This window comes from Kribbella sp. DT2, assembly GCF_049844575.1.
Lineage (GTDB): Bacteria > Actinomycetota > Actinomycetes > Propionibacteriales > Kribbellaceae > Kribbella.
This window is the reverse complement of sequence record NZ_JBNCLH010000012.1, coordinates 1-109265: the sequence shown is the minus strand read 5'-3', so window position 1 is coordinate 109265 and position 109265 is coordinate 1. Positions and strand designations below refer to the sequence as shown.

The 109265-nt window shown below is 69.8% G+C and carries 96 protein-coding genes and 1 riboswitch; of the genes, 39 read left to right on the top strand and 57 right to left on the bottom strand.

The window, feature by feature from the left end:
* Positions 1-116 precede the first annotated feature (116 nt).
* On the top strand, positions 117-1283 hold the full coding sequence (locus ACLQ2O_RS37685) for a PLP-dependent aminotransferase family protein (protein WP_425842089.1): 1167 nt from the start codon (positions 117-119) through the stop codon (positions 1281-1283).
* On the opposite strand, the gene ACLQ2O_RS37680 is transcribed toward ACLQ2O_RS37685, so the two are convergent.
* Positions 1201-3369 carry an MMPL family transporter gene (locus tag ACLQ2O_RS37680; protein ID WP_425842086.1) on the bottom strand — a complete coding sequence of 723 codons (2169 nt, stop codon included), beginning with the start codon at positions 3367-3369 and terminating at the stop codon, positions 1201-1203. The genes ACLQ2O_RS37685 and ACLQ2O_RS37680 overlap by 83 nt on opposite strands.
* Positions 3370-3489: 120 nt before the next feature.
* Between ACLQ2O_RS37680 and ACLQ2O_RS37675 the strand changes: the two genes are divergently transcribed.
* Positions 3490-4092 (top strand): TetR/AcrR family transcriptional regulator, encoded by a 603-nt coding sequence (locus tag ACLQ2O_RS37675; protein WP_425842083.1) that lies wholly within the window; start codon positions 3490-3492, stop codon positions 4090-4092.
* 1 nt (position 4093) lies between these two features.
* Here the strand turns inward: ACLQ2O_RS37675 and ACLQ2O_RS37670 are convergent, their stop codons facing one another.
* From ACLQ2O_RS37670 to ACLQ2O_RS37650, 5 genes are all read right to left on the bottom strand, one after another.
* Entirely contained in the window at positions 4094-4888 is a 795-nt protein-coding gene (locus ACLQ2O_RS37670; RefSeq protein WP_425842080.1) for an ABC transporter ATP-binding protein, read from the bottom strand.
* 2 nt (positions 4889-4890) lie between these two features.
* Positions 4891-5922 (bottom strand): FecCD family ABC transporter permease, encoded by a 1032-nt coding sequence (locus ACLQ2O_RS37665; RefSeq protein ID WP_425842077.1) that lies wholly within the window; start codon positions 5920-5922, stop codon positions 4891-4893.
* Positions 5919-6887, bottom strand: a complete 969-nt coding sequence (locus ACLQ2O_RS37660) for a FecCD family ABC transporter permease (protein WP_425842074.1) — start codon at positions 6885-6887, stop codon at positions 5919-5921. The genes ACLQ2O_RS37665 and ACLQ2O_RS37660 overlap by 4 nt, the downstream gene beginning before the upstream one ends.
* Positions 6888-7039: 152 nt before the next feature.
* Positions 7040-8068, bottom strand: a complete 1029-nt coding sequence (locus ACLQ2O_RS37655; RefSeq protein ID WP_425842071.1) for an ABC transporter substrate-binding protein — start codon at positions 8066-8068, stop codon at positions 7040-7042.
* A 24-nt stretch (positions 8069-8092) separates the two neighbouring features.
* Positions 8093-8281: riboswitch (cobalamin riboswitch) on the bottom strand.
* A gap of 127 nt (positions 8282-8408) precedes the next feature.
* Positions 8409-8894 (bottom strand): CGNR zinc finger domain-containing protein, encoded by a 486-nt coding sequence (locus ACLQ2O_RS37650; protein ID WP_425842068.1) that lies wholly within the window; start codon positions 8892-8894, stop codon positions 8409-8411.
* 63 nt (positions 8895-8957) lie between these two features.
* On the opposite strand from ACLQ2O_RS37650, the gene ACLQ2O_RS37645 reads away from it, so the two are divergent.
* Positions 8958-9641, top strand: a complete 684-nt coding sequence (locus tag ACLQ2O_RS37645; protein ID WP_425842065.1) for a hypothetical protein — start codon at positions 8958-8960, stop codon at positions 9639-9641.
* A gap of 128 nt (positions 9642-9769) precedes the next feature.
* Here ACLQ2O_RS37645 and ACLQ2O_RS37640 read toward each other — a convergent pair whose 3' ends face one another.
* The 3 genes from ACLQ2O_RS37640 to ACLQ2O_RS37630 all read right to left on the bottom strand — a co-directional run bounded on the left by ACLQ2O_RS37640 (position 9770) and on the right by ACLQ2O_RS37630 (position 12531).
* Positions 9770-10750, bottom strand: coding sequence for a hypothetical protein (locus ACLQ2O_RS37640; RefSeq protein WP_425842062.1), 981 nt, complete (start codon positions 10748-10750; stop codon positions 9770-9772).
* Positions 10751-10784: 34 nt separating this feature from the next.
* Positions 10785-12086, bottom strand: coding sequence for an MFS transporter (locus tag ACLQ2O_RS37635; RefSeq protein ID WP_425842059.1), 1302 nt, complete (start codon positions 12084-12086; stop codon positions 10785-10787).
* Positions 12087-12195: 109 nt separating this feature from the next.
* Positions 12196-12531, bottom strand: coding sequence for a sterol carrier family protein (locus ACLQ2O_RS37630; RefSeq protein WP_425842057.1), 336 nt, complete (start codon positions 12529-12531; stop codon positions 12196-12198).
* 96 nt (positions 12532-12627) lie between these two features.
* Between ACLQ2O_RS37630 and ACLQ2O_RS37625 the strand changes: the two genes are divergently transcribed.
* Positions 12628-13248: a hypothetical protein gene (locus tag ACLQ2O_RS37625; protein WP_425842054.1), complete on the top strand. Its 621-nt coding sequence runs from the start codon at positions 12628-12630 to the stop codon at positions 13246-13248.
* Between the two features lie 62 nt (positions 13249-13310).
* Here the strand turns inward: ACLQ2O_RS37625 and ACLQ2O_RS37620 are convergent, their stop codons facing one another.
* The 6 genes from ACLQ2O_RS37620 to tmk form a co-directional block, all read right to left on the bottom strand.
* Positions 13311-14825, bottom strand: a complete 1515-nt coding sequence (locus tag ACLQ2O_RS37620; RefSeq protein ID WP_425842052.1) for an alpha/beta hydrolase — start codon at positions 14823-14825, stop codon at positions 13311-13313.
* Between the two features lie 14 nt (positions 14826-14839).
* Positions 14840-15991 (bottom strand): PSP1 domain-containing protein, encoded by a 1152-nt coding sequence (locus ACLQ2O_RS37615; protein ID WP_425842255.1) that lies wholly within the window; start codon positions 15989-15991, stop codon positions 14840-14842.
* A 72-nt stretch (positions 15992-16063) separates the two neighbouring features.
* Complete coding sequence (locus ACLQ2O_RS37610; RefSeq protein WP_425842049.1) at positions 16064-16987, bottom strand: DUF4190 domain-containing protein; 924 nt, start codon at positions 16985-16987, stop codon at positions 16064-16066.
* A 17-nt stretch (positions 16988-17004) separates the two neighbouring features.
* Complete coding sequence (locus ACLQ2O_RS37605) at positions 17005-17643, bottom strand: DUF4190 domain-containing protein (protein WP_425842046.1); 639 nt, start codon at positions 17641-17643, stop codon at positions 17005-17007.
* Positions 17644-18200: 557 nt separating this feature from the next.
* Positions 18201-19370: a DNA polymerase III subunit delta' gene (locus ACLQ2O_RS37600; RefSeq protein ID WP_425842043.1), complete on the bottom strand. Its 1170-nt coding sequence runs from the start codon at positions 19368-19370 to the stop codon at positions 18201-18203.
* 1 nt (position 19371) lies between these two features.
* A complete protein-coding gene (gene tmk, locus ACLQ2O_RS37595; RefSeq protein WP_425842040.1) occupies positions 19372-21357 on the bottom strand; it encodes a dTMP kinase in 1986 nt (661 codons plus the stop codon).
* 141 nt (positions 21358-21498) lie between these two features.
* Between tmk and ACLQ2O_RS37590 the strand changes: the two genes are divergently transcribed.
* The 3 genes from ACLQ2O_RS37590 to ACLQ2O_RS37580 all read left to right on the top strand — a co-directional run bounded on the left by ACLQ2O_RS37590 (position 21499) and on the right by ACLQ2O_RS37580 (position 22900).
* Positions 21499-21774, top strand: coding sequence for a type II toxin-antitoxin system Phd/YefM family antitoxin (locus tag ACLQ2O_RS37590; RefSeq protein WP_425842037.1), 276 nt, complete (start codon positions 21499-21501; stop codon positions 21772-21774).
* Positions 21771-22178: a type II toxin-antitoxin system VapC family toxin gene (locus ACLQ2O_RS37585; protein ID WP_425842034.1), complete on the top strand. Its 408-nt coding sequence runs from the start codon at positions 21771-21773 to the stop codon at positions 22176-22178. Before ACLQ2O_RS37590 ends, ACLQ2O_RS37585 begins: the two co-directional genes overlap by 4 nt.
* A gap of 128 nt (positions 22179-22306) precedes the next feature.
* Positions 22307-22900 (top strand): biotin transporter BioY, encoded by a 594-nt coding sequence (locus ACLQ2O_RS37580; protein ID WP_425842031.1) that lies wholly within the window; start codon positions 22307-22309, stop codon positions 22898-22900.
* A 92-nt stretch (positions 22901-22992) separates the two neighbouring features.
* Here the strand turns inward: ACLQ2O_RS37580 and ACLQ2O_RS37575 are convergent, their stop codons facing one another.
* The 5 genes from ACLQ2O_RS37575 to ACLQ2O_RS37555 form a co-directional block, all read right to left on the bottom strand.
* The gene (locus ACLQ2O_RS37575) at positions 22993-25785 is read right to left on the bottom strand and encodes a glycoside hydrolase family 2 TIM barrel-domain containing protein (protein ID WP_425842028.1); all 2793 of its coding nucleotides are present in this window, start codon (positions 25783-25785) and stop codon (positions 22993-22995) included.
* A gap of 66 nt (positions 25786-25851) precedes the next feature.
* The gene (locus ACLQ2O_RS37570) at positions 25852-26298 is read right to left on the bottom strand and encodes a Fur family transcriptional regulator (protein ID WP_425842025.1); all 447 of its coding nucleotides are present in this window, start codon (positions 26296-26298) and stop codon (positions 25852-25854) included.
* A gap of 16 nt (positions 26299-26314) precedes the next feature.
* Positions 26315-29059: a type I DNA topoisomerase gene (topA, locus tag ACLQ2O_RS37565; protein ID WP_425842023.1), complete on the bottom strand. Its 2745-nt coding sequence runs from the start codon at positions 29057-29059 to the stop codon at positions 26315-26317.
* 285 nt (positions 29060-29344) lie between these two features.
* The gene (locus tag ACLQ2O_RS37560; protein ID WP_425842021.1) at positions 29345-30610 is read right to left on the bottom strand and encodes an alpha/beta hydrolase family protein; all 1266 of its coding nucleotides are present in this window, start codon (positions 30608-30610) and stop codon (positions 29345-29347) included.
* A 74-nt stretch (positions 30611-30684) separates the two neighbouring features.
* Positions 30685-31992 carry an alpha/beta hydrolase family protein gene (locus ACLQ2O_RS37555; protein WP_425842018.1) on the bottom strand — a complete coding sequence of 436 codons (1308 nt, stop codon included), beginning with the start codon at positions 31990-31992 and terminating at the stop codon, positions 30685-30687.
* Positions 31993-32113: 121 nt separating this feature from the next.
* Between ACLQ2O_RS37555 and ACLQ2O_RS37550 the strand changes: the two genes are divergently transcribed.
* The 5 genes from ACLQ2O_RS37550 (at position 32114) to ACLQ2O_RS37530 (ending at position 41323) form a co-directional block, all read left to right on the top strand.
* The gene (locus ACLQ2O_RS37550) at positions 32114-35389 is read left to right on the top strand and encodes a TIM-barrel domain-containing protein (protein WP_425842016.1); all 3276 of its coding nucleotides are present in this window, start codon (positions 32114-32116) and stop codon (positions 35387-35389) included.
* 400 nt (positions 35390-35789) lie between these two features.
* A complete protein-coding gene (locus ACLQ2O_RS37545; RefSeq protein WP_425842013.1) occupies positions 35790-37094 on the top strand; it encodes a cytochrome P450 in 1305 nt (434 codons plus the stop codon).
* A 159-nt stretch (positions 37095-37253) separates the two neighbouring features.
* Positions 37254-38813 (top strand): diguanylate cyclase domain-containing protein, encoded by a 1560-nt coding sequence (locus ACLQ2O_RS37540; protein ID WP_425842009.1) that lies wholly within the window; start codon positions 37254-37256, stop codon positions 38811-38813.
* Positions 38814-38833: 20 nt separating this feature from the next.
* Complete coding sequence (locus ACLQ2O_RS37535; RefSeq protein ID WP_425842006.1) at positions 38834-40393, top strand: diguanylate cyclase; 1560 nt, start codon at positions 38834-38836, stop codon at positions 40391-40393.
* Between the two features lie 54 nt (positions 40394-40447).
* Positions 40448-41323 (top strand): hypothetical protein, encoded by an 876-nt coding sequence (locus ACLQ2O_RS37530; RefSeq protein WP_425842004.1) that lies wholly within the window; start codon positions 40448-40450, stop codon positions 41321-41323.
* Here the strand turns inward: ACLQ2O_RS37530 and ACLQ2O_RS37525 are convergent.
* The 7 genes from ACLQ2O_RS37525 to ACLQ2O_RS37495 form a co-directional block, all read right to left on the bottom strand.
* On the bottom strand, positions 41317-42753 hold the full coding sequence (locus tag ACLQ2O_RS37525; RefSeq protein ID WP_425842001.1) for a DUF7059 domain-containing protein: 1437 nt from the start codon (positions 42751-42753) through the stop codon (positions 41317-41319). The genes ACLQ2O_RS37530 and ACLQ2O_RS37525 overlap by 7 nt on opposite strands.
* Positions 42754-42767: 14 nt before the next feature.
* Positions 42768-43004 carry a hypothetical protein gene (locus tag ACLQ2O_RS37520; RefSeq protein ID WP_425841998.1) on the bottom strand — a complete coding sequence of 79 codons (237 nt, stop codon included), beginning with the start codon at positions 43002-43004 and terminating at the stop codon, positions 42768-42770.
* A gap of 171 nt (positions 43005-43175) precedes the next feature.
* Entirely contained in the window at positions 43176-43964 is a 789-nt protein-coding gene (locus tag ACLQ2O_RS37515; RefSeq protein WP_425841996.1) for a DUF2785 domain-containing protein, read from the bottom strand.
* A gap of 208 nt (positions 43965-44172) precedes the next feature.
* On the bottom strand, positions 44173-44937 hold the full coding sequence (locus ACLQ2O_RS37510; protein ID WP_425841993.1) for an ABC transporter permease: 765 nt from the start codon (positions 44935-44937) through the stop codon (positions 44173-44175).
* 1 nt (position 44938) lies between these two features.
* Positions 44939-45949, bottom strand: a complete 1011-nt coding sequence (locus ACLQ2O_RS37505) for an ABC transporter ATP-binding protein (RefSeq protein WP_425841990.1) — start codon at positions 45947-45949, stop codon at positions 44939-44941.
* A gap of 378 nt (positions 45950-46327) precedes the next feature.
* On the bottom strand, positions 46328-48634 hold the full coding sequence (locus ACLQ2O_RS37500; protein WP_425841988.1) for a sodium-translocating pyrophosphatase: 2307 nt from the start codon (positions 48632-48634) through the stop codon (positions 46328-46330).
* A gap of 165 nt (positions 48635-48799) precedes the next feature.
* Positions 48800-49129: an STAS domain-containing protein gene (locus tag ACLQ2O_RS37495; RefSeq protein WP_425841986.1), complete on the bottom strand. Its 330-nt coding sequence runs from the start codon at positions 49127-49129 to the stop codon at positions 48800-48802.
* Positions 49130-49301: 172 nt separating this feature from the next.
* Here ACLQ2O_RS37495 and ACLQ2O_RS37490 point away from each other — a divergent pair, with 172 nt between their 5' ends.
* The 9 genes from ACLQ2O_RS37490 to ACLQ2O_RS37450 all read left to right on the top strand — a co-directional run bounded on the left by ACLQ2O_RS37490 (position 49302) and on the right by ACLQ2O_RS37450 (position 60543).
* Positions 49302-51608, top strand: coding sequence for a DEAD/DEAH box helicase (locus tag ACLQ2O_RS37490; protein ID WP_425841983.1), 2307 nt, complete (start codon positions 49302-49304; stop codon positions 51606-51608).
* Positions 51609-51647: 39 nt separating this feature from the next.
* Positions 51648-52052, top strand: a complete 405-nt coding sequence (locus ACLQ2O_RS37485) for a hypothetical protein (RefSeq protein ID WP_425841980.1) — start codon at positions 51648-51650, stop codon at positions 52050-52052.
* 386 nt (positions 52053-52438) lie between these two features.
* Positions 52439-53206 (top strand): ricin-type beta-trefoil lectin domain protein, encoded by a 768-nt coding sequence (locus ACLQ2O_RS37480; protein ID WP_425841978.1) that lies wholly within the window; start codon positions 52439-52441, stop codon positions 53204-53206.
* 522 nt (positions 53207-53728) lie between these two features.
* Complete coding sequence (locus ACLQ2O_RS37475) at positions 53729-55156, top strand: extracellular solute-binding protein (RefSeq protein ID WP_425841975.1); 1428 nt, start codon at positions 53729-53731, stop codon at positions 55154-55156.
* Positions 55156-56079 carry a carbohydrate ABC transporter permease gene (locus tag ACLQ2O_RS37470; RefSeq protein WP_425841972.1) on the top strand — a complete coding sequence of 308 codons (924 nt, stop codon included), beginning with the start codon at positions 55156-55158 and terminating at the stop codon, positions 56077-56079. Before ACLQ2O_RS37475 ends, ACLQ2O_RS37470 begins: the two co-directional genes overlap by 1 nt.
* A 28-nt stretch (positions 56080-56107) precedes the next feature.
* Positions 56108-56929, top strand: coding sequence for a carbohydrate ABC transporter permease (locus ACLQ2O_RS37465; RefSeq protein WP_425841970.1), 822 nt, complete (start codon positions 56108-56110; stop codon positions 56927-56929).
* Entirely contained in the window at positions 56929-58101 is a 1173-nt protein-coding gene (locus tag ACLQ2O_RS37460) for an ABC transporter ATP-binding protein (RefSeq protein WP_425841968.1), read from the top strand. Before ACLQ2O_RS37465 ends, ACLQ2O_RS37460 begins: the two co-directional genes overlap by 1 nt.
* A 31-nt stretch (positions 58102-58132) precedes the next feature.
* A complete protein-coding gene (locus tag ACLQ2O_RS37455; protein WP_425841965.1) occupies positions 58133-59383 on the top strand; it encodes a CehA/McbA family metallohydrolase in 1251 nt (416 codons plus the stop codon).
* A gap of 464 nt (positions 59384-59847) precedes the next feature.
* The gene (locus ACLQ2O_RS37450; protein ID WP_425841962.1) at positions 59848-60543 is read left to right on the top strand and encodes a response regulator; all 696 of its coding nucleotides are present in this window, start codon (positions 59848-59850) and stop codon (positions 60541-60543) included.
* 118 nt (positions 60544-60661) lie between these two features.
* Here the strand turns inward: ACLQ2O_RS37450 and ACLQ2O_RS37445 are convergent, their stop codons facing one another.
* The 6 genes from ACLQ2O_RS37445 to ACLQ2O_RS37420 form a co-directional block, all read right to left on the bottom strand.
* The gene (locus ACLQ2O_RS37445; protein WP_425841959.1) at positions 60662-61528 is read right to left on the bottom strand and encodes a barstar family protein; all 867 of its coding nucleotides are present in this window, start codon (positions 61526-61528) and stop codon (positions 60662-60664) included.
* A gap of 36 nt (positions 61529-61564) precedes the next feature.
* On the bottom strand, positions 61565-62149 hold the full coding sequence (locus tag ACLQ2O_RS37440; RefSeq protein WP_425841957.1) for a hypothetical protein: 585 nt from the start codon (positions 62147-62149) through the stop codon (positions 61565-61567).
* Positions 62150-62153: 4 nt separating this feature from the next.
* Positions 62154-62528 (bottom strand): Rv3654c family TadE-like protein, encoded by a 375-nt coding sequence (locus tag ACLQ2O_RS37435; protein ID WP_425841955.1) that lies wholly within the window; start codon positions 62526-62528, stop codon positions 62154-62156.
* Positions 62525-62953 (bottom strand): TadE family type IV pilus minor pilin, encoded by a 429-nt coding sequence (locus ACLQ2O_RS37430; protein WP_425841952.1) that lies wholly within the window; start codon positions 62951-62953, stop codon positions 62525-62527. The genes ACLQ2O_RS37435 and ACLQ2O_RS37430 overlap by 4 nt, the downstream gene beginning before the upstream one ends.
* A gap of 51 nt (positions 62954-63004) precedes the next feature.
* Entirely contained in the window at positions 63005-63274 is a 270-nt protein-coding gene (locus ACLQ2O_RS37425) for a DUF4244 domain-containing protein (RefSeq protein ID WP_425841949.1), read from the bottom strand.
* Between the two features lie 84 nt (positions 63275-63358).
* Positions 63359-63718 carry a hypothetical protein gene (locus ACLQ2O_RS37420; protein WP_425842254.1) on the bottom strand — a complete coding sequence of 120 codons (360 nt, stop codon included), beginning with the start codon at positions 63716-63718 and terminating at the stop codon, positions 63359-63361.
* Between ACLQ2O_RS37420 and ACLQ2O_RS37415 the strand changes: the two genes are divergently transcribed.
* Positions 63674-63832, top strand: a complete 159-nt coding sequence (locus ACLQ2O_RS37415) for a hypothetical protein (RefSeq protein ID WP_425842257.1) — start codon at positions 63674-63676, stop codon at positions 63830-63832. The genes ACLQ2O_RS37420 and ACLQ2O_RS37415 overlap by 45 nt on opposite strands.
* Before the next feature lie 476 nt (positions 63833-64308).
* Here ACLQ2O_RS37415 and ACLQ2O_RS37410 read toward each other — a convergent pair whose 3' ends face one another.
* The 4 genes from ACLQ2O_RS37410 to ssd are packed head-to-tail and all read right to left on the bottom strand — an operon-like array spanning position 64309 to position 68410.
* Positions 64309-65094: a type II secretion system F family protein gene (locus ACLQ2O_RS37410; RefSeq protein ID WP_425841946.1), complete on the bottom strand. Its 786-nt coding sequence runs from the start codon at positions 65092-65094 to the stop codon at positions 64309-64311.
* A 14-nt stretch (positions 65095-65108) separates the two neighbouring features.
* Positions 65109-65921 carry a type II secretion system F family protein gene (locus tag ACLQ2O_RS37405; protein ID WP_425841943.1) on the bottom strand — a complete coding sequence of 271 codons (813 nt, stop codon included), beginning with the start codon at positions 65919-65921 and terminating at the stop codon, positions 65109-65111.
* Between the two features lie 60 nt (positions 65922-65981).
* A complete protein-coding gene (locus ACLQ2O_RS37400; RefSeq protein ID WP_425841940.1) occupies positions 65982-67142 on the bottom strand; it encodes a TadA family conjugal transfer-associated ATPase in 1161 nt (386 codons plus the stop codon).
* Positions 67139-68410: a septum site-determining protein Ssd gene (gene ssd, locus ACLQ2O_RS37395; RefSeq protein ID WP_425841937.1), complete on the bottom strand. Its 1272-nt coding sequence runs from the start codon at positions 68408-68410 to the stop codon at positions 67139-67141. Before ssd ends, ACLQ2O_RS37400 begins: the two co-directional genes overlap by 4 nt.
* 213 nt (positions 68411-68623) lie before the next feature.
* Between ssd and ACLQ2O_RS37390 the strand changes: the two genes are divergently transcribed.
* The gene (locus ACLQ2O_RS37390) at positions 68624-70351 is read left to right on the top strand and encodes a glycosyl hydrolase family 18 protein (protein WP_425841934.1); all 1728 of its coding nucleotides are present in this window, start codon (positions 68624-68626) and stop codon (positions 70349-70351) included.
* Between the two features lie 11 nt (positions 70352-70362).
* Positions 70363-71913 (top strand): cellulose binding domain-containing protein, encoded by a 1551-nt coding sequence (locus ACLQ2O_RS37385; protein ID WP_425841932.1) that lies wholly within the window; start codon positions 70363-70365, stop codon positions 71911-71913.
* Positions 71914-72017: 104 nt separating this feature from the next.
* On the opposite strand, the gene ACLQ2O_RS37380 is transcribed toward ACLQ2O_RS37385, so the two are convergent.
* Positions 72018-72674, bottom strand: coding sequence for a hypothetical protein (locus tag ACLQ2O_RS37380; RefSeq protein ID WP_425841929.1), 657 nt, complete (start codon positions 72672-72674; stop codon positions 72018-72020).
* 146 nt (positions 72675-72820) lie between these two features.
* Between ACLQ2O_RS37380 and ACLQ2O_RS37375 the strand changes: the two genes are divergently transcribed.
* The 3 genes from ACLQ2O_RS37375 (at position 72821) to ACLQ2O_RS37365 (ending at position 75318) form a co-directional block, all read left to right on the top strand.
* Positions 72821-73600 carry an alpha/beta fold hydrolase gene (locus ACLQ2O_RS37375; RefSeq protein ID WP_425841926.1) on the top strand — a complete coding sequence of 260 codons (780 nt, stop codon included), beginning with the start codon at positions 72821-72823 and terminating at the stop codon, positions 73598-73600.
* Between the two features lie 61 nt (positions 73601-73661).
* Positions 73662-74864 (top strand): MFS transporter, encoded by a 1203-nt coding sequence (locus tag ACLQ2O_RS37370; protein ID WP_425841923.1) that lies wholly within the window; start codon positions 73662-73664, stop codon positions 74862-74864.
* Between the two features lie 4 nt (positions 74865-74868).
* Entirely contained in the window at positions 74869-75318 is a 450-nt protein-coding gene (locus ACLQ2O_RS37365; RefSeq protein WP_425841920.1) for an aminoacyl-tRNA deacylase, read from the top strand.
* On the opposite strand, the gene ACLQ2O_RS37360 is transcribed toward ACLQ2O_RS37365, so the two are convergent.
* Both ACLQ2O_RS37360 and ACLQ2O_RS37355 read right to left on the bottom strand, forming a co-directional pair.
* The gene (locus ACLQ2O_RS37360; RefSeq protein WP_425841917.1) at positions 75308-76222 is read right to left on the bottom strand and encodes a helix-turn-helix transcriptional regulator; all 915 of its coding nucleotides are present in this window, start codon (positions 76220-76222) and stop codon (positions 75308-75310) included. The two genes, ACLQ2O_RS37365 and ACLQ2O_RS37360, sit on opposite strands and share 11 nt — an antisense overlap.
* Positions 76222-77919, bottom strand: a complete 1698-nt coding sequence (locus ACLQ2O_RS37355) for a chitinase (RefSeq protein WP_425841915.1) — start codon at positions 77917-77919, stop codon at positions 76222-76224. Before ACLQ2O_RS37355 ends, ACLQ2O_RS37360 begins: the two co-directional genes overlap by 1 nt.
* A 469-nt stretch (positions 77920-78388) precedes the next feature.
* Here ACLQ2O_RS37355 and ACLQ2O_RS37350 point away from each other — a divergent pair, with 469 nt between their 5' ends.
* Positions 78389-79195 carry an HAD family hydrolase gene (locus ACLQ2O_RS37350; RefSeq protein WP_425841912.1) on the top strand — a complete coding sequence of 269 codons (807 nt, stop codon included), beginning with the start codon at positions 78389-78391 and terminating at the stop codon, positions 79193-79195.
* Positions 79196-79475: 280 nt separating this feature from the next.
* Here ACLQ2O_RS37350 and ACLQ2O_RS37345 read toward each other — a convergent pair whose 3' ends face one another.
* Entirely contained in the window at positions 79476-80258 is a 783-nt protein-coding gene (locus ACLQ2O_RS37345) for a cell filamentation protein Fic (protein ID WP_425841909.1), read from the bottom strand.
* A gap of 25 nt (positions 80259-80283) precedes the next feature.
* Here ACLQ2O_RS37345 and ACLQ2O_RS37340 point away from each other — a divergent pair, with 25 nt between their 5' ends.
* Positions 80284-82506 (top strand): bifunctional glycosyltransferase/CDP-glycerol:glycerophosphate glycerophosphotransferase, encoded by a 2223-nt coding sequence (locus ACLQ2O_RS37340; RefSeq protein ID WP_425841906.1) that lies wholly within the window; start codon positions 80284-80286, stop codon positions 82504-82506.
* A 123-nt stretch (positions 82507-82629) separates the two neighbouring features.
* Positions 82630-84312 (top strand): arginine--tRNA ligase, encoded by a 1683-nt coding sequence (gene argS, locus ACLQ2O_RS37335; protein ID WP_425841903.1) that lies wholly within the window; start codon positions 82630-82632, stop codon positions 84310-84312.
* Between the two features lie 4 nt (positions 84313-84316).
* On the opposite strand, the gene ACLQ2O_RS37330 is transcribed toward argS, so the two are convergent.
* Complete coding sequence (locus ACLQ2O_RS37330) at positions 84317-84904, bottom strand: TetR/AcrR family transcriptional regulator (RefSeq protein ID WP_425841900.1); 588 nt, start codon at positions 84902-84904, stop codon at positions 84317-84319.
* Positions 84905-85007: 103 nt separating this feature from the next.
* Here ACLQ2O_RS37330 and ACLQ2O_RS37325 point away from each other — a divergent pair, with 103 nt between their 5' ends.
* The gene (locus tag ACLQ2O_RS37325; RefSeq protein WP_425841898.1) at positions 85008-85991 is read left to right on the top strand and encodes a GNAT family N-acetyltransferase; all 984 of its coding nucleotides are present in this window, start codon (positions 85008-85010) and stop codon (positions 85989-85991) included.
* A gap of 212 nt (positions 85992-86203) precedes the next feature.
* Here ACLQ2O_RS37325 and ACLQ2O_RS37320 read toward each other — a convergent pair whose 3' ends face one another.
* Positions 86204-87718: an MFS transporter gene (locus ACLQ2O_RS37320; protein WP_425841896.1), complete on the bottom strand. Its 1515-nt coding sequence runs from the start codon at positions 87716-87718 to the stop codon at positions 86204-86206.
* A 133-nt stretch (positions 87719-87851) separates the two neighbouring features.
* Between ACLQ2O_RS37320 and ACLQ2O_RS37315 the strand changes: the two genes are divergently transcribed.
* Entirely contained in the window at positions 87852-88442 is a 591-nt protein-coding gene (locus tag ACLQ2O_RS37315; RefSeq protein ID WP_425841893.1) for a TetR/AcrR family transcriptional regulator, read from the top strand.
* A 16-nt stretch (positions 88443-88458) separates the two neighbouring features.
* On the opposite strand, the gene rfbD is transcribed toward ACLQ2O_RS37315, so the two are convergent.
* The 3 genes from rfbD to ACLQ2O_RS37300 form a co-directional block, all read right to left on the bottom strand.
* The gene (gene rfbD / locus ACLQ2O_RS37310) at positions 88459-89286 is read right to left on the bottom strand and encodes a dTDP-4-dehydrorhamnose reductase (RefSeq protein WP_425841891.1); all 828 of its coding nucleotides are present in this window, start codon (positions 89284-89286) and stop codon (positions 88459-88461) included.
* A gap of 154 nt (positions 89287-89440) precedes the next feature.
* Positions 89441-90004 carry a dTDP-4-dehydrorhamnose 3,5-epimerase family protein gene (locus ACLQ2O_RS37305; protein ID WP_425841889.1) on the bottom strand — a complete coding sequence of 188 codons (564 nt, stop codon included), beginning with the start codon at positions 90002-90004 and terminating at the stop codon, positions 89441-89443.
* The gene (locus ACLQ2O_RS37300) at positions 90004-92277 is read right to left on the bottom strand and encodes a hypothetical protein (protein WP_425841886.1); all 2274 of its coding nucleotides are present in this window, start codon (positions 92275-92277) and stop codon (positions 90004-90006) included. Before ACLQ2O_RS37300 ends, ACLQ2O_RS37305 begins: the two co-directional genes overlap by 1 nt.
* A gap of 181 nt (positions 92278-92458) precedes the next feature.
* Between ACLQ2O_RS37300 and ACLQ2O_RS37295 the strand changes: the two genes are divergently transcribed.
* Both ACLQ2O_RS37295 and ACLQ2O_RS37290 read left to right on the top strand, forming a co-directional pair.
* Positions 92459-93142: a class I SAM-dependent methyltransferase gene (locus tag ACLQ2O_RS37295; RefSeq protein ID WP_425841884.1), complete on the top strand. Its 684-nt coding sequence runs from the start codon at positions 92459-92461 to the stop codon at positions 93140-93142.
* 32 nt (positions 93143-93174) lie between these two features.
* Complete coding sequence (locus tag ACLQ2O_RS37290) at positions 93175-93927, top strand: glycosyltransferase family 2 protein (RefSeq protein WP_425841881.1); 753 nt, start codon at positions 93175-93177, stop codon at positions 93925-93927.
* 135 nt (positions 93928-94062) lie between these two features.
* Here ACLQ2O_RS37290 and ACLQ2O_RS37285 read toward each other — a convergent pair whose 3' ends face one another.
* The gene (locus ACLQ2O_RS37285; RefSeq protein WP_425841879.1) at positions 94063-95019 is read right to left on the bottom strand and encodes a helix-turn-helix transcriptional regulator; all 957 of its coding nucleotides are present in this window, start codon (positions 95017-95019) and stop codon (positions 94063-94065) included.
* A gap of 31 nt (positions 95020-95050) precedes the next feature.
* Complete coding sequence (locus tag ACLQ2O_RS37280; RefSeq protein WP_425841876.1) at positions 95051-95971, bottom strand: zinc-binding dehydrogenase; 921 nt, start codon at positions 95969-95971, stop codon at positions 95051-95053.
* 63 nt (positions 95972-96034) lie between these two features.
* Here ACLQ2O_RS37280 and ACLQ2O_RS37275 point away from each other — a divergent pair, with 63 nt between their 5' ends.
* On the top strand, positions 96035-96397 hold the full coding sequence (locus ACLQ2O_RS37275; RefSeq protein ID WP_425841873.1) for a winged helix-turn-helix transcriptional regulator: 363 nt from the start codon (positions 96035-96037) through the stop codon (positions 96395-96397).
* Here the strand turns inward: ACLQ2O_RS37275 and ACLQ2O_RS37270 are convergent.
* From ACLQ2O_RS37270 to ACLQ2O_RS37240, 7 genes are all read right to left on the bottom strand, one after another.
* Positions 96394-97602 (bottom strand): DUF2786 domain-containing protein, encoded by a 1209-nt coding sequence (locus tag ACLQ2O_RS37270; RefSeq protein ID WP_425841871.1) that lies wholly within the window; start codon positions 97600-97602, stop codon positions 96394-96396. The two genes, ACLQ2O_RS37275 and ACLQ2O_RS37270, sit on opposite strands and share 4 nt — an antisense overlap.
* 48 nt (positions 97603-97650) lie before the next feature.
* Complete coding sequence (locus ACLQ2O_RS37265) at positions 97651-98448, bottom strand: LLM class flavin-dependent oxidoreductase (RefSeq protein ID WP_425841868.1); 798 nt, start codon at positions 98446-98448, stop codon at positions 97651-97653.
* Positions 98449-98472: 24 nt separating this feature from the next.
* Positions 98473-98898 carry a hypothetical protein gene (locus ACLQ2O_RS37260; RefSeq protein WP_425841866.1) on the bottom strand — a complete coding sequence of 142 codons (426 nt, stop codon included), beginning with the start codon at positions 98896-98898 and terminating at the stop codon, positions 98473-98475.
* An 85-nt stretch (positions 98899-98983) separates the two neighbouring features.
* The gene (locus ACLQ2O_RS37255) at positions 98984-99730 is read right to left on the bottom strand and encodes an SDR family NAD(P)-dependent oxidoreductase (RefSeq protein WP_425841863.1); all 747 of its coding nucleotides are present in this window, start codon (positions 99728-99730) and stop codon (positions 98984-98986) included.
* Positions 99723-100979 carry an AMP-binding protein gene (locus ACLQ2O_RS37250; protein ID WP_425841860.1) on the bottom strand — a complete coding sequence of 419 codons (1257 nt, stop codon included), beginning with the start codon at positions 100977-100979 and terminating at the stop codon, positions 99723-99725. The genes ACLQ2O_RS37255 and ACLQ2O_RS37250 overlap by 8 nt, the downstream gene beginning before the upstream one ends.
* On the bottom strand, positions 100976-101227 hold the full coding sequence (locus ACLQ2O_RS37245) for an acyl carrier protein (RefSeq protein ID WP_012918196.1): 252 nt from the start codon (positions 101225-101227) through the stop codon (positions 100976-100978). The genes ACLQ2O_RS37250 and ACLQ2O_RS37245 overlap by 4 nt, the downstream gene beginning before the upstream one ends.
* A gap of 134 nt (positions 101228-101361) precedes the next feature.
* Complete coding sequence (locus ACLQ2O_RS37240) at positions 101362-101556, bottom strand: hypothetical protein (protein ID WP_425841857.1); 195 nt, start codon at positions 101554-101556, stop codon at positions 101362-101364.
* A 158-nt stretch (positions 101557-101714) separates the two neighbouring features.
* On the opposite strand from ACLQ2O_RS37240, the gene ACLQ2O_RS37235 reads away from it, so the two are divergent.
* Entirely contained in the window at positions 101715-103964 is a 2250-nt protein-coding gene (locus tag ACLQ2O_RS37235) for a hypothetical protein (RefSeq protein WP_425841855.1), read from the top strand.
* 50 nt (positions 103965-104014) lie between these two features.
* Here ACLQ2O_RS37235 and ACLQ2O_RS37230 read toward each other — a convergent pair whose 3' ends face one another.
* Positions 104015-105580, bottom strand: a complete 1566-nt coding sequence (locus ACLQ2O_RS37230) for a glycoside hydrolase family 10 protein (RefSeq protein ID WP_425841853.1) — start codon at positions 105578-105580, stop codon at positions 104015-104017.
* 137 nt (positions 105581-105717) lie between these two features.
* Positions 105718-105909, bottom strand: a complete 192-nt coding sequence (locus ACLQ2O_RS37225) for a hypothetical protein (protein ID WP_425841850.1) — start codon at positions 105907-105909, stop codon at positions 105718-105720.
* 21 nt (positions 105910-105930) lie between these two features.
* On the opposite strand from ACLQ2O_RS37225, the gene ACLQ2O_RS37220 reads away from it, so the two are divergent.
* The 3 genes from ACLQ2O_RS37220 (at position 105931) to pseI (ending at position 109159) form a co-directional block, all read left to right on the top strand.
* A complete protein-coding gene (locus ACLQ2O_RS37220) occupies positions 105931-107445 on the top strand; it encodes a helix-turn-helix domain-containing protein (protein WP_425841847.1) in 1515 nt (504 codons plus the stop codon).
* 170 nt (positions 107446-107615) lie between these two features.
* The gene (locus ACLQ2O_RS37215) at positions 107616-108107 is read left to right on the top strand and encodes a GNAT family N-acetyltransferase (RefSeq protein ID WP_425841845.1); all 492 of its coding nucleotides are present in this window, start codon (positions 107616-107618) and stop codon (positions 108105-108107) included.
* Positions 108104-109159, top strand: coding sequence for a pseudaminic acid synthase (gene pseI / locus ACLQ2O_RS37210; protein WP_425841842.1), 1056 nt, complete (start codon positions 108104-108106; stop codon positions 109157-109159). The genes ACLQ2O_RS37215 and pseI overlap by 4 nt, the downstream gene beginning before the upstream one ends.
* Positions 109160-109265: the final 106 nt, after the last annotated feature.

Here is a 109265-nt window from a genome sequence, read left to right as displayed (position 1 = left end):
CCACCCAACCTTACCCGTCACCCCCCCCTGTCGTCCCCACCCCCACCCCCCCCCCCCCCCCCCCCCCCCCCCCCCCCCCCCCCCCGGGGGCGGGCGCCCCCCCCCCCGGGGCGGGGATGCCTGAGCCGGACATCGACGTCTTCGACGCACTCCGGGCAGCTCCCGCGCAGATCGACCTCACCCCAGGCGTCCCCGATCTCACCGCCTTCCCCCGAGCCGCCTGGCTGAAAGCCGAGCGCGCCGTGCTCGACCACCTCTCCCCGACCTCCTTCGGCTACGGCGACCCTTCCGGTACGCCGGAGCTCCGGCTCGCCGTCGCCCGCTGGCTGGCGCGCTACCGCGGCGTCCAGGTCGACCCCACCGAGGTGATCGTCGTCGCCGGTGTAGCGCAGGCACTCAGCCTGATCGCGCAGCTCCTCATGGCCGACGGCATCCACGAGCTGGCCGTCGAGGACCCTGGTTCGCTCGGCTCCCGCCAGCACCTGGAGGGTCTCGGCCTGCGCACCCCACCCATCCCGGTCGACGCCGACGGCGTCCGCGTCGACGAGCTGCGCCGCAGCGGAGCGCGCGCCGTACTGCTGACTCCCGCTCACCAGTTCCCCACCGGCGTCGTCCTGGACGGCGAACGCCGCCGCGCGCTGATCCAGTGGGCGACCGAGACCGGCGGCCTGATCGTCGAGGACGACTACGACGCCGAGCACCGCTACGACCGCCCGCCGGTCCCGGCCCTGCGCGCGATGCTCGCCGACCACGTGATCTACGCCGGCAGCGTCTCCAAGCTCCTGGCCCCCGCGCTCCGCATCGGCTGGATGGTCCCACCCCCGGCGTACCGCGACCGCCTGATCGCCGCCAAACGCCTGGCCGACCTCGGCAACGCCGCCCTCCCGCAGCTCGTGCTCGCCCACCTGATGGAGTCCGGCGACCTCGAACGCCAGCTCCGCTACGCCCGCCGCCGGCACCGCCGCCGCCGCGACGCGATGATCGATGCCATCGGCAACCACCTTCCCACCGCCACCATCCACGGCGCCGCCGCCGGCCTGCACCTCACGATCACCTTCCCCACCGGCACCGTGGACGACGTAACCCTGGCCACCCAGGCCCTGGTCGAGGGCATCAAGACCCACCCCCTCTGCTGGCACACCCAAATCCCACACCCGCCAGGCCTCGTGCTCGGCTACGCCGCCCGCACCCCCACGGCGATCACCGAGGCTGTCGCGACCATCGCAGCCGTGCTGCGCCGAACGCCGGCACCCACCAGTTCGCCCGCCCGGCCAGACGCATGAACGCCGGCAGCAGGATCCCGCGGATCACCGTCGCGTCGACCAGGACGGCGACCGCCATCCCGACCCCGATCATCTTCAGGTAGACCACCCCACCGGTCGCGTAGACCGCGAACGACAGCGCGAGCACCACGGCCGACGTACTGACCAACGGAGCGGTCCGTTGCAGACCGGTCGCGACCGCGAGCGCGTTGTCGCCGGTCCGCAGGTACTCCTCCCGGATCCGCGACACGATGAACACCTCGTAGTCCATCGACAGCCCGTAGACGATGCAGAACATCAGCAACGGCATGCTCGCCTCCAGCACCCCGGTCGGCGTGAACCCGAGCAGCCCGGACAGGTTGCCCTGCTGGAACACCCACACGATCACGCCGAACATCACGCCGAGGCTCAGCAGGTTGAGCAGCGTCGCCTTCAGCGGCAGCAGCACGCTCCCGGTCGCCAGGTGCAGCACGGCGAAGCTGAGCAGCAGGATCACACCGAGCACCAACGGGATCCGCTCGGTCAGCGCCGACCGCCAGTCGAGCATCTCGGCCGGGCTGCCGCCGATGATCACGTCGTACGGCGCCGGCACGGCGCGGACCTGGTCGACGAGCGCGCCGACGTCCCCTTCCAGCACGGCCTGCGTCGGCGTGACGGTCAGGTACGTCCCGCCCTCGGCGGTGAAGCGGTCCGGTCCCGGCAGGATCACCTGCCGGCCGTCGACGTACACGCCCGCGGCGGAGTCGACCTGCGCGACTCCGTCCACCTGTGACAGCCGTACGGCGTACTGCGGGAGACGGTCCTCAGCTCCCCCGGACTGCCGGGCGACCAGGTAGAGGGCGTCGGACTCCTCCTGGCCGAAGCTGTTCCGGATCTCGTCGGCGGTGATCCGGCTGGAGGCCTCGGCGGGGAGGATGCGCGCGTCGGGCAGTCCGAAGCGCAGGCCGAGCGCGGGTGAGGCGAGCAGCAGGACGAGCGCCAGAACGGCGCCGCCGATCAGCAGCGGACGGCGCATGACCGCCTGGGCGATCCGGAACCACCCGCCCTGCTCGACCGGCCTGCTTCGGATCGGTCCGGCGGCGCGATGGCCGAGCAGGGCCAAGGCCGCGGGAAGGACGATCAGGGAGCCGACCAGTGCAGAGCCGACGACCAGGATGCCCGCGTAGCCGAACGACCGGAGGAAGGACAGCGGGAACAGCAGCAGAGCGAGCAGGGAGGTCGCGACGGTCAGGCCGCTGAAGAAGACCGTCCGGCCGGCAGTCCGTACGGCGGTGACCACCGCGCCGCCAACATCGTTGCCTGCAGCAAGCTCTTCGCGGTACCGGGCGATCACGAACAGGCAGTAGTCGACCCCGAGCGCGAGCCCCATCACCAGCGCGAGGTTGGCCGCGAACGTGGAGACCTCCGTGACCGCGGCGATCGCCCGCAGCCCGGCCAGCGCCCCCGCGGTGGCGAACACGCCCACGCCGAGCGTGATCAGGGCGAGCGCGACGCGGCGGTAGATCAGCATCAGCAGGACCAGCACCATCGGCAGCACGATCACCTCGGCGCGCACGAAGTCGGTCCGCGCCTGCGCGCCGATCTCGCGGAACACCTCGTCCTGACCGCCCGTGCGAACGGTCAGCGGACCGGTCGCACCGGCGTACTGGGCAGCCAACTCGCCGACCCGAGCCCGGGATTCGTTCACCTCACCTGGGACGCGGAGGAGGATCAGCGCCTTGCTTCCGTCCTTGCTGCGCAGGGCGGGGCTGTCACCGCGCGACCAGTACGAGCCGGTCTCGGCGACGCCCGGCTCGGCCGCGAGCCGGCGATCGAGGTCGGCGGCTGCTCGTCGTACGGCGGGATCGTCGACACCTGCACCGCCGGCATCGACGAGCAGGACGAGGTTCGGCGGCCCGGTCCGGAACTGGTCGGCGAGGACCTGGCGCGCATGGTCGGACTCGGACCCGGGAGCTGCGATCCGGGACAGCGAAAGTACGCCGAGCGCGCCGGCGGCGGCGACCAGCAGGGCGACGGTCAGCGCACCGGCGAGGGCGACGACGAGGATCCGGCGGCGGACCACCCATCCGGCGAATCCGGTTCCGGCGGCGATGTCCAACTGCGGCATGGCGGAGCCCCCACGGGTAGGATGACGAAATACGAGCGATTGCTCGCATGGAGAGTGTAGGAGAAAAATACGAGCGAATGCTCGTGTTTGTCAATGGACCTGTCCGGACGGAGGACCCGAGTGACCGAGGAACCGCGCCGGCAGGCGCGTGGGCAGCGCCGCATGGAGCAGCTGACCGACGCCGCCGCACTGGTGTTCGCCGAGGTCGGGTACGCGAAGGCGACGACCAACGCGATCGCCAAGCGAGCGGACGTCTCGCCGGGCACCCTGTACCAGTTCTTCGCGAACAAGGAGGCGCTGGCCGCAGCCCTGGCCGACCGCTACCGGACAGCGCTGCAGGAGGCGCACGCCAAGGCGTTCGACCCGACGGCCGCCAAGCTGCCGCTTCCGGAGCTGGTCGACCGGATGATCCGGCCGATGGTCGAGGTCAACCTCGCCAACCCCGGCTTCAAGAGCCTCTTCGCCGGACCGGACCTGCCCGAGCATCTGACCGCGCCCGCCCGTGCCCTGCAGGCCGCTGTCACCGGCAAGGTCGCGGAGATCGTCGCCGCCCGCGCGCCCGGGCTCCCCGCTGACCGTCTGCAGCAGACCGCGACGGTCGCCACGCAGATCTTCGCCGCCCTGCTCGGCACGGTGCTCGCGGCCCCGGCCGCCGAGCGGGAATCCTGGATCCAGGAACTCAACCAGGCCCTGGTCGGCTACCTCACGCCTGTGCTGACCTGATTCACCTGTCCTGTACGACGGCCTGCCGCGGCCTCGGCAGGACCAGCGGCGTACCGGTCAAGGGATCCGGGATGACCTCGCAGGACAAGCCGAAGACCTGCTCGACGATCTCGGGAGTGATGACGTCGGCCGGGCTGCCGGTGACGACGACCTTGCCGGACTTGAGGGCGATCAGGTGGTCGGCGTACCGGCTGGCGAGGTTGAGGTCGTGGAGGACCAGGACGATCGTCTTGTGGTGCTGGTGGTTGAGGTCCTGGACGAGGTCGAGGATCTCCAACTGGTGGGCCAGGTCGAGGAACGTGGTGGGCTCGTCGAGCAGCATCGTGTCGGCGTCCTGGGCCAGCGCCAGGGCGATCCAGACGCGTTGGCGCTGACCGCCGGAGAGCTGGTCGAGGGAACGGTCGGCCAGGTCGGCGGTGCCGGTGGCGGCGAGGGCCTCGGTGACGACCTTCTCGTCCTCCGGCGTCCACTGGCGGAACCAGCGCTGGTGCGGATGGCGGCCGCGGCCGACGAGGTCGGCGACGGTGATGCCTTCGGGGGCGACCGGTTGCTGCGGGAGGAGCCCGAGCTTCGTGGCCAGTTGCCCGCCAGGGATTCGGCGTACGTCGACGTCGTCGAGGTAGACGGTGCCACCGCGCGGGACCAGCAGGCGGGCGAGACCGCGCAGCAGCGTGGACTTGCCGCAGGCGTTGGCGCCGACGACGACGGTGATCCTGCCCTGCGGGATGTCGACCGAGAGGTCGTGCACGACCGGCGTTCCGTCGTACGCGAGACTGAGGTTCTCGGAGCGCAGCATGGTCATCCTCCTCGGCCGACGCGGTTGGCTCGGGCCATCAGCAGCAGTAGGTAGGGCGCGCCCAGGAACGCCGTGACAACGCCAACGGGCAAAGGGATCGGCGCGAACAGCTGGCGCGCGACGAGGTCGGCGGCGACGACCAGGAGAGCGCCGATCGCACCGGACGCGAGCAGGCCGGCGGCACGTTCGGCCAGCAGCCGGCGGGCGATCTGCGGCGCGACCAGGGCCACGAAGCCGATCGGTCCAGCAGCGGCGGTCGCCAGGGCGGCGAGGCCGACGCCGATCGCGATCAGCAGGCCGCGGGACAGCTCGACGCGTCCGGCCAGGGTCCGGGCGAGGTCGTCGCCGAGCTCGAGCAGGCGAAGCTGCCGCGAGGCCACGACGGCGGCCGGAAGGAGGACCAGCAGCGTGAGGCCGATCATCCACACCTCTGCCCACGACCGCCCGGCGAGACTGCCGGACAACCACATCAGCGCGCTCTTGGCCGTGTAGATGTCGGCCAGGGTCAGCAGGTACGCCGTGAGCGAGCCGATGATCGCGGTGACACCGATCCCGACGAGCACCAACCGGTACCCGGCGACACCGCGCTTGAAGGCGAACAAGTAGATGGTGATTGCCGTCAGCAACGATCCGCCGAGGGCGCCGACCGGGAGCCAGAAGGGGCTCGCGCCGAGGACGGTGATCACGATGACGGCCGCCAGGGCGGCGCCGGCGTTGATGCCGATCAGGTCCGGGCTGACCAGCGGGTTGCGCGCGAGCCGCTGGAAGATCGCGCCGGAGACGGCGAAGGCCGCACCGACGCCCAGGCCGACGAGGACGCGTGGCAGCCGGTTGTTGACCACGACGTCGGTCATGATCAGCGAGCCGTTGCCTGCCAGGGTGTTCAGGACCTGGGCGAGAGGGATCTCGTAGTCGCCGATCGTCAGGGAATAGGCGCCTACAGCAACGGCTATCACCAGACCGGCGACCGTGACGACGACTCCGCTGGGATCGATCCGGCCGGAGAAGGGGCCGATGCGTACGGGGGTGCTCATAGTTCGGCCAGCCTTTGGCGGCGTACCAGCGCGATGAACAGCGGCGCTCCCACCAGCGCGGTGATGATGCCGACCTGGAGCTCGTCCGGTCTGACCACCAGGCGGCCGACCACGTCCGCGAGCAGCAGCAACGTCGGCGCGAGGACGAGTGAGTACGGCAGGATCCAGCGGTAGTCGGCGCCGACGATCGCCCGTGCGACATGCGGTACGGCGAGGCCGACGAAGCCGATCGGGCCGGCCATCGCGGTCGCCGTACCGGCCAGGAGCATGATCGCGAGGCCTGCGAGGACCCGGACCAGGCCGACCCGGGTGCCGAGGGTTGTCGCGAGCTCCTCACCCAATGCGAGCTGGTTGAGCGAGCGCCCGAGCACCAACGACAGAACGATGCCTAGGGCAATGAAGGACAATGCCTGGCCGACGATCGGGCCGGTCGCCATCGTGAGCGATCCGACCACCCAGAAGCGGAACTCGTTCAGCGTCGACAGATCGAGCAGCGTCGCCGCGGACGTGACCGACCCGAGCATGGCCGACAACGCCGCACCGGCCAGCGCGAGTTTGACCGGCGTCGCGCCGCCGCGCCCGAGGGCGCCGACGAGGTAGACCACGACGGTCGCCACCAGCGCGCCGCCCATCGCGAACCACACGTAGCCGGCCAGGCTCGTCACGCCGAAGACGCCGATCGCCGCGACGACGGCCACCGCGGCTCCGGCGTTGACGCCGAGGATCCCGGGGTCCGCCAACGCGTTGCGGGTGACGCCCTGCATCAGCGCGCCGGCCAAGCCGAGGGCCGCGCCGGCCATGAGGCCGGTGGCGGTCCGCGGCAGGCGTAAGTACCGGATCACGCGGTCGGTGTCGGAGCCGGTGAAGTCGGCCGCTGCCAGGTACACGTCCCGCGGCGCGAACCACTCGGTCCCGGCGAGCAAGGAGAGCAGCACGGCCGCCAGCAGTACGGCGAACGCGATCACGAGACCACCGGTCTTCGTCAGCCCACCCCGCAATAACCCCGGCCGGCCGGGAGCGCCTCGTCCGTCGCCTCCCCGCCGACCGTCGGCGCGCGGCGGACCATCGATTCCCCGCCGGCCACGAGGTCCCGGACGACCGTCAGCGACCTGGGCGGTCACTTGACCAGGTCGGGGTGGATGATCTTCGCGATCAGCTCGGTCGAGTTCGCGCCGCGAACGCCGGCCGAGTGGTGCGCGAACAACCACGGCACCACGTGCTTGTTCTTCACCGCCGTGAGGTTCGCGAACGCCGGGTTCTTCAGCAGCTTGTCGACGTCCGGCTGCCCCTGCGCCTCGGTCAGCGTCGCGTCGCAGCAACCGCTGATCAGCACGTAGTCCGGGTCGGCTTTGATGAACTCCTCGACACTGATCTTCACGTTCCGCTTCGAGGTCAGCCCCGCGAACGCGTTCACCCCACCGGCCTGCCTGATCAGCACCGTGCCGAAGTCCGGACCACCGGACACCGTCATCCCGCCGCCCTCGAGCCCAGGCCGCACGATCGCCACCGTCGGCTTGCCGGCGCCCTTCACCTTGGTCTCGACCGCCGCGATCCGCGCCTTCTGGTCCGCGATCACCTGCTCGGCTTTGTCGCTCGCGCCGAACAGCTTGCCGAGGTCGCGCAGGTCGGCGTACACGTTGTCCATCGAGACCGTCGACGGGTCGATCGCCTCGTCGCCCTTGCCGTCCGCGGTCGGGCAGAGCGGGCTGAAGATCCAGGTCTGCACGCCGAGGTCGGACAGCGACTTGCGGCTGCCGAAGCTGCCGTCACTGCCGGCCGCGTTGAAGATGTCGTTGAAGCCGGACAGCACGAAGTCCGGGTTCAGGCTGAGCAGTTCCTCGCGGCTCGGCATGTTCTTGTAGTACTTGCGGTCCCGCTGCGCACCGGCGTACTCGGGCAGCGGCTCGGAGTCGAGGAACGCGGTCCCGACCAGGCGGTCGGAGATACCCAGCGCGTGTGCCATCTCGATGGCCGGCTGGTACGCCGCGAACACCCGCCGCGGCGGGCCGTCGACAGCGACGTCGAGGCCGCAGTTCTTCACGGTCGTCGCGCTCGCGCTCGGACCTTCGTCGGCGCCGGCGCTTCCGCAGCCGGCGACCAGGGACAGGAAAACGGCAGCAAGCACTGCCTTGGGTACGACGGCCATGGCGACCGTTCCTCCAACACCTCGTGGACGGGACGCGTCGTGGCCGGTCTCCTGGCTGACGGGACGACCGCATCCGCCGAGCTGACCTTCCCAGCCCCTCCGGGCCAGTGGTCTCACACCTGGTGAACGCTCAGCGGACAATCCCGATCACAGTGGCGAGGGCCGCGCCGGTACTCCACCGGCTTCCCGAACACCACGACGGGCACACGGTAACCCACGCTGCGACCCGGTCGCAGCACACGGTCCAGGCGCGCGACCTCGCCCGGCTCCGCCGAGCCGGCGCGCCGGGCCGGACAGCCCAGAGGTCCGCCGGGAGTTCTTCGCGGCGAAGCGACGGCCGCTAGGCGTTCTTCGCCGTACGGGCCCGGTACGCCGCGACGGTCGTCCGGCTCGCGCACGCGTTGGAGCAGAAGCGGCGGGTCCGGTTCCGCGACTGGTCGACGAAGTAGTTGCCGCAGTTGGACGCGTCACACCGGCCCAGCGTCACCGAGGGGTCGCCCGCCGCGACCAGCGCGAGCTTGGCGGCGACCAACTGGCCGACCCAGCGCTTGGCCGGGGTGCCGTTGCGGCTGAAGTGGACGTGCCAGCCGCCGTCGTGGTCGGTCAGGTGCATGTCCGGCGGGTAGTCGCGCAGCAGGCGGTGCACGGCGTCGGGGGCAGCGCCGTCGACCGACTCGGCCAGCGCCGTACGGACGAGGTCCGGCAGGTCGCCGTACCGGCCGTCGGGCGGTGGAGCGATCTCGTGCTCCGCGAAGAACGCGGCGACGAGCTCGCCGTCGGGGTCGAGCGTGCCGGTGTTGGCCAGCTCGACCGCCAGCCGGGTCACGTTCCCAATGTAGTCACCGTATTGCACTTGACCCCCTACATCGCGCTGCTTACCGTAGGTATCATGCTAACTGATGCCACCTACATCGCTCGGCGCCTGCAACTGCTCGGGGAGTGGGACGCCGCGCTCGCCGTCCTGGGCCCGGACGCCGATCCCGAGCTGCGCGCGGAGATCGCTGTCGACCGCTGGTTCTTCCAGGTCGAGGGTCACGACGAGGCCGAGCAGGCGGTCGCGGCGCTCGATCCGACCTCGTCGACCGCGCACCTGCTGACGGCGCGACTGGCGTACAGCCGGCTGCTGTTCCAGCGCCCGCGCGCGGACGACCGGACTGTTGCTGAGGACAACTACCGTGCGGCGACCCGGACCGGGACCGAGCTGCAGCGCGGGTGGGCCGAGTACCACTGGGGCGTCCTGCTGGACAACATCGACGACGACGGAGCCGCCGCGATCCCGCGCTACGAGACCGCGCTCGAGATCGCGACGCGGACCGGCGACGGCCTCTTCGAGTCGTACATCATTCGGCACCTCGCACACCTGCAGGAGCCCGCCGAACGGATCGCGATGCTGCGCCGCTCGCTCCACCTGCGCGGCGCGCTCGGCGCCCGGCCGCAGACCATCGCCGCGCAGGCCGTGCTCGCCGAGGACCTTCCCGAGGACGATCCTGAGCGCGCGGAACTGCTGCGGACCTACCGTCCCGGCGCGGAGGAACTGCGGATCGGCTGGCTGCTGTCCGACGTGGTGAAGTAGGCGCGCGCCGCTTCGGTCAACGCGGCGGGCGGCGGCGCGGTCAGCGCGGCGGCGCATCAACGCGCGTGGAGCGGCGCGCGGCGGCGCGATCAGCACAGCGACGCATCAGCGCGTGAGCGGCGGCGCGGTCAGCGCGTGTAGAGCGGGGAGACGGCGAGGGCGAAGGCGACCATGTCGTCGGTCTTCACCTTGGCGCCGGGCAGCGGGACCAGGTCGGCGATCTTGTCCGTCCCGACGCGGATCGTCCCGCGCCCGGTGGCCGTGTCGACGTACCCCTCGTCACCCAACGGAACGGACTGCGACGTCGGCGCCTTGCGGACCGACGCCATCGCGGCCGCCGCGTCGGCCATCCGGCGAGCCGTCGAGTAGACCACGGCGGTCGAGGTGATCCAGCCGCAGACGAGATCGCCCGCCGCCGTCTCGCTGTCCCGCCGCGCCGTCGCCGTGGTACCCATGACCTTCGCGGCCGCGTTCGACCCGCGCTCGCACTCCTCACGAGTGATCAACGGCGCCGCCTCCGGCAACCCGGCCGCCTGCCTGGCCGCCTCCTGCGCCAGTACGACGTACTTGGTCTGCGTCGCCACCGGACCCTCGACCTTGTAGAGACGGGTCCCCAGCAGGAACACCGCGAACTTGCTCGTCCCGTAACCGCCCTGCCCGACCGCGATCGCACGCGCCGGCTCGGCCTTCGTCGCGGCGTACGCCTGCTGAGCCGCCGTCAGCTCTTCCCTGGTCGCCGGCAGCACCGACACCCCGAGCCGAAGCACCGGCCCACTCGGACTCGCGCTCAACGCCAACTGGCAGATGTCGAAGCTCGGCACCCCGATCTCCGCCGGCACCGCCTTCGGCTGGATCCTCACCACCGGTACGGCGAGCGTCGCCTGCACCAGCGCCTGGTTCATCCGCACGCACAACGTGTCCGCGACCTTCGACTCCGGCGGCACACTCGGCGTCCCCGACGGCGACACGCTCGGCGACTCGGTCGGCGCCGTACTGACCGACACCAACGGCGGCACATTCGGCGCGGTCTCGCCAACGCCACCGCCGCATCCGCTCAGTGCGAGCAGACCGGCAAGAGCCACGAGGGAAGTCACTGGACGGGTACGCATGGTGACCCGACTCTAGCCGGAGGCTGGTGGATCGTCAGGCGGAGCTCGTGCCCGAGGTCGCGCGCAACTCCCGTTCGCGGATCGCGTGCTCGTCGGTGCGGGCGTCGTAGCGCCAGAAGTCCTTCAGCCAGACCGCGGTGCCGACGACGCCGGCCACGCAGAGGATGCCGCCGCTGACGATCGACGTACGGACGCTGGTGAGGTCGGCGACCAGGCCGGAGCGGGACTGGCCGCCCAACGGTCCGAGGGAGTACGACAGCATCTCGATGCCGGCCAGGCGGCCGCGCATCTCGTCGGGGATGGTCTGGTTCCAGATCACGGCGCGGAACAGGCCGGAGATCATGTCGGCGCCGCCGGCGACGGCGAAGAACGCGATGGCGAACCAGATGTTGGGCGCCAGGCCCGCGATGCCGACCGACGCACCCCAGGCGATGGTGGCGAGGGTCACCGCGCGGCCGTGGTGGTGGACGCGTCGGGCCCAGCCGCTGGTCAGGGTCGCGAGCATCGCGCCGACCGCTTCGGCGCTGTAGAGCAGGCCGAGCAGCTTGGGTTCCTTCAGGACCTCGGTGGCGAAGGCCGGGAAGAGCACGATCGGCATCGCGAGGAACATGCCGACCATGTCGACGGCGTACGTGCCCAGCAGATCCCGGCGGCGGACGGCGTACTTGATGCCGTCGCCGATCGCTCGCAGGCTCGGTGGGGTGCTGTGCTCGCTCGGCTTGTACGACCCCAGGAGCAGGAACAGCAGCGTCGCGACCACCAGCCCGGCCAGCTCCACGGCGTACGCCCACATCACACCGGCCGTGCCGACCAGTACGCCGCCGAGCGCCGGCCCGGCGAGCTGCCCGACCTGGAGGATCAGCGAGTTGAGCGTGACGGCGGCCGGCATGTCCTCGTGCCGTACGACGCGCGGGAACAACGCCTCCCGCGACGGGCGCTGCAGCGACGACGCGATCGCGTTGAGCGCACCGCAGACGTAGATCACCCAGGTCTGCGGGCTCGCCAGCAGCGTGTTCGCCAGCAGGGCCGCACAGATCACCACCTGCGCGATACCGGTCAGGATCAGCATCTTGCGCCGGTCGACGTGATCGGCCAGCGCCCCGCCGTACAAGCCGAAGATCACCAGCGGGACGATCGTCACCAGGCCCATCGCGCCGACCGCGAAGTTCGAGCCGGTCAGCTGGTAGAGCTGGAACGGCAGCGCGACGTACCCGACCATGCCGCCGAGGTAGAACACCGAGCCGGAGATCACCAGGATGCGGAAGTCGCGAGACGCCCGCCAGGGGGTCAGATCGACCTTCAGACGGTCCAGCCGCTCACGAAAACTTGTTGCCACCGGCTCATGGTGGCACCTGACGGCGAACCACGACGACCCTTTTACAGCCCGTGGACGCGGTCTGAACCGAAACCAATCACCCAGCGGCGAGCGCCTTCTCTCTGTTCTTCTAGTCGTCCACCAGTGGTAGGAGGGCGCTGAGGTCGGTGCGTTCGCCGCTGGCGCGCAGCTTGCCGCTGTCGCGGGCTTCGGGCCAGGTGGTGCGGCCGAGGCCGAGGTCGATCCAGAGTTCCGGGGGCATCTCCACGACTGCGCCTGGGGTGCCTCGGGTGTGTCTTGGGCCTTCGATGCACTGGACTGCGCCGTACGGCGGGACGCGGACCTCGACGGCGTGGCCGGGGGCCTTGGTGACCAGCAGTTTCAGGAGTTGTTTCACCAGGAGTTTCAGATCGGCCCGCTCGGCTTCACCTGCTTGGTACCGGCGTCGCGCCGTGTCGAAGTCCACGACGGGCCAGCGTAGTCGCGGTTTCGCTCGCGCCCCCTTCGTGGTCGATAATCAAGGGCCGTGACAAGGCACTGACAAGGCGATGCGGAGGTCCGGATGCTTACGCCCAGGCACCAGGCGCTGGTGGCGACACTGGCCGGGATGACCGTCGGGGTCGCCGTCTTCGGCACCGTGCTGGCCATCAACAGTGCAACGGGAAACGACTCCGCGCAGACCGTCGTCACCAGTCCGGCACCGTCGCCCACGTCGACCGCGACGGACGGGCTGCAGCCGGACTCCTTGCAGTTCGTCGCCGAGACGTTCGGCAGCGACAAGGCGCCGATCACCGCCGAGGTCCCGGCGGGCTGGAAGAGCAGCCAGGCCGGCACCCGGCCCCGGTACGTCGACCCGACCGGCGTCTGGCAGGTCCGGTTCGACGCGCGCGGCAGCAAGCAGACGCCGACCGCGCTGCTCGAAGCTCGGCAGGGCAGCATCGACGAGCAGGACTACAAGGTGCTCAGCGCCGACAACACCACGCTGATCTACACCTACACCGACAAGGCGCGCGGCCCGCGGATGGGCCTGTCGCGCTGGATCCCGGCCGGCGAGAGCGGCCGGTCGGCGGTCGAGATCACCGTCGGCGGGCGCCCGCAGGACGAGGCAGGGCTGCGCGCCGTGCTGGAGAAGGCGACCGAGACCCTGCAACTGCCGGGCACGGGCGACGACCGGCCCAGCTGAGGTCTGGTACGACGTACCGCCGCCAGCAGCCGGTACGTCGTCGTACCGGCCTCAGCGGCCCGTCAGCACTTCAGGTCGGCCGACGGCGGCGAGCCCTGCAGCAGGTAGCTCTCGACCGCGGTGTCGACGCACGCGTTGCCGGCCTTGTAGCCCGTGTGGCCGTCGCCGTCGCGGGTGATCAGCACACCGCTCTCCAGCTCCCCGGCCAGCCCGACCGCCCACCCGTACGGCGTCGCCGGGTCGCGGGTGGTGCCGATCACGACGATCGGCTTCGCGCCGGGCGCCTTGATCGAGTGCGGCTTACCGGTCGGCTTCACCGGCCAGTTCGCGCAGCTCAGCGAACCCCACAGCAGGTACGCGCCGAACCGCGGCGACTCCTTCTGGTACTTCGACGCCAGCGACTTCGCGTCCGCGACCGACGTGACGTCCTGCCGGTCCAGGCAGTTCACCGCGTAGATCGCCTCGTTCCCGTTGGTCGTGTAGCCGCGCGGGGTCCGGTCGGTGTTCTCGTCGACGATGGCCAGCAGCCGCGCGCCCTTGCCGGCCAGGCCGTCGGCCACCGCCTCCTCGAGCCGGGGCCAGGCCTCCCGCGAGTACAGCGGGTAGATCACGCCGAGCACCGCCAGCGCCTGCGTGACCTCGCGGTCGCCGCCGGTCGGGATCGGCTTGGCGTCGGTCTCGGTGAGCAGCTTGTCGACCGCGGCCAGCACCTCGGCCTTGCTGGTACCGAGCTGGCAGTTGCGGCTCGCGCAGTCCTCGGAGAACGCGTCGAGCGCGGTGTCGAAGCCCTTGGCCTGGGCGATGTTGTTCTCCTCGGCGGTCTTCGCCGGGTCCACCGCCCCGTCCAGCACCAGCCGGCCGACGTTCTTCGGGAACAGCTCGGCGTACGTCGCCCCGAGGAAGGTGCCGTACGAGTAGCCGATGTAGTTCAGCTCGACGTCGCCGGCCAGCGCCCGCAGTACGTCGATGTCACGGGCCGCGTCCTCGGTCGAGACGTGCGGCAGCAGCTTGCCCGACCGCTCCTCGCAGGCGTCCGCGAAGCTCTTCGACACCGTGTTCAGCTCGGTGATCTCGGCCTCGGTGTCCGGGCTGCCGTCGGTGGCGAGGAACTTGTCCTGCTCCTCGGTGTCCAGGCACCGCACCGGCGTCGAGTCGCCGACACCACGCGGGTCCCAGCCGACCACGTCGAACTTGCGCAGCAGCGCCGGGCCGAGCACGAACGACGCCGCCGACGCGAACTCGAGTCCGGACGCGCCCGGACCACCCGGGTTGAGGAAGAGCGTGCCGATCTTGCCGGTCCGGTCACGGGCCGGGACCTTGCGGGCGCGCAGTTCGATGGTATCGCCGGTGGGCTTGGTGTAGTCGAGCGGGACGGTGATCGTCGCGCACTGGCTGCCCGAACCGCAGCGCTCCCAGGAGGGCGTCTGCTGGTAGAACCTCTCCAGCCCGGCAGGGATGGGTCCGGCCGGCGCGCTGGTCGGCTTGCTGCCCTCCGTACCGCCGCCGTCGGCGTCCTGGGCCCGCGTAGCGACTCCGCACCCACCGACCAGCGCCACGACCAGTAGCCCTGCAACCACCCTGCACGTCTTCACTACGAGCCGTCTCCCGTGTTGTCGTCCGGTCCAGCGGTGGTGGACCCAGTGTCCGTCGACGAATCGCTCAAACGCCGCCGACGCCGCGGCTTGCGCCGGCGGGGAGTGGAGTCCTCCGCGGCCGGCTGCAGATCGGTCTGGTCTGCTGCAGCCTGCGGCTGGTCGGTCTGGTTGGCGGCAGTCGGCTCCTGCTGGGCGTGCGCCGCTGCAGCCGGCTCCTGCTGCGCCTGCTCGGCTGCAGGCTGCTGCTGGTCGGCCTGCTCCGGCGGGGCTTGCTCCTGCCGAGCGACCGGCGTCGGGAGGTCAGCAGGCGCGTCCGGTGTGGTGGTACTGCTCGCCTCGTACTGCTGACGAGGTGAGCACACGTCCGCGCGGCTGCACGCACACCGCCGGCCGGAAGCAGCAAGCCGTACGACGACGGTGTCGCTCGGGACGTTGTGCCCGACGACCACGCCGTCTCCCGCGGGCGTCTCCACCGGCGTACCGACCGAAGGCGCCTTCGCGTTGAACTCCTGGTACAGCGGGTGCTCGTACTTCAGGCAGCACATCAGCCGCCCGCACGCGCCCGAGATCTTCAGCGGGTTGAGCGGCAGGTCCTGGTCCTTCGCCATCCGGACGCTGACCGGCTCGAAGTCCTTCAGGAACGTCGCGCAGCACAGGTCCCGGCCGCACGGCCCGATCCCACCCTGCAGGCGGGCCTCGTCGCGCGCGCCGACCTGACGCAGCTCGATCCGCGCGCGCAGCCCACGGGCCAGGTCGCGGACCAGCTCACGGAAGTCGACGCGGTGCGGCGCGGAGAAGTACACGATCACCAGCTGGTCGACGTCGGCGCGCCGGTCGACGAAGTCGATGCCGACCACCTTCATCGGCAGCCCGTGCTCGCGGATCAGCCGCTTCGCGATCAGCCGCGCGTCGGCCCGGCGGTCGCGGTTCTGCTCGTCGCGCTGCAGGTCGGCGTCGGTCGCGACCCCCGCGCACAGCGGCAGCCCACCGATCTCCTCGGTCACGTACTGCGGCGCCCACACGCACTCGGCGACCTCGGGCCCGTCGTCGGTCGGGACCAGCACCTTCTGCCCGACCCGCGGCCGGTGCGAGCCGGGGTCCAGGTAGTACAGCCGTCCGTACCGCTCGAACGACACCGCCATCACCATACCCACGCGGCCAGACTAGGGCATGTGCGGTGAAGGCTTGGGAGGCTTCACCGCGGGGGGCATCGGGTGGAGTCAGCGTTTGCTGTTCTTCACCGTCTTGTCGAGCGGGTCGCCGTACGGGCCGTAGACCGTGCAGTAGACGTCGCGGTCGCCGCTGTTCCAGCCGGCGCGTTCGGGGTACCAGGCGACCGGGTCGAGCTCGGAGTCGTCGACGGCGATGCCGACGTACGACGCGAACTTCTCGTCGCAGGCCGCCTCGCCGAGGTCGCCGACCTTCTCGTCGCCCGGCCAGGTCTGGGCCGGCAGCGTCACCACGGCGTACAGCTCGCCGTCGTGGTCGACGCCGCAGGTCGACCGCGCGACCTCGTCCTCGTCGGAGGTGTCGTCGAAGCACTCGCCGACCACGAGGGCGTCGATGTAGACGCCGGCCGGGTCCGAGGAGCTGACCGGCGTCCCGCCGTCGGAGGACGCCTGGTCGGGGATCTGCGAACCGATCGCGAACAGGGCGATCAGTCCCGCGGCGATCACCGTGACCGCGCTGCCGACGACCAGGCCGACGACCGCCTGCGCGGTGCCGTCCTCGTTGCGCCGCTTGATCTGGACCAGCGCGGCGATGCCGAGGCCGATGGCGACCGGTGCGGCGATGGTGAACAGGATGCTCGCCAGCCCGGTGACGAGCGCGGCCGTGGCCAGGCCGTTGGTGCGGCGGACGGCGCCGGGGTAGCCGTAGCCGTACGGCACCGGTGGCTGGCCGTAGGCGGGCGGGTATTGCTGGGTCGGGTAGGGCTGGTGCTGGTACGGCGGCGCCGCGTACTGCTGCTGTGGCGCCGTGTGGGGCTGCTGCGGCTGCTGCGGCTGCGAGTACGGCGGGACGACGGGCGGCGGGACGAAGGGCGGCGGGGTGTCCCGCGGCCGCTGCTGCTCGGCGTACGAGGGGAAGCTCCGCGGCCGGTCCTGCGGCCGGTTCGGGTCGTGCTGGTACGGCGGTTGTGTCATCGTCTCTCCCCCAGGACCTAGCGCTGTGCGCCGCGCATGGATCCCACCAGGCGCTCCCCGCCCACCATGCACAGTACGTTGCCATCAGCAACAGGTTGATCTTCCAGCACGACGTAGTACATGTCCAGGTCGGACCGCTCGTACGGCGTACCGACGAAGTCCCCGAACGCCGTCGCGCAGTGCTGGGTCGCCGAGGTGCCCTTCTGCTCGGTCGACAGGCCGGTCATCGCCGCCGTCACCTTCGCGTAGGCCTCACCGGAGTGCGACGCGCCGCAGTCGGCGATCGTCACCATCCGTAGCGTCTCGGCCGCGAGGTCGGCGTCGAAGCACTGCAGCACCCGGACCTCGGCGATCGGCACCGACCGGCCGATGCCGGCCTGCCGTTCGCCGTACAGGCCGAGCGCGGCGGCGACGCCGATCACGATCACCCAGCAGACCGAGATCGCCAGCGCGGCCTGTGCCAGTCGACGACCCCTGCTGCCCGCCCGGCGGGTCCGTCGCAGGGCGACCGCCGCCAGCGGGATGCCCACCGGGATCAGCCCGGGCAGGCTGAAGGCCAGCGCCGCGACCGCGAAGCGATCCATCCGGCGCCGGGCCGGCGCCGGCACCCCGTCGAGCCACGACTCGGCCGACGGCAGCGACCGCAGAGGCTCCACGGGCCGAGGCGGTTGGGTCATCCAGTTCCTTTACCGAGGGCCGACGGCTGAATTCCCCAGCCAGCCAGCACATCGCCCGGACCCCTACCTTCGTTACAGCAGGTCCGCAACTCAGACCCGTGTCTCACGCCTCGAACACCCTGGTCGACGCGGCGTCTGTGGACGATCCCTCACGTACGAAATACCTTCCGGCGGCTGGTCGCCGCTGTCTGGCCGGAGCGCGCAGCTGGAACGTCCCGCCGCTGCCGGCGACGAAAGGGTTGAGGGGGCTTGGTTGTCGCCCACCTGTGGGGCGGGGTCCTGGGCCGAGGATCTGTGGGGCCGGGGAGCCTGCGGACGCCGGGGCCTCTGGCTGGTCGCCGCTGTCTCGCCGGGGCACGCAGCTAGAACTTCCCGCCGCTGCCGGCGACGAAAAGCGTGGAGGGGGCCTGGTCTCCGCCGACCAGTGCTTCCGCTGGGGGCCGGGGCTGTAGGGCGGGGGCCCGGGGCTTTGCACCCGAGGGCTGTGGGACCGGGGCTGTGGGACAGGGGCCCGGGAGCCTGTGGACGCCGGGGGGTCAGCCTTCGAAGAGGTTGATGGTCATGGCTTCCAGGGCCAGGAGGGGGGCGACGTTGGTCTCGATGGCTTCGCGGCAGGCGGCGATGGCACCGATGCGGCGGATGGTCTGCTCGGGGGTCGTCCGGTCGGCGAACTGGGTGATCGACTTGTGGAGCTCGGCGTTGATCAGGTCGCTGCCGGCGCGGGTCTGGACGACCAGGACGTCGCGGTAGAGCGCCATCAGGTCGACCAGTGAGCGGTCGAGCACGTCGCGTTCCCAGCGCTTGGCGCGGGCTTTCTGCTGCTCCTCGAGGTCCTTGACGGCCGCGGCGGCCTCGCGGGGCTTGGCGCCCTTGGTGCCGACGCCCAACGCCTGCTCGAGCGCCGTTCGTTCCTTCTCGTCGACGGCCGCGGCGCTCGCCTTGGCTTCTTCCTTCGCCGCCTCGCTCAGCTGCTGGGCCGCCTTCAGGCACGCCCCGATGTCGCGCAACGTGAACGGCACCTCGAGCACCTTCGTACGCCGTTCGCGCACCGCCTCGTCACGCGCCAGCGCCCGCGCCCGCCCGATGTGCCCCTGCGCGGCCCGCGCCGCGAACCCGGCCAGCTCCGCGTCCACCCCGAGCGTCCGGCTCAGCATCTCCGCGACAGCGGCGACCGGCGGCGTCCGCAGCACCAGCAGCCGGCACCGCGAGCGGATCGTCGGTACGACGTCCTCGACCGTCGGCGCGCACAGCACCCACACGGTCCGCGGCGACGGCTCCTCGATGCTCTTCAGCAGCGCGTCGGCCGCCTGCTCGGTCAGCCGGTCGGCGTCCTCGACGACCATCACCTGCCAGCGCCCCTGCGTCGGGCTCATCGCAGCACGCCGGATCAGCTCGCGGATCTCACTGACCCGGATCGAGAGCAGCTCGGTGCGGATCAGGGAGACGTCGGGGTGCGCGCCGCTCAGCGTCGTACGGCAGTCGTTGCACTCGCCGCAGCCCTGGTTCGCACACTGCAGCGCCGCGGCGAACGCGCGGCCGGCGTTGGAGCGGCCGGAGCCGGGCGGGCCGGTGATCAGCCAGGCGTGCGTCATCCCTGCCGTCGCCGCGCCGCTCTCGCCGCGCAACCGGGCGGCCGCACCGGAGACAGCCCGAGTCAGTACGTCGACCGCCGGCTCCTGCCCGACCAAGTCGTCCCAAACCGTCATTTCAGCCCACCTTCGGCAACAGGGGAAGCAAACGGGCCTGGATCTGCAGGGCGATCTGTTCGCGGTCCTGGGTCGCGTCGATCACCAGGTAGTGCTGCGGTTCGGCGGCGGCAAGCTCCAGGAACGCCGCGCGGACCCGCTCGTGGAAGTCCGCGGACTGGGCCTCGATCCGGTCCCGCTCCTCGAAACGCCCGAGGCCGCTCTTCGGGGCCAGGTCGAGCAGCACCGTCAGATTCGGGCGGAGGTCGTCGGTCGCCCAGCGGTTCACGCGCTCGACGTCCGACACGTCCAGGTCGCGCCCGGACCCCTGGTAGGCCAGCGCGGAATCGACGTACCGGTCGGTGATCACGACCGAGCCGGCCTTCAGCGCCGGCTTGATCACCGAGTCGACGTGTTCGGCCTTGTCGGCGGCGTAGATCAGCGCCTCGGCCCGGTGCGAGATGTCGCCCGTGGCCGGGTCGAGCACGATCTGCCGCAGCGTCTTGCCGAGATCCGTCGCGCCGGGCTCCCGCGTGAGCAGGACGTGCTGCCCGCGCTCCTCCAGCCACTTCACCAGCAGCGCGGACTGCGTCGACTTGCCCGCGCCCTCCCCGCCTTCCAGAGCGACGAACAGCCCGGTCGTCGGGTACACGCCCGGGGTCTTGCCGAAGCTACGCCGTACGTCGCGCCAGAACGGTACGCCCGGGCGGTCGTCCATCTGCCGCCACGCGACCACCCCGATCGCTCCGGCCAGCACGGCCGCGATCAGCATGGTCAGGGCGGCGCCGTTGTAGCTCAGCGAGCGGCCACCGACGTGCCAGGTCTGCCGGCCGATCGCGCCGGCCAGGAACGGCGCGACCGCGAGCGTCAGCGCGAGCACGGTCCGGACCGCCGACTGTACGAAGGCGAACGTCCGGCCGCGCAGGTTGTCCGGGACCTCGAGCCCGAGCAGCGTCTGGCCGGAGACCCAGGAGGCGCCGGCGCAGAAGCCGAGCAGGATCGCGATCATCGTGGCGATCTCGATCTGCTGGATCAGCGACAGCCCGGCCAGCCCGATCCCCGCCCCGACCAGCCCGGCCGCGAACAGCCGGCGCCGCGACAGGCCGGAGAAGATCCGGGGCGCGAAGCCCATGCCGAGCGCGAGACCGCCGAAGACCGCGCCGAACAGCACGCCGTACCCGGGATCGCCCGCGTCCAGGTCCTCGACGTACGTGCGCCCCAGGCCGATCACCACCGCGCCGGCCGCGAAGGCGCCGGAGATCCCGACGACCAGGCCGCGGACCACCGGCGTACCGGTGACGTAGGACCAGCCCTCGACCATCGTCCGCCACAGCGTCGGGTGGTCCTCGTGGTCGTGCGCGCCGGCCCGGCCGATCTCGGCGACGGAGATGATCGCGAGCCCGGAGACCGCGAAGGTCGCCGCGTTCACGTACACCGCGAGGTCGATCGCGACGTCCCCGAGGCCACGGCCGGCCAGCGTGATCGCGGTGAAGATCACGGCCGCTGGGAGGGCCGACCCGTACGTCGTGACGAGGCTGATCTGGTTGGCGGCCTCGAGCCGGTGCCTTGGCACCAGGTTCGGGACGCTGGCGTCCTTCGACGGGCCCCAGATCAGGCTGACGATCTCGATCAGCACGGTCGCGACCAGGACCCAGGTCAGCGTGCCGACGATCGGGATGCTGACGAAGAACGCCGCCCGGATCATGTCGCCGAGGATCATCGTCCAGCGCCGGTCGAGCCGGTCGGCGACCCAGCCGGCCACCGGGCCCATCACCAGCGCGGGCAGCACCCGCAGGAACAGCACGCCGCCGATCGCGAAGTTGGCCGCCTGGTAGTCGTCACCGGCGAAGTTCTTGGCCATCGCGGTCAGCGCGAGCAGCCCGATCCAGTCACCCAGGCTGGACAGCCCGAACGCGATCCACAGCCGCCGGAACGCCCGGATCCGCAGCACCGCCCGCAGGTCGTGGGCCGGTGCAGGATCGGTCAACGCGTCGTACGGCTCCGGCACGACACAGAGCCTAGTCGGCGCTACGGACACGCCGTGGCCGGTGTGCCGACGCAGCCTGGTGAAGGGCGCCGTCCGGCACGACGGCCGACCTCGGGCGGACAGCACTGGCAGCCGTAGAACAAGAGGTTCTACACTAGCGTCATGGACAGCATCCCCGTGCGTGAACTCAACCAGCACACCAGCGCTGTACTGGCCCGGGTCGCCAACGGCGAGTCTGTGGAGATCACGGTCAGCGGCCGCCCGGCGGCGCGCTTGGTCCCGATCGACCACGACACCAGTACCCGCGTCGAGCTGATCCGCCGCGGCCGGCTGATCCCAGCCACCTCCCCGGCCCCGGTGGTCGTTCCTCCAGGTGAACCGGATCTCTCGATCGATTCCACCGACATCATCTCGGATCTCCGCGAGGAGCGCCTGTGATCTTCCTCGACTCCGCCGCGATCGTGAAGCTGGTCCGGCCGGAGGCGGAGAGTGCCGCCCTCGTCGCCTGGCTGACCGCCCAGGCGGACACCCAACTGGTGGCGTCGGCCCTGGTTCTCACCGAGGTTCCCCGCGCACTTCGGCGTTCCGATCCCGGTCGGCTCGCGGCCGTTCCCACGGTGCTGGCCAGGCTCGACCGGGTGCCGGTGGACGAGACCGTGCTCGCAACAGCGGCCGCTTACCCGGACCCGATGCTCCGGACCCTCGACGCCATCCATCTCGCGAGTGCTCAAACCCTCGTCCTGGAGGGTCTGCCCCTCACCGCCCTGGTCACTTACGACAAGCGTCTGCTGGCCGCGGCCGCGGAGGCCGGTCTGGAGACGGCCGCTCCGGGTGCCTCCTGACCTCAGGCTCCCACGTGACGTGGTCATCGACACACTGCGTCCTCCGGGTATCCGACCTGATGCAGACTGAGGCGGTCTGATCCAGAAGGGCCCCCGTACGCCGGGTGGCCGACCGATGTGGAGGCTTCGTGACCACCGCCGTTCCCCTGCCCGCTCAGCGGCCGCTCGTTCTCGCCGACGTCCTGGGCAGGTCCCGGGCCCGCGACGTCGCGCTGGTCGTCACCGCCGCGCTGTTCACCGCGGCGCTGGCGCAGATCGCGATCCCCGTCCCGGGCTCGCCGGTGCCGATCACCGGGCAGACGCTGGCCGTCGTACTGACCGCTGCCGCGCTCGGGCCGCACCGCGGTCTGGCCGGTCAGGCGCTGTACCTGGTCCTCGGCGCGATCGGCCTGCCGTTCTACAGCGAGGCCTCCGGGGGCTTCGAGGTGATCAGCGGCGCGACCGGCGGCTACATCGTCGGCTTCCTGCCTGCGGCGTACCTGATCGGCCTGGCCGCCAAGCACCAGCTCGACCGGGCCCTGTGGAAGGCGCTCCCGCTCTTCCTCGCGGGCCAGGTCATCATCTTCGCTGTCGGCGTCCCGTGGCTCGCGGTGGTCGCCCACCTCGACGCCGGCCAGGCGATCGCCGCCGGCTTCACCTCGTTCGTCGTCGGCGGCCTGATCAAGGCAGCCGTCGCGGGTGCGATCCTTCCGGGCCTCTGGAAGCTCACCAAGAACGACTAAGCCGGTACGGCGATCGCCCGGTTCCCGGGGCAGAACCTCTTCAGCCTCCGTCGAATAGCCGGACTTCGACGGAGGCTGAAGGGGTGTCGCGGCTAGCTGAACTTCACCGACAGCGAGGCCGGGGCCGTGGGCAACTTGTACTTGTCGGCCAGGGCCGGTCCGCAGGAGTTGGAGCCGATCCCGGCCTGCGCGAGGTCCAGCGTCACGTACGTCGTATCGCCGGGCTTCACGTCGACCGTGTGCTTGGCGTCCTCCAGGTCCTTGCTGGTCCAGTCGCGGACGGTCAGGCCGAACAGGTCCGGCGCCGCCTCGATCCGCAGCGTGCCGTTCGCGCCGGTCAGCGCGGCCCACCGGGTGTCGATGCGGTGGCCGTTCTCCTGCGGACGCACGTACGGCGTCTGCAGCTGCGCGACCGCGCCGGAGTACTTGCCGACCGCGGCCGCCGACCGGGTGTCGATGTACGCCTCGTTCGGCCCGGCGCCGAACCACTCGACGTTCTCGACCTTCGGCAGCTCGAACGTGATGCCCAGCCGCGGCAGGGTCGCCGGGAACTGGCCCTCGGGCTTGACGGTGAGGTCGAGGTGCAGCCCGTCCTCGAGCTGGCTCCACACCCAGGTGGAGACCAGTCCCCACTGCAGCGCCGGCGGCGCCGTACGGGTGACGACCTTCCAGCCCGTCTGGTGCGTCGTCGCCGACACGACCCGGTGCTGGACGCGGTGCAGTCCCTGCTCGCGCCACGCCTCGGCCACGCCGGGGATCGCGTCGTTGTCGGTCGGTGCCCGCCAGACGTCGAGCCGCGCGTCGCGGATCGCGCCGACAGTGATTCCGTGAACCCCGGCGACGCCGTCAGGCGCGGTGCACGGGCCGGTCTGCGCGGTGGTCTTCGCGCCGGACGACGCCGGCTCGTCCAGCCGGACCTGGCCCCAGGCGACCCGGTGCCCGGCCTCGGCCCACGCCGTACCGTCGGTCAGCTCGGCAGTCACCGTCACCCAGGCCTCGGTCTGATCGGCCGACTGCACCGGCAGCTCCACCGTCACCGTCTCGCCCGGAGGGACAGAGGGCACCGAGAGATCTCCACCGGCGACCCGCTCACCCTCGACCTCGACGACGTACCGGAACGTCAGGTGGCTCGTGTCCAGCACCTCGTACCGGTTGCCGATCGCCACACCATTGCCATCGGCAACGATCCGCAGCGGCTCGATCACCTTGACGTACTCGAGCATGCCCGGCGACGGCGTCCGGTCCGGCAGCAGCAGCCCGTCGCAGACGAAGTTGCCGTCGTGGATCGACTCGCCGAAGTCCCCGCCGTAGGCGTAGAACTCCTGCCCGTCCTCGGTCTTGCGCAGCCCGTGGTCGATGAACTCCCAGATGAAACCGCCCTGGCAACGCGGGTACTTCTCGAACAGCTCCCGGTAGTCCAGCAGGCCGCCCGGCCCGTTGCCCATCGCGTGCCCGTACTCGCAGAGGATGAACGGCAGACCCCGGTACGACGTGGGGTCCTCGCCGATCTTCGCGACGTCCTCGGGCGAGGTGTACATCTGCGAGTAGATGTCGACGAACTCCGCGTGCGTGTCCCGCTCGTAGTGCACCGGGCGCGACGGGTCGAGCTCCTTGGCCAGGTCGTACATGGCCTTGAGGTTGTCGCCCATGCCGCACTCGTTGCCGAGCGACCAGAGCACGATGCTCGGGTGGTTCTTGTCCCGGGCAACCATCCGGCGCAGCCGCTCGACCAGGTCCGGCTTGAAGCGCTCGTCCATCACCGGGTTCGGCAGGTTCGGCGGCTGCGGCTCGTAGCCGAAGCCGTGCGTCTCCAGGTCGCACTCGTCCACGACGTACAGGCCGTGCAGGTCGCACAGGTCGAGGAAGTGCGGGTGCGGCGGGTAGTGGCTGGTGCGGACGGCGTTGATACCGGCCCGCTTCATGATCAGTACGTCGTCCAGCATGTCCTGCTCGGTCAGCGCGCGGCCGCGGTCGGGGTGGACCTCGTGCCGGTTGACGCCGTTGAACAGGACACGGTTGCCGTTCACGGTGAAGACGCCGTCGACGATCGCGATCGTGCGGAAACCGATCCGGATCCGGACCTCGCCGCCGTCGGTGCGCACGACGCCGTCGTACAGCTTCGGGCTCTCGGCGCTCCACGGCTCGACCTGCGCGACCGTGGTCTCCTCACCGGTCGGCAGCTCCAGCCCGAGCTCCGGTACGACGACCGTCCCGGCGACGTCGGAGTCGACCTTCAGCGTTCCGGCGCCACCCTCGTACGACGTGTGCACGAACACGTCGGTCGGGGCGGTCGGCTTCAGCGCGAGCAGGTTGACCTCACGGAAGATCCCGGACAGCCACCACATGTCCTGGTCCTCGACGTAGCTGCCGGCCGACCACTGGTGCACGCGGACCGCGATCCGGGCCTCCTGGCCCGGCGTCACCAGCTCGGTCAGGTCGAACTCGCTGGGCAGCCGCGAACCGGACGACCAGCCGACCAGTTCGCCGTTCACGTGCAGCGCGAACCGCGAGTCCACGCCCTCGAACCGCAGCACGATCCGCGTACCGGCGAAGTCCTCCGGCACCGTCACGGTCCGGACGTAGTCACCGGTCGGGTTGTCGGTCGGCACGTACGGCGGCTCGAGCGGGAACGGGTAGACCACGTTCGTGTACGCCGGGGAGCCGTACCCCTGCAGCTGCCAGTGCCCCGGCACGCTGATCGTGTCCCAGCCGCTGGTGTCAGGGTCCTTCAGGTCGTCGGGAGCCTCCGCGACGCTCGGCGAGAGCCGGAAGCTCCAGTCGCCGGTCAGCGAGACCCGGGCGGAGTCGTCGTCCAGCCAGGCGCGCGGCGGCAGGACCCCGGCGGCGGGGGCGAAGTCTTCGACATAGCTGTGGTCGTAGGTCACAGCTACCGACCCTACGACTGTTCTGTTCACGAATCCACACCGATGAACAGATATGGACAGACTGGCTCAGGCGGAGCACTCCGCGCAGACGCCGACCAGGGCGACCTGTTCCGGGGCGAGCTTGAAGCCGAGATCGCGCTGGAGCTTGCGGCGGGCCGGGTCGAGCGTGTCGCCGGGAGCGTCCAGCACCTTGCCGCACTCGGAGCAGCGCAGGTGCAGGTGACGCGGTGCCAGCTCGCCGGACAGGTGGTACGTCGTACCGGCGCGGCCGAGGTGGACGTGCGTGACCAGCCCGAACTCACCGAGCGCGTCGAGCGCCCGGTACACGGTCGCCCGGTGGATGCCCGGCCGGAGCTGCTCGGCGCGTTCGCCGATCTGCTCCGCGCTCAGGTGCTCGGCGGTGCTCGCCAGCACCTCGACGACCGCCAGCCGTGCCGGGGTCACCCGCTCGCCGCGCTCCCGCAGTCGCTGCGCGGTGACCTCGGCCGGTCCCTTCGAAGGAGGAGTCGCCATAGTCCAGTCTGACCTCTCAGGCCTTCTTGGCGGCGGCCTTCTTGGTGGTCTTCTTCGCCGTCGCCTTCTTCGTCGTGGTCTTCTTCGCGGTCGTCTTCTTGGCCGTCGTCTTCTTCGCCGGGGACTTCCTGGCCGTCTTCTTCACCGGACCACGGGCCCGCTTGTCGGCCAGGAGTTCAGCCGCCCGCAGCAGCGAGATGCTGTCGACCGCGTCGTCCTTGCGCAGCGTCGCGTTGGTCTCCCCGTCGGTGACGTACGGACCGAAGCGGCCCTCCTTCACGACGATCGGCTGACCGGACTCCGGGTCCTCCCCGAGCTCCTTCAGCGGCGGCGCCGCGGCACGACGGCCGCGCTGCTTCGGCTCGGCGTAGATCTTCAGCGCCTCGTCGAGCGTGATGTCGAAGATCTGGTCCTCGGTCTGCAGCGACCGCGAGTCCGTGCCCTTCTTCAGGTACGGGCCGTAGCGGCCGTTCTGCGCGGTGATCTCGTCACCGGACTCCGGGTCCTTGCCGACCACCCGCGGCAGCGACAGCAGCTTGAGCGCGTCGTCCAGGGTGACGGTGTCCAGCGTCATCGACTTGAGCAGCGAACCGGTCCGCGGCTTGGCGCTCTTCGGCGCGTCCTCGGGCAGCACCTCGGTCACGTACGGACCGAAGCGGCCGGCCTTCGCGACCACCTGCAGCCCGCTGTCCGGTACGGCGCCCAGCTCGATCTCGACACCGGACGGCTGGCTCAGCAGCTCCTTGGCCTTGTCGACCGTGAGCTCGTCCGGCGGCAGGTCCTCCGGCACGTTCGCGCGGGTCTCGTCCGGACCCTCGACGTACGGGCCGTAGCGGCCGACGCGGACCACGATGCCGCTGTCGGGCGGGCCGACCGGGAAAGTCGACATCTCCCGGGCGTCGATGTCGCCGAGGTCGCTGACCATCGACTGCAGGCCCTCGAGGTCGTCGTCGCCGAAGTAGAACCGGCCGAGCACGCCTTCGCGCTGCAGGTTCCCGGCGGCGACGTCGTCGAGCACGTCCTCCATCGAGGCGGTGAACGCGTAGTCGACCAGGCGGGTGAAGTGCTGCTCCAGCAGCCGGACCACGGCGAAGGCCAGCCACGCCGGAACCAGCGCGTTGCCCTTCTTGTAGACGTAGCCGCGGGCCTGGATCGTGCCCAGGATCGAGGCGTATGTCGACGGCCGGCCGATCTCGCGCTCTTCCAGCTGGGCGATCAGCGTCGCCTCCGTGAAGCGCGACGGCGGCTTGGTCTCGTGCCCGGAGGCGATCACCTCGGTGGCCGGCAGGACGTCGCCCTCGGTCACGTCGGGGATCTGGGTCTCCCGGTCGTCGGTCTCGTGCGACGGGTCGTCCGCGCCCTCGACGTACGCCTTGAGGAACCCGTGGAACGTGATCACCCGGCCGGACGAGGTGAACTCGCAGTTCTCCCCGGTCGAGGCCTTGGCGTCGATCTTGATCGAGACGCTGTTGCCGGCCGCGTCCTTCATCTGGGACGCGATCGTGCGCATCCAGATCAGCTCGTACAGCCGGAACTCCGCGCCGGACAGCCCGGTCTGCCCCGGGGTCTGGAACTGCTCGCCGGCCGGCCGGATCGCCTCGTGCGCCTCCTGGGCGTTCTTCACCTTGGAGGTGTAGACCCGCGGCTTGTCCGGCAGGTACGACGCGCCGTACAGCTCGCGGACCTGGGCCCGGGCGGCGGTGATCGCGGTGTCCGACAGCGTGACGCTGTCGGTACGCATGTAGGTGATGTTGCCGTTCTCGTAGAGACGCTGGGCGATCTGCATCGTCTGCGAGGCGGACATGTTGAGCTTGCGCCCGGCCTCCTGCTGCAGCGTGGTGGTCCGGAACGGCGCGTACGGCTTGCGGGTGTACGGCTTGGACTCGATCGAGCGGACCGTGAACTGCGAGCTCTGCAGCGCCGCGGCCAGCGCGGTCGCCGTCGGCTCGTCGAGGTGGACCGTGTTCTGGCTCTTCAGCTCGCCGGTCGAGGCGAAGTCACGCCCCTGGGCGATCCGCTGGCTGTCGACCGAGACCAGCCGCGACGGGAACAGCCGCGGCGTCTTGCCCTCGCCGGCGTCGAGCGTGGCGTCCAGGTCCCAGTACGACGCGCTGCGGAACGCGATCCGGTCCCGCTCGCGGTCGACGACCATCCGGACGGCGACCGACTGGACCCGGCCCGCCGACAGCTTCGGCATGACCTTCTTCCACAGCACCGGGGAGACCTCGTAGCCGTAGAGCCGGTCGAGGATCCGCCGGGCCTCCTGGGCGTCGACCAGCGCGTCGTTGATCTGCCGCGCGCTGCCGACCGCGTCCTGGATCGCCTTCGGGGTGATCTCGTGGAAGACCATCCGCTTGACCGGGATCTTCGGCTTCAGCTCGTCCAGCAGGTGCCACGCGATGGCCTCGCCCTCGCGGTCCTCATCTGTGGCCAGGTAGAGCTCGTCGGCGTCCTTGAGCAGGTCCTTGAGCTTGCGGATCTGCGCCTTCTTGTCGGCCGGTACGACGTACAGCGGGTCGAAGTGGTCATCGATGTTCACGCCGAGCCGGGCCCACGGCAGGCCCTTGTACTTGGCGGGGATCTCGTCGGCCCCCTTCGGCAAGTCCCGGATGTGGCCGAAGCTGGACTCCACCACGTACCCGGCACCCAGGAAACCGGCGATCATCCGCGCCTTCTTCGGCGACTCGACGATCACCAGTCGGCGCCCGGTCCCCGGTACCGCGGTTCCGGACGATGTCTTGGTCCCTGCTGCCCCTGCCACTGCGCTCCTTGCTGTCTACGGCCCGTACGCCCACACCAAACGTCTGCGGCCGGACTGCTCATTCCCCGTGAGCACCACCCCGAGCACCGACCCTGCCCGAAGACAGAGTACGGCCGACTGCAACGCATTTCTCAACGCACGGTAACCGGTCGCGTCGCCACGAGCCGCATTCAGGTGACGGAAAGCACGGGAAAGTCCCCGCGCCGGGGACTCTCCCTCACCTCGTACTTCGCCCGCACGTGAGGCGCGCACCCGCACGGTCCCGGATGCCGAGACAGCTTTTGCTCAGCGGACGAACTTCACGTCCGGGTGTCGCGGCGATTCCTTCCGCAGCAACGGCTGCGGCCGGCCCTTCAGGAACTGGTCGAAGTACGCCCCGACGTACGCGCGCTGGGCAGCCACGCTGCGCACCGGGTCGACAGTGCCCAGCAGCCCCTCGACCGCCTCGTCCGGTACGCCGGCGGACCGGGCGAGCCCGGGGGCCGAGAACTGGTAGTCGGCGAAGCTGCCGTGCGTGCCCCCCGGCAGGTTGAGGTCGAGCTTCCAGCCGCGCTGGTTCTTCCAGAAGGTGGTCCAGGAGACGTCGTTCATCGGCGCGCCCGGCTGGGACAGGTGGGTGTGGGTCTGCCCGCCGAAGAGCAGGAACGGCCGGTCGAGCCCCCGCTTGGCCGACTCGATCAGCTCACCGTCCGGGAAGCCGTACTGCAGCGTGCCGTCCATGTCGACCCCGGCGTCGATCCGCCGGTCGGCCAGCATCGTCTCCGCGGCCGTGAGCCCGCCGAGGCTGTAGCCGAGCATCCCGGTGTGCCGGAGGTCCAGCGCCCCGCGCAGTCCGAACGGCAGCTTGCGGTGCTCGGCGTCAGGGTTGCTGCCGGAGGCCAGCTTGCGCAGCTGGTCGAGCACGAACCGGGTGTCCGCGACACGGACGCTCGTGGCCTTCTTGAGCTCCTCCACCGGCACGACCATCGGTTCGACCCGGCCGTCGGGGAACAGCACGGGCGCCTCGCCGGTGTGGTCCATCGTCACGACGACGTAGCCGCGGCTGACCAGGTCCTCGACCAGTTGCGTGCCCATCAGGCGGGAGGTGCCGAAGCCGGGCGAGTAGACGACGACCGGGTGCCGCCCGAGCGCCGGTACGCCGGTCCGGGCGTGCGTCGGCGTACCGGCGTAGTCGAGCTGCTCCGGCTTCAGGCCGAGTGGTTCGGTGAGCTCCGCGCCGAGCTGCGCCGAGATCTTCTCCGGCACGTACGGCGTCCGCGGACCGCTGCCCGGAATCGCCGGGTACCAGACGCCGGCCATCAGCTCGCGCGGCCCGCCGCTGCCGCTCCACGGGTCCGTCCGGGCCCGGTCGACCAGGTGGAGCTCGGTGGTACCGATCGAGTAGTGGCCGGTCGGCTTCGGGAGCTCCGGGTGGTAGGCGCTCGGAGCCGGCGAGGGCACGGCCGCGGTGGCCGCACCGAGGACTCCGGTGGTGAGCACGGTGGTACCAGCAGCTGCCGCGGCCAGGGCGGTGGTGGTCAGGGCGAGAACGCTTCGGCGTCGCAACGTCATGGCGGCAGTCTTCCGCCCGGCCGGGTCGGCCGGATCAGCCGATCGCACAAAACCGCTCCACCAAAAGGCTGACCTCAGCGCACGAACCCCACCGCGGGGAACTCACCCGACTCCTTGCGCAGCAGCGACTGCGGGCGGCCGCGCAGGGTCTGGTCGAAGAAGGCGGCCAGGTAGTCGCGCTGGGCGGTGACGGCCTGGGTCTCGTCGCCCTGGCCGACCAGCTTGCCGACCGCGATCGGGATCAGCTCGTCGTCGCCGTACACGTGGTGGAAGAGCTGGGAGAACACGAAGCGGAAGTCGCAGAACGCGAAGTGCTCGGATCCCTTCAGCTGCAGGTTGAGCTTCCAGCCCTGCTGGGCCTTCCAGAACGCGGCCCAGGACGCGTCGTAGTGCGGCGCCTTCGGGTCGAGCCGCTGGCTGGTGTCGGACCCGAACAGCAGGAACGGCCGCTTCAGTCCCTTGCGGGCGACGTCGCCGACCAGTTGGTCGTCCTTGCTGTCCGACAGTGTGCCGTCCAGGTTCGCGCCGGCCTGCACGCGCCGGTCCTGCAGCATCGTGTTGGCGGTCGTGTAGCCGCCGAGCGAGTAGCCGAACATCCCCGTACGCCGAAGGTCGAGCCCGTTGCGCAGCCCGTGCGGCAGCTCGCGCTGCTCGGCGTCCGGGTTCCGGCCGGAGTCGACCTGCTCGAGCTGGTTCAGCACGAACCGCGCGTCGGCGGTCCGGGTGTCCACCACGTCGTGGATGAGCTCGGCGGTCGGCGGCTCGTCCGGGTTGTGGCCCGGGACGAACCGGCCGTCGGGGAACTCGACCGGCGTCTCGCCGGTGTGGTCCATGCTGACCACGACGTAGCCCCGGCTGGCCAGGTCCTCGGCCTGCTGGGTGTTGAGGAACCGGCTGAACGGGTAGCCCGGCGAGAACAGGACCACCGGGTGCTTGCCCGCCCGGGCCGGGACGCCGACCTGGGCGTGCGTGTCGGTGTTGGCGAAGTCGAGCACCGTGCCCGGCAGCCAGAACGCCTCGGACCACTGGCGGCCGACGTACTCGGCGGTCTTCTTCGGCATGTACTTGGCCACCGGGGCGTTGCTGCCGATCCCGGCGGCCGGGTACCAGACGCTGACCATCAGCTCGCGCTTGCCGCTCGGCGCGGTGGAGTCGGCCCGGGCCTTGTCGACCAGGTGCAGCTCGGTGGTGCCCAGGTCGTAGCGGCCGCTCGGCGCGGGCAGGTCGAAGGTCGTCGGCGTGTAGTCGGGGTCCTGTGGCTCCGGGTCGGCGTGAGCGGTCAGCGGCACGGACAGCAGGGCAACCGCCAGGACGCCGGTCAGCGCCTGGTTGATCCTTCGACAGTTCGCCATGCGCAACATCGTCGCCTCACGCACTGTCACCGGGGATCCACCGTCCGATGGAGGACGCGTCCCAACTTGATGACAGCCGAACTAGTGACAGCGCGACCGCGATCAGTTATCAATAGCAAAACTGTTCATAGATGCGCGAAGTGAGGCTGTCATGAGCATCTTTCCAAACCTTAAACGTTCAGTTCTGCTGACAACGGCCCTCGCGGTCCTTGCCGGTGCCCTGGTCGGTACGGCGTCGGCCGAACCGCCCGCCGGCACGTCGCTCGGCAAGGTCACCGCGTTCGCCGCCGACAACGCGACGTACACCCTGAGTGCCGGAACCGCGAAGGTCCGCGTCGTCTTCGTCAAGGACGACGTGTTCCGGCTCTGGCTCGCGCCCGACGGCGAGTTCACCGACCCGGCCAACACCCCGCCCACCGACCCGGCCGCCCCGGCGTCGAACATCGTCGCCAAGACCGACTACGCCACGCCGAAGACCAGCTGGCGCGACCGCGGCAGCTACTACTCGCTCACCACCGGCAAGATCGAGGTGCGCGCGAACAAGTCCCCGCTGCGCTTCTCCCTGTACCGGTCGAACGGTCAGCAGGTCTGGTCCGAGACCGCTCCCCTCTCGTGGACCGACACGGAGGCCGGCCAGTCGTTGGGCCGTGGCGCCAACGAGCAGTTCTTCGGCGGCGGCATGCAGAGCGGCCGCTTCTCCCACCGCGACCAGACCATCACGGTCGCCAAGGACTTCAACTGGGAGGACGGCGGCAACCCGAACGCCTCGCCGTACTACATGAGCACCGCCGGGTACGGCGTACTGCGCAACACGTTCAGCCCCGGCAGCTACAGCTTCACCGACCCCGTCGTCGCCAAGCACGAAGAGAAACGCTTCGACGCGTACTACTTCGTCGGCGACCTCAAGACCTCGCTCGACCGCTACACCGAGCTGACCGGCCGGCCCTTCATGCCGCCGGTCTACGGTCTCGAGTACGGCGACTCCGACTGCTACAACCGCGGTCACTACGCGACCGACCCGGACCCCGACAACGACTGGAAGGTCCACCCGGACAAGACCACCACGCTGGACGCGGTGAAGGTGGCGCAGAAGTTCCGCGACGAGGACATGCCCGGCGGCTGGATGCTGGTCAACGACGACTACGGCTGCGGCTACTCCGGCAACACCGAGTCCGAGGAGGTCGACGGGACCTGGTGGGGCAAACGGGAGATCGCTCCGCTGAAGCAGACCGGTGAGGAGCTCAACAAGCGCGGCATCCAGATGGGCCTGTGGACACAGTCCTCACTGGACCGGCAGCCGGCCGAGGTCGGCGAGGCGGGGGTCCGCGTGCGCAAGCTGGACGTCGCCTGGGTCGGCCCGGGCTACCGGTACGCGCTGAGCGCCTGCGACACCGCGCACGACGGCATCGAGCAGTACAGCAACGCCCGCGGCTTCGCCTGGATGGTGGAAGGCTGGGCCGGAGCGCAGCGCTGTGCGGTGCAGTGGACCGGCGACCACAGCGGTTCGCTGGACGCGATCAAGTGGCAGATCCCCGCGATCACCGGCTCCGGCAACTCCGGCATCGCCTACAGCGCCGGCGACATCGACGGCATCTTCGGCGGCTCCCCCACCAGCTACGCGCGCGACCTGCAGTGGAAGGCGTTCACGCCCGCGCTGATGACGATGTCCGGCTGGGCCACCCCGGCGTACAAGCAGCCCTGGGCGTACGGCGAGCCGTACACGGCCATCAATCGCAAGTACCTCCAGCTGCGCGAGCGGCTGCTGCCCTACTTCTACTCGTACGCCGCCGAAGCGCACCGCACCGGCGCTCCGCTGAACCGCTCGCTGGTGCTGGAGTACCCGAACGACCCGAACACCTGGGGCGACGCGGCGAAGTACGAGTTCCTGGCCGGCAAGGAGCTCCTGGTCGCGCCGAGCTGGAGCGCCGGCGAGGTCAAGAGCGGCATCTACCTGCCCAAGGGCCGCTGGATCGACTACTGGACCGGCAAGGTCTACCAGGGCCCGACCACGGTCAACGGCTACCACGCGCCGCTCGACACGCTGCCGTTGTTCGTGAAGGCGGGCGCCGTCGTACCGATGTGGAAGAGCGGTATCAACACCGCCACCGAGCAGGCGTTCGGCGACCGGCTCACGGTCGACGTCTACCCGGAGGGCAAGTCGTCGTTCACCCTGTACGAGGACGACCGCGTCACCCGCAACTACAAGGAGAACAAGTCCGCCAACCAGCAGCTGGAGGTCGACGCACCGACCACCGGTCGCGGCGACGTGACGGTGAAGATCGGTGAGAGCCGCGGCGCGTACGCCGGCAAGCCGAGCACCCGCCCGTACGAGCTGACCGTGCACACCGGCACCGCGCCGCGCGACGTGACGCTCGACCACCGCAAGCTCACCAAGCTGGTCAGCAAGAACGCCTACCTCGCCGCCCCCTCCGGCTGGTACTACGAGAACGGCGTCGTACTGGTGAAGACCACTGCGATCTCCACCAGCAAGTCCGCAACGGTCCGGCTGTCCCAGACCACCTCTGTCGGTGGCGGCAAGGCCGTCACGGACACTTTCGGCACTCCCGAGCTCAGCAGCCCGTCGCTCTGGAACGCTCCCGGCCAGGCCACTGAGGTCACGGCCACCTTCAAGAATGCCGGTACGACGGCCATGCGCGACGTCCGGCTGGTCCCGAACCTCCCGGCCGGCTGGACCGCCACGGGCCGCAGCACCTTCGCGAAGGTCGACCCGGGCAAGACCGTCACCACCAAGCTCCAGGTGACTCCGGCCGCGTCCGTGAAACCGGCAGCGTTCACGCTGCGGCTGGACGCCAGGTACAAGGCCGGCAGCTCGACGTACACCAGCAGCACGGTCGCGACCGCACAGTTGCCGTACGCATCGTTGTCCCAGGCAGCCAACGTCGTCGGCGTGACGGACGCGAACACCTACGCCCAGGGCAACTTCGACGGATCCGGCAACAGCTTCAACGGAGAAGCTCTCGCCGCGGCCGGTTACGCACCGGGCGCCAAGGTCTCCGTCCAGGGCGCCGAGTTCACCTGGCCGGCCGGAGCTCCCGGTACGGCGAACCTGGTGAAGGACCAGTCGGCGCCGATCCTGGTCTCCGGCAGCGGTTCGCACCTCGTCCTGCTCGGTGCCGGCGCCAGCTTGAATGCCAAGGGCAACGTCACCGTCGTCTACACCGATGGCACGGAGTCGGAGGCACCGCTGCAACTTCCGAACTGGTGCTGCCAAGATCCCACTACCGGTGGCGCCAAGGAAGCGGTGTCGGTGAAGGGCCGGTACACCGCGAGCGGTCTGGCCAACACCACCACGGACTACCGCGTTTTCTACACCGCTGTAGAGCTGACCGCCGGCAAGACCGTCAAGGCGATCAAGCTCCCCGGCGGCGGTCTCGGCTTCTTCGCGGCCACCTTGGCGAACAGCTGACCACCGCGGCCGGGACGCAGTATGCAAAGGGCAACCGCCGTCGGCCCGTGTGGTGAAGCACACACCGGATCGGCCGACCCGCGGCTGACCTGCCCGGACTTCTGACCGAAAGGGCAACGACCTCGAGCGCAACCGTCTTTCGGCTGGACTTTCCCTGAGACCACCCCCGGAACCCACCTGCCCCGTAGTCAGGGGGAACAACAGGTGGGTTCCGGTGGCAACAGGGCCCCCCGGCATGACACGCTTCGTGCTGGCACGACCGTGGCCCCCTCCCATGGTGGTGCCAACGCCACCATCACAGTGGTGCCAACACCATCAGTTCTGGTCCTGGCGACGGCTAACTTCGAAGCAGTCGAAAGCCGTCACCGGGCAGCTGTTTCAGAGAGGGCGCGTGGGAGTCATGGTTGCGACATACCTGAAGAAATGGGTCGGCAGCCGGTTGCTGAGCAGGACCAGCCGACGAGGTGGTCTGGACCTGTCGAAGATGAAGATGTTCCCCCGCCAGGTCTCGATGCCGCTGCGCCGCGAAGGCCTGGACCCGGTACCGGAGATGCAGCGGATCCGCGAGACCGAGCCGGTGCACAAGCTCGCGCACCTGTTCGGGATGAACGTCTTCATGGTCAGCGGGTACGCCGAGGCCAAGACCGTGCTGGCCGACAGCGCCAACTTCAGCAACGACATCCGTCCGCTGGTCGGCTCGGACCCGAACAAACCGTCCGAGGGCATCGGCGGGCTCGGCTTCACCGACCCGCCGGACCACACCCGGCTGCGCAAGCTGCTCACGCCGGAGTTCACCAAGCGCCGGCTGGCCCGGCTGGAGCCGGCGATCGAGAAGATCGTCAACGACCAGCTCGACCTGATGGAGGCCAAGGGCCCGGTCGCCGACATCGTCGCCGACTTCGCCTTCAACGTGCCGTTCCTGCTGATCGCCGACCTGCTCGGTGTCGAGGAGGACGACCGCGACCGGTTCCGCGCGCTCGGCCCGGCCCGGTTCGACCTGTCCGGCGGCGGGATCGGCGTGTTCGGCTCGGCCAGCGAGTCGCGCGACTTCCTGTTCGAGATCGTCCGCAAGCAGCGCAAGAACCCCGGCGACGGACTGATCGGCTCGATCATCCGCGAGCAGGGCGACACCATCGACGACATCGAGCTCGGCGGCCTGGCCGACGGGGTCTTCCTCGGTGGCTACGAGACCTCGGCCAGCATGCTCGCGCTCGGCACACTGGTGCTGCTGCGCGACCCGGAGAACTTCGCCCGGATCCGGAACGAGCCGGGCGCGGTCGACGCGATCGTCGAGGAGCTGCTGCGCTACCTGACCGTCGTACAGGTCGCTTTCCCGCGGTTCGCGAAGCACGACCAGGAGCTGTTCGGGCACCAGGTGAAGAAGGGCGACCTGGTCGCGGTGTCGCTGTCCGGCGCCGACCGGGACAAGGAGATCTTCGGCCCGAACGCCGAGAGCTTCTGGCCCGAGCGGGTGCCGGCCGCGCACCTCGCGTTCGGGCACGGCATGCACCGCTGCGTCGGCGCCGAGCTGGCCCGGATGGAGCTGCGGGCCGCGTTCACCGCGCTGGCCCACCGCTTCCCCGACCTGTCGCTCGCGGTGGCCGAGGAGCAGCTACGGTTCCGCGACTTCTCGATCGTGTACGGCGTCGAGTCGCTGCCGGTGCAGCTGCACGCGACCGCCGGCACCCGGCAAGCAGCCGGCTGAACGTTTCACGCTCGCCTGTGACGCACCGGATTCGTAAGACTCCGTCAAGTCAGGGGCACGTCTTCGCCTGAACCCGTGACAGTGCGGTGACTCAGGACCACAATGGGCCGTCCGGCTCGACCCTGCGCGCCGGACCGGACCAGGAGGGCCTGCAGCACCATGGGGATGGACGGGGGTCCACACACCGCGCGGATCGCGGCGGCGATGACACTGGCGCAGTCCGGTGGCCATCACGCCGCGGCCGTCGAGATCGAGGCGATCCGGGCCGAACTCGGCCCGCAGCCCAGCCATGCGCTGGCCGCCGCGGAGTACGTGCGCGGCGTCACCGCCCACCACGCCAGCGACGCCGACGAGGCGCTCGCGGCGGTCGACGCCTGCCTGGACGTGGCCCGTGCGATCGACGAGCCCGGCTGGGAGGCCAACGCCTACCCGATCAGGATCATCAACCTGGCCCGCAGCGGCCGCGGCGGCGACACCGTCGCCGACCTGGTCGCGGCCGAAGCAGCACTCAGCCGTACGACGGACGCCGGGCTCGCCGCCTGGGCGCACACCGGTCTCGGCTACGCGTACGACGTACTGCGGCTGTTCGAGCTGTGCATCCCGCACTACGAGGCCGCGACGCAGACCGACGCCGACGTGTTCGAGCTGGCCGAGTCGCCGGCGATCGACCGGCTGAACCTGGCCGAGACCTACCTGCGCTGGACGCACGAGCTCGAGCGGCTCGGCGATCCGTCGTACCAGCAGGAGATTCGGGAGCGGCTCGCCTCGGCGGCGTACTGGGCAAGGGATGCCACCCGGGTCATCGTCGACGACGAGACCCAGGAGTACTGGCGGCTGAGTGCCCGGCTCTGGCTGGCCGCCGCACAGACCGTTGACGACCCGGCGGCCGCTGTGCAGGAGCTGACGGAGTGCCGCGACCAGATCAGCAAGGTGGGCGAGACAGAGCGGCTGGCGATCGCTGGGGCCTACCTGGCAAGGGCTTTGGAGCGAGCAGGCGAGCTGGAGAAAGCCCAGGCGGCTGCTGCCCGCGCGGTCGACGACATGATCCCGTTGGCCGACCCGGCGACCCAGATGCTTGTCCTGCAGATCAAGTCGGAGCTGGCCGCGGTCGCCGGTGACCCGGGAGCCCTTGCAGGGTTGGACTATGCGCACTCGGTGGCGCGGGCGTGGTGGAAGGAACGGCGACGCGCGCTGAACGCCGTACGGTACGCACTCGACGCGCACGACCTGTCCGCGCGGCACGACGCCGAGTGGCACGCGGCCCGGCAGGACCCGCTGACCGGGATCGGCAACCGCCGGGCGATGGACGAGCGGCTGACCGCGGCCCGTGACTCGCAGCGCGCGGTCACGCTGCTGGCGATCGACGTGGACCGGCTGAAGATCGTCAACGACACGTTCGGGCACGCCTGCGGGGACGAATTGCTGCAGGTTGTTGCAAACCTCCTGGTAGAACAGGCCCGGTCGACCGACGCCGTGATTCGATCGGGAGGCGACGAGTTCTTCGTGGTGCTGGACCAGCCGGACGCGAAGGGTGGGTACCAGCTGGCCGAGCGGATCCGGGCGGCGGTGGCGGGGATCGCGGCCGGAGCGGTCAAACCGTGGCTGACCGAGCTGGGCCTGAGCATCGGGTACGCGGCGACCGCCGAGGGTGTCCCGGTCGACCGGCTCGTCCCACTGGCCGACAGCCGGCTGTACGAGGACAAACGCCGCAATCGGTGAACCAGGGAGTGGAGGGGTGGGTGCGGGAGACGTCGGGGGTGACCGCAAGGATCGCGGCGGCGATGGCGGGCGCGCAGTCGGGCGGTCCGGCCGAGGCGATGCTGGACATCCGCCGGCTGCTGACCGAGCTCGGGCCGGAGCCGTCGCCCGAGCGGGCCGCGGCCGAGTACGTCCGCGCCGTCGCGGCGCACCACGGCACCGACGCCGAGGAGGCGCTGGACGCGGTCGACGGCTGCATCCGGATCGCCCGCACGATCGACGCGCCCGGCTGGGAGGCGAACGCGCTGGCGCTGCGGATCGTCACGCTGATCCGGACCGGCGAGGGCGGTGACTCGGTGAGCGACCTGGTCGCGGCCGAGCACGCCCTGTCCCGCACGTACGACGCCGGACTGGCCAGCTGGGCGCACACCGGACTCGGCTACGCCTACGACCTGCTCAGGCTGTTCGAGCTGTGCATCCCGCACTTCGAGGAGGCCGCCGCGACCATGAGCGACCCGCTCGGGCTGCCGGAGGCGCCGGCGATCGACCGGCTCAACCTGGCCGAGTCCAACCTGCGCTGGGCCCACGAGATGGAGCGGCTGGGCGACTCGTCGTACGACGAGCAGATCGCGTTGCGGCGATCCGAGGCCCGGCGGTGGGCGGCCGACGCGAACCAGGCGATCGTCAGCGCGGACCTGCTGGGCTACTGGCCGCTGGCCGGGCGGATGTGGCTGGCGGCGAGCAACTGGGACGCCGAGCCGGCCGAGGCGAGCGTGATCCTCAAGGACTGCCGTGACCAGCTCGCCAAGCTCGGCGACCTGGAGCTGACCGCGATCGCCGGGGCCTACCTGGCCATGACGTACGCAGCGCTCGGGCAGCTGGACAAGGCGGTCGAGGCGGCCGCACAGGCCGGCACCGACCTGCCGCCGACGTCGGACCCGCCGGTCGAGGCACTGGTCCGGCACACCGCCGTACAGATCGCTGCGGACTCCGGTGACGCCGGTGCGACGGCCGGCCTGCAGTACGCACGGGCCATCACCAGGGGCTGGTGGGCCGAGCGCCTCCGAGGCCTGTACGCCGTACGCAGCGCGCTGGCGACGCACGACCTGTCGATCCGGCACGACGCCGAGTGGCGGGCCGCCCGCGAGGACCCGCTGACCGGTGTGGGCAACCGACGGGCCTTGGACGAGCGGATGAGCTCGGCGCTCGACTCCGGCCGCTCGATCGCCGTGATCGCGATCGACGTCGACAACCTCAAGGTCGTCAACGACAGCCACGGCCACGCCTCCGGCGACGAGGTCCTGCGCCGCGTTGCCCAACTGCTCGCCGAGCAGTCCCGTGCCGAGGACGTCGTGGTCCGGGCGGGCGGCGACGAGTTCGTGGTCGTCCTCGACAACCCTGACGAGCGTGGCGCCCGCGAACTGGTCGAACGCATCCGCACCGCCGCCGAACGGATCGCGGCGAGCGCCGCCGAGCCGTGGTTCACCATGCTCCGGCTCAGCATCGGCCAGGCGTCCAGCACCGACGGGGTCCCGATCACCGAGCTCCTCACCGAGGCCGACCGTCGCATGTACGCCGAGAAACGCAACCGCCGCCGCTGACCGGTATCTGTCACAGCCCTCGCCACCGTCCACCAAGCCTCTAAGGTCCTCGGCATGGTCCTACCGGCCCGCCTCCGCGCCGAGCTGCTCCCCCACTTCACCGAGATCGCATACTCGCTGTACCAGCGCCCGCAGGACCAGGACTACGTCGACTGGCTGGCGAACCGTGTCTGCTCGAACATCGCCGGGCTGTACGAGTGGGCCGAGGTCAAGGACGCACTGCAGGCGGTCATCCCGCTGACCGAGAAGGTGCACGCGTTTCTCGAGCGCGGGCTGCTCCCGTCGTCGACGACGACCTTCGAGGAGGCGCTCGCCGAAGCGGCCGACCGGGTGCTGTCGATCAGTGTCTCCGGCGGCACCGAGTTCGCCCACGGCCGGCGAGCCGGCCTGCGGGCCGCCGCCGTCCGGCTCAGGGACTGGCACCGGGACTCCCTGGCCGACAAACCCTCGGTCGAGCCCCAGCCGGCGACCGCGGCCCTGACCCGGCCGGCCCACCACGTGATCGCGCCCGACCCAGATCCCTTGACAAAGGTCGACCAGCTGTTGGTCGCGGCACTGGGCGAGTACGGTACCGCGACGCCTGTCCAGGTCGCTTGGATCATGGTGAGCCTGCCACCGGCGGCCCAGATGCTCGCCGACCGTGACCGGCTGCGCCGCCAGCTGCGGCGGTTGTGGGAGCTCGAGCAGACGATCCGGCTCGACTGGAACCCGACCCCCGAGCGGTTGCGGGACCGGGCCGAGCTGGCCGCCGAGATCGACCAGCTGGCCAGGACCATGGCTCCGACCGGAGCGCACGGCAGCAGCTACGGGCAGGGGTTCGCCGCCGGCTTCGGCCGGGCGCAGTCCGTCCTGCTGGAGATCGCGGACGACGTCCGCGGCGTCTGGCTGCCCGGGCTGACCGCCGAGGACGTCGACTTCTCCGATCAGTAGTCGAGGAAGCCTTCGACGACAAGTCTGCGGATCTCCGGCAGGTAGTCGGCGTGCAGGTTGTCGCGGTCGAGGATCGTCGCCAGGGCGTCGAGGATCTGGCCGACGGTGAGGTCCCCGTCGCACGCGCCGACGAAGCCGGCCAGCACGGTGTCCGCCTGCTCGGCCCGGCGCATGCCGCGCTGGCGGCGCAGGACGATGGTGGCCGGGTCGTCGGCTCCGGGTGGGCCGGCGGTCTCCTGGACGACGTCCTCGGCCAGCTTCAGGTACAGGCCGGTCAGGTCCTCCGGGAGACCCTCCTGGCGCTGGAAGCGGTGCAGGACGTGCGGACCGATCGGCTGCTCGATCTCGTACGGCCAGGACTCGGCGTACGTCGTACCGGGGACGTTGTGCAGGTTGATCCAGCCCATGCCGATCGCCTCGACCTGCTGGTCGTCCAGCCACGCCAGCCACTCGTCGTACCGCTGGGTGTACTCCGGTCGGCCGTGCAGACCCGCGTCACGCAGCCACAGCTCGACGTACTCCGCGGGGTCGAGCTGCTCGCGCTGGACCGCCCAGCTGGACCGGTCGCCAGTCCAGCTCGCGATGCGGTCCTGCCAGTCCTGGCCGCGCACACAGGTCCAGTTGGCCAGCAGCTGGAGCCAGCCGCCGTCGGTGAGGTGCTGTGGCGCCTGCCGGACCAGCTGCTCGACGACAGCGTCACCGGCGAACCCGGTCTCGCGGTAGGTCAGCTTGCCGTCGCTCGGCGGTGCGATCACGTACGGCGGGTTGCTGACGATCAGGTCGAACCGCTGACCCTCCACCGGCTCGTACAGCGACCCGTCGCGCACGTCCAGCTCGACCCGGTTCAGCGCGGCCGTCCAGCGGGTCAGCTGCAGCGCCCGAGGGTTCACGTCGGTGGCGACGATGTGGTTCGCCCGGTCGGACAGGTGCAAGGCCTGGATGCCGCAGCCGGTCCCCAGGTCGAGCGCGCTCTCCACCTTCAGCGGCACGGTCAACTTCACCAGGCTCAAGCTGGCCGGCGCGATCCCGAGCACGTAGTCGGACCGCATCGGCGCCCGCCGCCCGTCCAGCCCCGGCGTCGGGTCCGCGACCACCCACCAGGCCCGCTCGTCCTCGGCGTACGGCCGGATGTCGATCGCAGCCACCACGTCGTCCCCCTGCGCGGCGACGACGCCGAGGGTGAGCAGCTCCTCCAGAATCCCCTTGTCCAACAGGGTTCTGGCCACCGGCCGCTGCAACAGAAACAGCCGGATCAACGTGTCGAGCGGGTCCCCACCACCGGTCTGCCGGTACGCCAGAGTGGTCTCGTTCCGCCCCAACGCACTGTTGGCCCGCCCACCCAACCGCTCAGCCACACCTTCGACGGTGTAACCCGCCCCCTCGAACAGCCCCCGCAGCCGATCCACCAGACCACTCGACAGGTCACTCATGCGCCCATCCTCGCTCAACCGGCCCGAGCGGTGCTGTAGAGGAGCGTGCCCGACTGAACGAAGTCGTCCGGCCCCAGCTCACCCAAGGCCCGCTCAGCCGTCGCCTGGTGCCGGAATCGCTCGACCGTCACCTCCACCTCCCCGAAGCCGGCCGCGGTCAGCGCGGTCGCCAGCTGCTCCGGGTCCGAGGTCACTCCGTTGGACGGCATCTGAGGCGACGGGTCCGCTGGAGCGTCGTACTCGTTGATCACCCGGGCCCACACGTTCGAGCAGGCGGCCGGGGCCGCAGCCCAGTTCGGCTACGCGCTTGGCGGCGGCCAGCGGGAGGCGGTCGCTGACGGCTCGGGCGTGGACGGCCAGCACGTCGGCCCACTGGCCGTCGTACGCGGCGGCGACCCGGGCGTAGTTGGTCCGGACGTCTGTCACAGGAAGTACGGCGTGGCTGTGCGGAGGACCTCGGCGAGCTTGGCGCGGACCAGTTCGCGGTGGGGGACCTGGCGGACCGTGTCGCCGATGCGGACGCCCTGGTCGACCAGGACGTAGACGGCTCGCAGGGTGCGCATGGTGTTGGTGACCTCCGGGCGTACGCCGTCCGGCGGCGGGTTGCCGAGCGCGCGGGCTGCCGGGTCGAGCCAGGCGGTCGCGTCGGTCTCGAGCAGGTCGGCGCGGGTCAGTGTGGACGCGAGGGCGTGGCCGAGGCGGTCGTCCTCGAGGTCGCGCAGCACATAGTCGGTGGGCGTCAGGATGCGCCCGATGCCGAGGCGGAGCATCTCCACCGGCTCCACCGCCAGGGTCCGTCCGAGCGTGCCGAGCAGGTCGGCGCCGTGGGCGATGGCGTGCAGCCAGCCGAGCTTGGGGTCGTGCCCGCGGAGGTCCTCCTCCCCGACGTACCAGCGTTCGAACGGTGGGACCCAGCTCGGCTCGAACACGCCGACCGAGACGATCGAGTCGAGGATCAGCGGCGCGAACGTCCGCGCCTGGATGTCCGGGTCGGCGAAGCGCCCGGCCATCTCGTCCCCGAGCGCGTGCAGCAGCTCCGGCGCGAGCACGCCGTTGGCGATCCAGGTCGCCAGGATCGAGTACGCCTGCCCGTCCCGCACCACCGGGTCCGGGGAACGCAGCAGCCCCGACAGCTCCGCCACCAGCTCGACGAGCGGACGATCGGCCGGAACCTCGAAACCCTCAGCACGTACCCGCGCCCAGTCGGTCATGGAAGGGAACCTAACCAATCAGCGACCCGCACCGCTACTCACCCTGCCCCGAACAGACAACCAGCCCGTGGGGTGTCCGTTGTCGCGGACACTCCACGGGCTGTCGGCCAAGACCCCTCAGCCTGGCCGGGTGGTTGGCCGCCGGGTCCCCTGATCCGGCGGCCGTCTAGGGGGTAGGGGGTGTCTGGGGGTTCCCCGCAGACACCCCTTAGGCGTCGCGCTTGCTGGCGCTGAGCAGCGCCAGGACCATCAGCGCGGCCGCCCAGCCGGCGAAGTACAGCAGAGCCCACCACGGGCTCAGCGCGTAGTCGCTGCCGCCGGCGAACTCACCGGCGAGTCCCATTTCCTGCCCCTGGTTCAGGAACGAGCTGCCGTTCGCGAACGGCGCCCACTTGGCCATGTCGTCGCCGATCTTCGGGATCAGCGTGAACAGGCTCTCGACCAGCAGCGGCCACAGGATCAGGATCGCGATCGCGCCCGCGCTCTGCCGGATCAGGATGCCGACCGCCACCGCGATCACCGCGGACAGGGCGAACACGATGCCCTGACCGGCCAGCAGCCGCCACTCGGCGCCGGTGTTGATCGACAGGTCGGCGCCACCGGCCAGCAGGCTGCCGACCAGCCACGCCCCGAAGGACGCGATCAGACCGACCAGGCCGGCCAGTACGGCGACCACGAACGTCTTGCCGAGCAGCAGCGCGGCGCGCTGCGGGACGGCCTGGAAGCTGGTCCGGATGGTGCCGAACCGGTACTCGGTGGTGACTGCCAGCGCGGCCATCACCATCATCACCATCTGGCTGAGCTGCGCCCCGCCCTGGGTCATGAAGACGGTCGCCCCGGCCTCGTCGGAGGCGTCCAGGAAGGCCGTCGACAAGGCGGCGAGCCCGATCGTGAGCACGGCGGCGATGATCATGCACCACCACGGCGAACGGGTGGTGAAGAGCTTGATCCGCTCGACTGCGATGACCGACATGTCAGTTGTCCTCTCTCGGCCCGGAGATCGTCTCGACACCGGAGACCGGCGGTACGCCGAGTACGGGGGCGGCCCCCGGAACGGCCTCGGCGCCGTCCTGCGCGTGGTACTGGACCGAGTCGCCGGTCAGCTCCATGAACGCCTGCTCCAGCGAGCCACGCTGCTGGGTCAGTTCGTGCAGGACGATGCCCTGCGATCCGGCCAGGTCACCGATCTGGTCGGTGGTCACGTCGCCGTCGACGTACAGGACCTTGACGTTGCCCTCGGGCGCCTCGATCCGGGTCTTCAGCTGGTTCTGCTGGAGCACCTGGTCGAACTGCTCGAGCTGCGGGCTGCGGACCTTGATCGTGCTGCCGCTGGCGCGGTCGACGAACTCGGCCGTCGAGCTCTGCGCGATCAGCCGGCCGCGGCCGATCACGATCAGCTCCTCGGCGGTCAGCGCCATCTCCGACAGCAGGTGGCTGGAGACCAGCACCGTGCGGCCTTCCGAGGCGAGCCGCTGCATGAAGGTCCGGATCCAGACGATGCCCTCGGGGTCGAGGCCGTTGACCGGCTCGTCGAAGAGCAGGATCCGCGGGTCGCCGAGCAGGGCGCCGGCGATGCCGAGCCGCTGCGACATGCCGAGCGAGTACGCCCCGGCACGCTTGGTGGCGACCTCGGTGAGGCCGACCATGTCGAGCACCTTGTCGACGCTCGACTTGGGCAGCTTGTTGGACGCGGCCATCCAGGACAGGTGGGCGCGGGCGGACCGGTTGGGGTGCACCCACTTCGCGTCCAGCAGCGCGCCGATCTCGGTCAGCGGCTGACGCAGGTCCCGGTAGCGTTTGCCGTCGATCCGGACGTCGCCGGAGGTCGGGGTGTCGAGACCGAGGATCATCCGCATGGTGGTGGACTTACCGGCCCCGTTCGGGCCGAGGAAGCCGGTCACCTTGCCGGGTTTCACCTCGAAGGACAGGTTGTCAACGGCAACGGTTGCGCCGTATCGCTTGGTGAGGCTGTGTGCCTCGATCATCGCCGTACTCCTCGTTCGGTAGCGCGCCGGATGTCAGGGCGGGCAGTCAACCCCAGTATCTAGGGGTGACCCCCCGGTCGCATCGGACCCGGGACGGATCCGGTGTGTCCACCTGCGGTTGGAGTCTTGCGTCCTACCGGGCCGGCAGCCATCGGGTGTGTCCCTGAGCTTCCCCCCGAGCATCCCGTACGGCGGGGTCGGAGGGCATCAGCCGAAAGTCGACGCGCCGGAGACGAAAGACCGGTAGTGACTGCCACTTGGCGGCGTACTCCGAAACTTCAAGTGCCCTTACGGGCAACAAGGGGGAAACTGCAGACGCCCCCAAGCACCACGGCCCGCCGGAGAACTCCGGCGGGCCGTGGTGGTGGTGCGGGTGGATCAGGCGGCGATGCTGGCTTCCGCCGGGGTGTCGGAGATGACCGACTCGCGCCGCTTGGACACGATCACGGCGGCCACGATGACGGCCAGGGCCACCACCGCGATACCGATCCGCAGCGGGGTGTTGGTGTCCTCGCCGATGCTGGACATCCCGACGACGGCCGGTGCGATCAGCACGGAGACCAGGTTCATCACCTTGATCAGCGGGTTGATGGCCGGACCGGCGGTGTCCTTGAACGGGTCGCCCACGGTGTCACCGATGATGGTGGCCTCGTGCGCCGGCGAACCCTTGCCGCCGTGGTTGCCGTCCTCGACCAGCTTCTTCGCGTTGTCCCAGGCGCCACCGGAGTTGGCCAGGAACACCGCCATCAGCGTGCCGGACGCGATCGCGCCGGCCAGGTAACCGGCCAGCGCCGAGGCGCCCAGCCCGAACCCGACGGCGATCGGCGCCGCGATCGCGAGCAGACCAGGGGTGGCCAGCTCACGCAGCGAGTCGCGGGTGCAGATGTCCACGACCTTGCCGTACTCCGGCTTGCCGGTGCCTTCCATGATCCCGGGGATGTCGCGGAACTGGCGACGGACCTCGTAGACGACCGCACCGGCGGCGCGGCCGACGGCGTTGACCAGCAGTCCGGAGAACATGAAGACGACGGCCGCACCGATGATCAGGCCGACCAGCGTGGACGGGTCGAACACCAGCGCGTCGGTGTTGAACGCGGCGTCGCCGGCGTCGTTCAGCACCGCGTAGATCGAGTCCGTGTAGGACCCGAACAGCGCGGTCGCCGCCAGTACGGCGGTGGCGATCGCGATGCCCTTGGTGATCGCCTTGGTGGTGTTGCCGACGGCGTCCAGCTCGGTCAGGATCTGGGCCGCTTCGCCGTCCACGTCGCCGGACATCTCGGCGATGCCCTGCGCGTTGTCGGAGACCGGACCGAAGGTGTCCATCGCGACGATGACGCCGACGGTGGTGAGCAGACCGCCGCCGGCCAGCGCGATCGCGAACAGCGCGAGCACACCGGAGCCACCGACCAGGAAAGCGCCGTAGACAGCGGCGGCGATCACCAGAGCGGTGTAGACAGCCGACTCGAAACCGACCGCGATGCCCGACAGGATGACGGTCGCGGCGCCGGTCAGCGACGACTTGCCGACATCCTTGACCGGCTTGTCCTCGGTGCCGGTGAAGTAGCCGGTCAGCGCCAGGATGACCGCGGCCAGCACGATGCCGATGATCACCGAGACGGTCGCGATGACCCGGGGGTCACCGCTCTGGGCGGCGATCTTGTCGGTCGCGCCGGTCAGGTCGGCGAACTCGCTCGGCAGGTAGGCGAACGCCGCGATCGCACACAGCACCGCGGAGATCGCCGCGGAGATGTAGAACGCCCGGTTGATGGTCTTGAGGCCGTTCTCGCCGGCCCGCGGCTTGGTCAGGAAGACACCGATGACCGCGGTGACGGCACCGATGGCCGGCACGATCAGCGGGAAGACCAGGCCCTGCTCGCCGAAGGCAGCCTTGCCGAGGATCAGCGAGGCGACCAGCATCACGGCGTAGGACTCGAACAGGTCCGCGGCCATACCGGCACAGTCACCGACGTTGTCGCCCACGTTGTCGGCGATGGTCGCCGCGTTGCGGGGGTCGTCCTCGGGGATGTTCTGCTCGACCTTGCCGACCAGGTCGGCGCCGACGTCGGCGGCCTTGGTGAAGATTCCGCCGCCGACCCGCATGAACATGGCGAGCATGGCGGCACCGAAGCCGAAGCCTTCGAGCACGGTCGGGGCGTCACCCTTGAAGAGCAGCACCACCAGGGCGGCACCGAACAGGCCGAAGCCCACGGTCGCCATCCCGACGGTTCCACCGGTCCGGAACGCGACGCGCATGGCAGGTTCGCGTCCCTCCGACCGGGCCGCCGCGGCGACCCGCACGTTGGCGCGCGTCGCGAGCCACATGCCCAGGTAACCGATGAACGCGGAGAAGCCCGCGCCGACCAGGAAGAAGACCGACCGGAAGATCTTCAGCGTGGTGTCGTTGCCGCCGTCACTGTGCACAGGCAACAGGAACAGCAGCAGGAACGCCACCACGGCGAAGATCGACAACGTCCTGAACTGCCGGGACAGGTAGGCGGAAGCGCCTTCCTGTACGGCCAGGGCGATCGTCTTCATGTTCTCGGTGCCGTCGTTCGCGGCAAGCACCTGGCTGCGGAACACCATCGCGATGACGACCGCAAGTACTGCGATCACTCCGACGACGACCACCAACATGGTGTTGCTCGACGACAGCTCCACCGCTTGTACAGCAAGCTGCGCGGACATCCGTCCTCCTTGTAGGCAACCCCTCAGGGCAACCGAAGGGGTCGGATGATACGAAAAAGACGCCAGGACTGCTGGCGCGGTGGGTCACTCTAACGGGTCACAAACCAGACCTGACTGCGGGGTGGTCTGACTCACACCACCGAACGTAGTGACAGGGACACCTTTTCAGATCGCAGAAGCGACGTCCGGGTGGATGTCGAACACCTTGGTCAGGCCGGTGATCCGGAAGATCTTCAGCAGCCGTTCCTGCGTGCAGACCAGCGACAGCGAACCGTCGTGGGTCCGCACCCGTTTGAGCCCTCCGACCAGCACCCCGAGCCCGGTGGAGTCCAGGAACTCCACCCTTTCCAGATCTACGACGAGGTCGTACTGCCCCGCGTCGACCAGCGAGACGATCGTCTCGCGCAGTTTCGGCGCGGTGTAGACGTCGATCTCCCCACCCACCTCGACGACGGTGCGCCCGCCCTCCGGACGCGTCGTCAGCGACAGATCCACTTCGGCCTCCGATCCCGTGAACCGTTGCATTCAACCATGTACGGACCGTGAGTAGGGCCGCTTGCAAAACTCTTTCATCCCGGTGCGTGCCGCGTCGACCTACCTGGGCGAAAAGGTGCGTGCATCCGCCGGAGGCGTTCGCTCGTGCAGCAGGCGAGCTAAGGTCTGGTCCATGGGTGAGGCGGCACTGATTCTGAAGAACCTCACCTCCGGTCCAGACCGCTCAGACCGGCTGACCCACGTGGAATCGGTCCCGCCGAGAACCAGCCGGACGGCCGACTGGCCGCGCTGGGTCCCTCCCGAGGTGCTCGGCCAGCTGGCCGATGCCGGCGTCACCAGTCCGTGGATCCACCAGGTCGCCACCGCCGAAGCGGCGTACAGCGGGAAGCACGTCGTCGTCGCCACCGGTACGGCGTCCGGCAAGTCTCTCGGGTACCTGCTGCCCTCGTTCGCGACGCTGAGCATCGCGCACGCGGCGTCGCCGCACCGACGGGCCGCCTCGGTGCTCTACCTGTCGCCGACGAAGGCCCTGGCGCACGACCAGCTGCGCGCCCTGACGCAGTACAAGGTGGACGGCCTGCGCGCGACGACGCTGGACGGCGACTCCGAGCGGACCGAGCGCGACTGGGCTCGCGACCACGCGACGTACGTGCTGAGCAATCCGGACATGCTGCACCGGTCGTTGCTGCCGAACCACCAGCGCTGGGCCCGCTTCCTCGGGTGTCTGCAGTACGTCGTGGTCGACGAGTGCCACCACTACCGCGGCGTCTTCGGCGCACACGTCGCCGGCGTGCTGCGTCGGCTGCGCCGGATCTGCGCGCAGTACGGCGCACACCCGATCTTCATCTGCGCTTCGGCGACTGTTGCCGAGCCGGCAGTGTCCGGCGAACGGCTGACCGGCCTGCCGATGGTCGAGGTGCTCGACGACGGCTCTCCGCGCGGCGGCATCTCCTTCGGCCTGTGGGAGCCGCCGCTGACCTCGCTGCGTGGAGAGCACGGAGCACCGGTACGACGGTCCGCCCCGGCCGAGGTCGCGGAGCTGCTGACCGACCTGGTGATCTCGGGGGTCCGGACGGTCGCCTTCGTCCGCTCGCGGCGCGGCGCCGAGCAGGTCGCGATGACGGCCCGGGACAACCTGGCCGAGGTCGACCCGGCGCTGGCCGAGCAGGTCTCGGCGTACCGGGCGGGCTACCTGCCGGAAGAACGGCGACGGTTGGAGCGCATGCTGCAGAGCGGAGAGCTCACCGGCGTCGCCGCGACCAACGCACTCGAGCTGGGCATCGACATCGCCGGGCTGGACGCCGTACTGCTGTCTGGGTGGCCTGGCACTCGCGCATCGCTCTGGCAGCAAGCAGGCCGGGCCGGCCGCGCCGGTGGAGACGCGCTGGCGTTGCTGGTCGCGCGGGACGATCCGCTGGATACCTATCTAGTCCGGCATCCGCAGGCGATCTTCGGGCGGCCGGTCGAGGCCACTGTGTTCAACCCGGAGAACCCGTACGTGCTCGGCCCGCAGCTGTGCGCCGCGGCGCAGGAGGTGCCGCTGACCGAGGCGGACTACGAGGTCTTCGGCTCCACAACGCCGACGGTGATCGCCCAGCTCGTTCGGCAGGGCCTGCTGCGCGAGCGGCCGCACGGCTGGTTCTGGACCCGGCGGGAGCGGGCAGTCGACGCGATCGACATCCGGTCGGCCGGCGGCAAGACCGTCCAGATCGTCGAGGACCAGACCGGCCGCCTGCTCGGCACGGTCGACGGTGGGTCGGCGCACGCGTCGGTGCACGAGGGCGCGGTCTACGTGCACGCCGGTGAGTCGTACCTGGTCCGCACGCTCGACCTGGAGAACCACGCGGCGATCGTCGAGCAGGCCTCGCCGGACTACACGACGTTCGCCCGGGACGTCACCGAGATCAGCGTCCTGGCCACCGAGGCGACCGAGACGTGGGGATCGGCCGAGCTGTCCCGCGGCTGGGTGCAGGTGACGAACCAGGTGGTGTCGTTCCAGCGCAAGCAGCTCGTCACCGGTGACGTGCTGGACGAGCAACCGCTCGACCTCCCAGAGCGGACGCTGCGGACCAAGGCGGTCTGGTGGACGATGCCGGACTCGGACGTCGCCGCGCTCGGGCTGGCCGACGTACCGGGGGCCGCGCACGCGGCCGAGCACGCCTCGATCGGACTGCTCCCGCTGTTCGCGACCTGCGACCGCTGGGACATCGGCGGGGTGTCCACGGCCAAGCACGCCGACACCGGTCGGCTGACGGTCTTCGTGTACGACGGCCACCCGGGCGGCGCCGGGTTCGCCGAGCACGGGTACGCCGCTGCCCGCGAGTGGTTGACCGCGACACGGGAGGCGATTGCACACTGTGAGTGCACGGACGGGTGCCCGTCGTGCGTACAGTCGCCGAAATGTGGGAACGGGAACAACCCACTCGACAAGGGCGGCGCCGTGGCGCTGCTCACCGCACTACTCCGCAGTGAGGCCTGAAGGCTCCAGCAGGTGCTGCTGGAAGAGAGGCAGCAAACCATGGCCGTTCTCGGAATCGTCCTGATCGTCGTCGCCGTCCTGTTCGGACTCGGCGTCGCGGTCTCGTCCGGCGCCTCGACCACGATGGAGGTCTTCGGCGTCGACTTCGGCGTCGTCGTGGCCACCGTCTTCTTCCTCGGTGCCGCCGCCGGCGCCGTCCTGATCGTCGGCCTGTGGTTGACGAAGAAGGGACTCAGCCGCGGCTACCGCCGGCACAAGGAGGTCCGCGAACTGCGCCACCAGGTCGCCGCGACTCCTGACCCGGCAACGACCGTTCAGCCCGACGACACCGCTCCGGTCGGCAAGCACGCGGCCGACGTACCGGTCGATGTGCCGGCCGACGCACCGGTCGCCGAGGAGCAGCACACCGTTGCCGACGGCCCCGAAACCCGGCAGCCGCACTGACCCGGAAGCTGAAGGACTTTTGGCGGAACGCCGTACTGTCTCGAACAGGACACAGCGGATTCACAACCGCCGCTCGGCCGTGACGCAGCCGGATTTCGATGCCCTGCGCAACGACTTACGGCTGGCAGTTAGTTGCCAATGGCATCAAGTTCTGCCCTGCGGCCGTAACCACCTTCCAGAGGTCTGTGCATTACTGGTCGTGGCGTCAACGTCGCGTTGAGTCACTGCCGGCCTTCCGGGCCACACCGCCTCCTCACGGGGGACCGACCTGCCGCACCACCCCACGCGCAAGGGGTGCTGCCGCGGTTCCCCGGAACCGGACCGCTCCACGCCTCGGGGTCCCGACGACCTGACGCCGCGAGATGGCACGACCTCTGGAGGTTGTCTTGATCGTCCGTAGCATTCTGAGTCGCACCGGTGTCGCGGTCCTGGCCGTCAGCGTCGCGCTGGCCACAGCACTGCCGGCCCGCGCCGCAGCCCCGGCCCCGTCGGCCGCCCCACCGGGCATCGTCGAGGTCGGCGCGGTGAAGCAGATCACCAGCAGCGCCGACACCCGGTACTGCCTGACCTTCGTGGCCGCCGAGAAGGTCCCGATGGCGGTGATGATGGCCTGTGCCCCGGGCAAGGAGGGCAAGACCCAGGAATGGGTCTACACCGGCAAGAACCAGCTGCAGGTCGCGATGAGCAAGAGCGTCGGTGGCGCCCTTGCCAAGAGCGGCGCGTGCCTGGACACGGGGGCCGACCTGGTCACCGTGCCCAAGAACGCACCGGTGCTGGTGCTGCCCTGCCGTGACGGCGACGGGCAGAAGTGGAACTACGACGAGACGACCGGGTCGTTCGTCAACGCGGCGAGTGGACTGGCACTCAGCTCGCTGATGGGACAGGGCAAGGCGAAGCAGGCTCAGCCGACCGGCACGTCGGCCGCTGTGGGCGCTGCGAACCAGGGCTGGAAGGCCCTGCCGTTGCCCGGTCTCGATGTTCTCGGTGCGGTCCTGCTGCTCGTGAACGCACTGCTGTCGTCCCTGGGCCTGGCCCTGCCGCTGCCGATCGCGGCCGCGGCGGGCAGCCTGCTGACCCTGGTTCGGGCCCAGACTCCAGTACCGGCCGAGATGTCGGTGATGCCGAAGCAGATGATGCAGCTGGCACAGAAGTAACCGGCTAGGAGTTCCTCAGCCACCACGAGGAGGGCGGCCCCGACGATGTCGGGGCCGCCCTTTCCTTTCCGCTCGAGGGGATTCACCTGGAGGTTGGGGCCGGCGAGCCCGGAGTGTTCCGCTGCTTGCGCGTCAGCGGAGGTCCGAAGATCGCCGGCGCCGCGTCACCAGCAGTTGTGCCAGTTGTGCCAGTGGTGCCAGTGGTGGTGGTGTCCGCCACCGAGAAGGTCGTACAAGAGACTGCCGAGCATGTCCTTCACCTCCGTTGAGTGATCCGATCGCTGCTGACGCTACCTCCGCCAATCACGGAATGTATCTAGGTAGCTACCCTTTGAGACGGAACCGCGAGCGAGCTTTAACTGTTCCGCAATGCGTCCCGGTGGTACCGGATTTGACGAGATCGCGCCTGACCTGGGATGGCGACACCCAGTAGCCGTAGGCAACCAGGTAAAAGTCTTCACAAAGTCACCTGCGGGTGTAAAAGTGTTCCGGCGTACCTCTCCCCCTGCTAGGAGTCCCCTGATGCGACCCATCTCGCGCGTGATCCCACCGGCCGCCCTCGGCATGGCCGCACTGGTGCTGCTGACCGGCTGTCTGGGGTCGTCGGACTCCGGCAGCGAGGACCAGGACGCCAACCGCAACGCCGACGCCACCAAGGTCGAGCTGGTGATCGGCGCCAACTCGGTCAAGGGCGGCAAGAACAGCGCCGGCGCGACCTTCACCACCGACGTGCTGATCCCGAAGTTCGTCGAGGCGCAGAAGGCCAAGGGCGTCGACGTCACGGTCCGGTTCGAGGGCGACGGCTCCGACGACGAGGTCTACAAGCAGAAGCTCGCGCTCGGCCTGTCCAACAAGGCCGGGCCCGACCTGATGAACATGGACGGCATCTGGGTCGGCGAGTTCGCCCAGGCCGGCTACGTGAAGCCGCTGACCGACACCGTCGGCGACGCCGCCAAGGTCGACGACTGGGACGGCTGGAAGCAGATCCCGGACGCGGTGCAGCAGCTCGGCAGCTTCGAGGGCAAGCGGTACGGCGTACCGGCCGGGTCCGACGGCCGGGTGCTCTACTTCAACAAGAAGCTGTTCGCCCAAGCCGGGCTGCCGGCCGACTGGCAGCCGAAGTCGTGGGACGAGATCGCCGCCGCCGGCCAGAAGCTGAAGCAGCTGCCCGGCGTCACCCCGATCCAGATCAACGGCGGCACCGCGATGGGCGAGGCCACCTCGATGCAGGGCGTACTTCCGCTGCTGGTGGGCACCGGCGCGGGCATCAACACCGACGGCAAGTGGCTGGGCAACACCTCGTCGGTGCGCCAGGTCCTCGACTTCTACCGGCAGATCTACGGCGGCGGCCTGGGCGACCCGGTGCTGCAGCGTGAGGCCAAGGGCCGGGACAAGTCGTTCGCCGAGTTCGCCGCGAACAAGATCGGCATCCTGCTCGAGGGCGACTACTTCTGGCGCAGCGTGGTGGAGCCGAAGGCGGGCGTCGCCAAGATGGCCGACCGCGACGCCGCCGTCGGGTACGCGCTGATCCCGGCCGCCAAGCCCGGCGCCGGCGTCAAGGGCCAGGACTTCGTCTCGATGTCCGGCGGTGGCGTGGTCGCGATCAACCCGAACACGAAGTTCCCCCAGCAGGCCTGGGAGCTGCTGCAGTTCATGAACTCCGCCGAGATGGTCGAGGCCGGGCTGGACGGCGCCGCGAAGATCACCCAGCGCACCGACGTCAACACCAAGGTGCTCGCCGGTGACCCGATGCTGAACTTCGTCGCCACCAAGGTGCTGCCGATCACCCAGTACCGGCCGGGCCTGGCGGAGTACCCGAAGATCTCCGCCGCGCTGCAGCAGGCGACCGCTGACGTGATCAGCGGTAAGTCGCCCGCCGACGCGGCCAAGGCGTACCAGACCGCCGTCGAGTCCGCCGCCGGCGGCAAGGACAAGGTCACCAGCAACTGATGGCGGCCACCACCGAACCCGCGCCGGGACGCCCGGCGCGGGTCCGCGGGCCGGCGCAGGACGTCGCGGGGCTCGGCATCGGGCGGGCGCTCGGCTTCGTCGCGCCGGCGCTGCTGCTGATCGGCGCGTTCCTGGTCTTCCCCGCGGTCTGGACGATCTACATCGGCATCACCAACTACCGGCTCACCGGAGTCGAAGCGGTGTCGCCGTCGATCGTCGGGCTCGACAACTACACCAAGGCGCTCAACGACGCCCTGTTCCACAACGCGTTGTGGCTGACGCTGCTGTTCGTGCTCGGCTCGGCGATCATCGGCCAGAACATCCTCGGCTTCGCGCTGGCGTGGACGATGCGGAAGGCGCGGCCGGCGGTTCGTCGTACGGTCGAAGGCCTGGTGCTGCTGGCCTGGATCCTGCCGTCGACCGTGGTCGCCTACCTGTGGATCGCGTTCTTCGACCGCGACACCGGGACGCTGAACAGCATCCTCGGCGAGCAGGGCACGGCCTGGCTGATCGAGTACCCGATGGTCTGCCTGGTGCTGTTCAACACCTGGCGCGGTACGGCGTTCTCGATGATGCTCTACTCGTCCGCACTGCAGGCCGTCCCGCCGTCGCAGCTGGAGTCGGCCCGGATGGTCGGGGCATCGGGATGGCAGACGCTGCGCGACGTCGTGTTTCCGCACATCCGGGGCCACGTGCTGACCAACACGCTGCTGATCTCGCTGTGGACCGCGAACGACTTCTCGCCGTTCCTGCTCACCAAGGGCGGCCCGAACCACGAGTCCGAGACCGTGCCGGTCTACATCTACAACGTCGCGCTGCAGGGCGGCGAGCTCGGCTACTCGTCGGCGATCTCGTTCCTGCTGCTGCTCGCGAACCTGCTGGTCGCGCTGCTCTACCTGCGGCTGCTGAGGAGGCGCTCGTGAACCCCGTCGTCCTGCTGAGGAGTCGCAGGTGAACCCCGCGTACGTCGTACGGCGGATCGGTTTCTACGTGCTGATCTGCGCGATCACCTTGTTCTTCGCGGTCCCGATGCTGTGGATCGCGTCCGCCCCGTTCGACGCCTCGCCCGGACTCGGCGTGCGCTGGCCGGACTGGACGCTGGACAACGTCCGCAAGACGTTCGAGCACCCGTACGCGCTGCACTCGATGGTCAACTCGCTGGTGATCTGCGTGACGACCGCTGTCGCCGTGACCGCGTTCGCGGCGCTGGCGTCGTACGCGCTGTCGCGGGTCCGGATCCCGGGCCGGGACGCCCTGCTGTACGGGCTTCTGCTGCTGTCGTCGGTCGTCACCGGCACGGCGGCGATGGTGCCGATCTTCGTGATGATGTTCCAGCTCGGACTGATCGACTCCCGGTTCGGCGTCGCGCTGGTGATGACCGGCGGGCTGTTGCCGGCGGCAATCTTCATCCTGAAGGACTTCGTCGACGCCGTACCGAAGTCGTACGAGGAATCCGCGCGGGTGTTCGGCGCCTCACCGCTGCAGATCCTGCGCGACGTCGTGCTGCCGGTGGCGCGGCCGGGGCTGGCGACCATCCTGGTCTGGGCGTTCGTGAACTCGTGGGGCAACTTCCTGGTGCCCTTCCTGCTGATCCGGTCGATCGAGCTGCAACCCGGCCCGGTGCTGATGCAGACCTTCACCGACGAGGGCGGCAGCGTCAACCTGCAGGTCCTTCCGGTGTTCTCGCTGCTGTTCTCGATCCCGGTCGTCGTGCTGTATCTGTTGGTGAACTCGCGCTACGGGTTCCGCTTCCATGGAGGAATCAAGAGCTGATGGCCGGTATCGACATCGAAGGCCTGGCGACGGTCTACCCGAACGGCGTCCGCGCCGTGGACGGACTGGACCTGAGCGTGGCCGACGGCGAGTTCTTCGCGCTGCTCGGCCCGTCCGGGTGCGGCAAGACGACGCTGCTGCGCACCATCGCCGGCCTGGAGAACGCCTCCGAGGGCAGGGTCCGGATCGACGGCGCCGACGTGACCCGGCTGGAGCCGGGCAAGCGGGGGGTCGCGATGGTCTTCCAGGACTACGCGCTCTTCCCGCACATGACCGTGTCGGAGAACATCACCTACCCGTTGAAGGTCCGGCGGGTCGCCGCGGCCACGCGCGCTGCGACGGCCGAGCGCACGGGGGGTGAGCTGTCGCTGCAGGGCCTTTTGGAGCGCCGGCCCGGGCAGCTCTCCGGTGGCCAGCAGCAACGGGTCGCCCTGGCGCGCGCGATCGCGTCGGAGGGCAAGGTGCTGCTGCTGGACGAACCGCTGTCCAACCTCGACGCCCGTCTCCGGCTGGAAGCCCGCACGTTCCTCAAGAAGCTCCAGCGAGACCTCGGCATCACCACGGTCTTCGTCACCCACGACCAGGCCGAGGCACTCGCCCTGGCCGACAGGATCGCGGTCATGCAGACCGGCAAACTGGTCCAGCTCGGCTCCCCGCGCGAGGTCTTCGCCCGACCGGCGAACACCTTCGTGGCGAACTTCATCGGCTCCACCCCGATGAACCTGCTGGAGGGCGAGGTCGGTGGCGGTGTTGGTGCTGGCGCCGGTGCCTCTGCGTCCGTTCCCGCTTCCGCTTCCGCGGACGGTCCGTCGTACGGTGTCGTCGAGGTCGCCGGCGGACAGTTGCCCGCAGCAACCGGCTCGGTCCCGGCCGGCGCGAAGGTCACGGTAGGCATCCGCCCGGAGTACCTGACCCTGTCGACCGGATCCGTCACCGGCCCGTCCATCCAGGGCACGGTCGTGGTCGCCGAGAACCTGGGCACCTCATCGCTGATCTCCGTCGACTGCGGCGGCACCCTCATCGGCGTCACGGTCCCCGAGGAGGACGAACCCGCCCCAGGCGCGCCGGTCGTTCTGACAGCCCCCGCCCAACGAGTCCTGCTGTACGACCGCGACTCGGGTGAGCTACTGGCCCGCCAGCCAACCCCGGCCAACTCGGTGGACCCCCGATGACGCTCAGCTCGGGCGGCTCGGTGGGGGCTTGATGGCTGTCACGTCGTACAAGCGTCGTTGGACTCTCGACGACCGGGCGGAGTCGGTCTGGCACTCGTTGCCGGTCGACGTCCCGCCCGGGTGTGAAGGTCTGCTGGTCACGCTGACCGTCCCCGCGCTCGACGGTGTCGTCATCGACATCGGCTGCGAAGGCGCCGGCGGCTGGCGCGGCTGGTCGGGCGGCGCCCGCCGGACCTTCGCCATCACCCCGGACGCCGCCACCCCCGGTTACCTGGCCGGCGAACTCGAACCAGGCACTTGGTGGGTAGTCCTCGGCCTCCACCGCCTCCCGGTCGAAGGCGCCGAACTTATCGTCGAGGCCGTCACCGGCCCGGTCTCCGTCGTACCGGGCCTTGCCGAGTACGCCGAAGCAACCGCCGCCGTCGCCTTACCGGCTCGCCCGCCCCGCCGCATCCTCCCCGCCGCCGACGGCCTCCGCTGGGTCGCCGGCGACTTCCATGCCCACTCGCTGCACTCCGACGGCTCCACCCCCATCGCGAACCTCGCCGCCCTAGGCGTCGCCGCCGGCCTCGACGTCCTGGCCTGCACCGACCACAACACCGAGGCACACCACCTGGAGCTCCCGTCGGTAGGCCGCCGCTTCGGCATCGGCCTGATCCCCGGCCAAGAGGTCACCACCGAGTCCGGCCACGCCAATGCCTTCGGCAACATCGGCGTCATCGACTTCCGCCGCCCAGCCGCCGAGTGGGTCCCCGAGGTCGCCCGCCGCGGCGGCCTGCTCTCCATCAACCACCCCCTGGGCGGCGACTGCTCCTGGCGCCAGCCCCTGGGCGCCGACCACCCACCCCTGGCCGAGATCTGGCACTCCTCCTGGCTGGACCGCCGGTGGGGCGGCCCCATCGCCTGGTGGGAGTCCTGGAGCCTCAACACCACTCCCATCGGCGGCAGCGACTGGCACAACCCCTCGTCGCTCTCACCACCCGGCACCCCCACCACCTGGATCGCCGTAGACGCCAACGCCGAGTCCCCCGACGAACTGGTCCCCGCAGTCCTGGAAGCCCTGGCCGCCGGCCGCACCACCGTCTCCGCCGACTACAACGCCCCGGTAGTCCTCCGCAACACCAACGAGTTCGTCATCCTCGACGCCCCCAACACCGTCCTCATCTCCCCCGACGGCACCCGCCGCCCAGTCCGCACCGCAACCGAAACCCTCCCCGCCACCCAACCAGGCGGCCACGTCCTCACCACCCACACCGGCGAGTTCCTCTCCATCTCCCACTGACCACCCAGCAACGCCACCCGCCCCCACACAACCCCACCCGCCTCATCCTGTGACCACGCACCCCTGGGAACTGCGCCGGGCAACCCGCACCCGGCCCTCGACATCCCCAGCACCGAAACCGCAAGGTATTCGGCACTCCTGCACAGAACTCGGCCGCCGCGACCTGAGCCCACACCAACGGAGTCCGGCCGCATCGCCATGCACCTCAGCCCACGTCTCCCCGCAGGACGAGAGCTGTGCCATGTTCGCCTTGGCATTGGTCGGGCGATCCGGCCGACCCGCGTGCGCCGTCGTCCCGCCGCACCACCCGGCTTCTCGTAGAGTCCTTCTCTCGCCACCCTGCGCCGGAAGAAGCACCATGCACAGGCCGGCTTCAGCGAAGCGACGGGGTGGGTCGGTAGCGATCTGGTCGCAATCTGGTAGAGATACCGCGTTGATCTGGACGCCGTCCGGCGCCCGGATCCATGATCTCAACCGAAGTCCTGCTCATCCTCCCGGACGCACTTCCCCGGCGCCCGGACGGAACCCCGGAGGCTCGTTTGCCCGACCGCATCCGGCTGCTGCTGGTCGACGACCAGATCCTCAGCCGAGGCGTCCTCAGAAGCGGTCTGGAACGCGAACGCGACCTGGAGATCGTCGCCGAACTGAAGCGCTCCGACGACGTCGTCGCGGCCGCCAAACGGCATCGCGCGAACATCGCCCTGCTCGACACCGCGGGTTCTGGTCACGCCAGCATCACCGTCACCACGCAGCTCCGCACCTCGATGCCCGAGTGCCGAGTCGTCATGCTCACGACGTACGGTCGCCCCGGGCACCTCCGCCGCGGCCTCGAAGCCGGCGCGAAAGGCTTCGCCCTCAAGAACAGCCCCACCCCGCAACTGGCCGACGCCGTACGCCGCGTCCACCTGGGTCTCCGCGTAGTCGATGCCAACCTCGCCGCCGAGACCCTTCATTACACCCAAACGCCCCTCACCGAAGGCGAAACCACCACCCTCCGCGCCGCCCGCGAAGGCGGAACCGTCGCCACCATGGCCGAGAAACTGGCCGTCTCCGAACGCGTGGTCCGCACCCGCCTCTGGTCCGCCATCGGCAAGACCGGCGCCCGAACCCGAGCCGACGCCATCACCATCGCCGAACAAAACGGCTGGCTCTACGACTGAATTTCCGCGCCACCCTCCACCGATCCGCAGACCTCGCACCGTACGCCGGTCGCTGCTGATGACGGCGCCTCCGGCTCGTACGGTTCTTGATGGGTGGCGACGCCTGCCAGCGCAGTGGTCAACGCAGAACAACGGCGATGCCTCGGTCCTCGAAAATCTCCAGGATCAGGTCGAACAGTGTCGCCTCGCCACCGCGAGTAGGCATGCGCCGCACCAAGCGTGCCCGCGCCGTGGCCGCCGACTCCCACTGCACAGTGAACGGGTTGGTCGCACCCCAGCCACCGTGGAGGCAGTCTTCCAAGGCGTCGAGGTTCCAGCCGAAGTAGCCGCCGGGTCCGTTGACAGCTTCGCCGATCGCGCAGTAGAAGGAGTCCTCGTCCACGATGTGCCGACCGTTCAGGGAGACGACCTTGCCCGCAGGAGCGTCGGTCTTCATCCCTCGGCGATACCTCCGAGACCACAGGGCGACAGACAGCCAGGCTCTTCGCTCGTGCGGCAAGAGGTTGTGCCACAGGCCGGTTCCGTTCAGTTGATCCGTGCGGATCAGCTCCCACATCGCGTCAGAGCCTGGCAGGGCGTCGTCACACCAGAGGTCCAGCGTCAGGTCGACAACAGCGCTACCGCCGTCTGCAGGCCGCCCATCCTCAAGCTGCCTATCGGCAGCGGCAGAGGGCTGGGCGTCGAGGACGGTGACGTGGTTGACGAAGTACGAGCCCATCTCGGCGCCGTCGGAGGCCAGTAATCCGAGCCATGCGTCGCCTGCCCGTGCGCGACGGGAGCCGAGGTGGTTCAGGCTCTTCAGCAGTCCGCCTTGCGGCGAGCAGGCCGTCAGGTGTACTCGACGTGCTCCACCGCCGTCCAGCGGTGCGAACACGCCCTCGGCTTCTCGAGCGAAACCCCAGAAGTCGTTTTCGTCCTCGTCCGAGGTCAACGCGTACTTGTAACCCTTTCCCGCCTCGGCTGATTTCTGTTTTGCGTTCGTCATGTGGCGCTGAGAGTACTTACAGGCGGGACCACACAGCTATCGGGATCCGAGGCGGGTGTGGAGCCAGTTGGGGCCGGTTGTCTGGGCTCCTAGGGGTTCTACTCGGGCTCTTAGGCCTCGGTCGGCGGTTACTACGGTGATCTCGCGGGTGGGGTTCTGGGTGGTGGCTTCGGTGACTACGTCGACGATGGTGTCGTCGCCTGAGTGGGGGGCCAGGACGACCTGGAGTGGGTGGTCGTTGGGGATGGCGTCTGCGGCGGGGCGGGCTGCTCCTTCGAGGATGACGGTGATGTCGGTGTGGGCGCCCGGGCCTTGCTGGTAGGTGGCGAGGTTGGTGAGGAGGCGGCGGGCTGCGCCGGCTCGGTCTTTCCACCAACCGTCCGGGCGGGAGCCGATGACGTTGGCGGCGTCGACTACGAGAAGAGGGCGAGACCCGAGGGGCTGGGCGCTGGGTGAGGGCTCGGCGTTGGGTGGGGACTCGCGGCTGGGTGAGGGCTCAGTGTTGGGTGGGGACTCGGGGCTGGGTGAGGGCGCGGTCTGCTGCGGTTCTGGGGAATCGAAGACCGGGGCTTGGAAGACGGGAGTGTTGGGGTCGGGACTGCCGGAGTCGGGGGTGGTCACCTGGTCAGTTTGCTCCCTGGGTGGGAGTGGTGGTGGGACCTGCTCGGGAGGTGGTGGTGAGGGTGGGGGTGCCCAGGACGCCGAGGTTGAGGTGGATGGCGACCTTGATGGTGGCTGTGTCTGGGGTGAGGGTGCAGGTGGTCAGGGTTGCCTGGTTGGTGGTGGCGATGTCGCGGGCTGCGGCGCAGGGGTCGGGTGAGCCGGACTGGAGAGCTTGGGCGGTGCTGAGGGCGGTGAGGTCTGCGGCGGCTGTGGCTCGGTGGGTGGCTAGGGAGATCGCCGACCAGAAGGTGGCGATGGTGCCGGCGGCGAAGAGGAGCATGGCTGTCCAGAGGACGAGGAGGGTGGCGCCGCCTTGGTCGGTGCGGGGTCTGGTCATTGCTCTCCTGGTTCGGATTGGAGGGTGGCTTGGGCCTTCAGGGGGACGGCGGGCAGAGCGGTGAAGAGGGGCCAGTCGAGGCGCCGGGTGGCTTCGACTGTTACCTGGACCTCGCCGTTGGTGGTGACGATGTCGATGGAGGCGTCCTTGGGGGCTGCTCTGCGGCCGATGGTCTGAGCTGCTTCTTCGGTTTCTCCTCGGGCTACGACTCGGGCCACGTCGCGGGCGGCGTCGATGCAGCGGATGTTGGTGATGACCAGGCCGACGGCCCAGACGCCGGCGACGATCGTGGCCATCAGGACGGGGAAGAGCAGGGCGAGCTCGGCGGTGACGCTGCCGCGTTCGGTACGTCGCCCGGCAGTGACGCCGGCGCTTTCGGTACGTCGCTCAGTGGGGTGACGGTTGCGTCGGGAGAATGGCTTCATGGGATCGGCCGAGCCGGCCCGGACCTTGGTGGTCCGGGCCGGAGTGTGCCCTCAGACCTGGACGCCTTCGATGCCCGCCGACTGCAGGGCCCAGTTGATGATTGCCTTGAGCACCGACATCATCGCGTCGGACTTCAGCAGGGCGATCAGGATGCCGCCGAAGCTGCAGGCGGCGACCGTGGCGACGGCGTACTCGGCGGTGGCCGCGCCTCGTTCGGTACGGCGCCGGAGGCCGAATGCACGCGGCTGGGCGTGCGGCCGGCTGCGGACCGCGGCGAGGCGCTCGGCACGGGAGGGGCGGAGGACGAGCTGGTGGGACATGGGGATCTCCTGATCTGCGGCCGGGCTGTCCGGACGGCTTACCAGAAAGATGCCGCGCCGGGAGCCCTTGTACAGAAGGAGATTTCAGCCTGGGGACAACGCCAGCCGGCGCTGTCGAGAAGGTTCCGTTGGGCGTTCGTCAGCTGGAGGTCGGCCGCCTTTGCGTTCTCGATCAGGTGCGTCTCGGAGCTGGTACCGGGGATCGGGAGCATTGCCGGTGATGTGGAGCAGCCAGGCCAGGGAGAGTTGTGATGGGGTGGCACCGGTTTCGGGGGCCAGCTCGGCGAGGAGCTTGGACGTCGCGTGGTTGCCGCCGGCGATGGGAAGCCAAGGAATGAAGGCGATTCCCTGGGCGAGGGCGCCTAGCTGATCCTCCAGCGGGACGGCTGGGTCGACGCGGTGGAGTTGCAGGAGGTCGATGCGTTCGACGCTGAGCTGGCGCAGCGACAGCTCGGCGGCCTGCCGCGGGTACTCGGGGCGGCCGACGGGCCTCCACTCCCCGGCGACGGGCGGGTGTGGCCGATCTTGGCGATCACCAGGCCTTCGGCGTACGGGTGAAGAGCTTCTGCGAGCAGTTCCTCGTTGGCGCCGAAGCCGAGGCGGTGGACGGTGAGGTCGCCGTTGTGGGAGATCGTCGCGAGCGTTCGGCTGCTGAAGAACCTGCGGGCGCGGCACTTCACCGGCGCTCGGCGGGGAAGACCGGGCAGCGGATCGTTCGGGAGGGGTTTGAGCTGGGGTTGCTGTTCGATCTGGTCGACTCGGGCAGTTGGTACACGCCGGACTTCCTCACGGCGGGGCCTGCTGGGTTGTTCGAGGATCTGGACAGCTCGGCGCGGTGGAAGCAGGGGGCCTTAAGGATCAGGCATCGGCGGATTCACGGCGTACGGGAGTTGAGTGGGGAGGGGTTGCTGCTGACGCCGTCGGCGTTTGTGTGGCCTTCGGTGTTCTCGAGCACGATTCCGCCATGGCAGCCGGTGATGTATCCGGCGCGCGGGTTGCTGGGATCTGGGACGCGTCGGTACGGCGGGCGGGGGTTAGGGAGCCAGGTCGGTGAAGACGGTGGTGAAGGTCGTGGCGATGGTGGGGACTACGCCGAGGAGGACGAAGGCGGGGAGGAAGCAGAGGCCCAGCGGGAGGACGGATCGGGTTTCGACGGTGCGGGCTTGTTCGTCGGCTTTCCAATGGCTGGACTGACGGAGGTCGGCGGATTGGGACTCGAGGGTGGTGGCGAGTGGGGCACCGGAGCGGAGGGCTCGTTGGACTGCTCGGGCGAAGGGGGCGCAGGTTGGTTCTTGGCGGAGGAGGTCCCACGCGTCGATGGGGTCGGTGCCTAGGTCGAGGCGGTGCTCCAGCTCGGCGAGGAGGGTGGCGAGGGGGCCGTCGATGGCTCGGCTGACGGTGGCGATGGCGGCCTGGGGTGGGCGGCCGGCTCTTAGGCAGGCTGCTAGGAGGTCGACTGCCAGGGGGAGGTCGGCGGAGAGGCGGGCGTTGCGTTTGCGGGTTGCTGCTGGTTCTAGGCGGCTGAGGATTGTTGGGGTGGCGATGTAGATGGCCAGGCCGGGGGCGAGGCTCCAGGGGATGGGGAACAGGAGGATCGCGGCGGCTGCGAGGAGGGCGGCTGTCAGTTGGTGGAGGCGGCGGGTGCGGGTGGGGCGTGGAGTTGGTTTTAGGCGGTCGACTAGGCGGCGGTAGATCGAGTGAGTGGTCGGGGTGGGTTGGCGGAGGCGGCGGGGGCCGGGGCGTCCGCGGGTGAGGAGGGCTGCGGCGATGGCGGCGCAGACGGCGGCTGCGGCGGGTGCGGAGGTGAGGGCGGGTGGCATGAGGCTCCGAGTGATTAGGGGTTGGTGGAGAGGTGGTTGGTCCAGGCGAGGCCTGTTAGGGAGAGGGCTGTGCCTGTGATCAGGCAGGCGGTGCCGGGGAGGGTGGTGGTGAGGAAGGCCAGGGGGTTGGCTCCTAGGGCGTAGCCGAGGAGGGTGGCGAAGAAGGGGAGGACGGCTAGGAGGCGGGCGGTGGATTTGGCGTTGGCGAGGTTGGTGGAGCGTTGGCGGGTTAGGGCTTCGTTGGCTCTTAGGGACGTTGTTAGGCGGGTGATGATGGTGGCCAGGGCTGCGCCGGAGTGGTCGGATACTTGCCAGGCGGCGGCTAGGGGTCTTAGGGGTTCTGCGCCTGGGGACTCGGCGGCTAGGTGGAGGACTGCGGGGACGTCGCCGCCCAGGCGGGCGGCGGCTGCTGCGGGGCGGAGGTCGGGGCAGACCTCGGCTGCGCCTTCGAGGGCTTCTTGGGGTGGGCGGCCGGCGGTGAGGTCGGCGGCCAGGAGGTCGCAGGCTTCGATGATTTGAGTGCGCTTCTGGGTGCGGCGGGTATGGTTGCGGGCCTTTGTGCGTTGGGTGATGGCGGTGGTGACCACTGCGACTACTACGAGGGCGGTGGCCAGGGTGGAGGCGCCGAGGGATAGGCCGACGCCTAGGGCAACTAACGCGACGACGGTCAGGGGGATGAGGCGGCGGCGGGCTGAGCCGGCCAGATGGGTGGCTCCGGCTGTGGCTCGGGGTGGGGTGGTCAGGCGGTGGAGCGCCCGGCCACGGCGTGGGATCACGGTGAGGACGGCCAGCAGGGTGAGTGCGGCTGAGAGGAGGGCGGGGCTCATCGCGTAGCTCCAGCGAGAAAGGCGGGGGTCATGGCGTAGCTCCAGCGAGGAGGGCGGGGGTCATGCTGCGGCTCCTGAGAGGAGGTGGGTGAGGTGGGGAGCGCCGGTGCCTAGCTCGAGGGTTCCTTGGGGAGTGAAGTGGACGGCGGGGGCTGTGGTGAGGGTGCCGGTGGGAGTCCGGGTGACGACTCGGATTTCGGTGATTCGGCGTTGGCCGGACTGGTCGCGGGTCAGGTGGATGACGGCGTGGAGGGCTGAGGAGACTTGGCTTTGCAGGGCTTGTGGCGTCAGGCCGGCCAGGGCGCCTAGGGCTTCGAGGCGGGCTGGGACGTCGGAGGCGGAGTTGGCGTGGACTGTGCCGCAGCCGCCTTCGTGGCCGGTGTTCAGTGCGTTCAGGAGGTCTACGACTTCGGCGCCTCGGACCTCGCCGACGACGAGGCGGTCGGGGCGCATGCGGAGGGCTTGGCGGACCAGGTCGCGGAGGGTGATCTCGCCGGTGCCTTCGCCGTTGGGTGGGCGGGACTCGAGGCGGACCACGTGGGGATGGTCGGGGCGGAGCTCGCTGGCGTCCTCGACGATGACCAGGCGTTCGGTGCTGGGGACCGTTGAGAGCAGGGAGTTGAGCAGGGTCGTCTTGCCCGTACCGGTGCCGCCGCTGATGAGGAAGGCGAGGCGGGCGTCGAGCAGGTCGCGGAGGACGGCGATGCCGGTTGGTGGGAGGGAGCCTGCGGCAACCAAGTCTTCCAGGGCCAGCACCTTGCGGGAGGGGACCCGGAGGGACAGGCAGGTCCCTGGGGAAGCGATCGGGGACAGGACGGCGTGGAAGCGGGTGCCGTCGGGGAGGCGGACGTCGACGTACGGGCTGGAGTCGTCCAGGCGGCGGCCGGCCGCTGCGGCCAGACGCGTGGCGAGGCGGCGTACGGAAGGTTCGTCGCCGGTGCGGAGAGGGATGCGTTCGAGGCCGGAGCCGCGATCCACGTAGACCTCGTTGGGGCCGTTGACCAGGACGTCGGTGATGCCTGGTTCGGTCAGCAGGCGGTCCAGCGGGCCGGCGCCGGTGGCCTCTCGGCGAAGAGCTTCTACTACCTCCAGGACGGTCGAGTCGCCGAAGACGGTGCCGTCGGCACGGAGTGCGGCGGCGACTCGGGCGGGCGTGGGGTCGGCGCCTTGCGAGGCGAGGGTGCCGCGGACGCGGTCGAGCAGTTCGATGGAGACGGTCATGCGGCCAGGGCTCCGTTGAAGCCGAAGAGGTCCAGGAGCTCGCCTGCCGTACGGCCGAGTGCTCCGCGGGGGCGCGGGTCGAAGCGGCCTTTGTCCATCAGGGCAGGAAGATCGCGGTCGAAGCGGAGCTTGGCTGCCAAGGGCAACGACAGGTGCTTGGCGACGTCGACCGCGGAGAGTCCACCGAGACCTGGTTCGCGGGCGACCACTCGCAGGTCGGTGGCGACGTCGCGCAACGGTCTGACCAGTCGGGCGGCGGCCGCGCAGGAGCGGACGTCTCGGGGGACGACGAGGAAGGTCGCCGTTGAGCGAACGAAGGCTTCTTCGGCAGCAGGGTCGGTACGACGTGGGAGGTCGACGACGACCAGGTCGCTGCTGCGTTGGGCCGCGCCGAGAACGGATCGCATGGCCTCGGGTGGGAGGGCGGTGATGTCGGAGCGGTCCCAGGAGAGGACTGCGAGGTCGGCGACGGTGGGCAGGGCTGCTCGGAGGGCGGCGGCACTGACTCGGCCGGAGGCGTTGAGGAGGTCGGGCCAGCGGGCGCCGGTGCCTGTTTCGCTGCCCAGGGCAAGGTCTATGCCGCCGCCCAGAGGGTCGCCGTCGATGAGCATCGTGCGGACGCCGCGGCGGCTGGCAGTGACTGCGACGGCGGCTGCCAGGGTGGTTGCGCCGGCGCCGCCGCAGCCGCCAACGAAGGCGAAGGTGGTTGCGGCACGCACTCCCCCGTCGAGCGTGTCGGCAAGCCGGTCGCCCAGGGCGGACTCCTCGTCCGGCAAGAGGTAGACGCCTTCGGCACCGATCGCCAGAGCGCGGCGAAAGACGAAGGCGTCGTCGGGCACGGGGAAGGGCGGGTGGGAAGGGGCGCGGGATGACAGGAAGGCGAGCCCGGCGCCGCCGGGGACTTGGAACGGCGCCCCGGCCGGTGACGGCGAAGCGAGCCCGGCGCCGCCGGGGACTTGGAACGGAGCCTCGGCCGGTGACGGTGAGGCGAGCCCGGCGCGGCTGGGGCCTTGGAGTCGGGGCGGGCTGCCGGTCGCTGCCACCAGGACGCCGGGGCGGCGGGGTGGTTGGGTGCGGGCGAACGGGTCGACCAGGTCGTGGCCGACCACGACCAGGGTCGCGGACTGCCAGTGGCGGCGTAGGCCGAGGAGGTCTTTCTCTACGTGCGGGGTCACCTCCGCGGCGGCGGACAGGCGGAGCAGGTCGTCTAGCAGCATCTCGTCGGCGGTGGCCAGCAGGACCGGCGCCGGCGTCGGTGAGGTCTCCATACCTACAAGGTGCCGTGAAAGCGCCTACCGGCCGGAGGCGACGGAATCCCTGTGGACAAAGGGGGTTTGGCGGGTTTCCGTCAGCAGCGGCAACCCGCCAGCGTGAGCCGGAGACCGCCGGGCCGACAAGAGTTACCGTTCCTTTCGAAGCGCCTTTAACTAAATGCTTCCCGCTGGACACCCGTGCACTGCTTCAGCTCCGGAGGACCGCCCATGCCTCGACTCCCCCTACTCGCCAGCACGGCGACCGTCGCCGCCACCGCCCTGATCGCCGCCGCGGGGATCTCGGTGGCCACCGCCGGCCCACCCGCCGGCTCCACCGCTCCACAAGCCGCGCCGCAGGCCACCTCGGGTGGCGTGAAGACGGCGTACTTCGCCCAGTGGGGCATCTACGCGAACGCCTTCTACCCCAAGACCCTGTCCACCACCGGCGCGGCCGCCAAGCTGGACTTCGTCAACTACGCGTTCGCCAACGTCCACCCGACCAGCCACACCTGCTTCATGGCGAACAAGGCCGCCTCGCAGGACGAGAACAACCCGAACGCCGGGGACGGCGCCGGTGACGCGTTCGCCGACTACGGCAAGTCCTACGGTGCCGACATCAGCGTCGACGGGGTCGGCGACGTCTGGAACCAGCCGATCCAGGGCAACTTCAACCAGCTGAAGAAGCTGAAGGCCAAGCACCCGAACCTGAAGATCCTGATCTCGATCGGCGGCTGGACCTACTCCAAGTACTTCTCCGACGCGGCCTCCACCGACGCCAAGCGCAAGGCGTTCGTCAGCTCCTGCGTGGACATGTTCCTGAAGGGCAACCTGCCGGTGGTCGACGGGTTCGGCGGCCCGGGCAGCGCGGCCGGGATCTTCGACGGCATCGACGTCGACTGGGAGTACCCCGGCTCGCCGAACGGTCACGTCGGCAACCACTACAGCGCGGCGGACAAGCAGAACTTCACCCTGCTGCTGGCCGAGCTGCGCAGCCAGATCGATGCCTACGGCAACAGCGTCGGGCGGAAGATGTGGCTGACCGCGGCCACCCCGGCCGGCCAGGACAAGATCGCCACCATCGAGACGAACAAGATCGGCCAGTACCTCGACTACAACAACGTGATGACGTACGACATGCACGGCGGCTGGGACGCCACCGGGCCGACCAACTTCCAGGACCCGCTCTACCAGGCACCGAACGACCCCAGCACGCCGATCCCACCCGGTACGGCGAAGTACTCGGTCGACGGCGCGGTGAAGGCATGGACCACCGGCGACCCGGCGTACGGCATCCCGGGCGGGTTTCCGGCGAACAAGCTGACGATTGGATATCCCTTCTACTACAGGGGATGGAAGGGCGTGCCCGCCACCGCGAACGGCAAGTACCAGACCGCGACCGGGCCGGCCGACGGCGGCGCCGCGAGCGGCAACGTGCCAGGTGTGTCCTTCTACAAGGAGCTGACCGGGTTCGTCGACAACCCGGCGTACAGCTTCTTCGACGACACCACGAAGGCGTCCTGGTTCTACCGCAACGGCACCTTCTGGACCGGTGACAACGCCCAGTCGATCAAGGCGAAGGCCGACTACCAGCACTGCAACGGGCTGGCCGGCGCGATGATGTACTCGATGGAGGCGCTCGACCCGCAGGTCACGCTCTTCAACGCCGTCGTCGACGCGGTCAACGCGTCCACCCCCGGCTGCAGCGGCCCGAACCCGACGCCCACGCCGACCCCGACGCCCACTCCCACCCCGACGCCCACACCCACCCCCACACCGACGCCGACTCCCACGCCGACCTCGACGCCTCCGACGGCAACCCCCTGGGCTCCCGGTACGGCGTACGCGACCGGTGCGCTGGTCTCGTACAACGGCGTCACCTACCGCTGCATCCAGGGCCACACCGCGCTGGCCGGCTGGGAACCCCCGAACGTGCCCGCTCTGTGGGGACAGGTCTGAGGAGAATCGCCATGAAACGCAAGCGTTTGACAGTCGCCCTCGCGGCGGCGGCAGCACTCGTCGTGTCCTTTCTCGTCGCCCCGGCCGCTCAGGCCGCACCGGTCACCGCGGCCTTCACCAAGGTGTCCGACTGGGGCAGCGGCTTCGAGGGCAAGGTGACCGTCACCAATGGCACCGGCAGCCCGCTCAGCACCTGGTCGATCGCGCTGGACTTCCCCTCCGGCTACTCCGTCAGCAGTTCCTGGGACGCCGTGCGGTCCAGCAGCGGCCAGACCCACACGTTCACTCCGCCCAGCTGGGCCGGACCGCTCGCTCCCGGAGCCAGCGTCACCTTCGGCCTCAACGGCAGCCCTGGCAACTTCCCAGGGCTCGCAGCCTGCCGGCTCAACGGCGGCTCGTGCAGCGGCGGTGGTGGCGGCACTGTCCCCGGCGCACCGTCAGGACTCACCGGTACGCCGGCCGCCACCTCCGTCGCCCTCTCCTGGTCCGCGGCCAGCGGCGCGACGAGCTACAACGTCTACCGCAACGGCACGAAGGTCGGCAGCCCCACCGGTACGTCGTACTCGGACTCCGGCCTGACCGCGAACACGACGTACAGCTACCAGGTCAGTGCGTCCAACAGCGTCGGTGAAGGCGCCAAGAGCAGCGCGCTCTCGGTCAAGACCACGACCGGTGGCGGCAGCGAGAACCCAGCCCGCCGGGCCGCGCCGTACCTCTACATGGGCTGGGGCGACCCGCCGAGCCCGGCCACGGTCATGAACGCCACCGGCATCAAGTGGTTCACGATGGCCTTCATCCTGTCGTCCGGCGGCTGCAACCCGGCCTGGGACGGCGCCCGTCCGCTGCAGGGCAGTGCTGACGCCACCGCGATCGCCCAGATCCGTGCGGCCGGTGGCGACATCGTCCCGTCGATCGGCGGCTGGAGCGGGAACAAGCTCGGCCCGAACTGCAGTACGCCAGAAGCACTGGCCGGCGCCTACCAGCAGGTGATCAGCGCCTACAACCTGAAGGCGATCGACGTCGACATCGAGAACAGCGACGAGTTCGAGAACGAGGTCGTCCAGGACCGGATCCTGAACGCGCTGAAGATCGTCAAGCAGAACAACCCCGGGATCCAGACGATCCTGACCTTCGGCACCTCGACCACCGGCCCGAACTACTACGGCAACCGGCTGATCGAGCGGTCGCAGGCGCTCGGCGCGAACATCGACGTCTTCACGCTGATGCCGTTCGACTTCGGCAGCTCCAACATCTACAACGACACGGTCGGTGCCTCCCAGGGCCTGAACAACAAGCTCAAGGCCACCTTCGGCTGGACCACCGCGCAGGCCTACGCCCACCAGGGCATCTCCGGCATGAACGGCCTGTCCGACCAGCAGGAGATGACCACCACGCAGACCTGGCAGAACATCACCAACTGGGCCAAGACCAACGGCCTGGGCCGGCTCGCGTACTGGTCGGTCAACCGTGACCGTGGCTGCGCGGGCGGCGGCGTGGTCGCGAACTGCAGCGGGATCGCCCAGCCTGATTGGGAGTTCACCCGGATCACCGCCGGGTTCTGAGGACCGGTACGCACCGGGGCAGGAGAGACGCACCCTCCTGCCCCGGTGCGGCGGTCCCGGCCGGGCTCCAATCTGGGGAGACCGTACGCCCGGCCGCGTCTGGGTCAGCCCTTCTCGATGGCCTGCACGATCAGCTCGTTGCGGGCGTTCTGGCCGAGCGGGACGGCAGTGTGCACGCCGTCCGGCTTCAGGTACGCCGTCAGCCGCGAGATCTTGCTCGCCAGGAACTCCGCCCAGTGGACGACCCGCAGGTTGGAGTGCCGGAGCTGGGCCTCCGCCAGCTGGAGGTTGATCCAGCCGCTGTTGCGCTGGTCCGCGACCCGGGTCGCGGGGTCCAGCTCGTTCCGCGACGCGTGGACGTTCACCCAGAACACCTTTCTGGCCGGGCCGACCAGCGCCATCGTCCGGTCCACCTGGGCAGCGAACACCGGCGGCGTAAAGATGTCGTTCGTACCTGTTGCCATCAGGATCCGCGACGGCAACCCGTACGTCGTCTTCCACGACTCCAGCGCGTCGACAGCAGGCGGCGTCGGCCGGCCGGACCAGTTGTGCACGGCCAGCGGCACGTCGAGCCGCGTCGCGATCAGCGTGGCCAGCGGCTTGCCGTCCTGCACCGCGATGCTGTCACCGAACATGAACAGCCCGTCGCGCTGAAGCGTTGTCCCGATGAGCTCCGGCGTCGCGATCGCCTTGCCCAGGCCCTGCCAGTCGCCGAGGTCACCCGATCCGTACCCGCCGGCGAAGGCAGTCTCCGTGGACACGACGGTCGCTCCCGCCACCACCGCACCCGCAATGAACAGTTGTCGTCGACTCGGTCTCATACGGGCAGCCTGGCAACCCGCGGATGCTCCCGGCAACGCTTCTGCACCTAGCTGCAGCGCTGGGGTGCCTGGCTACGCTGATCAGCATGCGAACGATCCACCTGCGGTACTACGGCGACCTGGCCGCCGACAGCTCCGGTACGACGGACGAACGGTCCCCGCTGGTGCTGCTGCACGGGCTCGGTTTCGACCGCCACCAGTGGGCTCCGGTGCTGCAGGAGCTCGCCGTGCTCGACCCGGATCGGCGGACGGTCGCCTTCGACCTGCCCGGCCACCTGGACTCCCCCAAGCAGTCGTCGTACGACCTCGGTGACGTCGCCGAGGTGCTGCACGAGGCGGTGGTCGAGGCCGGGCTGCACACGCCGGTCCTGGTCGGTCACTCGATCGGTGGGGCGCTGGCGACGATCTACGCCGGCAAGTACCCGACTGCCGGTGTGGTCAACGTGGACCAGCCGCTTCTGGTCGGGCCGTTCAAGGACGTGCTCGCCCAGCTCGAGCCGACGCTGCGCAGTCCGGCGTACGGCGAGGTGTGGGACCAGATGCTCGCCGGGATGGGCATCGAGCAGCTGCCGCAGAGCGCGCAGGACCTGGTCAACGCGTCGACCAGGCCGAGCCAGGAGGTGCTGCTCGGCTACTGGCGCGAAGTGATGGAGTCGCCGGCCGAGGTGCTCAAGGCCGAACGCGAAGCGGATCTCCAGGCGATCGAAGGGCCGTACGACTACGTGACCGCCACCGACCCGCCGCCGGCGTACCGGCAGTGGCTGGAGAGCAGCAAGCCGGGCGTGACGATCACCGTGCTCCCCGGCAGCGGCCACTTCCCGCACCTGGCTCACCCCGGAGAGCTGGCGAAGATCCTGGCCGGCTAGCCGAGACGCTGGTCAGACCCCTGAGTTTGTCCATGTCAGGACATCTGGCACTGTCGAAGGTATGACCACGACGCTTCCGGGACACCGCCCCGGGAGCTCGGGGTACCGCAGACTCTCGATCGCCTTGTTCGCCGCCGGTCTGGCCACCTTCGCCATGCTCTACAGCACCCAGGCCCTGCTGCCCGAGCTGGCGACGGCCTTCGACGTCTCCCCCAGTCAGAGCGCGATCAGCGTGTCGTTGGCCACACTCGGCCTGGGAGTCGCCCTCCTGATCGCCGGGCCGGCCTCGGAGGCGCTCGGCCGGACGAAGCTGATGCGCTGGTCGGTGATCGCCGCCGCGGCCATCGCCGTCCTGTGCGTGTTCGCCCCGAACTGGCCGACCCTGCTGGCGCTCAGAGGGATCCAGGGCGTCGCGCTCGCCGGACTGCCCGCCGTGGCGATGGCCTACCTCAGAGAAGAGGTCCACCAGGACAGCCATGCGCGAGCCAGCGGCCTGTACATCGCCGGTACGGCGGTCGGTGGCATGACCGGTCGTCTGGTCGCCGGAGGCCTCGCCGACCTGGGCGGATGGCGTACGGCGCTGGGCGGGATCGCCGTACTCGGTGTGGCCTGCGCGGTGCTGCTGCTCGTGCCGCTGCCCGAGTCCCGGAACTTCACGGCGACCCGGCCGAGCCTGAAGCAGACCGGTAAAGTGTTGAAGGACCCCGCCCTGCTGGCGCTCTACGCGATCGCGGCCACGGCGATGGGCGCGTTCGTCGCGGTCTACAACGCCACCGGGTTCCGGCTGGCGGCAGCGCCGTACGAACTAGGACCCGGGCTGGCGAGTCTGGTCTTCGTCGTCTACCTGGTCGGCTCGGCGTCGTCGGCGACCGCGGGGCGGCTTGCCGACAGCTACGGCCGGCGCACGGTCGTGCCGATCGGCTGTCTGGTCACCTTGGCCGGTGTCGCGATCACCCTCACCCACCAGCTCGCTCTGGTGGTCCTGGGACTCGCGGTGATGACCGCCGGGTTCTTCGCGGTCCACGGCGTCGCCAGCGGATGGGTCGCGGCGCGGGCGCATGCGACCGGCGGTGGGACGGGACAGGCAGCGAGCCTCTACCTGTTCGCCTACTACCTGGGCTCGTCCGTCTTCGGTGGGATCGCCGGAGCTGCCTGGACCCACGCGGCCTGGCCAGGGGTGGCGGCAGAAGCCACGGTGCTGTTCGTGATCACCCTGCTGCTGGCGCTGGCGCTCCGGCGGGTGCCGAGCCGGGTGAGAAGCTAGAAGCATGACGCGAGCGACAGAAGCGGCGGACAAGCTCGGCCTGTCCTACGAGGAGACCCGGCATGGCCGGGTGAACTCGCTCGAGGAGGCCGCGGCCGCGCGAGGGATCGAGCCGGCCAAGCTGATCAAGACGATCGTGGTCCGGCTGGCCGACGACGACTACCGGTTCGTTCTGGTCCCGGGTGACCGCGAGATCGCCTGGCCGAAGCTGCGCGCCCTGCTCGGCGTGAACCGGATCTCGATGCCCAGTGCCGACACGGCGCTGGAGGTGACCGGCTACGTCCGCGGCACGATCACTCCGCTCGGCAGCACGCACGACTGGCCGGTGATCGCCGACGAGCGGATCACCGGGACGATCTCGATCGGCGGCGGTGACCACGGCGTCGGCCTGACCGTCGACGCCGAGGCTCTGGTCAAGGCCGTCAACGCCACGGTCGCCGACGTCACGGACTGAGCAACCCTCGCTGCCCGGCGCGCAGACCGGCCTGGAACCGGGTCGTCGCGTCCAGCGCCTTCAGGATCCGCTGCATCCTTCGCTCCACCGTCCGCTGCGCGACCCCGAGCCGCCGCGCGATCGCCTGGTCCGTGAGCCCCGCCGCAGCCAGCCCTAGCAGTTGCTGGTCCTCGGCCGACAACGGCCCGTCCGACGGCTCGAAGGCCAGCGGCGTCGCCTGCTCCCACAGCAGCTCGAACAGCCGCAGCAACCCGTCCAGCAACGACGACGGCCCCAGCTCGACCAGCACGTCAGGCCCGGTCTGCAACAGACCTGTACGCCGGTCCGCCACCACCAGCTTCAGCGGAACGTCCCGAAGCATGCGGCACGACATCCCGGCCGAGCGCGCGGCAGCCAACGACGCCGGGTCGACCAACAAAGCCATGTCGTAGACCATCCGGTAGACCACACCACTGGCAGCCCGCCCAGGCAGTACGGCGTCCAGCACCACCACCTCGGACTGCGCAGCCTGCTGCGCCTGCTGGTACCGCTGCGCGATCGCCTCGGCCCCGCGGACCACTGTGAACGGCCCGGCCTCGGTAGCGGCTCGGAACTCCGCGGTGAGCACCGAAGCGCCCAGCCGCGCCTCGACGATCGCGGCCTGGCGCCGCAACGCCAGGAGCTCGACAGCCGCCTCCGGCACGGCAGGGGTGTACCGGGCCGGGCGCCCCGGCGTACGGGCCGCCAGGCCGAGGATGAGCAAGGACCTGAGATGCCGGGTGACGCGAGCGGCGGGCCAACCCGTCGAGCCGATCAGGTCGGTAGCGGTGGATTCCGGCCGGGCCAGGAGCGCCCGGTAGAGCTGCTCGTCCTCCGAGCAGACACCGAGCGCCTCCAGCACCGGAGCGGGGCGGTAGCTGTGCATCAGGGCAGCGAGTGGACGTGCGCGCCGACCTGGTTGGAGAACTGGTTGCCGTTGGTCGCGTCCCAGTTCGTCGACCAGGTCATCGCACCGCGCAGCGTCGGCCAGGTGGTGCTCGGCTTGAAGCTGCCGCAGTTGGTGCCCTTGGTCAGGCAGTCCAGCGCGTTGTTGACGATGGTCGGCGAGACGTACCCGCTGCCGGCCCCGCGCGAGGACGCCGGCAGACCCAGCCCGACCTGGTCGGGCCGCAGGCCGCCCTGCAGCATGATGCAGGCCTGGGCGGTGATGAAGTCGACCGTGCCCTGGGAGTAGACCTGACCGTTGCAGCCGTTCATCGCGCCGGAGTTGTAGTACTGCACGTTGACCACGGTCAGGATGTCCTTGATCGCCAGCGCCAGCTTGAAGTACTCGAACGACGGCGACTGCATGTCGATCGTCTGCGGCGCCATCGCGATGATCAGCCCGCCCCCGAACTGGCTCTGCAGGCTGCGCAGCGCCTGGCCCATGTACTGCGCGTTGACGCCGTTCTCCAGGTCGATGTCGATCCCGTCGAAGCCGTACTCGCGCAGCACCGACAGCGCCGTCGAGGAGAAGTTGGCGGCCGCGGTCGCGTTGCCGACCGAGATCGTCCCGCGCTCACCGCCGACGGACAGGACGACCTTCTTGCCGGCCGCCTTCTTCGCGGCGACGTCGGCCTTGAACTGCGCGACGGTGTACCCGTTCAGCCCGGCGCTGTCGAGGTTGAACGTGATGCCGCCGGGGCGGGACGCATCAGCGTCGGCGAAGGCCACCGCGATCAGGTCGTACGCCGCGGGCACGTCGGAGATCTTCTGCACCGCGGCACCGTTGTTGAAGTTCTGCCAGTACCCGGTGAGGATGTGCTTCGGCAGCGACGACGGCGGCACCGTCGGACCGTCCGACGTCGTCCCTGAGACCGAGGCCCCGTACGGCGAGCAGTTGCCCGACGGATCACAGGCCCGCACCTTGAAGCTGTAACTGGTGCCAGGAGCAAGGCCCGTCGCGGTCCAGCCGGTCACGTTGCCCACGTTCGCAGCGGCCTCGCTGCCCCGGACCATCTCGTAGTGGTCGATACCGGAAGCGTCGCTCGCGGCCGACCAGTTCAGCCGCAGCGAGCTCGACGTCGGGCTGCCGACGGTCAGGCCACCCGGCGTCGACGGCGCGGTCGTGTCCGGCGGCGGCCCGGTCCCGCCCGGCCCGTCGAGCACGACGTCGTCCGCCTGGTACGCCGGTACGCCGTACCAGGCGTGCAGGTAGATGGTCGCGGTGGTGGCACTCGCGCTGGTCGTGAAGCTCACGGTCAGCTGGGACCAGGCCGCGCTGGTCGTCCAGGTGCTGGCCCCACCGTCGGAGCCCAGGTACACGTTCGAGCCCTTCACCCAGGCGGACAGGGTGTAGGTCGAGCTGGGACGGACGGAGACGGTCTGGCTGCACCGGGCGGTGTCGCCGGAGGTCGGGGTGCCCTGGAGGGCGTAGGTCCCGGTCCGGGCGTTGCCGCTGACCGCGGCGCCGGTACCGGCCGAGCAGGACCAGCCGGCCAGCGAGCCGGTCTCGAAGGTCCCGCTGGTGACGAGGTTGGTGGCGGCCGAGCTGGTGCCCGGCACCAGCAGCAGGCCGGCACATGCGGCGAGGACGGCGGAGGTGATCGCGGCCAGGGGGCGGCGGCTTCGCGAGCGGGTCATGTGACACAAAATGTGACCGCGTCACTACAATGTCAAGACCCTGCATAAAGTGGGAACGCTCTCACGCTCAACAAAAAATGAAGAATTTACAAGAATCGGCAACCAAACCCGCGTGGCCCGCATCAGAGAGTCGGGGAGGACCTGCGTCAGGAAAGGCGACGGCCCCCGGCGGGGGGGTGACCGGGGGCCGTCTTCGGCCACGGGCTCGGGGGGAGGAGCCGGGGGCCGATCAGGAGGCGACAGTCTGCCACTGTCGAGGAGTATCTACCCCCCGAGACCGGCGTCCACACATCTCAGTTCTGTTGCAACCGAGACCGTGTCCACCGGGTGCCGAACGTCCTTCATCAGGCCGCTCAAACCAGTGTCACTGTCACACTGCTCAACAGTCTAACGGGAGACCAGGCCACACGAAAGGCCGGGCCCCTCGGCGTTTCTCCGAACCCCGGAAAACGCCCCCTGAACTCGATCCATGGAGCACCGTCCGGCCGCGTTCTTCGACCTCGACAAGACCATCATCGCCCGCTCCAGCACCCTGGCCTTCTCCCGGCCGTTCTACGCCGGCGGCCTGATCAACCGGCGCACCGTGCTGCGCAGCGCCTATGCCCAGTTCGTCTACCTGCTGGGCGGCGCCGACCACGACCAGATGGAGCGGATGCGGGAGTACCTGTCCGCTATGTGCACAGGCTGGGACGTGCGAACGGTGCAGTCGATCGTCGCCGAGACCCTGCACCACGTCGTCGAACCGATCGTGTACGACGAGGCGGTGACGCTGATCGAGCAGCACCACGCGGCCGGCCGGGACGTGGTGATCGTGTCGACGTCCGGCGCCGAGGCGGTCGAGCCGATCGGTGAACTGCTCGGCGCCGACCGGGTGCTCGCCACCCGGATGGTAGTTGCCGATGGCAAGTACACGGGCGAGATCGAGGAGTACGTCTACGGCCCGCACAAGGCGACCGCGATCACCGCCCTGGCGGCCGCGGAAGGCTATGACCTGCAGGGTTCCTACGCCTACTCCGACTCGATCACCGACGAGCCGATGCTGGCCGCGGTCGGTCACCCGTTCGCGGTCAACCCGGACAAGGCGTTACGCCGGCTGGCGCTCGGCCGCGGCTGGCCGGTGCTCGACTTCAGCGAACCAGTCGCCCTCGAGGAGCGGACGCGGCGGTTCCGCGGCGCCCGCCGGCCGGCTGTCGCGGCGACCGCCGTCGGGGCCGGACTGGCCGCCGGAGCTCTCCTGTACGCCGCCCGCCGGCGCTCCCGCCAGGCCGAAAACTGAACGTGACATCAACTTTCTCAACTTGATCAAGACCCCTCAAACCCTTCCCTCACAGGGGTTCGGGGAGTACAAAGGAATCAGCAAAGGGACTTCGGTCCCGGTAGAGAAAATTGCACGGCAGTCAGGTACCCACGCGGCGACCAGCCCATCCCAACCGGGCAGCTCGACCCAGGACTCGATCCTGTGGCGGCAGACAAGGTGCACGCCTGGTAACCAGAATGACGTGCCAGCGGCGGCGCTCTCGCGAGAGGGCGCCGTTCGCACGTCCGGCCCGAACCCCTTACCGGGTTGGAAAGTTGAGCGGTGAACGTTCTGCTGCCAGAGCGATGACCTCACACTCGCGCAGCAGCCAGCTCTGCACGCCGGTCACTCCCCGTACGGCGTAGTCGGTCAGCCCGCCCGGGTACGACGCGCCCAGCTCGAGGTGCCCGACCTCCGGCACCGTGACCGCTACCTGGTCGATGCCCCGGGCAACTAACAGGCAGCGCTCGGCCGCCCGCGCGACCAGCCCGTTCGCCGTCGGGAACGGGCGCAGCACGGCCAGCTCGGCATGCACGATCGCCGCGACGACCAGGCCCGGCGCGGTGGTCGGTGTGGTCAGCGCCTTGGCCAGTCCGCTCAGCCGCTCCCACATGACGTCCGCGGGCGGTGCCGGCGGCAGACCGGGGATGTCGTCGGGCAGCGGCTCCCGACTGGTTCGCAGGTGGCCCAGCTGGTCTGCTGACCCGAGCTCGGCGGCCGCCAACTGATGCAGTCTGGTCCAGACCTGGATCGGAGCGGTGTCGGCCTGCGGAGCCAGCCCCATCAACTCACCGGTCATCCGCACTGCTCCGGCGGACAGCGCGTCGCCCTCTCCCCGCCGCACCTCCTCCAACGTCGACGGGCTCCCCGCCAGGGCGGCGGACGCGTGAGCCCCGCGCAGCAGAGCCTCAGCCGTCGCTTCGGAGTCGACCCGCCGCAGGCCACGGTCCCGGAGCAGCACGTCGACCGCGTCCCGGGCCGCCCGGGCCGCCGACCCGACTCCCTCGAGCGCGGCCAGTGGCGCGAACACATCAACCGTCATGGACTAGACCCTAGGATGGCCTCCCATGGCCAGCAGCACCGACTCCGCTCCCCGGTTCAGCATCGTGGTTCCGTGCCACAACGTGCGACCGTGGCTGCGGCCGTGCCTGGACTCCGTGCTCGGGCAGTCGTTCACCGACTTCGAGGTGATCGCGGTCGACGCAGCGAGTGCCGACGGCACCGGCCGGATCCTGGCCGAGTACACCGCGGCCGACCCGCGGGTGCGGACGATCACGCTGACCGAGGACATCGGGCTCGGCCCGACCCGGAACGCCGGGCTGAAACTGTGCCGCGGCGACTACGTGCTCTTCCTGGACGCCGACGACCTCTACACGCCCGGCTCGCTGCAGGCGCTGGCCCAGCGGATCGACGCGACCGACCGCCCGGACCTGCTGATCTTCGACTACGAGCGGATCTTCTGGGACGGCCGGGTGGTCCGCAACCAGCGCCACGACGCGTTCGCGCGCGAGGGCGAGGGCGTCTTCACCGCCGCCGAGCGCCCGGTCTTCCTGACCTTCCTCGAGCTGGTCTGGAACAAGGCGTGCCGGCGTGACTTCCTCACCCTGCACGGCTTCGCCTTCACCGCCGGGTACTACGAGGACGCCCCCTGGACGTACTCGACGATGCTCACCGCCCAGCGGATCGCGACCCTGGACCGGGTCGTCGTGCACTACCGGCAGCACCGCACCGGCGGCAACATCCACGCCACCCGGACCCGCCGGCAGTTCGACATCTTCGACCAGTACGACCGGGTGCACGCGTTCATCACCTCCGACCCGGAGCTGGCCGGCTGGCGCAAGTTCGCGTTCGACCGGTCGCTGGACCACATCCTGGCCGTGCTGGCCAAGCCCGAGCGGCTGGACCCGGAGGACCGGGCCGAGTTCTTCCACGCCGCCCACCGGTTCGCCAAGCGCTGGAAGCCCGAGGGGTACGCCGCCGACCGGACCAGCCGCGGGTTCAAGCGCTGGATGCTGATCCACGACGACTACGCGACGTACTCGACGCTGAAGCTGAGCTCGAAGGTGCTGCACGTGCCGAGCCCGCGCAAGGCGGTCGGCAAGCTGCTGCACCGCGGCGACCTGGACCCCCACCTCGCCCTGTACGGCGCCTACTGGTTCAAGCAGTACGCCTGCAGCCCGCGCGCGATCTACGAGAAGGCCGCCGAGCTGGTCCCCCAGCTGCGCGGGGTCTGGGTGATCGGGGCCGACCACGTCCAGGCGATCCCGGAGGGGGTCGAGTACGTGGTGGCCGGCTCCCCGGCGTACGAGAAGCTGGTGCACCGGGCCAAGTACTTCGTCAGCAACATGAACCTGCCCAAGGAGCTGGACAAGCGGGACGGGCAGGTCCACGTGCAGACCCAGCACGGGACGCCGCTGAAGACGATGGGCACCGACCTGCGGCACTACCCGCAGGCCGCCAAGGACCTCGACCTGGACGAGCTGATGCGCCAGGTCGACCGCTGGGACTTCAACCTGTCCTCCAACCGGTACTCCTCGGAGATCTGGGAGCGCACCTACCCTGCGCACTTCGAGGAGCTGGAGACGGGCTTCCCGCGCAACGACCGGCTGCTCACCGCGACGCTCGACGAGGTCCGGGCGATCCGGGCCGGCTTCGGCTTCGACGACTCCCACCTGGTCGTGCTGTACGCGCCGACCTTCCGCGACGCGCGGGACGCGGTCCGTACGCCGGCCGGCCTGGTCGACCTCGGCGGGGACGGGATCCACCTCGACCTGGACCGGCTGGCGGCCGCGGCCGGGGAGAACGGGCGAGTGCTGGTCCGGACCCACTACTCGCTGGCCAAGGGCGCCCCGGACAAGCACTCCGAGCGGGTGGTCGACGTGTCCGAGCACCCGCGAGTCGAGGACCTGATGCTCGCGGCCGACGTACTGGTCTCGGACTACTCCTCGATCAGCTTCGACTACGCGAACCTGGACCGCCCGATCGTGCTGCTGGTCGACGACCAGGCCTTCTACGACACGACCCGCGGGACCTACTTCGACATCACCGAGTTCCCGCCGGGGCTGGTCGCGCGGTCGGCCGACGAGCTGTTCGACGCGCTGCAGACCGGCCGGTTCGCGGCGGCGGAGGCGGCCAAGCACCGGCAGCTCTTCCGGGAGCGGTTCTGCGAGTACGACGACGGCCTGGCCGCCGAGCGCGTCGTACGGCGGGTCTTCCTGGACGAGACCGAGCTGCCGCCGATCGTGGCGATGGCCGATCGCCGTCCTGCTCCCTCGGCGTACCGGCCGTAGGGCATACTGGTTCCATGTCGACGAGCCTGGTGACCGCGCGCGGTCGCTTCGGCCTGCGACGACGACGCACCGTCTGAACACCTCAGTCCCTGTTCCGGTGCCTCGTCTTCCCAAGGACCTCTCATGTCCGTTGTTCCTGTTCTGTCCGCGCGGCTTGCCGCGGCCTCCGTCGCTGCCTTCGGGCTGACCGTCGACCCTGAGCTGCGGGCGGCGACCAAGCCCGAGTTCGGGCACTTCCAGACCAGTCTCGCGCTGCGGCTGGCCAAGCAGCTCGAGCAGTCTCCGCGAGAGATCGCCGAGCAGCTGGTCGCTCATGCCGACCTGGGCGACCTCGGCCGGCTCGAGATCGCCGGTCCGGGGTTCGTGAACGTCACGCTGCTCCCCGGGACCCTCGCGGACGGTGTCAACAACCCCATTCACGGTCGGCCGGGAGCCGGGAAGCGGGTCGTCGTCGACTACTCGCAGCCCAACGTGGCCAAGCAGATGCACGTCGGGCACCTGCGGTCGACGGTGATCGGTGATGCCCTGTGCAACGTTCTGGCGTACGCCGGGTACGTCGTCGTACGGCAGAACCATGTCGGTGACTGGGGCACCCAGTTCGGGATGATGGTCGAGCAGCTCCTGGCCGAAGGGATCCCGGCCGAGCGGCTCGACCTGGAGGAGATGCAGCAGCTCTACCAGCGGTCGCGCAGACACTTCGACAGCGATCCTGCGTTCGCCGACCTGTCCCGGCGGCGGGTCGTGCTGCTGCAGTCCGGCGACTTCGAAACCAGGGGCATCTGGCAACAACTCGTGGACATCTCACTGGCCGAGTTCGACCGGGTCTACGCGATGCTCGGCTCACCGCTGACGCAGGCCGACGTGGTCGGCGAGAGCGCGTACAACGCCGACCTGCCGGCGATCGTCGACGAGCTCCAGGCGGCCGGGCTGCTGACCGAGTCCAACGGCGCGCAGTGCGCGTTCCTGCCCGGGTTCACCGGCCGCGACGGGTCGCCGTTGCCGGTGATCGTGCGGAAGTCCGACGGCGGGTTCGGCTACAGCGCGACCGACCTGGCCGCCGTCCGGCACCGGGTCCGGGACCTGCACGCCGACCGGACCGTGTACGTGGTCGACCACCGGCAGACGCTGCACTTCCAGCAGATCTTCGCGCTCGCCCGGGCGGCGAACTGGTTGCCTGAGACAACAACAGCCGAGCACGTCGCGTTCGGCACCGTGCTCGGTCCGGACGGCAGACCGTTCAAGACCCGGGACGGCGGCACGGTCTACCTGGTCTCGCTGCTCGACGCCGCGGTCGCCCGGGCCGCCGCGCTGCTCGCCGATCGCGACGGCATCGACCGGGACGCGGTGGCCGCGGCGGTCGGCATCGGCGCGATCAAGTACGCCGACCTGTCCAGCGACCGGACCAACGACTACGTCTTCGACCTGGACCGGATGGTCGCGATGACCGGCAACACCGGCCCGTACCTGCAGTACGCCCACGCCCGGCTGACCCGGCTCCTGGCCAAGGCAGGCACCAGCGACAGCAAGGTGACGACGCTCGACGATCCCGCCGAGCAGCGGCTGGCGCTGCTGCTCGCCGGCTTCGACGCCGCCGTCCTGCAGGTCGCGGAGACCCTCCAGCCGCACCGGCTCTGCACCTACCTGTACGACGTCGCGACCGCGCTGTCCGCGTTCTACGAGTCCTGCCCGGTCCTCACCAGCGAGGGCGAGACGCGGACCAGCCGGCTCGCGCTCTGCGGCGCCACTCGCGCCGTACTGCACGACGGCCTGACGCTCCTGGGCATGACCGCCCCGGACGCGATGTGAACGGTCAGAGCTTGCGCAGGGTCTTCAGCGCCTCGATCGCGTGGGCGACCAGGTCCTCGTCGGTGATCCGGCGCTCGCCCTCGGGCAGGCCGGACCACTCGATCGCCAGGTCCTCGACGTACGCGAACCAGGCGTGCACCCGCATCCGCTCCTGGGCGGCCGGCTCGCGATCGGCCTCGGGCACGTCGAGCAGGGCCAGCACCCGGTCGGCCATCGTGTCGCGGGTCTTCGCGTAGACCTCGACCGCGTAGTCGTCACCGCCGGCGGCCCCGCGGACGAACGAGATGTAGGCCCGGCGGCGGCGGGTGATGAAGGCGACGAACGCGAGCAGCATCTCGCGCAGCTGCTCGTCGCGCGGGCGGGACCCGTCCGGCTTGGTCAGCCGCAGCAGGCGGCGGCCGGCCGCCGAGATGACCGCGAGGTAGTAGTCGTGCTTGCTCGGGAAGTACTGGAACAGCACGCTGCGGGAGATGCCCGCCTCGCTCACGATCGCGTCGATCGACAGCTCGTGGATCGGCTGCTCGCGCAGCATCATCAGACCGATCCGGACCAGTTGCTTCTTGCGGTCCTCTGCCGACAGTCCGTGATCCATTCGTCGAGCATTGCTCAGGAGCTATGGGGCGGTCAAGGCAGCCACCACCGGGTTGACGGGTAATTAAGGTGCCGCGGCACCGTTCCGGCCCTACCTTCGGCAGATGGGTATCGACGAGGGGTGGTCGGCCGGGCTGAGCGTCCGGCCGATCGAGAAGACCGACGCGGCCGCCTGGGCCGAGTTGCTGGCGGCCAAGGAGAAAGTGGACGCCGAAGGGGAGAACTACGACGCCGACGACCTGCTCGAGGAACTGGCCGATCCGCAGCTCGACGCGGCGCGCGACACGCTCGGGATCTGGTCGGACGAGCAGCTGGTCGGGTACGGCGTGGTGCGCGCGCCCGACGGGGTCGTGGACGTGCACCGGGTCCGTACCGAGGGCGCGGTCCACCCGGAGTGGCGTGGCCAAGGGATCGGCGGCCGGCTCGTCCCGTGGCTGACCCGTCGGGCGACCGAGCTGCACCAGGAGCGGCAGCCGGGCACTGTGGGCGAGATCAACACCGGTGCCATCGACACGAACACCGCCGCGCTCGACCTGCTGGCCGGGCTCGGGTTCGAGAAGTGCCGCTACTTCTTCTCGATGCGGCGCGACCTCGGGACCCCGGTCGAGGTGCCGGCGGTCCCGGACGGGCTCCGGCTGGTCGCCTACAGCCCGGCGTACGACGAAGCGGTGCGGGTCGCGCACAACGAGGCGTTCCTGGACCACTGGGGCTCGTCGCCGAAGAGCCCGGAGAGCTGGAAGACCTGGTTCACCGGCGCCCGGGCGTTCCGGCCTGAGCTCGCGTACCTGGTGCTGGACGGTGACGACGTGGTCGCCTACACGCTGGGCTACGAGTACGTCGCCGACACCGAGGCGACCGGGATCCGCGACGTGTACGTCGGCCAGGTCGGGACCAGGCGGTCCCACCGAGGTCGCGGACTGGCCGCGCTGACGCTGGCCAAGGTGATGGCACAGGCGGCGGCCGCCGGGTTCCAGCAGGCGTCGCTCGGCGTCGACGCGGACAACCCGACCGGCGCGCTCGGCCTGTACGAACGGCTCGGCTATACCACCAAGAACACCTGGATCACCCACCGGCTGGCCATCGACTGAAAGCCCACGCCACCGAGCGAAGCGCAGTGGCGGGCGAGGCTGCCATGCGGCCGACAAGGTCGCCGGGGGGCTGAGGCCGCACCGGCCGGAGTGCTGAAAAGGTGTGCCACCAGATAACCCCAGCCCTCGAGCCGCCGAGCGAAGCGAAGGCCCGGGGCGCCGCTGCCCCTCTCCTCCACACCCCTCTGTTTCAGGGGTGTGGAGGAGACCTGTCAGAAGTGTGAGTCCACGACCGCCGGTTCGACCGCGGCCGGCTCGGTCGCTGTCCCGGGCCGGACCGTCTTGCGCCGGTTCCACGGGCGGACGCCGAGCACGATCACCAGCAGCGTCAGCCCGGCGTACACGGCCGAGCCGATGAAGGCCGCGTGCACGCCGTCGGTGAGGATCTCGCGGGCCGCTTCGGCCGGATTGGTCGACGAGGGTGACGCGTTGCGGCTCGCCGTACCGAAGACCGTGACCAGGATGCCCAGGCCCAGTGCGCCACCGACCTGCTGCAGGACGTTGAGCAGACCGGAGGCCGCGCCGGCATCCTCAGCCGGTACGCCGGACAGCGCGCGCCCGGTCAGCGGGATGAAGATCAGACCGGCACCGGCGCCGAACAGGACCAGCGGCCCGACCACACCGCCGAGGTAGCTGCTGTCCAGGGTGATCCGGGTCAGCCAGAGCATGCCGGCCGTGACCGAGACTCCACCGGCGATCATCATCAGCCCGTTGTCGAGCTTGCCGGTCAGCCGCGGCACGATCCGGGACGACGCGAACAGCAGACCGGTCATCGGCAGGAAGGCGAGACCGGCGGCCAGCGGGCTGAACTCCAGCACCCCCTGCAGGTACTGGGTGAGGAAGAAGAACATCCCGAACATCGTGCCGACCACGAGCAGCATGGTCAGGTACGACGCCACCCGGTCCGCGTTCCTGAACATCCGCAGCGGCACGATCGGGTGGCTGACCCGGCGCTCGACCAGCACGAAGACGACCAGCAGCGTGAGCCCCGCCGCGAACGACGCGAGCACCTCGGGCGAGCTCCAGCCCGCTTCGGCCACGCGGATGAACCCGTAGACGAGCGCGGTGATGCCGACCGTCGACGTGAGCGCGCCGGCCACGTCGAAGCGGCCCGGCTCCCGCGGCGTCTCGCTCAGCACCCGGCGGGCGGCGATCACCAGCGCGATGCCGATCGGGATGTTGATGAACAGGCCCCAGCGCCACGAGACCCAGTCGGTCAGCATGCCGCCGACGACCAGGCCGATGCTGGCGCCGCCGGAGGAGACCAGGCTGTAGAGACCGAGCGCCTTCATCCGCTCCGGTCCCTCCTTGAAGGTCAGCATCAGCAGGGTCAGCGCGGCGGGAGCGGCGATCGCGCCACCGATGCCCTGCAGGACCCGGGCGGCGAGCAGCAGCTCCGCCGTCGGGGCCAGGCCGCCGAGCGCCGAGGCGACGGTGAAGACGCTGACACCGGTGATGAAGACCCGGCGGCGGCCGAGCAGGTCGCCGGCGCGGGCGCCGAGCAGCAGCAGACCGCCGAAGGCCAGGGCGTACGCGTTCTGCACCCAGGACAGGTTGGCCGGGCTGAAGTCGAGAGCGGTCTGGATCTTGGGCATCGCGATGTTCACCACGGTGCCGTCGAGGATCACCATCAGCTGGGTGATCACGATCACCGCCAGCACGACGCCCGGTCGTCTGGCGGGAGCAGCGGAATCGGCGCCGGTGGACGCCGTCGAAGTAGCTGACATCAGTGAGAACTTGCTCCTTCCCCCGGAGGGGCTAGAGTTGAGATCGAAGAAGTGGAGTGCACCTCCGGATACGATACGGAGGACCCCTCCGCTTTTTCAAGTGAATTGCCGTGCCGGTTTCCGAGGAGGTTCGATGAGCACGTCCGCCCAGCAGCGGTCGCCCCTGCCTGATCTCCGGCCGACCCGGGCCGACGCGCGGCGCAACTACGACCTGCTGGTCACGGCCGCCCGCGAGGCGTTCGCCGAGACCGGCACGGACACCTCGCTGGAGGAGATCGCCCGCCGGGCCGGCGTCGGGATCGGGACGCTGTACCGCCGCTTCCCGAACCGGTGCGCCCTGCTCGAAGCGGTCTACGTCGACGAGATCCAGTCGGTCTGCGACCGGGCGTACGGGTTCCACGAGCAGCTCGGCCCGTTCGACGCGCTGGCGTCGTGGATGCGCAGCTTCGTCGGCTACAACGTGTCGAAGAAGAGCCTGGCCCACGAGCTGACGTCCGCCCTGGGCAAGGACTCGGAGTTCTTCAAGGCCTGCAAGATGAACGTCAAGGACGCCGGCGGGCTGCTGGTGGACACCGCCAGGGCGGCCGGCGTGGTCCGGCCCGACCTGGAGGTGATGGACGTGATGCGGCTGATCGGCAGCATCTCGTCACTGCCGGGCATCGAGCCGGAGCAGGCCGAGCGGATGCTCGACATCGTGCTGGCGGGGATCAAGCCCCAGAGCTAAAAGGTCTTGAGAAGAGCTAGAGGGTCTTGAGGTAGTCCGCGAGGGCCTCGCGCCAGTCGCGCAGGGTGATCCCGGCTGCTTCGAGCGCCGACAGGTCGAGCGCGCTGTTGGACGGCCGCGGCGCGATCGTCTTGCCGCGCGCGTACTCCTCGGAGCTGATCGGCCGGACCTTGCACGAGCTGCCTTCGAGGATCGCCGCCGCGAAGTCGGCCCACGAGACCACGTCACCGGCGCCGGTCGCGTGGTACGTGCCCGACGGCGCACCGGTCTCGAGCAGCGCGACCAGCGCGGCCGCCAGGTCCACCGTGTACGTCGGCCGCCCGTACTGGTCGTCGACCACGGTCAGCTCGTCACGGTCGGCGCCGAGCCGCAGCATCGTCCGCACGAAGTTCGGTCCGTCACCGAAGACCCAGCTGGTCCGCACCACGTAGTACGCCGGGCTCAGCCGCGCGGCCAGTTCCCCGGCGGCCTTGGTGATCCCGTAGACGCCCTGCGGGTCGATCCGGTGCTCGGCGGCCAGGAACCCCTCGCCGTCGCCGAACACGTAGTCCGTGCTGACGTGCACCAGCGGGACCTCCAGCCGGCGCGCCTCCCAGGCCAGGTTCGCGACGCCGTTCGCGTTCACGTTCCAGGCCGCGAGCGTGCTTTCGGCGTCCTCCGCCTTGTCGACCGCGGTCCAGGCCGCGGCGTTCACGATCGCCGTGATCCCGGACCAGTCGAACGCCTCCAGCGCCTCCCGCGACGTGATGTCCAGCTCGGCCGACGTCACCGCGGTCGCCTGCGGCAACTGATGCGCCAACGCCTTCCCGAGCTGCCCACCGGCCCCGGTGATCAGGATCTTCATACGGCCTCCTCCTCGAAGACTCGGAGTCCCCGAAGGTTTTGGGGCCGCCCGTTCTGGACTGAGGAGGGAGGGAGCGCAGCGACCGACCGACGAGGGAAGAACGGGCGAAAAAGCCCCAAAACCCGCGGCGACGAAGTCGACGCCAAAAGCACAGTCATGCACAGTCCCAATCCACGCGAAGAGGAGCAACATCTTCCAGCATCGGGTGGCCGGCATCCTTCTCGCTGAAAATCAGCTGGTCCTTCGGGAGCGGCCACTGGACGTTCAACTGGGGGTCGAACAGGTTGACCAAGGTGTACTTGGCGTCCGGCGACCAGTGCGCGTTGACCAGGTAGTTGTAGACCGTGTTCGGCTCCAGCGTGCAGAACGAGTTGCCGCAGCCGCGTGGGACGTAGATGCCCTGCTGCGGCGTCAGTTCGAAGGTCTCCATCCGGCCGAAGCCGGGGCCCTCGCGCAGGTCGACGATCGCGGTGAACACCTTGCCGTACGCCGGGGAGATGTACTTGTCCCACGGCTCGGCGTGGATCCCGCGGGTGACACCCACCTCGGCGTTGAACGAGACGTTGTTCTGCACGACGTCCAGGTGCGGCAGGCCGAGCTTCTCCAGCTTCTCGGCCTGGAAGCTCTCCTTGAACCAGCCGCGGCCGTCGTCGAAGACCTGCAGCTCGACGTGCAGCAGACCGGGGATGCTGGTCTCGGTCAGGGTCGGTCCGGTCATCATCCTGCCTTGGTGAACTCGTAGACGGCGGCACTGCCGTTGCGGTAGCGCTCCTTGGCGAACGGCTCGAGCGTGTCCGCGTGCGGTCGGGTGAACTCTACGTAGATCCAGCGCACGCCGAGGTCCTTCAGCTGCTGGGCCTTGGCCGCGTCGGGCTGGGCGACGAAGCTGTCGTTCAGCTGCAGGATCTCAGGCTTCCAGTAGTCGACGGTGATCGAGTCGCGGCCCTCGGGTCCGCGCTTGTTCGCCTCGACGGTCGGCGTCCAGGCCTCGACCAGCATCTGCCGCTCGGAGTAGGCGCCGACCACGAACCGCCGGCTGTCGCACTTGACCGGCTCGATCGGGGTCGTGCAGTGCCGGTTCGTCATCACGACGTCGTTCACGTCGGAGTGGTCCCGGATCCACCGGGCGGCGGCGATCTGCTCGGTGCCGACCGCCAGGTACGCCGTGGACTTGACCGGCCTCAGCGGCGGGACCGGGCCGGCCTCGATCTGGATCCGGGTCACCATCGTGACGCCGCCGGCCAGGATCGCGACCGTGACCGCGGCGAAGAACGCGGTGAACCGCATCCGCGGGGTGAGGAACCAGGCGACCGCTCCGGCCACCACCAGCACGGCCAGGCCGACCAGGATCATCTTGGTCGCGTGGATCAGGCCGCCGTGGTTGGGCTGGATCAGCCCGATCGTCCAGATCGGCAGCAGGATGAAGAACGGGCCGAAGGCCAGGCCGATGAGCACCGCGCGCCACCACCGGCTCTGCAGCTCGCGGACCATGGTGACCAGCCCGACTGCCGAGCCGATCGCGAGCAGCGGGCCCGCCGTACGGGCGAAGTAGTACTGGCTGGCACCCGGGTGGCTGAAGACCGCGACCGCGGCCGCACCGGCGAAACCACCGCCGATCAGCAGCCAGGTCGCCGGGTCGCGCCGGCCCTCGGCCGTCTTGAGCCGCCAGAGCAGGCCGGTCCCCCGCGCCAGGATCGCCAGTACGGCGACCAGCGAGGAGAACGCCATCGAGGTCGTGGTGATCGCGCCGACCCGCGTGATGGCCGGGGTGGACATCGCGGCGTCGTGGAACTGGACGTGCAGACCGGAGTCCGAACCCTGGAACACGACGACGAGCGCGACGATCAGCGCACCCGCGGTCAGTACGCCGTCCAGGAACAGGCCCTTCAGCCGCGTACGGTCGAACAGGATCATCACCACGAACGCGAGCCCGACACCGGCGACGACCAGCGGCATCGTCGAGCCCTTGGTGCCCGACGCGGTCAACGCCAGCAGGGGAATCAGCAGCAGGCCGACCCGGCCCATCTGGTGGCGCCAGCGGAACACCAGCAGGATGACGATCGCGATCAGCAGCGGCACGGACGGCGCGAGGCTCGGCGACAGCGGGGCCATCGGGTAGCCCAGGGTGGTCAGGCCGAACAGGTTGAGCTCGGAGCCGGCGATGCAGAGCAGCGCGGCGACCGGACCGGTCCACGGCACGCCGGTGATCCGGACGGCGGCGATCGCGACGACCAGGACGATCGCCAGCGGCATCAGGGCCGGCATGAAACGGAACAGCACCTCGTCCAGGCCGATGCCGGAGACCGTGGCCACCTGCGCGATCCACGCGTGGCTGAACCAGTGGTAGGCCATCGGGGCGTTCTCGACCCAGGGGAAGCTGATCGGGCCGCGGCGCTGCAGCTGGCCGGACATCGCGAGGTGCAGGTACGCGTCGATGTACGGCGCGCGGAAGCCGCTGGCCCACTCGAGCGGCTCACGGTTGTAGTACTGCCGCAGGTCCTGCAGGCCGAACAGGGAGGTCGCTGCGACCGCAGGCATCCACCACAGCGGAAGAGCGCTGGTCCGCACCCGGCGGATCCGCGCCCGGCTCCGCGGAACCGCCAGCAGGACGACCGCCAGGGCCAGCGGCAGCGCGGCCGAGAGCCACGGCCACTGCAGCAGGCCGGCCACGATCTGCGCCGCGATCGCCAGCATGAAGCCGACGGCCAGGCCCATCATCACGTCCTCGATCCACCAGCCCCGGTTGGGACGGACGCACCGCCACACCAGGACACCCGGCAGCAGCTGCGTCACCACCAGTCCCAGCAGGCCCAGAACCGCTGCGCTCGCCGGCAGATCGGCCCGGACGGCGGTGGTGAGGAAGAACGCGACCGACAGCAGCAGCACCAGTGCACTGACCGCCACGGACGGCCATCGGCCGAACCGCGCGCCGGTCTTGTTGTCCGGAGGTGTCGTCGCGACAGGGGACGACAACTCGGCGGTCTGTGACATCAAAGCTCCTGACAAACGGGAATTACGCACAGTGCACGGGCCGGGGCGCGGCGGCCGGGTCGGGCAGCAGCATAGCCCTGCCGCCAGGGCAACCCGACGGCGTCGGGGGGCATCCAACCCGGAGCGCTGGTAGGGTGACCCGCTGATGCGCGCACGGCGCACGCTTCCGAGGAGAGCTATCTTGTCCGACGATCCCCTCGCCCAAACACCGCAGAGCGGCGAGCCGGACGGCACGTACGTCTCGAACTACTTCGAAACACGTCTGGCGCACAACGCGAACCGGACCAAGATCTGGCAGCACCTCTGCAAGTACCTGCAGAAGTGGGTCAGCACCGACGCCGAGGTGCTCGAGCTCGGCGCGGGCTGGTGCGACTTCTCGAACAACGTGCAGGCCAAGCGCGTCGTCGCGATGGACCTCGACAGCACGGTGGACCGCGCCGCCGCCGCGCACGTCGAGCCGGTGATCGGTGACTGCACCGACCTGGGCAAGTTCGACGACGGCACCTTCGACGTCGTCTTCGCCTCCAACCTGCTGGAGCACCTGGACCGGGACTCCTCGAACCGGCTGCTCGGTGAGGCCAAGCGAGTGCTGCGGCCCGGGGGCCGGCTGATCCTGATGCAGCCGAACTTCCGGCTCAACCCCGGCCGGTACTTCGACGACTTCACCCACGTCGCGATCTTCACCGACCAGTCGCTGCAGGACTACCTGGTCGCCGAGGGCTGGAAGATCGACGCGGTCAAGGCGAAGTTCATGCCTTTGACGCTGAAGTCCAAAGGCGGCAACCTGACCTTCGTGGTGCCGTGGTACCTGCGCTCGCCGATCAAGCCGCTGGCCGGGCAGATGCTCGTCGTCGCGTCCCGCTGACCCAAGACGGAAAATCCGATAGGTGCAGAAACGTGTTCAACGGTAAAACACTGTCCGTGGTCCTTCCGACGTACAACGAGAAGGACAGCATCGCCGACGTCATCCGCCGGTTCGACAAGCTCGGTGTGGTCGACGACATCCTGGTGATCAACAACAACGCGGCCGAGGGGACCTCCGAGGAGGTCGCCTCGACCAACGCGCGGGAGATCATCGAGACCACCCAGGGCTACGGTGCGGCGATCCGGCGCGGGCTGCGCGAGGTCGACACCGACCTGGTCTGCGTCTGCGAGCCGGACGGCACGTTCAACCCCGAGGACCTGCTGAAGCTGCTGTCGTTCTCCGCCGAGTGCGACGTGGTGGTCGGCTCCCGCACGGTCGCCAACTTCATCTGGGACGGCGCCAACATGGGCTGGTTCCTGCAGTTCGGCAACTGGGCGGTGGCCAAGATGCTCGAGGTGCTGTTCAACACCGCCTCGATGAGCGACGTCGGCTGCACCTTCCGGGTGATCACCCGCGAGCACGTCCAGACGATCTCGGACCGGGCCACGCTGAACGGTTCGGCCTTCGGCCTGGAGATGCTGCTGACCTCGGTCGTCACCCGGGCCCGGATGGTGCAGATCCCGGTGAACTACCACCCGCGGGTCGGCGTCTCGTCGGTGACCGGCGACTTCGGCAAGACCGTCACGCTCGGCCTGGAGATGATCCGGCTGATCCTGAAGACCCGGCTGAAGACGATCGGCCGGCGCCCGCGCCGTACGACGACCACGGCCAGCGCGACCGTCTGAACCACAGGCTCCACGCATAACGTCCGAAGAAACTCACAGCGTCCGAGGAATCCGAGGCTATAGCCTCGGGTTCTTCGGACGTTGCTGTTTTCTTCGGACGTTACGGGGCTTCCGGCAGGCGGTGGACGAGGGCATCTACGGCTTGGCGGCGGCGATGAGGCGGGCGGCGAGGTCCTGGAGGGCGTCCCGCAGTTCGAGTGGTTCGACGACCTGGAAGGGCACGCGGACGAAGGCCAGGCGCTCGGCGTACCAATCGGGTTCGTCGGTGCTGCCGACCAGGCGCGAGCGCTCGGGGCCGAGGTCCTCGAGCCGGCCGAGGCTGCCGGGGACGCAGCGGGCGATCTGCTCGGCGCTCGCCTCGAAGACAATCTCCACCTGGTAGCGCCAGCCGGCCGAGAGGTGGTCCTGGACGGCCTGGGCCGGGTCGAGCCCGTCGGGCGGCGTGAAGGTGTCCGGCAGCGGCTCGGCGGACACGATCCGGTCGATCCGGAGGACCCGCTGGGCGTCACGGCTGTGCGACCAGCCGAGCAGGTACCAGCGGCCGTGCCGCACGCTGACCGCCCACGGGTCGACGTCCATGCTGAACGGCTCGGGATCACACTCGCCCCGCTGGTAGCCCAGCCGGAGCCGGTGATGGTCGGTGCACCCCCGGACGACGGCCGCCGTGATCTCCGGGTCGGGCATCGCCAGCCGCGACGACGGCGGGATCATCGCGCGGATCGCGTCGGCCGGGCCGGCGACGGCGGTCGGCAGCACCCGGATGATCTTGGCCAGCGCGCTGCCGGCCGGGGCGGTCACGTCGGAGACGCTGTGGTGCCCGCCGAGCGCGGCCATCATCAGGCCGAGCGCCTCCGCGGTCGAGAACATCAGCGGCGGCACCCGGAAGCCGCGGCCGATCCGGTAGCCGCCGTACCGGCCGGAGGTGGACTCGATCGGGATACCGGCCTCGCGCAGGATCCCGACGTACCGGCGGGCGGCGCGATCGGTCACCCCGAGCCGCCGGCCGAGCCGGTCGCCGGTGATGCCCGGGCTGTTCTGGATCAGCTCGAGCGCCAGCAACGCCTTGGCGGTCGGGCTCGCGTCGTCTTCCATCCATCCCCCCGTGGTCCGGAGGGAACCGATCCTACGGGAGCAGGACGACAGCGTTCTCCGGAATGCCGGCCTCCAGGTCGCGGTGCGCCTGGGCGACCTCGGCCAACGGGTAGGTACGGATGCTGCGGGGTCCGAAGACGCCGGCCCGCCAGGCCGCGAAGAGCTCGTCCGCGGCGGTGAGCAGGGTCGCGCGGTCGGGCAGGTGATCGCCCGTGCTTGACCGGGTGACGGTGATCCGGCGCCGGGCCAGGTCGGCTTCGTCGAGGTCGGGCGCGCCCGACGCGCTGCCGATCAGGTCGAGCGTCCCGCCGTCTTTCAGGAGCTGGATCGACTCCTTGAAGGTGGCTTGGCCGACCAGGTCGTAGAAGACGTCCACCTGGCTTTGCCCTGCGAGCCGACCGGCCACCACGACGTTGCGCAGCCCGAGCGCCCTGGCCGCCTCGGCTCTGGCTTCACTGGCGACCGGCGTGATGACGGTGGCTCCGAGGTGCTGTGCCCAGGTCGCCAGCATCGATCCGACTCCCCCGGTCGCGCCGGTCACGAGGATGACATCGCCTTGTTTTACGGGCCGCAGCCGTCCCCAGGCGGTCAGGCCCTTCGCGAGCAGCGCGGCCGCTTGGACCGAGGGCAGGTCGTCGGGCAACGGGATCGCGTCGGCGGCCAGGAGCAGCCGGGTCTGCGCGTAGGAGCCGAGCGAGAAGTAGTAGCCGACCCGCTGGCCCACGACCAGGTCCACATCGTTGCCGACAGCATCGATCACGCCGACACCCTCGCCGCCGATCACCGCCGGGTACGCCGGGAGCGGGAAACGGCCGGACCGGAAGTAGGTGTCGACGAAGTTGACGCCGATCGCCTCCTGGACGATCCGCACCTGACCGGGACCGGGACCAGCGACCTGCTCGTCCGCGACCTGGAGTTCGTCGGGAGCGGTCAAACGCACGACAAGGCTCATGCTTCGTACGGTAGCTTTCGGGTAGTGGTTACCCGCAAGGGTACCGAGTATCCTTGGGTAACCATGGATGATCGGATTCGGGTCCCGCGCGACGCCCGGGACGTCTACTCGTCGAGCTGTCCCTGCCGGCTGGTGCTCGACCTGCTGGCGGACAAGTGGAGCGCGCTCGCGCTGGGAGCGCTGCTGGACGGGCCGGTGCGGTTCGGCGTACTGAAGACCACGCTGGACGGGATCAGCCCGAAGGTGCTGTCGGCCGTCCTGAAGCGCCTGGAGCAGCACGAACTGGTGACCCGGACGGTGTTTCCGGACGTGCCGCTCCGGGTCGAGTACGCGCTGACCGAGCTCGGGCGGGACGCGTGCGTGCCGCTGGGCGGGCTGCTCGGATGGGTCGAGGACAACGTCGAGCGGTTCCCGGACCTCGCTTAGCGCGTGACCGGGCGGTGGGTGTCGAGCTGGGCGAGGTCGGCGGCGCTCAGGCCCGCGTGCCAGCCGGCGCCGTTGGTGATTCTCGTCCGGCGGGTGACGGTCTCGGGGAACAGCTTGGTGAAGAGGGCGTCGACCTGCTTCTCCCGGCGGCTCAGGACCGGGAGCAGGCGGTCCCGGTCGGCCTCGGCGACGGCGGAACGAGCGCGCTCGGCGGTGGCCTCGAGCCGTTCGCCGATCCGTTGCGCGTAGGCCATCAGGAAGGACTGCCGGAACGACCGGGTCCGGGACTCGCCGCGGATGCCATAGTGCTTGCCCGAGGCAAGCATCGCGTGGTTGGCCTGGACCAGCAGAGACGTGGCCAGCAGCTCGGTCAGCTGCAGGTCGAGGTCGGCGCCGACGATCGTGACGACGGCGAGCTGGTCCATCGTCACGGTCCGGCAGCCGTTGGCGTGGGCAACAACCCCGACGAGCTGCGCCTTCGCCGTGACGTAAGGGGTTTCGACCCAGATCCGGCGCGCGCCGCTGTCGTCGGGAAGGTCGAGATCGGGACCGGCGTCCAGCAGCGCGTGGTCGAGGGAGAACTTCGCCATCAGCTCCTGCGCCTTGCCCGACAACGCCTCCGCCTCGTCGGGGAACTCGGTCGCCTCCGCCTTCGCGAGCAGGGCCCGGACGCGAGCGAGCATCTTCCGGTCGGTCCCCGACTGCTGCGCGCGCTCGCCCGTTGCCCGCTGGGCGGTGCCCGGCAGGGGGAACAGGCGGGCCATGGCCTGCAGCCGGTACAGGAAGCCGGCCAGCTGAAGCGTGAGATCGAGCGCCAGGTAGCGCCCGATCCGCTGCTCGGCCGCCGCCCAGGCGGTCAGGTCGAGGTCGTCGAACGGGTGCTGGAGCCCCAGGTCCGCCAGCTGATCGGCCCAGCGGGAGTCGATGGTGCTCGGCTTGTACGCCCGGTGCTCCGCGGCGATCACCGCGACCAGCAGCGGCTCAGCTCCTGGCTCCAGCTGCCGCCGACCATGCTGTACGACGTCCGCCGGCGTCCAGCCGCGCTCCCAGCCGGTGCGGATCAGATCGGTCAGGTACTTGCGCACCACCCGGTCGACCAGCGGCTGGTCCTGCTCGTCGTACCGGCCGAGGTCGGGAAGGTGCAGCTCAGGCTGCAAGGCGACCGTCGCTCGCTGCAGGACCTGCAGTACTTCCGCTTCACTCACACTCTCCAGTCTGTCAGGTCCTGCTGACAGGTCGGGCGCTACTCCGGCTCAGGAGGCCCCGCAGTCAGGCGGCTGCGGACCTGCTCCATGCGCGCGGGTGAGTGATGCGGCAGGTCCCAGCGCGTTTCCAGCCACCAGGTAGCGCCGGCGTCCGCCCAGGGCTTCACCTCGGCTGCGGCGGTGGCGGGGTCGGTCTCCCCCTCCGCCACCACGTCGAGTTCCGGCCGGGCCCCGCGCTCGCTCAGCCAAGCACGCAGCGCGGTCAGCTCGGCCCGGGCTCGCCTCACCGGCGTACTGCGGAAGTACGCCGTCGCAGCGCAGCACCCGCCGCATCGACTTGGGCCGCGGCCAGGCGCCGACCACCCAGATCGGGATCCGCTCCTGGACCGGTCGCCCGACCACGGTCAGGTCGTCCCGGACGGACTCGTACGTGTAGTGCTCGCCCTGGTAGCTCTGACCGCCGTCCCAGAGCGTGCGGATCAGGTCGATGCCTTCGTCCATCATCGCGGCGCGGATCCGCAGGTCGAGCTCCTCGCCGGTCGACGGCAGATCCGTCTCGACCGCGCCGAGGCCGACGGCCAGGATCGCCCGGCCGTTCGAGAGCTGGTCGAGCGTCGCGACCTGGCCGGCGACCTTCCACGGCCGGCGCCACGGGAGCGGGGTGAGCATCGTGCCGAGCTTGATGCGGGAAGTCTGGGCTGCCATCGCGCTCAACAGGCCCCAGGCGTCGACGCCGTACGCGGCCTCCCAGACGAAGACGCCGTCCCAGCCGGACTCCTCCGCGAGCACGGCCTGCTCCAGCTGCTCGGGCGCGGTGCCGCCCGGAAGGATCATCCCGAATCTCATGGGACGTTCCTATCGCGAATCGGTCTACAACTGAACCGACGGCGCCAGGCTCGGTGTGCTGCCTGTTGAAGGGGCGAGGGCTACTGAGACGATCAAAGGGCCGAGCTCCAGTGTTCGCCAGTCGCCCGCGAAGTCAGCAGGTACGTCGAGGCCGTGCTGGGGCCACCAAGCGAGCATGGGGACGTCGGCGAGCTTGCACAGGCACTCGGAGCGGGTCCAGCGCTCCCAGAACCGGTCCGCGCCGAAGCGCTTCGCCAGCGGCGCGGGGGTCGTCTGGTCGGCGTACTCGGCGTCGATGACCACCGACCAGCCGGCCGGCGGTACGCCGTACCAGCCCACGCACTGGAAGTCGGGCAGGTGGGAGCGCGTCAACGCGTCCCGGACGTCCTCGACCGAGCCGACCCGCAGGTGCGACTCGGCCTGGTCGAGCAGCTGACGTACGGCGGACACCAGCTCGTGCCCGGCCGCGGGGCCGGGAGCCGATCTGTCCCCGGCCGCAGGGCCGGGAGCCGGCCCGTCCTCAGCCGCAGGGCCGTCAGATACCGGCGGCACCGTCGATGACGATCGCCTGGCCGTTGATGTTCGTGTTCTCCAGCAGCAGCATCCGGACCACCGGGACAACCTCGTCCGGCTCGGTCAGGTGACCGGTCGGCGTCCGCCGGACGATCTGGTCGAGCTGGGTCTGGCCGAGCACCGCGGACATGTCCGAGGCGAAGAAGCCGGGGGCGACCGAGTTCACCAGTACGCGGCCGCCGAGCTCACGGGCCATCGACCGGGTGGCGGAGTCCATGCCGCCCTTGGTGGCCGAGTAGGCGACCAGGCCCGGGAACCCGCGCTGGCCGCAGATCGAGGTGATGTTGACGACCCGGCCCTTGAGGCCCTTGGCCATCATCCGGCGCAGCACGTACCGGGTCAGCACCAGCGGGGCGGTCAGGTTGGTCTGGATGATCTGCGCGATCTGGTCCGCCGAGGTGTGCACGTGCAGCGAGTCCTGGCCGATCGCGGCGTTGTTCACCAGGCCGTCGATCGGGCCGAGCTTGGCCTCGACCTCCTTGACGAACGCCTGGGTGGCCTTCTCGTCGTTCAGGTCGACCGCGCCGGCGTGCACCTGGTCGGGGTACTTCGCGGCCAGGGCCGCGATCTCCGGCGTCACCGAGCGGGCGAACGCCGCGACCTTCACGCCGGCGTCGATCAGGCCGTTGACGATGGCCAGGCCGAGGCCGCGGGAGCCGCCGGACACCAGGACGACGGTCGACGGCGGGACCACAGTGACATCAGACATCGCTTTTCAGGGTCTCCTTCTGAGGGATCTCGGCCAGGAAGCGGATCCGGCGCGGTACGCCGTAGTCCGGCAGCCTGTTCGTGCACCACTGCACCAGGTCGGCGTCGGTGACCGGTCCGAGGTCGGGGTTCAGCACGACCTCGGCGGCGACCATCCGGCCGACCAGCGGGGCCTTGCGGGCGAACACCCGGGCCCAGGCGACGGCCGGGTGGGCCATCAGCACGTTGCGGACCAGGCCCGCGGACACCTTCGAGCCGCCGACGTTGATCTCGTCGGTGTCGAGCCGGCCGGTGATCAGTACCCGGTCGTCGACGAACTCGACCCGGTCGCCGGTCCGGTGCGCGCCCTCGAGACCCGCGCCGTGGTGCGGGGAGGCGATCACCAGCTCGTCGCCGTCGACCGACAGCTTCGGCCGCTCCGACTCCGGGTCGGGGTCGCGGTCCAGCCAGGCCTTCGGGAAGCCGGCCTTGCCGTCGTGCACGACGATCGAGGCACCGACCTCCGACGAGGCGTAGATCCAGGAGATCCGGGCGTTCGGGAACAGCGCGGACAGCTGGTCGAGGATCGCCTGGTCCACCGGCTCACCGCCGAGCGTGATCTGCTCCAGCGGGACCGTGGACAGCGCCTCGGAGTCGCGGAAGATCGTCTGCCGCCAGAACGTCGGCGTACCGGACGCGGCGGTGACGCCGTGCTCGGCGGCGATCTGCGGCCAGGTCTCCAGCTCGGACGGCTCGATCACGACCAGGCCCTGGTCGGCCTGGGTCAGCGAGATCGTGATCACCTGCCACCAGGCGTACGTACCCGGCGAGTACGGGACCAGCCAGGTACGCGGCTGCTGCTTGCCGCGGACCGTGGTCAGCGACTCCAGCGTGTGGCCGATCCGCTTCGGGCGGCCGGTCGAACCCGAGGTGAGCAGCCACACGCGGCCCGACTCCTCGACCCGCTTCAGCCGGGCCGGAGTGACCGAGTGCTCGTCGCCGTTGGCGATCACGACCGCGAAACCGGACTCGCCGAGCTCCTCGCGCATCGCCAGGTCGACCCGCGACGACGTCGCCACCAGCAGCTCGGTGCCGTGCACCGCGTGATGCCGTACGGCGGCCAGCGCGTCCGCGCCGTTGTCGACCAGGACCGCGGCCGGCGACGGCAGCTGGGGCAGCTTGTGCAGGGTCCGCCAGGTCAGCTTCTTCCCGCCGACGACGACCGTGTTGTCGTCGCCGATCAGGGCGGTGCTGCGACGCTGGGCGGTCACGCCGACTGGAGCTGCTCGATGAAGTCCAGGACGTCGCCGACCTTGGCGATCTGCCGCAGTCCGGGAGCATCGAAGTTCAGCTCGTCGCCGATCTCGTCCTCGACCCGCAGGGCCAGCTCGGAGAAGTCCAGGGAGCGGAAGCCGATCTCCCGCAGGTCGGCGCTGTCGTCGCTCGGCAGCTCCTTGCCCTGCGCCTTCATCACCTCGCCCATCAGGTCCCGGATCTGGGCGCGCGTCAACTCACTCATGGGCCAAGACTCTAGCCGGAGATACCGGGGGTCGACGATTCGCGGGGACCCCGCGGTGGCTGACGTCACTTTCTGCTGCGCGCGCGTGGTTGGGTTGCGTGAGCCTCTGGGCTGCCCGGCCTCGATCCGGTCGATCATGAAATCGGTGGCTGGTACTTGTTGGGTTGACGGGTGCTTGGTGCGTAGTTCTCGCCGCGGACCCGGGTTCGCAGCCGGCGGACTCGGTCTTTGATCTCCCAGCCGAGCAAGGCCAGCAAAGGCGCGGCTGCGGCGGTGGCCGCAAGCAGGAGTTCTTCTACGGGGAAGCCGGCGATGTGCTGAGCGGGCATGGTGCCTCCCTGTCACGGGTCTTTACTCAGGGTAAGCGGCCAGTACGACGGGGTAAACGGCTCGGCGGTGACGTTTCGAAGGCGACTACGGTTGGGCGAGAACTTTTCGTCGCCCACGGGTCTCTCTCCGTGTGCAGGAACCACGGAGGGAGTACGGGGTGAGCCGACCGGGCCGGGCGATGTCGGTGGCGGCGCTGGCGAGTCTGCCGGTGCTGCCGCTGGGGTGGTTCGTCGGGCTGCAGGCTCACCCACCGTGGATCCCGGCCGCGTACCTCGGCTACTTCCTCGTGGTGATCGCCGTACCGGGCACGATGTTCTGGCGCCGGCTGACCGGCGGCACGGGCTGGTTCGCGGTGGACGCGGTGCTCGGTACGACGTTCGGCCTGGCCTGCGAGGTGCTGATCTACGCGCTCGGCCGCTGGCTCGACATCCCCCTCGCAGCGCTGGTGATGCCCGCCCTGGCGCTCGGGCTCTTCCTGGCCGTGCCCAGCAGCACGCGCTCGACCAAACCGACCCCCTGGTGGTCGGTGGCCGGTGTGATGGTCGTGGCCGGGATCGTCGCGGCCTGGTTCGTCCGGGTCGGCTCACGGGTCATCCCGCTCGACGGACCGGCCGCCCTGCGGCCCAACTCGGACTCGCCGTTCCAGCTGTCGCTGGCGGCCGAGCTGACCCACCACTTCCCGCCGCAGGTCCCGTACGTCGCCGGTGAACCGCTGGCCTACCACTGGATGGCCTACAGCCACATCGCCTCGGCGCACTGGATCACCGGGATCGAGCTGGACGTCCTGACCCAGCGGGTGGTCCCGTTCGCGTTCCTGCTGCTGACGACGCTGGGCGCCGCCGCCGTCGGCATGGTCCTCACCGGTCGGGCAGTCGCAGCACCGATCGCCGCCGGACTCACTGTGCTCGCCGGAGACCTCGGACCGTGGGGCTGGACGGTCACCCACACCCTGTACCACGACAGCCCGCTGTCGATGGGGCAAATGATCAGCACGACTCAGGCCTTCTCCACCGTGCTGATGCTGCCGCTGATCGCCGTCACCGCTCAGCTCCTGCGACGCCCGCCGGGCCAGACCCGCCAGCAGCTCGCCGGGTTGTTCCTGGTCGCCGGCATCCTGATCAGCGTCCTCTCGGTCAGCAAGGCCACCGCACTGCCCGTGTACGCCGCCGGACTGGCCGCCGCGTGGATCTACCTGACCATCAAGGCACGTCGCCTCAACCTGCGCGCGCTGGTCCTCGGCGTGACGGTCGCAGCGTCGTACGCCTTCAATTTCTTCGTCGTCCTGCGTGGTGAGACCAACGGGATGGAGTTCAAGCCGGCCGGGACCTACCGCAGCATGCTGGACGGGATGGTCCGCGGCATCGACCCGTCGGTACCGGCCGGCCGCTCGGTGCTGCTCATCGTCACCGCGGCGGTCGTGATCGGCTGGCTGATGCCGGCTGTGGGCGCCTTGCTGATCCGGCGACGGCTGCCGCGCGACCCGATGGTGGTGATGCTGCTGGCCGGGCTGATCGGAGCAGTCGCGGCCGCCAGCCTGCTCTACCAGTACAGCCAGGCTCAGGTCTTCTTCGTCCGAACCGCCTTCATCTACGGGGTTCTGCTGGCTACGTGGGGCCTGGCCTCGCTGGAACGCAAGCAGTACCTGGTGGTCGGTCCGGCGCTGGCCATCGGTGTCGCGGCGATCTCCATGGGTCGCGCCCAGACCAAGACCCTGATCCGCGACTGCCAGGACACCGGCTGCCTGGACCGGATCTTCTCCGCGCCGCTCATCGCCGCGCTCATCCTCACGGCGGCAGGCATCGTCGTACTGGGCGTGAGCATCCGCAAGCGCTCGCTCCGGCTGTGGGCGATCATCACCGTGTCGGCGCTGCTCGGGCTGACGGTGTCGCCGACCGTGGTGAGCCTGCGGCAGTTCGCGTTCCCGCCGCAGACGGCGTACGACTCGATCGCGCCCGGTGGCATCGAGGCGGCCCGGTTCATCCGCCGCCAGTCCGGGCCGGACGACCTGATCGCGACCAACATCCACTGCCACGCACCGACCGGTCCGCGCTGCCACACCGGCTCGTTCTGGATTCCCGGGTACGCCGAACGCCGGGTGCTGGTCGAGGGCTGGTCCTACACCGCGAAGGCGAACGACGTGCACACCTCGACCGAGGCGTCGTACGGGCCGTTCTGGGACCAGGAGAAGCTGAAGGTCAACGACGAGGCCTTCACCGCACCGACCCGCGAGGTGCTGGACCGCCTCCGCACCCAGTACGGCGTGCGCTGGCTGCTCGCCGACGACCGGGTCAACCCGGTGCCGGAAGAGCTGGAGAAGCTGGCCGAACTGCGCTTCCAGTCCGGCACGGTCCACGTCTACCAGCTCTACCCGCCCCGGGTCGGCGGCACCGGGTCCACCACGCCCTAGTGCCCCGTGTCGGAAGTAGCGCAAGGCAACTTCCGACACGGGGCACTAGCTCACCGGATGGCTGCCGCCGGCAACGGGATGCTCTGGTCCCAGGTCCGGTCGAGTGCGGTGACCAGGTAGATGTAGTGGCCCCCGGCAACGGCTGTCGTGTCGGTCCACGTCTGCTGACCGCCGGTGGCTCGCATCGTCGCCACCAGGTTGCGGGCGTCGGTGTCGGCGCACCAGTCACCACCCAGCAGGTCGCGGCGGTAGACGGCGTACGACGTGGTGTCCTTCGAGGTCGAGCGCCAGTCCAGCTTGACGCCTGCACCGGTCCGCGAGGCCTTGAGGGCGTGGACCGGGAGCGGCGGGCGGGAGTCGAGCGACGGCATCGCCGGGACCAGTGCGGGCCGGGTGTACCAGGTGCTGTTGAGCAGGCTCGTCGCACCGAGGCGGTCGGCGCGCACGTCCTTGGCGGAGAAGTAGATGTCGCCCTTCACCTCGGGGATCGTGCTGTTGAGCGCCAGGTGGTCGCTCAGCTCGGCCGGGTCGGCCCAGTCGGGCGACTGCGTCGACGTACCGACCTTGTAGGTGGCCTGGCCGATGTAGAGGTGCACGTCGGTGCCGCGGACCTGGTCGGCCCACCAGGGCACGATCTTGTCGTAGTCCGCGGCCGCGAACCCGCCGGCCCAGTAGACCTGCGGGACGATGTAGTCGATCCACTCCTCGCGGACCCACTTGCGGGTGTCGGCCGCCAGGTCGTCGTACGTCTGGACGCCTGCTGTGGTGTCCGACCCCGCGGCGTCGGTGGCCTTGTTGCGCCAGACGGCGAACGGGCTGATGCCGAACTTCACCCACGGCTTGGCGGCCTTGATCAGGTGCTGCAGCTCCTGGATCAGCAGGTCGATGTTGTTGCGCCGCCAGTCCGGGACGTTGGAGAAGCCGGCGCCGTACTGGGCGAAGGTGGCGGCGTCGTCGAAGGTCTGGCCGGCCACCGGGTACGGGTAGAAGTAGTCGTCGAAGTGCACGCCGTCGATGTCGTACTTGCTGACGGCATCCATGATCGCGTCCTCGACCAGCTTGCGGGCCGCCGGGATGCCGGGGTTGTAGTAGAGCTTCCCGCCATACGTGACGACCCAGTCCGGGTGCTGCCGGGCCGGGTGGGTCGGGACGAGGGCGTTGAGGTCCGTGCCCATCGAGAGCCGGTACGGGTTGAACCAGGCGTGCAGCTCGAGGTTGCGCTTGTGCGCCTCGGCGACGGCGAAGGCCAGCGGGTCGTAGCCGGGGTCGCCGCCCTGCTTGCCGGTCAGATACTGCGACCAGGGCTCGACGGCCGACGGCCAGAACGCGTCGGCGGTCGGGCGCACCTGGAGCACGACGGCGTTGTGGTTCTGCCGTACGGCGTCGTCGTACCAGGTGAGCAGCTCGGCCTTCTGCTGCGCCGCGGTCAGACCGGTCCGCGACGGCCAGTCGATGTTGACCACCGACGAGACCCAGCTGGCCCGGAACTGACGCAGCGGGGTCTTCGGATCGGGGCTGCAGCCACTGGCGGGCGCAGCGGTCGCCGTACTGGTCAGACCACTGACCAGCAGACCCACGGACACAGCGAGGACTCCGACCACACGCCAGACTTTCATGTCACTCTCCGACTACTCAGCGGGACGAGATCGAAAGATACTTACACATCCGGCTCGGGCTTTGAAGGGCAAGCGATGGAACGGCGGACGGGCGCAGGTTTGCAGGGCACCGCACGCCCGCCCGCCGGATTGTGGGACTAGCAGCAATCGGCCACTACGACCTGGGCACCAGTGAGGCGCTCGAAGTGGTAGCGGACGGCGCCCGGTGGCCCGAGTACGGCGAAGTGCAACGGGCTCGGCAGGACGACCCTCGATGCTCCCAATTGCTCGACCGCCGCGATCAGCGCTTCGAACGCAGCAGGCGATGTCTCGATCTCCTCGACGAACACGCCTCTCGCTGAAGCTCCACCATGACTATTCGCCGTCCCCAGGATCATGTCGAGTCGCCACTCGGCGATCTCCACAGAGCCTGGCTGCAAGCGTTCGCGGCAATCACCGAATGCGCAGGGGAGTTATGCACCAACCGGCATATCCGCTCGGTGGAGCCGGATGCCAGGCGACCTGCCCGCTACGATTCGTACCCAGAGGGTCACCGGATCGGAGTCGGCATGAGCCAACGGTCAACTGCGGAACACCACTGTGCCTGTGGCACGCGACTGGCTCTGGACAACCCCGGCGTCCAGTGTTCCCGCTGCCAACGGGTCTCCCGTGGTGAATTCAGTACGCCGTTACCACTGCCGGTCGACTCCTGGCGGACCGAGCGGTTCGCCGATGCGTTCGCCAGACAACACATCGGCCTGCTGGTACGGGCCTACCGCCTTCATCCAGCGCACCGGTCGGCGTACGGGCCGGCGGGCATCTCGCAGGCACAGATGGGGCAATGGCTCGGGCTCGGCCAGCCACAGGTCAGCCGCCTGGAAACCGGTCCGCCGGTCCGCAACCTCGACACCTTGAGCCATTGGGCTCGCGTCCTGGCGATCCCGCCGACTCTGCTCTGGTTCGACCTGCCGAGAGTCGGCTCGCCCGTTCCCGGGCCCGGTTCGCACTCCGGCGAAGCGCCTGATGTTGATCGACGGCAGGTGCTGGGTGCTCTGGCCGGCCTCGGCGCGATGGCCGGGCTCAGCGGGCAGAGCCAGCCGCTCGACGTGATCCGTCAGTTGTTGAACTCCTCGTTGCCGCAGGATGCCCCCGGCTACACGACCGAAGACTGGATGGAAGTCGCGTACGACCACGCCATGGCCTATCAGTCGACGCCGCCGGAGGCCCTGCTTCCTGAGCTTCTCGCCGATGTCCTCGCGCTGCGAGATGCCATCGAGACCGCGACAGCCTCTCAGGTTCAGGGCCTGTACCAAGGCCGGCCACTCCCATCGGTTCTCAGACAGACGGAGGCTGCTCTCGGTCTCGCCGGTGACCAGATCTCGGTCGGAAGGTTGCAGGTCCTGGCGTGCCGGGCCAAGTCGCTGGCTCGTCTGGGCGCAGGTGCTGAGGCCGAGAATCTGCTGCGCCGGTTGAGCGCCGACTTCAGTTCGATGCCCGTGACGGCCGGCATGGAGCAGTCCTCGTTGATGAGCTGGCCGGAGCAGAATCTCTTCCACACCGCCAGCTTCGTGTACACCGCGACGGGTCGGTTCCAATCGGCGATCGACAGCCAGGACGCCGCACTGACTGCCTATCCGCAGTCGATGACGCGCTGCCGCGCTCAGATCGAGCTGCACCGCGCCGCGTGCCTCGTGACAGACGGTCAGATCGCAGGTGGGCTCGACCACGCCGGCGAGGTTTTCGGTCGGCTCCCGATCGAGCACCGAACCCGAAACGTTCGGGTCGTTGCCGGGCACGTGCTGTCCGCCGTACCGGGCACAGCGGTGAACCAGCCGGTCGTCCGTACCTACCGCGAGGTGCTCTCCACCTCCACTGACAGAGCGTAACCCTCGCGCTCTTCCGGCAGCATACGAATCGTGAATCGCACCATCACGATTCCAACTGGCCACCGGGCGACCGGCAGTGGGACCCAGCCGGTACCGTGGTGGCCGACTCACAGCGGACCAGGAGAGGACGGCGCAGGGTGCTTCGCAGGGCCACGGAAACCGATGTGGAAATGATTCGGACCTTCCGGAACCAGGAGGCAAACCGCGTCATCAGCATCATGGAGCACGAGATCGGCGTGGACGAGCACGCGGTCTGGTGGGCGAAGGCAAGCGTTGCCCCCGACCGGCGGATCCTGATCTACGAACGCGACGGTGTCGCTGCGGGTGTCGTGAACTTCACCGATCTGGTGCTCGATGGCGAGCCGAGGACGGGTTCCTGGGGCTTCTACCTGGACGCCGAGGGTCTGGCCGAGCGGGGCGAGACCCTGCCGGCCTGGATCGAGGTGATGAAGGACGCCAGCGGGTACGCCTTCGACGAGCTCGAGCTGGACGACCTGTACGGCGAGGTGCTGGAGCACAACGCCGTCGTACGGCAGATGAACCGGCGGTTCCGCTTCGTCGAGGGTGAGCCGGAGATCCGCCACTCCGACGGCCGGGAGATCACCGTGCTGCCGATCAGCCTGAACAAGAACAACCGGCGCAAGCCGAAGGGAAACTCATGAGCGCCTCCACGATCAACTTCGGTGACGTCCCGGTCGGGCCGGAGCACCAGCCGTTCGTCATCGCCGAGATGTCCGGCAACCACAACGGCGACATCGAGCGGGCCAAGGACATCGTCCGGGCGATGGCCGAGACCGGCGTCCAGGCGCTGAAGCTGCAGACCTACACCGCCGACACGATCACGCTCGACGTCGACCTGCCGGCCTTCCGGCTGCCGTCGGAGCACGAACTGTGGGGCGGCGCGCGGCTGTACGACCTGTACCAGGAGGCGCACACCCCGTGGGAGTGGCACGAGCCGATCTTCGAGCTCGCCAACTCGCTCGGCATGCTGGCCTTCTCGTCGCCGTTCGACCCGACCGCGATCGACTTCCTGGAGAAGCTGAACGTACCGGCGTACAAGGTCGCCTCGAACGAGATCGGTGACCTGCCGCTGGTCCGCGGGATGGCCGAGACCGGCAAGCCGATCATCATCTCCACCGGCTCCGCGACGCTGATGGACATCGACGCGGCGGTCCGCGCGGCCCGCTCGACCGGCAACGAGCAGATCGTCGTGCTCTCCTGCACGGCGAGCTACCCGGCGCCCCCGGAGCAGTCGAACCTGCGCTCGATCCCGGTCCTGCGCGACGCCCTCGGCGTCCAGATCGGCCTGTCCGACCACACGATGGGCATCGGCGCCGCGATCGCCGCCGTCGCGCTCGGCGCGACCGTGATCGAGAAGCACGTCACGCTGTCCCGCGCCGACGGTGGCGTCGACTCGGCGTTCTCCCTGGAGCCGGACGAGGTCAAGGCGCTGGTCGAGGGCACCAAGGTCGCCCAGCAGGCCCTCGGCGAGCCGATCGTCGGCCCCAAGCAGGCCGAGCAGAACGTGCTCCGCTTCCGCCGCTCGCTGTTCGTGACCCGCGACGTCAAGGCCGGCGAGAAGGTTGCCGCCGACAACGTCCGCTCGGTCCGCCCGGCCGGCGGGCTGCCGCCGGACGCCTTCACGTCCGTCGAGGGCCGGGAGTTCCGCCAGGACACCCCGAAGGGGACTCCGCTGACCTGGGACGTTCTGTAAGCACGAGCAAGTGAAGGGGCCCCGGGCAATGAACTGGTCCCCGGAAGTTGGACTGGTTGGATAAGAGCCTAGGCCGCGAGGGTCTGGGTCCGGTATTGCACCGGGC

Coding starts and splice junctions, on each gene's coding strand:
- ACLQ2O_RS37400 (WP_425841940.1), bottom strand. CDS start 67,142: ATGACCGTCTCCATCGAACTGCTCGACCGCGTCCGCGGCACCCTCGCC.
- ACLQ2O_RS37215 (WP_425841845.1), top strand. CDS start 107,616: ATGATTCGGACCTTCCGGAACCAGGAGGCAAACCGCGTCATCAGCATC.
- ACLQ2O_RS37365 (WP_425841920.1), top strand. CDS start 74,869: ATGACGCGAGCGACAGAAGCGGCGGACAAGCTCGGCCTGTCCTACGAG.
- ACLQ2O_RS37490 (WP_425841983.1), top strand. CDS start 49,302: ATGGGTGAGGCGGCACTGATTCTGAAGAACCTCACCTCCGGTCCAGAC.
- ACLQ2O_RS37325 (WP_425841898.1), top strand. CDS start 85,008: ATGGGTATCGACGAGGGGTGGTCGGCCGGGCTGAGCGTCCGGCCGATC.
- ACLQ2O_RS37670 (WP_425842080.1), bottom strand. CDS start 4,888: ATGCTGCGCTCCGAGAACCTCAGTCTCGCGTACGACGGAACGCCGGTC.
- ACLQ2O_RS37315 (WP_425841893.1), top strand. CDS start 87,852: ATGAGCACGTCCGCCCAGCAGCGGTCGCCCCTGCCTGATCTCCGGCCG.
- ACLQ2O_RS37390 (WP_425841934.1), top strand. CDS start 68,624: ATGCCTCGACTCCCCCTACTCGCCAGCACGGCGACCGTCGCCGCCACC.
- ACLQ2O_RS37560 (WP_425842021.1), bottom strand. CDS start 30,610: ATGACGTTGCGACGCCGAAGCGTTCTCGCCCTGACCACCACCGCCCTG.
- ACLQ2O_RS37460 (WP_425841968.1), top strand. CDS start 56,929: ATGGCCGGTATCGACATCGAAGGCCTGGCGACGGTCTACCCGAACGGC.
- ACLQ2O_RS37230 (WP_425841853.1), bottom strand. CDS start 105,580: ATGAAAGTCTGGCGTGTGGTCGGAGTCCTCGCTGTGTCCGTGGGTCTG.
- ACLQ2O_RS37615 (WP_425842255.1), bottom strand. CDS start 15,991: ATGGTGATGGCGGTGTCGTTCGAGCGGTACGGACGGCTGTACTACCTG.
- ACLQ2O_RS37570 (WP_425842025.1), bottom strand. CDS start 26,298: ATGGCGACTCCTCCTTCGAAGGGACCGGCCGAGGTCACCGCGCAGCGA.
- ACLQ2O_RS37345 (WP_425841909.1), bottom strand. CDS start 80,258: ATGACGGTTGATGTGTTCGCGCCACTGGCCGCGCTCGAGGGAGTCGGG.
- ACLQ2O_RS37540 (WP_425842009.1), top strand. CDS start 37,254: ATGGGGATGGACGGGGGTCCACACACCGCGCGGATCGCGGCGGCGATG.
- argS (WP_425841903.1), top strand. CDS start 82,630: ATGTCCGTTGTTCCTGTTCTGTCCGCGCGGCTTGCCGCGGCCTCCGTC.
- ACLQ2O_RS37470 (WP_425841972.1), top strand. CDS start 55,156: ATGGCGGCCACCACCGAACCCGCGCCGGGACGCCCGGCGCGGGTCCGC.
- ACLQ2O_RS37285 (WP_425841879.1), bottom strand. CDS start 95,019: ATGGAAGACGACGCGAGCCCGACCGCCAAGGCGTTGCTGGCGCTCGAG.
- ssd (WP_425841937.1), bottom strand. CDS start 68,410: ATGGAGACCTCACCGACGCCGGCGCCGGTCCTGCTGGCCACCGCCGAC.
- ACLQ2O_RS37435 (WP_425841955.1), bottom strand. CDS start 62,528: ATGACCAGACCCCGCACCGACCAAGGCGGCGCCACCCTCCTCGTCCTC.
- ACLQ2O_RS37360 (WP_425841917.1), bottom strand. CDS start 76,222: ATGCACAGCTACCGCCCCGCTCCGGTGCTGGAGGCGCTCGGTGTCTGC.
- ACLQ2O_RS37445 (WP_425841959.1), bottom strand. CDS start 61,528: ATGACGAACGCAAAACAGAAATCAGCCGAGGCGGGAAAGGGTTACAAG.
- ACLQ2O_RS37305 (WP_425841889.1), bottom strand. CDS start 90,004: ATGACCGGACCGACCCTGACCGAGACCAGCATCCCCGGTCTGCTGCAC.
- ACLQ2O_RS37530 (WP_425842004.1), top strand. CDS start 40,448: ATGGTCCTACCGGCCCGCCTCCGCGCCGAGCTGCTCCCCCACTTCACC.
- ACLQ2O_RS37475 (WP_425841975.1), top strand. CDS start 53,729: ATGCGACCCATCTCGCGCGTGATCCCACCGGCCGCCCTCGGCATGGCC.
- ACLQ2O_RS37300 (WP_425841886.1), bottom strand. CDS start 92,277: ATGTCACAGACCGCCGAGTTGTCGTCCCCTGTCGCGACGACACCTCCG.
- ACLQ2O_RS37515 (WP_425841996.1), bottom strand. CDS start 43,964: ATGACCGACTGGGCGCGGGTACGTGCTGAGGGTTTCGAGGTTCCGGCC.
- ACLQ2O_RS37655 (WP_425842071.1), bottom strand. CDS start 8,068: ATGGCCGTCGTACCCAAGGCAGTGCTTGCTGCCGTTTTCCTGTCCCTG.
- ACLQ2O_RS37680 (WP_425842086.1), bottom strand. CDS start 3,369: ATGCCGCAGTTGGACATCGCCGCCGGAACCGGATTCGCCGGATGGGTG.
- ACLQ2O_RS37425 (WP_425841949.1), bottom strand. CDS start 63,274: ATGTCCCACCAGCTCGTCCTCCGCCCCTCCCGTGCCGAGCGCCTCGCC.
- ACLQ2O_RS37525 (WP_425842001.1), bottom strand. CDS start 42,753: ATGAGTGACCTGTCGAGTGGTCTGGTGGATCGGCTGCGGGGGCTGTTC.
- ACLQ2O_RS37640 (WP_425842062.1), bottom strand. CDS start 10,750: ATGCGTACCCGTCCAGTGACTTCCCTCGTGGCTCTTGCCGGTCTGCTC.
- ACLQ2O_RS37375 (WP_425841926.1), top strand. CDS start 72,821: ATGCGAACGATCCACCTGCGGTACTACGGCGACCTGGCCGCCGACAGC.
- ACLQ2O_RS37350 (WP_425841912.1), top strand. CDS start 78,389: ATGGAGCACCGTCCGGCCGCGTTCTTCGACCTCGACAAGACCATCATC.
- ACLQ2O_RS37610 (WP_425842049.1), bottom strand. CDS start 16,987: ATGACACAACCGCCGTACCAGCACGACCCGAACCGGCCGCAGGACCGG.
- ACLQ2O_RS37685 (WP_425842089.1), top strand. CDS start 117: ATGCCTGAGCCGGACATCGACGTCTTCGACGCACTCCGGGCAGCTCCC.
- ACLQ2O_RS37430 (WP_425841952.1), bottom strand. CDS start 62,953: ATGAAGCCATTCTCCCGACGCAACCGTCACCCCACTGAGCGACGTACC.
- ACLQ2O_RS37320 (WP_425841896.1), bottom strand. CDS start 87,718: ATGTCAGCTACTTCGACGGCGTCCACCGGCGCCGATTCCGCTGCTCCC.
- ACLQ2O_RS37340 (WP_425841906.1), top strand. CDS start 80,284: ATGGCCAGCAGCACCGACTCCGCTCCCCGGTTCAGCATCGTGGTTCCG.
- ACLQ2O_RS37500 (WP_425841988.1), bottom strand. CDS start 48,634: ATGTCCGCGCAGCTTGCTGTACAAGCGGTGGAGCTGTCGTCGAGCAAC.
- ACLQ2O_RS37280 (WP_425841876.1), bottom strand. CDS start 95,971: ATGAGCCTTGTCGTGCGTTTGACCGCTCCCGACGAACTCCAGGTCGCG.
- ACLQ2O_RS37545 (WP_425842013.1), top strand. CDS start 35,790: ATGGTTGCGACATACCTGAAGAAATGGGTCGGCAGCCGGTTGCTGAGC.
- ACLQ2O_RS37665 (WP_425842077.1), bottom strand. CDS start 5,922: ATGAGCACCCCCGTACGCATCGGCCCCTTCTCCGGCCGGATCGATCCC.
- ACLQ2O_RS37255 (WP_425841863.1), bottom strand. CDS start 99,730: ATGTCTGATGTCACTGTGGTCCCGCCGTCGACCGTCGTCCTGGTGTCC.
- ACLQ2O_RS37370 (WP_425841923.1), top strand. CDS start 73,662: ATGACCACGACGCTTCCGGGACACCGCCCCGGGAGCTCGGGGTACCGC.
- ACLQ2O_RS37405 (WP_425841943.1), bottom strand. CDS start 65,921: ATGAGCCCCGCCCTCCTCTCAGCCGCACTCACCCTGCTGGCCGTCCTC.
- ACLQ2O_RS37265 (WP_425841868.1), bottom strand. CDS start 98,448: ATGAGATTCGGGATGATCCTTCCGGGCGGCACCGCGCCCGAGCAGCTG.
- ACLQ2O_RS37410 (WP_425841946.1), bottom strand. CDS start 65,094: ATGCCACCCGCCCTCACCTCCGCACCCGCCGCAGCCGCCGTCTGCGCC.
- ACLQ2O_RS37625 (WP_425842054.1), top strand. CDS start 12,628: ATGCTTACGCCCAGGCACCAGGCGCTGGTGGCGACACTGGCCGGGATG.
- ACLQ2O_RS37275 (WP_425841873.1), top strand. CDS start 96,035: ATGGATGATCGGATTCGGGTCCCGCGCGACGCCCGGGACGTCTACTCG.
- ACLQ2O_RS37590 (WP_425842037.1), top strand. CDS start 21,499: ATGGACAGCATCCCCGTGCGTGAACTCAACCAGCACACCAGCGCTGTA.
- ACLQ2O_RS37455 (WP_425841965.1), top strand. CDS start 58,133: ATGGCTGTCACGTCGTACAAGCGTCGTTGGACTCTCGACGACCGGGCG.
- ACLQ2O_RS37355 (WP_425841915.1), bottom strand. CDS start 77,919: ATGACCCGCTCGCGAAGCCGCCGCCCCCTGGCCGCGATCACCTCCGCC.
- ACLQ2O_RS37330 (WP_425841900.1), bottom strand. CDS start 84,904: ATGGATCACGGACTGTCGGCAGAGGACCGCAAGAAGCAACTGGTCCGG.
- ACLQ2O_RS37450 (WP_425841962.1), top strand. CDS start 59,848: ATGATCTCAACCGAAGTCCTGCTCATCCTCCCGGACGCACTTCCCCGG.
- ACLQ2O_RS37240 (WP_425841857.1), bottom strand. CDS start 101,556: ATGCCCGCTCAGCACATCGCCGGCTTCCCCGTAGAAGAACTCCTGCTT.
- ACLQ2O_RS37645 (WP_425842065.1), top strand. CDS start 8,958: ATGCTAACTGATGCCACCTACATCGCTCGGCGCCTGCAACTGCTCGGG.
- ACLQ2O_RS37385 (WP_425841932.1), top strand. CDS start 70,363: ATGAAACGCAAGCGTTTGACAGTCGCCCTCGCGGCGGCGGCAGCACTC.
- ACLQ2O_RS37220 (WP_425841847.1), top strand. CDS start 105,931: ATGACTATTCGCCGTCCCCAGGATCATGTCGAGTCGCCACTCGGCGAT.
- rfbD (WP_425841891.1), bottom strand. CDS start 89,286: ATGAAGATCCTGATCACCGGGGCCGGTGGGCAGCTCGGGAAGGCGTTG.
- ACLQ2O_RS37505 (WP_425841990.1), bottom strand. CDS start 45,949: ATGATCGAGGCACACAGCCTCACCAAGCGATACGGCGCAACCGTTGCC.
- pseI (WP_425841842.1), top strand. CDS start 108,104: ATGAGCGCCTCCACGATCAACTTCGGTGACGTCCCGGTCGGGCCGGAG.
- ACLQ2O_RS37600 (WP_425842043.1), bottom strand. CDS start 19,370: ATGACGGTTTGGGACGACTTGGTCGGGCAGGAGCCGGCGGTCGACGTA.
- ACLQ2O_RS37245 (WP_012918196.1), bottom strand. CDS start 101,227: ATGAGTGAGTTGACGCGCGCCCAGATCCGGGACCTGATGGGCGAGGTG.
- ACLQ2O_RS37485 (WP_425841980.1), top strand. CDS start 51,648: ATGGCCGTTCTCGGAATCGTCCTGATCGTCGTCGCCGTCCTGTTCGGA.
- ACLQ2O_RS37510 (WP_425841993.1), bottom strand. CDS start 44,937: ATGTCGGTCATCGCAGTCGAGCGGATCAAGCTCTTCACCACCCGTTCG.
- ACLQ2O_RS37550 (WP_425842016.1), top strand. CDS start 32,114: ATGAGCATCTTTCCAAACCTTAAACGTTCAGTTCTGCTGACAACGGCC.